Here is a 106,928-nt window from a genome sequence, read left to right on the forward strand (position 1 = left end):
GGGGGGGGGGCCCGCCCGGGTAGCCCCCCCCCCCCCCCCGCGAAAGCGACAGATCGCGCTCGCGACCGCGCTCACCGTCGCGAAAGCGACAGATGGGCGCGGATGCTTCGCGGACTTCTGTCGCTTTGGCGGGGTGGGCGCGACCGACGGCGGACGGGAGGCCCGTGGCGGCCTGGCACCGCGCCTCCAGACCGGTGGGGTCAGCGCTGGAAGCGCGCCTCGCGCTCGTCGGCCAGCCCGGCCTCGACGCGTGCCCGCATGTTCTCCGACATGTCGGGCAGGGCGTCGAGCCGAGCCCAGAACGCCTCGGTGTTCTCGCCGTCGGCGGGGTTCGGCGTCCCGGAGACGTACCGGCAGGCGAAGACCAGGTCGAGGTACTGCGACCGGTCGCTGTTCGGGTAGGTCATCTCGGGCAGCACCTGCACCCAGGCCAGGCGTTCGGCAACGGCGACGACGTCGGCTTCCTCCAGGACCTCGCGTTCGGCGGCGACGGCGGGTTCCTCGCCCGGGTCGACGATCCCGGTGACCGGCGTGTACGCGCCCGTGTCGGCACGCCGCACCACGAGCAGTTCGCGATCGGCGCCGGAGCCGCGGGTCACGATGGCGCTCACGCCCGACAGCCAGAGCGGCGCCGTGCCGATCTTCTCGCGCAGGGACAGGACGAAGTCGGGGGTCGGCATGCCTCCACGCTACCCACACGACCCCTGTCGCAGACTGGTCATGACCAGTAGGCTTGCCGCGTGGAGATCATCATCCTGCCCACGCCGGACGAGGTCGGTCGCGTCGCCGCGGCCAAGATCGCGTCCGTCGTCGCCAAGAAGCCGTCCGCCGTCATCGGTCTCGCCACCGGATCCAGCCCGCAGGGCATCTACACCGACCTGCAGCGCCGGGTGCAGGCTGGCGAGATCTCGTTCGCCGAGGCTCGTGGGTTCGCCCTCGACGAGTACGTCGGCATCCCGCTCGAGCACCCCGAGTCGTACGCGGCCGTGATCGCCCGCGACGTGGTGGCACCGCTCGGATTCGACGCCTCGCGCGTGCGGGTGCCGGACGGCCGTGCCGCCGACCTGGAGTTCGCGGCCAAGGAGTACGACGCCGCGATCCGTGCCGCGGGCGGGATCGACGTGCAGATCCTCGGCATCGGGGCCAACGGCCACATCGGGTTCAACGAGCCGACGTCGTCGTTCGCCTCGCGCACCCGCATCAAGACCCTCGCGCCGTCCACCCGTGACGCCAACGCGCGCTTCTTCGACTCGCCCGAGCAGGTCCCGACGCACTGCATGACGCAGGGGCTCGGCACCATCCTCGAGGCCCGCGAGCTCGTCCTCGTCGCCCAGGGTTCGTCGAAGGCGGCCGCCGTCGCCGCGGCGATCGAGGGGCCGCTCAGCTCCTTCGTGCCCGGTTCGGCCCTGCAACTGCACGAGCACGCGACCGTCGTCGTCGACGAGGAAGCCGCCGCCGGGCTGCAGCTCGCCGACTACTACCGCTACACGTACGCGAACAAGCCGGCCTGGCAGCGGTTCGAGTAGGCGTCTGGCTCGGGGTCACGCCCTGGCGGCTGCGGCGAGGCGGCTGAGTCCTTCGTCGAGGGTCTCCGCCGAGCAGCCGAAGTTCAGCCGCGCGAAGCCCCGGCCCTGCCGTCCGAACGCCGGGCCGGAGCCGAGTGCCACCTTCGCCCGGTCGACGAGCTCCGCCGCGGGGTCGTCGCCCCACGGCAGCGCGCGCAGGTCGAGCCACGCCAGGTACGACGCCTGCGGCTGCCGGTACTCGGCGCCGGGCAGCACGTCGCCGATCCGCTCGGCCAGGGCACGCCGGTTCGCCGCGAGCTCGGTGAGCAGCGACGCCAGCCACGGCCCGCCCTCGCTGAAGGCCGCGACGCTCGCCGTGTAGCCGAGGATGCCGGTGCGCTCGACGACCTCGGTCGGCAGTCCGTCGAACCAGGCGCGGGCCCGCTCCGAGGCGCCGATCATCATCGCGCACTTCGTGCCGGCGAGGTTCCAGGCCTTGCTCGCACTCGTCAGGGCGACGCCGAGCGACGCGGCCTCGGGGCAGGACTCCAGGAACGGCGTGAACACCGCGTCGGCGTGCACGAGCGGCGCGTGGATCTCGTCGGACACCACGACGGCGCCCCACTCGGCGGCCAGCTTCGCGAGTGCGACGAGCGACGAGCGGTCGTGCACCAGGCCGAGGGGGTTGTGCGGGTTGCAGAGCAGCACCGTGCGGGCTCCGTCGGCGAACGCCTGTGCGACGCCGTCGAGGTCCATCCGCCAGCCGGCCGTGGTGTCGAAGGGGTCGGCCGGGCCTGCGGGGGCGAGCAGCGGGACCTCGGTGACGGTGCCGCCGGCCTCGGACACGTACTCCCAGAACGGCGGGTACACGGGCGGCATGATGACGACCTGGTCGCCCGGCTCGATGACCCGGCGCAGCACCTCGACCGCCGCGACCGACACGTCCGTGGTGGTGCGGACCAGGTCGGGGTCGACCCGCCATGCCCACCGGCTCTCGGCGAAGTCGGCGAACGCCTCGGGCAGGGCCCGTCCGTGCCCGACGTACCCGGTGTCGCCGTTCGTCACCGCCGTGACCAGGGCGTCGCGGATCGGTTCGGCGAGCATGCTGTCCATCTCGGCGACGAACATGGGGAGCACGTCCGGCGGGTAGGCCGTGTACTTCTCGCTCGTGCGGGACCGGTACGCATCGAAGACGGACACCATGACGCTCATGCGCCCATCCTGACAGCGAGGCACGCAGGGCGCGAGGGTGGTGGTCAGGCCGGGCGGAGGCCCGCCAGCAGCACCTCGACGTAGCGCTCGGGGTCGTGCACCCGGGAGCCACCCGCCACGGCGGCCACCCGCATCCCGCACAGCAGCCGTCGCAGGTCGTCCGCGTCGACATCGGCACGCACGAGCCCCTCGGCCCGTGCCCGTGCGAGCAACGCGTCGACGGACTCGACCAGGTCGCCCGCGAGCGCCGCGGTGTCGGCGCACGAGAACCCGCCGTTCGTCAGGAGGTCGCCGAGGGCCGCGTCGTCGACCATGCTCCGGAACGCAGCCGTCACGACCCCCCGGAGCGCGTCCACCGCGTCGGGCAGCGCGACGGCGACACGGACGAGGTCGAGCATGTCCTCGAGCGCGTCGATCGCGAGCGCCTCGAGCAGGTGCTGCTGCGACGGGAAGTGCCGGTAGGCGGTCCCGACACCCATGCCGGCCTCGTGCGCGACGGCGTTGAGGAGCGGCTGCTCGCCCCGCTCGAGGAACGACCGGGCGACGTCCAGCAGCGCGGTCCGGTTGCGTTGCGCATCGGAGCGCAGCGCTTCGGGTCGGGCCATCGCGATCGTCATACGGACACTCTATCCGCTTGTGCTAGCGTTCCGGATGGATCATCCGATTCCAGACGACGAGTGAGCAGGAGACGACCATGGACACCTTCGAGTGGGAACCGTCCGCGATGCCCGACCAGCGCGGCCGGACCGTGGTGGTCACCGGCGCGACCGGCGGACTCGGGCTGGTGGTCGCGACCCGACTCGCAGCCGCCGGAGCACGCGTCATCGCGGCGGTCCGCAACCCCGACAAGGCGGCTCGCGTCCTGCCCGTCGGCCTGGAGGCGCGGGTCGTCGACACCGCGTCGGTCGCGTCGGTCACGGCGTTCGCCCGGCAGCTCGTGGCGGACGGCATCGTCGTGGACGCCCTCGTCAACAACGCCGGCGCGACGCTGGGCGCGTTCGGGTTGACCGACGAGGGCATCGAACGCACCTGGGCCACCAACGTCGTCGGGCCGGCCGTGCTCGCCGACGCGATGCTCCCGGTGCTCGGCGGACCGTCGCCCCGGGTCGTCCTCGTCGGGTCGAACCTGTCGCAGCGCACCCGCCGCGTGCCCGCACCGGGCGGGGCCGACGATCCGAGCGACTACTCGCAGCTCGCCGTGTACACCGACTCGAAGACGGCGGCGACGGCGCTCGCGGTCGACCTCGGTGAGCGGCTCCGCGCGGCCGGCTCGGACGTCCGCTCGGTCATCGCACACCCCGGCATCGCGGCGACGGGGATGAACGACCAGGCCGAGACCCTCGCGCAGCGCCTCGGCGGCATGATCGCCCGCAGCATGGCCCGGACCGCGGAGGACGGCGCTCGCTCGACGCTCTGGTCGGCCACCGCGCCGGACGTCGCCGAGGGGGTGTTCGTCGGGCCGGCGCTGCGTCGGGGTGACCGGCGACTGCACGTCGTGCCCGTCCGCGGGGCTGCCGCGGATCCGGTGTTCCGGCAGCGGGTCCGCACCTTCGTCGACGAGGTCGCCGCCCGCACCGTCGTCTGACCGAGGCCGGGCCCGACGCCGAACCCGACGTGAACAGCGGGAGAGCGCTCGGTGACGCAGGCGGCGTCCCCCGTCCGAGGGGGCTAGCGTCGCCGATGTGAACCGATCTCGCGTGCACCGTCGCCCGCTCGTCCGTCCGCTCCCGCTCGCCGCGGTGGCCACGATCGCCGCACTGCTGGGCACGGCGATCGTCGCCGCGCCGGCCGTGGCCTCGCCGTCGACGCAGGCCGGGCGCACCGTCAGCGATCCCGCGCGGTACGTCGACCCCTTCATCGGCACGAGCAACAACGGCAACACCTGGCCGGGTGCCACGGCGCCGTTCGGCATGATGCAGTGGAGTCCCACGGGCACCGCGGGCGACCAGACGTCGACCCCGGTCGCGAACGGCTACTCGTACGACGTGAACCGGCTGCGCGGCTTCAGCCTGACGCACCTGAACGGTGCCGGGTGTGCTCCCGGGGCTGCCGGTGACGTGCCGATCATGCCGGTCACGACCCCGGTCACGACCTCGCCGTCGGCCGACTCGAAGGACGCCGTCTACGCCGCCGGGTACTCCCACGACCAGGAGTCCGCCAGCCCCGGCCGCTACGGCGTCACGCTCGACAACGGCGTCCGCACCGACCTGGCCGTGACCACCCGTGCCGGCGTCGGCGCCTTCACGTTCCCGGCCGGCAAGGACGCGAACCTGCTCTTCCGCACGTCGAACTCGATCAACGGCAGCGAGGCCGCGATGACCCGCGTCGACCCCCGCACCCGCACGGTCAGCGGCAGCGTCCTGACCGGCGGCTTCTGCAGCCGCCGCGCGAACGGCGGCGGCGCCACCAACCCGGACCGCCGCAGCTACTACCGCCTCTACTTCACCGCGACCTTCGACACGGCGTTCGCGAGCACCGGCACCTGGAAGGACGGCACGGTCCAGCCCGGAGGCACGTCCTCCTCCGGTGGGGAGGGCTACCTGACCGGCGCCGACCGCGCCGGACGCGGCTCCGGCGCGTGGGTCGGGTTCGATGCGCGTCGCGGAGCGACGGTGCAGGCGAAGATCGGCATCTCGTACGTGAGTGCGGCCGGGGCGGTCGCGAACCGTGACGGCGAGGTGACCAAGCGCTCGACCGTCGCCAGCGTGGCGGCCGGCACACGGGCCTCCTGGAACCGTGAACTGTCGCGCCTGCGCGTCGGTGGCGGCACGGCGGACCGCACCACCCAGCTGTACACGTCCGTGTACCACGCGCTCATGCAGCCGAACACGCTGAACGACCGCGACGGTCGTTACCTCGGGCCCGACCTGCGGGTGCACCGGATGGACCGCGGACACCGGGCCGTCTACGGCACGTACTCCGGGTGGGACCAGTACCGGGCGCAGATCCAGCTGCTGGCCTTGCTGCGGCCGGACGTCGCCGGGGACATGGCGCAGTCGATGCTGCGGTTCGCCGAGCAGAACGGCGGCGTGTGGGACCGGTGGCTGCACCTCGGAGCGCCGACGCACGTGATGACCGGAGACCCCTCGGCCGCGACGCTCGCAACCTGGTACGCCATGGGCGTCCGGAACTTCGACGTCCGGGCCGCCTACGCCTCGCTCAAGCGCCAGGCGACGGTCGAGAACGCGGACGCCGAGAGCGACATCGGGTGCCCGGGGCAGTGCCTGGCGCAGCGGCCCGCACTCGACGAGTACCTGGAGCGCCAGTACGCGGCGAACGACGACTGCTCCTGCTGGGGTGGTGCGGCCGAGACCCTCGAGGACTCGATCTCCGACAGCGCGCTCGGGTACTGGGCCGGTTCCCTCGGGCTGCGGTCGGACGCCCGGATGTTCGCGGAGCGGGGGACCTACTGGAAGAACACCTTCAACGCCGCCGTCGGCTACCAGGCCGCTCGTCAGGCCGACGGGTCGTGGACGCCCGACTGGTCGCCCTCGACCGGCACCGGGTTCGCACAGGGCACCAGCGCGCAGTACACCTGGCTCGTGCCGCAGGACGTGCAGGGGCTGTCGAGCGCGCTCGGCGGTGACGACGCCGCAACCGCGCGGCTCGACGACTTCTTCCACGACAGCACCGGTGCGTTCGCGGTTACGGGTGGCGACGCCACGAAGTTCGACCCGACGAACGAGCCCGACATCCACACGCCGTGGATGTACAACGCGCTCGGCAAGCCCTGGAAGACGCAGGAGACCGTGCGGCAGGTCGTGGACGACGCCTACTCGACCGGCCCAGGCGGCCTGCCGGGCAACGACGACCTCGGCACGATGAGCGCCTGGTACGTCTTCGCCTCGATCGGCCTGTTCCCGCAGACGCCCGGGCGAGCGGAGATGCTCATCGGCAGCCCGACGTTCAGCACGGTCGACATCCGGCGGTCGAGCGGCGAGCGGATCGTCATCCGGTCCTCGGGGACCGAGCCGTACGTGCAGGGCGCCCGGTTGAACGGGTGGACGCACGAGCGGTCCTGGGTGCCGGCGTCGTTCGTGACGCGGGGCGGCACGTTGTCCCTGCGGGTCGGGGATACGGCGGACACGTCGTGGGCGAGTGGCCAGCGGGGGCGCCCGGTCGACCGCTGAACACTGCTTGACACATCGTACTTCAGCGGTGATATGTTGACCTCCTCGGGGAACACGAGGGGGCACCATGGGGGATCTGACGGTCGACCTGCCGACGATGCAGGCGGTCGCACGAGCGGCGGGGCAGGCGGTCACCGACCTCCGCTCTGAGCGCCCGTTGTCCGGTTCGGACGGCGGTACGTTCGGCTCGGGGGCGGTCGAGTCCGCGTTCGTCGCGTCGGCCAGGGCGCACGACGCGATGATCCGGTCCCTCGGTGACGACGCGGACACGCTGCGCGAGTACGTGACCGCCGCCGCCGAAGCGGTCCTGCGTGCGGATGCCGACCTCGCCCGGCGGGTCCGGTGAGCGCGGACCCCGTCGCGGGCGACCCGGACGGCATCCAGCGGATCGCCCGTCGGCACGACGACCACTCGGACGCGGTCCGTGACGGCGCCCGGCACGTGCTCGTCGCCGCGGAGCACGCGGCGTCCGGCTGGGCGGGGCGGGCGCAACAGCGGTTCCTCGTGACGGCGGCGGCGATGCCGGCGAGTGCCCAGCGCGTCGCGGCGCGGCTGGACGCGGCGTCGGCCGCACTCGCCACCTACGCACGCCAGGTGCGGGAGATCCAGGACGACGCCGCGAGCCTGCAGACGACCCGGCGGAACACCGCGGACGACATCGCGGCCAACCAGCGGGCGATCCGCGATGCCACCGTGGTGGCGTCCGGACCGGATGCGGTCGAGTCGGACCGTGCGCTCCTGCAGCAGCTGGAGCGCAGCGGCGAGTGGTTGGCAGCGCTGGACGCTCGGCTGACGACGCAGTGGGACGAGCTCGTCGCCCGCCGAGCCGCAGCCGACCGAGCGGCGGCCTCCGCGCTCGAGGACCGGTCGGTGCTCGGCAAGCTGGTCTCCGCCACGGTCGTGTCCGCGATGAGCGACGGGCAGTTCCTCACCTGGCTCGGCACCCTCGACCCGGAGACCGTCGCCGCGCTCGGTGACGACGCACGGGTCGCCGAGCGGCTCGCCGGACTCGACCCTGCGCAGGTGGCCGGGTGGTGGCAGGCGATGTCGGGCGTCGACGGTGTGCCGTCCACGGTCCAGCGGGCGTTCGTCGCGGCGATGCCGGCGGTCATCGGCAACCTGAACGGTGTCGCCTCCTGGGCGCGGGCACGGGCGAACACGACGGTGTTGGCTGACCGGCTCGCACACGCCCGCAAGCAGGTCCGCCACTGGCGAGGGCGGCACGACGCCGCCCGGAACCCGGCCGAAGCGGCGACGGCACGGGAGCAGCTGCTCGTCTGGGAGCGGCAGCGCGACGCCTACCGGAACATCCAGGACACCCTCGCCACGACACCGGTCTCGCTGGTGGCACTCGTCGACGACCGTCCCCCGCTCGCGCAGGTCGTCGCGGGTGACCTCGACCGTGCCACGCACGTCAGCGTCATCGTGCCGGGCATGAACACCGCGACGTACCAGGACGGCACGGTGCAGGACTACAGCGCGATCGCCCGCGGGATGCGTCGTGAGGAGGCTCGTGTGGCTGGCATCCGCCGCAGTGACATCGCCGTCGTGTCCTGGATCGGCTACCACCCGCCGATGGCCGACGACCCGTCGTTCCGGACCGTCCTGGCGGAAGACCGAGCGCGAGCGGGCGCCGAGCGACTCGTCGCCGACCTCGACGGGTTCCACGCGGCACGAGCGGCTGCCGGGCGGGACGCCGACCTGACCGTCATGGGGCACTCCTACGGCACGACCGTGGCGACCATCGCCCTGACGAAGACCCACGCCGACCACGTGGTGCTGCTCGGCTCGGCCGGTGTGACGGACGCCGTACCGAACGCGTCCGCGCTGCACGTGCCCGAGGGGCAGGTCTTCGCCAGCCAGGGCGCGAAGGACGGCTGGGCCGTCACCGGGCAGAACCTGTCCGGTCGGCGTGACCCGACCGAGTCCACGTGGGACGCGCACGCGTTCAGCTCCGAGACCGAGGGCCGTGGGCCGGACACCCTGCACGGCGTCACCCGCCACGGGCCGTACGACGGCGATGACGACGACGGCCGGTACTCGTACTTCGACGACGGGACCACCGCCCAGCACAACGCTGCACGAGCGGCGATGGGACACGGGGACGAGATCCCCGAGCGGGGCGGACCCTTCGACCGGATGCGGCAGCAGACCAAGGACGACTGGCTCATGTACGGCTGGCAGACCGGGGGCACCGGTGACCCGACGCTCTGAGCCGTGGGGCGCCTCACTCGCCGGAGCCCTGGTGGTCACCGCACTCCTGACCGGGTGCACCGGCGCCTCCCCGGACTCCCCGATCCAGAAGGACACGTCGATGAACGTCGAACAGTCGCACCAGGACGTCCTGGACATCTTCGCCGCCGTGCGCTCGGTCGTCGGGCAGGACGGTTGGGGTGACGAGGACCCCGGGTGGAACCTCTGCGGAAGTGATGGCGAGGACGCTGCGCAGTACACCTACGCGAGCACTCGGCGGCTCCCGCTTCCTGGTACAGCGGATCAGGTTGCCGAGGGGGTCACACGGGCCCTCGCGGCGATCGGGTACGAGGGTGCGCGTGTTCAGCACGACACGGAACTCACGCCGGAGCGGACGGTCATCAGCTACCCGAAGGGGTACCTCGGTGGGACAGCAGCAGACGGGTTCGCCATCTTCTTCCAGGCGTTCGATTCGTACGCGGACGTCACCATCGACGGGCACTGCGTCCCGGGCCGGGCCCCACGGTTCGGTGAGCCCCTCAACCCCCGCCCGACCGACCTGCCGTGACGTGCCCGGGCGAGCCGTCTGCGCCGTGCGCGCTTCAGCGCAGCTCGCGCCCGCCGCCCCAGACGCGCTCGACCTCGAGCGACGGCGACAGCGCCACGAGGTCCGCGGCGAACCCCGGCGCCAGCCGACCCACGCGGTCGCCGAGCCCCAGCGCGCCGGCCGGCACGCTCGTCAGCGCCGCCACGGCCTCGGGCAGGGTCCGCCCGGCCAGCGAGACCGCGTTGCGGAGCGCCACGTCCTGCGTCAGCGTCGACCCCGCGATGGTCTCCGTCCCCGCGACGTGTGCGACGCCGTCGGTCACCGTGACGTCGAGCGACCCGAGCCGGTACGAGCCGTCCGCAGCGCCGGCGGCACCCATCGCATCGGTGATCAGCGCCACCCGCCCCGGCGTCGCCCGGAAGAGCGTGTCCGCCACGACCGGGTGCACGTGGACGGCGTCCAGGATGAGTTCGAGCGTCACGCGGTCGTCCGACACGGCGGCGCCGATCGGCCCCGGTGCGCGGTGGTGCAGCCCGGGCATCGCGTTGCAGGCGTGGGTCAGGATCGTCGCGCCGGCGTCGAACGCGGCTCGGGCCTGGTCGTACGTGCCGACCGTGTGGCCGACGGCGACCGTGACGCCGGCGTCGACGAAGCGGCGGACGGCGTCGAGCGCTCCGGGCAGCTCGGGCGCGATCGTGACCTGGCGGATGACGCCCTCGCCCGCTTCGAGCAGGGCGTCGACCGCGGCGGGGGTCGGCTCGATCAGGAACGACTCGTTGTGGGCGCCCTTGTTGTGCGGGGACAGGAACGGTCCCTCCAGGTGCACGCCGAGCACGAGCGGGTCGGTCGCCATCACGGCGCGGACGTGGGCCAGCGACGCCGCGAGGGCGGGGACCGGGTTCGCGACGAGCGACAGGACGGAGCGGGTCGTGCCGTGCGAACGGTGCATCGCGAGCGAACGGTCGAACGAGTCGTCCTCGTACGCTTCGGTCGCCCCACCGTGCCCGTGCAGGTCCACGAAGCCGGGCGTCAGGACCGCGTCGCCCAGGTCGACGACCCGGTCGGCCGCGGGGGCCTCGGGGCCGGAGCCGGTCGCGTGGATCGTGTCGCCGACGACCAGGACCCAGCCGTCGGCCGTGGTGCCGGCCGCGTCGACGACGCGGGCTGCACGGACCAGCGTGCGCTGGGCCTCCTGGCCGGTCTGGAGGCCCGTGGTGCTCATGCGGTCTCCTTGCGGAATGCGATCACGCCGCTCAGGGCGGCGATCACGATGAAGACGATCCCGACGACCGGGTGGCCGATTGAGATCCAGGTCGCGCCTGCGGCGACGACCAGGGCGACCTCGACGATGGTCTTGCCGACGATGTCCGTCTCGATCGGGGAGCGCGGCGATCGGAAGAAGTACCAGACGACCGCGGCGAACAGGGGAGCCCCGACCATGAACAGGTAGCCGGGGAGCGGGAGCTGCCACGACCAGTAGCCCCAGAAGGCCAGGGACAGCAGGCCGAACACCATCACGGCGATCCGCAGGATCATCCAGGCCTCGAACCGCCGACGCGGCTGCCGGACGGCTGCCGGGTCGGGGACCGATTCCCAGTCGACGGGGGACTGCGGGGCGTTGGTCATGGTGCTGCCTACTTGAAGATGATGGTGCGGGCGCCGTCGAGCAGGACGCGGTCCTCCGCGATCCAGCGCACCGCCTGGGTGAGCGTGCGGGACTCCTCGTCCTGCCCGATGGACACCAGCTCTGCCGGTTCCTTGGTGTGGTCGACGCGGACGACGTTCTGCTCGATGATCGGGCCCTCGTCGAGGTCGCTCGTCACGAAGTGCGCGGTCGCACCGATGAGCTTCACCCCGCGGGCATGCGCCTGCCGGTACGGGTTCGCGCCCTTGAAGCCGGGCAGGAACGAGTGGTGGATGTTCACGGCACGCCCCTCGAGTGCGGCGCAGAGTTCGGGCGACAGGATCTGCATGTAGCGGGCGAGGACGACGAGCTCGATGTCGTGCTCCTCCACCGCCTGCAGCACGCGCCGCTCCATCTGCTCCTTCGACTCGGCGTCGGTGACGGGGCGGTGCTCGAACGGCACGGAGTAGAACGCGGCGAGCTCGGACAGGTCCGCGTGGTTCGACAGCACGAGGGGGACCTCGATCGGCAGCTGTCCGCCGCGCTGCCGGTAGAGCAGGTCGTTCAGGCAGTGGCCCGCCTTCGACACGAGCACGAGGGTGCGCAGCGGACGACCGACGACGTCGAGCTGGACGCGGGCGTCGTAGCGGGCGGCGACGGGGGCGAGTGCTGCCTCGAAGGCGGCGCGGTCCACCGGCGCCATCACCTGCAGGCGCATGAAGAACGTGTTCGTGTCGGCGCTGGAGAACTGCTGCGACTCGGTGATGTTGCCCTGGGCGGCGACGATCGCTCCGGAGACGGCGTGCACGATCCCGGGCTGGTCGTCGCAGACGAGCGTCAGGGTCCAGTGCGTGGGGGTCGGGTCGGTCACCGGATCAGGGTACCGGCCGCGGGGGAGGTGCTTCGTGAGCAGGAATGGTCGAGTGCGCCGCGGCGACTCGACCATTCCTGCTCACGAAGCGTCAGCGTCAGGCGCCGGCGCCGGCACCGGCGTCGGCGCGGGCGTCAGCGTCCCGCAAGCGCCGGTCGGCCAGGGTCAGCACGGTCAGGAGCACCGCGACGCCGAGGATCACCCACGCCAGCACGTGCAGGTCCGGCGTCGTCGGGGCCTGGCCGAACACGCCACCGATGAGCGAGGACGCCGCGATCGCCCCGATGTACACCGCGGTGCGCGACAGCCCGGCCGCGGTGCCGATGTACTCCGCGGGGACGAGCCGGTACAGCGCCGCCTGGTTCGACACCGACGCCAGGGCCTGCGGCACCCCGAACAGCGCCGGGGTCAGGGCGAGCAGGACGACGGGCGAACCGGTGTGCAGGAAGAGCAGGAGCACACCGCCGAGGATCGGCACCAGCGCGGCGACGACGAGCGGCCCGCGGATCGCGGTCTTCCGTGCGACGACGAACGAGGCCACCCCGGCGACGATCGCGGCCGGCAGCTGGATGTACCCGGTGACGTCGCTCGGGTAGCCCGCGACGTCCTGCACCCACTGCGAGAACCCGTAGGTCATCGTGTAGGCGAGCAGGTACGTCAGGAACAGGCGGCCGTACGTGCGCGACAACGCGCCGTTCCGGGCGAGCAGCCGCACGTCGACGAACGGTCGCACGGCCCGGAGCTCCCACGCCACCAGGGCGACGAGCAGCACGACGGCCACCGCGAGCAGCCACCACAGCCCGGCGGACAGGTCGAGCAGGAAGACGAGCAGCGCCGAGACGGTCACGGTCATCAGCACCATGCCGAGCGGGTCGAGCGCCTGCAGCACCGGCAGGTCGGCGTCGTCGCGCGGACGCAGCCGGTCGGACGGCAGCCAGAGCGTCGCCACGACGATGCCGAACACCGCGAGCGGCACGTTCACCAGGAAGATCGCGTGCCAGCCGAACGCGGCGATGAGCGCCCCGCCGAGCGGTGGGCCGGCGGCGGCGGACACGAGCGACGTGATCGACAGCGCCCCGAGCACGAGCGGCGGCGTCGGCTTCCCGATCCGAGCGGAGTGCTGCCGGAGCGTGGTGAGTGCCGCCGGGTAGGCCGACGACGTCCCGATGCCGATGAGCACCCGGGCGAAAACGGCGCCGCCGAACCCGGTCAGCACCTCGGGCACCACCCCGGCGATCCCGACGATGACGAGCCCGGTCAGGAACACCTTCTTCGGGCCGAACCGGTCGGCGAGCTTGCCCATCGTGGGCTGCGCGATCGCACTCGCCAGGTACAGGGCCGCGACGAGCCAGATCGCCTGCGCCGCACCGATGCCCAGGTCGCGGGAGATCGGGGTGAGGGCGACCGACACCATCGTGGTGTTGATCGGGTTGAGCAGGGGCCCGACGAGCACCGGGATGAGGAGCTTCGGACCGAAGCCGCTGCCCGTGGTGGTGTCGGCGGTGGTGGTGGTGGACGTGAGAGCGCTTCTTCCGGTTGCAGGACTGGGCGAGGGGTGCGGGTCAGGGATCGACGATCGGCCCGAGCAGGTCCATCGCCCGCGCGACGACGCGGCGGTCCGCCTCGGGCAGGGTCGCGAGCCGCTCGGCGAGCTCGTGGTTCCGCGCGGCCCAGGCGGTCTGGCGCGCGTCCCGACCGGCCGCCGTCGCGCTGACGATCGCCCGCCGGCCGTCCGTCGGGTCGGCCTGCCGCTCGGCCAGGCCGAGGTCGACCAGGGCCTGGACGGTCGCGCCCATCGACTGCGGTCGGACACCCTCGGCTCGCGCCAGGTCGGCGATGGTGGCCGGCCCGTGCCGCAGCAGGCGTCCGAGGGCGGCGGTCTGCGACGCCGTGACGTCGTCCGACTTCGAGGCCAGCAACGACCGCCGCAGTCGTCCGTGCATCGTCAGCACGGCGTCGGCCAGGTCGGTCGGGTCGGTCTCCGGTGCGTCGGTCACGCCCCGGAGGCTAGTCCGTCACCAGCCAACCTTGCAAGTTTGCCTTCTGATATCGCTCAGGGAACGGCGGACCCGTCGTCGCCCGCGTCCGGCTCGAGCAGCGGGAGCAGGGTCGCCGAGATCGCTTCCGCACCGTCGCCGAACCACGCGTTGCTCGCCCGGACGATCGGGTGGGCGCGTGCCAGCAGCGCCTCGCCCTGGTCGGTCAGCCGCATCCGGGAGGACCGTCCCCGGCCAGGTGCGGCGCCCCGCTCCACGAGTCCCCGCGTCGAGAGCCCCCCGACGAGCGTCGTCATGCTCTGCGGTCGGACGCCGACGGCCCGCGCCAGGTCGGCCTGGCTGAGCTCGCCCGCCGCCGCGAGCTGGATGAGCGCCCCGAACTCCACGGGCGTCAACCCGAGCGGCGCCAGCTCGGCTGCGAGCCGGCGGGAGAGCGTCCGTGCGGCCCGGATCACCGTCCAGGCCACGATGCCGTCGACGTCGTCGCGCGGGGCTGGGAGTTCCTGGGGCACGGGGCGATCGTACCGGCGTACGTTCTGGTATCAGGAAACTGATACCAGAACGGGTCAGCGGGACGAGGAGCAGACATGGGCGAGATCGTGGCGGTCACCGGCGTGACCGGGGACGTCGGGGGCAAGACTACGGAGCTGCTGCGGGCGGCCGGGGTGACGGTGCGTGCCGTGGTCCGACGGCCCGAACAGGTCGACGCGCTCCGGGCGCGGGGCATCGACGGACGTCTGGCCGACCTGGACGACGAGGACGCGCTCACCGCGGCGCTCGAGGGGGTCGACCGGTTCTTCCTCGTGACGCCGGTCAGCCAGCGGCAGCGCGAGCAGGGCACCACCGGGGTCCGTGCGGCGCAGCGGGCCGGGGTCGGCCGGATCGTGCAGCTGTCGGGCGGGGACGCCGCCGAGCACTCCCCGATGTCGTGGGCGAGTGCCGCCTGGCACATCGACCGGCTGGTGCGCGAGAGCGGGCTGGCGTGGACGATCCTGCACCCCTCGTCGTTCATGACGAACGTGCAGCCCTCGGCGCCGGCGATCCGACGGGGGTGGTTCCCGCACACCACGGGCCGCGGGGTGATCGGCTGGATCGACACCGAGGACATCGCCCGGACCGCCGCCCGGGTGTTGACGGAGGACGGCCACGACGGCACCGAACCGGTGCTCACCGGGCCGGACCTGCTCGACGCGCGGGGTGTCGCCGCCGCGCTCACCGCAGGGCTCGGCCGACCCGTGCGCGCCCTGCACCTGCCGAGCCGGGTCTACGCCGGTGTGCTGCGCCTGAGCGGGGTGCCCGCCTGGCAGGCCGAGGGGCTCCGGCAGCAGTTCGGCCGGGTCGTCCGACTCGGCCTCGACGGCGTCGACGTGATGAGCGACGACGTCCGACGCATCACCGGCACCGCACCCCGGAGCCTGACCGACTGGGCGCGAGCCCACCGCGCCGACCTGCTGGGGTGACCCGTCGCGCCGGAGGTGACCCGGGCCTCCAGGCCGTGGGCAGTCAGCGCGACGTGAGCGTGACGACCAGGTGCTCCTGCACGTAGCCGAGCCAGTCGTAGACGTCGCGCAGGCCGACGCCCGCGTCGGCCTCGACCGAGCGCTCCTCGTCGTCGGCGTCCTCGATGCCCAGCCGGTCGGCGATCGTCAGCCGCAGGTCGGTGAGGGTACGGAGCCACGCCTGCTCGTCCTCGGCGTCGAGCGAACCGTCGCGGCTGCCCGTCAGCCAGTCGTGCACGATCGAGGCGTTCGTCGTCTTCTGCGTGAGCAGGTCGGACTGCGTGTACTTCCGGAACTCCGCGCTCGCCTCGTCGTCGCCGGGGTAGGCGTCCGGGAACATCCGCTCGCTGATCGGGTCCGTGGACAGGTCGCCGCCGAGCACCTGCTGCAGCTGCTCGGTGAGCGAGGCGAGCAGGTCGCGCTCGCCGGAGGACAGGCCGAGGTGGACGCCGTCGGCGCGGCGGACGAACGGGATCACGCTTCGGGAGCCTTGTCGACGGTCGCCTGCAGCCCGTAGCCGTGCATGGACTGCACGTGGGCCTCCATCGACTCACGCGGGCCCGTCGCCACGATCGCCCGGCCGTCGTCGTTGACCTGGTGCATGAGCCGCTCGGCCTGCTCGCGTGAGAACCCGAAGTGCCGCTGGAAGACGTAGGTGACGTACGACATCAGGTTCACCGGGTCGTCCCACACCACCGTGACCCACGGGGTGTCCGCCCGCGCACTGGTCCGTTCGTCCGTGGTGGTCCGTTCGTCCACGTCGGGCGAGAGCAGCGTCATGCATCCAGGGTGACACAGGGTGCGGTGGCTCGGTACGATCGTCAGGTCGCGACTGGCGTTGGATGGGTCACCATCGGGGAGCGACAAAGACACGGTGCGCGGCCGTACGCCTGGGCTGCACCGACCGACCGTCCGAGTGCGACCAGCTGGTCGTCCGCACACCGTAGGAGTCCCGTGTCCATTGCCGATCTGCCCCCGTTCGTCTCTGACTCGGCCGAGGTGGCCGAGCAGGCCGCCGCCCGCGCCGCGTTCAACGCCCCGCTCACCGAGGTCGACCCCGAGATCGCCGCCGTCCTGCAGCAGGAGCTCGGCCGCCAGCGCGACACCCTCGAGATGATCGCTTCCGAGAACTTCGTGCCGCGCGCCGTGCTCGAGTCGCAGGGCTCCGTGCTCACCAACAAGTACGCCGAGGGCTACCCGGGCAAGCGCTACTACGGCGGCTGCGAGTACGTCGACGTCGCCGAGCAGCTCGCCATCGACCGTGCCAAGGCGCTCTTCGGTGCCGAGTACGCGAACGTGCAGCCGCACTCCGGCGCGACGGCGAACGCGGCCGTCCTGCACGCCATCGCCTCGGCCGGCGACACCATCCTCGGCCTCGAACTCGCCCACGGCGGTCACCTGACCCACGGCATGAAGCTCAACTTCTCGGGCCGCATCTACAACGCCGTGGCGTACGGCGTCGACCCCGAGACGTTCGAGGTCGACTACGAGGACATCCGCGCCAAGGCCATCGAGCACCAGCCGAAGGTCCTGATCGCCGGTTGGTCCGCCTACCCGCGCCAGCTCGACTTCGCGAAGTTCCGCGAGATCGCGGACGAGGTCGGTGCGAAGCTCTGGGTCGACATGGCGCACTTCGCCGGCCTCGTCGCAGCCGGTCTGCACCCGTCCCCGGTGCCGCACGCGCACGTCGTCTCGTCGACGGTCCACAAGACCCTCGGCGGCCCCCGCTCGGGCATCATCCTGTCGAACGACGAGACCCTGTTCAAGAAGCTGAACTCCGCGGTCTTCCCCGGCCAGCAGGGCGGCCCGCTCATGCACGTGATCGCCGCGAAGGCCACCGCGTTCCTGCTCGCCGGCACCCCGGAGTTCAAGGACCGTCAGGAGCGCACGATCCGCGGCGCCCAGGCCCTCGCCGCCCGTCTGACCGCCGACGACGCCAAGGCCGCGGGCATCGACGTGCTCACCGGCGGCACCGACGTGCACCTGGTGCTCGTCGACCTGCGCGCGTCCGAGGTCGACGGCAAGCAGGCCGAAGACCTGCTGCACGAGGTCGGCATCACCGTGAACCGCAACTCCGTGCCCTTCGACCCGCGCCCGCCGATGGTCACCTCGGGTGTCCGCATCGGCACCTCGGCGCTGGCGACCCGTGGCTTCGGCGACGCCGAGTTCACCGAGGTGGCCGACATCATCGCGCTGACCCTCATGCCGAACCCGGACGTCGCAGCGCTCTCGGCCCGCGTGAAGGTCCTGACCGACGCGTTCCCGCTCTACGCGTGAGCGGTTCGGTCAGCGCGGCGCTCCCGCGCGAGCTCTGGGCCGGTGCGGGCAGTGCCGTCCGCATCGACGGCACCGCCCTCGCTGCCCGGACGCTCGACGTACTCCGGGGCCGGATCGACCGCCTGCACGAGCACGGCATCCGTCCGGGCCTCGGCACGATCATGGTCGGCTCGAACCCCGGCTCGATGTCCTACGTCGCGGGCAAGCACCGCGACTCGGCGTCGATCGGGCTCGACTCGCACCGCATCGACCTGCCCGAGACGGCGTCCGCTGCCGACATCCGGGCCGCGATCCTGCAGATGAACGACGACCCCCGGGTCACCGCGTTCATCGTGCAGCTCCCGCTGCCGCAGGGCATCGACCCGACGCCGATGCTCGAGCTGATGGACCCGGCGAAGGACGCCGACGGCCTGCACCCGACGAACCTCGGCGAGCTGGTGCTCGCCGTGCCCGGTGGTGCCGGCACGATCGACGCACCGCTGCCGTGCACCCCTCGGGGCATCGTCGCGATGCTCGACGCGTACGAGATCCCGATCCGTGGTGCGCACGTCACGATCATCGGGCAGGGGCTGACCGTCGGACGGCCGCTCGGCCTGCTGCTCACGCGGCTCGAGGCGACCGCGACCCTGACGCACTCGCTGACCGCCGACGTCGCCGCGGAGTGCCGTCGTGCCGACATCATCGTCGCCGCGGCCGGGGTCGCCGGGCTCGTCAAGCCGGACTGGGTCCAGCCCGGTGCCGCCGTCATCGACGTGGGGATCACCCGCGTGGTCAACGAGGAGACCGGCAAGGCGAAGCTGCACGGCGACGTCGACCCCGCGGTCGCGTCGGTCGCGGGCTTCCTGTCGCCCACCCCCGGTGGCGTCGGGCCGATGACCCGCGCGATGCTCATGAAGAACGTCGTCGAGGCCGCCGAGCGCCAGCTGTCGTAGGGCGCGGGCTGCGCGCTCGCGTGGCGATGGTGAGCAGCAATGGTCGGGTGGCGTCATCGCACCCGACCATTGCTGCTCACGAAGTGCACTCCGCCGGTGCTACGGTCGCGGCATGGGGGATGAACGTCTGCAGACGACGCCGGTGATGCGAGCCCGGCCCGAGCCGTCGCAACTGACCAAGGACGCCCGGTGGCTGATCGTCATCGTGGTGCTCTGCGTGCTGTTCCAGGCTCCGGGGTCGACCTGGGCGACGACCTTCGTGCACGCCGGCCAGGAGTACACGTTCACGTCGGGCCCCTGGTTCGGTTGGACGCTCGCGACGGTGGGGTTCGCGGTCGCCGGGTTCGTTGTCGCGATCGCCCGCCGTGGTGCAGCCCGGTTCGACGAGCACACCGTGATGGGCCTGACCCTGGCCGCCGTGCTCGGGACCACCGCCCTGGTGTGGTTGCTCATGCCGGCGCAGACCGCGTGGGTGGAGTGGGCCGTGGAGCACGGTCGGACGCACCCGTTCGTGCTCGGGAACGTGGTGGAGTACGTCCGGTACGCGGACTACCTCGGCTGAGTCGGCGCGGGCGCGGCCGGGCGCTGCCGTTCTTTCGCGCTGAGCGACAGTCCACGGGCTGATCGCCGCGTGAACTGTCGCTGATCGCGAAACGTCGAGCGGCGGAGCGCCGTCAGTCGCGCCGGGCGCCCTGCGCGGCGTGCACCGTGAACACGTTCGGCTCGCGGAACCCGGCGTCGGCGAAGGCGGCGGTGACGGCGGCGGTGATCGCACCGCGCGACTCCTGGTCGACCAGCGCGATCGCCGCACCGCCGAACCCACCACCGGTCATGCGCGCACCGACGGCACCCTGCTCGACCGCCGTCGCGACGGCCAGGTCGAGCTCCGGCACGGAGATCTCGAAGTCGTCCCGCATCGACTCGTGCGACGCGACGAGCAGCGAACCGATCGCCCGGGGGCCCTGTTCGCGCAGCGTGCGGACGGTGTCGAGGACGCGCTGGTCCTCGGTCACGATGTGCCGTACGCGGCGGAAGGTCTCGTCGTCCAGGAGCTCCTGCGCACGAGGCAGGTCCTCGACGCTGACGTCACGCAGTGCCTCGACACCGAGCGCCCGCGCACCCTTCTCGCACGAGGCCCGACGAGCCGCGTAGCCACCGGTTGCGTGGGCGTGCTCGACGCGGGTGTCGATCACCAGGACCTCGAGCCCGTTCGCCTCGAGCGCCAGGTCGACGACGGCGGTGTCGAGCGTGCGGCAGTCGAGGAACACGACGGCGTCCTGCTCGCCGAGCAGCGAGGCGGACTGGTCCATGATCCCGGTGGGGGCACCGACGGCGTGGTTCTCCGAGTACTGCCCGACCCGCGCCAGGGTCTTCCGGTCGAGGCCGAGTTCCCACAGGTCGTTGAAGGCCAGCGCGACACCGCACTCGATCGCCGCACTGGACGACAGGCCCGCACCGACGGGCACGTCGGACTCGATGAAGACGTCGAACCCGGTCTTGTCGTCCAGATCGGCACCGGCCTGCTCGCGCAGGGCCCAGGCGATCCCGAAGACGTAGGCCGACCAACCGTCCATGGCCTCGGGCGACAGGTCGTCGAGGGACAGCGCCACCGGCTCGCTCGAGGCGTCGAAGGCGGAGGCGACGCGGATCGTCCGGTCGTCACGCTGCGCGATGGAGGCGGTGGTGCGACGGTCGATCGCGAAGGGCAGCACGTAGCCGTCGTTGTAGTCGGTGTGCTCACCGATCAGGTTGACGCGACCCGGGGCGGAGTACCGCACCGTCGGCTCGTACCCGTAGACCTGCTGGAACGTCATGCGCGCTCGACTCCCTGTCGGATGAACTCGGCCGCCTTCTCGGGCACGAGGTCCCCGATCCAGGCGCCCATGGCGGCTTCGCTGCCGGCCAGGAACTTCAACTTGTCCGCCGCACGTCGCGGCGAGGTGATCTGCAGCATCAGCCGCACGGTGTCGCGGGCGGTGTGCACCGGTGCCTGGTGCCACGCGGCGATGTACGGCGTCGGGTCGCCGTAGAGCGCATCGAGCCCGCGGGTGAGCCGGAGGTGCATGTGGGCCAGCTCGTCCTTCTCGGCGTCGGTCAGGCCCGCGAAGTCGGGGACGTGGCGGTGCGGCAGCATGTGGATCTCGATGGGCCAGCGCGCGGCGAACGGGACGAAGGCGGTGAAGTGCTCGCCAGCGAGGACGACCCGCTCGGAACCCCGCTCGTTCGCGAGGTGCTGCTCGAACAGGTCCGGGCCGAACCGTTCGATGCTCGCGAGCAGGCGCTGGGTGCGCGGCGTGATGTACGGGTACGAGTAGATCTGCCCGTGCGGGTGGTGCAGCGTGACACCGATCGCCTCGCCCCGGTTCTCGAAGGGGAACACCTGCTGGATGCCCGGCATCGCGGAGAGTGCGGCGGTACGGTCGGCCCAGGCTTCGACGACGGTGCGGGCACGCGACTCGGAGATGGACGCGAAGGACCCGGAGGTCTCGGGTGAGAAGCACACGACCTCGCACCGGCCGACCGAGCGGAGCTGGCGGTTCAGGCCGACGTCGCTCAGGGACTCGAGCGACTCGGGGGCGTCGTCGGCTTCGAGCAGCGGGCCGAACGACGGCGATCGGTTCTCGAACACGGCGACGTCGTAGCGGCTCGGGATCTCGGACGGGTTGGCCGGGCTCTGGGGTGCGAGCGGATCCTGGTCGGCCGGCGGCAGGAACACCCGGTTCTGCCGGGACGCCGCGATCGAAACCCACTCGCCCGTCAGGACGTCCTGCCGCATCCGCGCCGTCTCGGGCCGCGGGTCGAGCACGCGCTCGTCGATGCTGCGTTCTGCGGGCAGCGTCGAGTCGGCGTCGTCGAAGTAGAAGAGGTCGCGGCCGTCCGCGAGCTTCGTCACGCGCTTGGTGATCACCGGAACAGCCTAGCGCCCATCCGAAGCGTTGCGAAAGACATCGGAAGCAAGCGAAACTGTGCACATGACGGACGCCGACCTCTCCTTCCTCGCCGGCGCGCTGCCCGCGCCCCTCCGGCAGGACCGCATCGTCGCGATCGTCGACGGCGCCCCCGGCATGGTCCGGACGGCCGCGTTGGCCGCGTCCCTCGGCACCAGCGAGGTGACGGTCCGCCAGGACCTCGCCGTCCTCGACCAGGAGGCCCGGATCCGGCGGGTGCACGGAGGCGCGGTCCGCCTCGGGGCCGGGTCCACCGAGCGCCCCTTCGAGGAGACCGCCGTCGAGCACCAGGTGGCCAAGGCCGCCATCGGCCGTGCGGCCGCTGCGCTGGTCCGCCCGGGGGAGTGCGTCGTCCTCGACGTCGGCACCACGCCGGCCGCCGTCGCCGAGGCCCTCGTGGCGCGCACCGAGCTCACCGGCGTCACGGTCGTCACGAACTCCCTCACCACGGCGCTCGCACTCGAGCGTGCCGTCCCGCGCTTCACCGTGATCGTCACCGGCGGCACCCTCCGGCCCCTGCAGCACTCGCTCGTCGCCCCCTTCAACGGGGCGATCCTGCCCATGATCGCTGCGGACCTCGTGTTCCTCGGCGGGACCGGACTCGACGTCGACCACGGCCTGACGAACGTGAACCTGCCCGAGACCGAGGCCAAGCGGATGCTCGCGGCGACGGCCCGGCGTACGGTCGTGGTCGCGGACGGGTCGAAGTTCGGCCGGGCCCACATCGGGGTCGTCCGCGCGCTCGAGGACATCGACGTCGTCGTCACCGCCGAGGCCGACGCCGCCTCGGTCGCCACGATCCGGGCGGCCGGGGCCCAGGTGATCGTCGCCGACGGCGAGCAGCACACCGAACCAGCCGGAAGGAAGAACACCCCATGACCGCAGCACCCACGGGTGGCCAGTACCGCCTCCACCACGCCGGACCCGACGGGGTCGTCGAAGCCGTGGTCACCGAGGTCGCCGCGGGCATCCGCGAACTCCGCGTCGCCGGCTTCGACATCACCGAGCCGTTCCCCGTGACCGAGCAGCCGCCGGGGGCGAACGGCATCGTCCTGGCGCCCTGGCCGAACCGCGTCGCCGGTGGTGTGTGGGAGCTCGACGGCAAGCGGCAGCAGCTCGACGTCTCGGAGCCGAAGTACGGCAACGCGTCGCACGGACTGCTCCGGTTCGCCCCGTACCGGGTGGTCTCGCAGACCGGGACGTCGATCCAGCAGGAAGCGACGATCCACCCGCAGCACGGGTGGCCCTTCACCCTCGAGACGCGCGTGCTGCACGAACTCGTCGACGACGGCATCCGCGTCACGCACGAGGTCACGAACCGCTCGGGCGTCCGCGCACCCTTCGCCGTCGGTGCCCACCCGTACCTGCGTGCGGGTGACACCCCCGCCGACGACCTGGTCGTCACGCTCGACGCCGCGACCGCGTTCACAGTCGACGAGCAGAAGGTGCCGAACGGTTCGGTGCCGGTCGAGGGCACGCCGTCCGACCTGCGCCAGGGGCGACGTGCCGGGGACTCGGACCTCGACACCGCCTACAAGGACGTCACCCCCGACGCCGACGGGATCCGCCGCACGACGATGCACGGGCCCGAGGGCGACGGTGTGGAGCTCTGGCAGGACGCCTCGTTCCCCTACGTGCAGGTCTTCACCTCGCGCGAGTACCCGCGGGGCGACGGGAAGGGCCTCGCCGTCGCGGTCGAACCGATGACGGCGCCCGCGAACGCCCTGAACTCGGGCGAGGGCCTGCGCTGGCTCGAGCCGGACGAGACCTGGACCGGTTCGTGGGGGATCCGCCGCGTCTGGTCCTGAGGACTCCGGTCGGCGCCACCACCGACACGAAGAAGGCCCCGCCGGGTGTCCGGCGGGGCCTTCTGTGTTCGTGTCGGACGCCGGGCGTCAGCCGCGGCGCATCCGGAGTGCCTCGACCGCGAGGGACTCGGTCGCGTACCGGCCGACCTCGTGCGCCCACGCCGGGTCGTCGCCACGGAGCGCGATGAAGTCCTTGCGCTGCCGGCAGACGTAGCCGAGCACGGCGGTGGCCGTCGCGACCTCGATGAAGTCCTTGCGGATGTGGCGGGTCGTGACCTGGGCGTTGCGGCGGAGCGTGTCGAGCAGGAGCTCGTTGCTCATCGTCGTGTTGGTCGCTGCTGCGAGCTCGACGATGCGGCGCGCGTCACCGGTGGTGCTGGTCTGCGTGGCTTCGATGGGCTCGATCACGGTGTACCCCGTTCGTTCGTGGTGGTGCTGTGCTGCAGGATCCGGTGATCGGATCCGGGAACGACACTATCGGCGGCAGCCCAACAATCCGCTGAGGGCGGGCTGTGGTGGGCAGGGGATCTCCCATGAGCCCGCTGGGGACGGGTTGTACCCCGTTCAGGAGCAGATGGCGCCGCTCAGACGCAGCGGGCGCTGCCGACGGGTGCGCCGAGGGCGTCGAGGGACTCGCCGACGCGGTCCGCCAGGTACTGGTAGCCGGCGTCGTTCGGGTGGCCGCCGTCGACGGCGGAGTACCCCGGGCTGTTGCTCGACGTGAACCACCTGCCGGCGAGGGCGTCGACGTAGGGGACACCGGCGGCGGCGGCACCCGCGGCGACCGACGCGGCGACCCCGACGGTCGAGTTCGCCCACGGGAGCGGTGCTGACGGGCCGAGCGCGACGACGACGGCGTCCGGCCAGGTCTGCTGCGCCGTGCGGAGGGTCCGCTCCACCGTGGCGCGGAGGGTGTCCGAGTCGACGAGCCAATCGTTCTGGCTGCCCTGCACGATCACGAGCTGGGGGTCGAACGAGGCGTGCCGCTCGAGGCGTGGCCCGTACGTGTAGTGCGACGAACCGGTCCGACCGGTGTCGACGTAGCCCGTGCCCGGGTACCCGTCGATCTTGGCCGTCCACCCACGGTCCTCGCTGAGGTCCTGTGCCCAGCCGCGGAGTCCGCTGGTCGAGCCCCGACCCGAGGTGTACGAGTCGCCCACGATGAGCACGCGCGATCCAGGCTCGATCGCCGCGGCGACGCGGTCGGCTGAGACGCCGGGGGCAGCGACGGCCGAGGCCGAGGTCGACGAGGACACCGGCTGGCAGGCACTCGAGACGCTCGGCAGGATCAGCAGGAGTCCGGAGACCCCGAGTGCCATCGCGCTGAGGGCGAGTGTCGGCACCAGCTTCCGGCGGCGTCGGCGCATCGTCGCCGGGCCGGTGGGGGTGCCCGGCCGCTCGCGCTGCGATCGTCGGCCCATCGAGGACATTCTAGACAGGAGCTAGTGGGTGGGCCCCGTGGGGCTCGAACCCACGACCCTCGGATTAAAAGTCCGGTGCTCTACCAACTGAGCTAGAGGCCCTCACCCGCAAGGCTAGCGGGTGAGGGCCTCCGGGACGGAACCGTCTGACCGGGTCAGCCCCGGCGTCCGGTGAGCGTCCGCAGCAGCCACGCGATGACCGCGATGATCAGCAGCACGATGCCGACGTAGAGCAGGAACTTGAGGCTCGCAGCGAAACCGCCGACGAACAGCAGGATGACTGCGATCACAGCCAGGATGATGAGCAGGGCGTTCATGGAAGATCCTCTCCTTCACGTGCAGGGAGGAGCGCCTCCCTGCCGCAACACCGTACGCGTGGCGCAGCGGTTGCGTTCTGGGCGAACGGGACGCGGGCGTGTCACCGGCCGCGCCTACACTGCTGCGGTGCCTCGCGATCACCACCGTCCCGTCCACTTCACCGACGCCGAGTTCGCCGCCATCCAGGGCGGTGAGGACCCGGCGCTCGTGAACCGTGTCGCGCACGAGACCGCGAACGCCCTGCTGCACCGGGTGCGCGAGGACCCGGACCCGGCCGTGGTCGAGCGGCTCGTCACGTACACCGACGTGCACGGCATCGACGCCATCGCGGAACTGTGGGCACGGGTCGGGGCACACACGCTGCCGGGGGCGCTCTGGCGGGTGTACCTCGTGCGCATCGTCATCCGGCAGAACCCGGAGGAGATCGCGTACCTGTTCGAGCGGGGCACGGCGCAGATCGGCACGATCGACCAGGCGGTCGCGGGTGCCGAGGAACCGACGGGGCCGGCGGAGATCCTGACGCTCGCCGACCGCATCCTGCACGGCCTGTACACGGGCGACCTCGCGGTGGCGCTCGACCGCGGGGCGTCGTTCTGCCGTCTGACCGCCGCCGGCGCGACCGCCGTGGCGGACGAGTCCGACCTGGTTGCATCCGAGCGCGCGAGCGAACTCACGACGCGGGCGCTCCGCCTGACCGAGCTGGCGGCCGACCTGACCGAGGCGGCGGCGCTCTGGCGCCGCGACAGCCTGGACTGAGCGAGCGGCGGGGCGGACCCGCACCGGGCCTCCAGGCCAGGGCCGCGCACCAGCGCGATGACGCGCACGGCCAAGACCGCGCAGCAGCAGGCCGGAACGCATCCGGGCATGAAAAGACCGGGCCGCAGAAGCGCCTCTCGGCGCGAGGCCGCTCGAAGCGGCGAATTTTGGAGCCCGGGGCTTGCTGCGGCCCGGCGAGACCCAGTCTACGAGACGTCGGCTGATCACTCGACCCTGTTCACTCATGGTGGACAGAACCGGCCCCGGGCGTGCCCGCGTGCACCCCTGTGCGGGCCCGCCGCGCCCATCCCGCCGAGAAATCCCGACCCCCATCCAATCCACAGCGGGGACCGCACCGAATCATCTGCGTGACGGACGGAATGCCCGTCACGAAGCGAGAGGCCCGGTGTGACCCGGACCGGCACCGCCGGTCAATTCCCTGTGGGTCACGCCGGCCCCTCGTCTCGACCGCCCATGCGGAGGCTTCGTGCTACCCGCCTGGTCAACGAAAGCAACCGAGAGGAGGGAAACCTGCAATGCTTGCCCTCGTGGATAGCGACACCGAACGCTGGAGCTCGTCAGAGCCAGCTCAGGCATCGCCGGACGACCTCCTCGCCCGGGTCGCCGCCGGTGACCAAGCCGCCTTCGCGGACCTCTACGACGCACTCTCCGGTCGGGTCCTCGGTCTGATCACGCGCCTCCTCCGGGACCGCGCGCAGTCGGAAGAGGTCACACAGGAGGTCTTCCTGGAGGTCTGGCAGCAGGCCACCCGCTTCGACCGGAAGCGTGGGACGGCCGCCAGCTGGGTCCTCACCATGGCCCACCGCCGAGCGGTCGACCGGGTCCGTGCCTCGCAGTCGTCGCACGACCGCGACACCAAGATCGGCATCCGCGATCTCGAGGCCGGTTTCGACCAGGTCTCCGAGTCCGTCGAGATCCGCATCGAGCACGAGCGCGTCGGCCGAGCGCTGGCGAAGCTCACCGAGTTCCAGCGGCAGGCCGTGCAACTCGCGTACTACGGCGGCTACTCGCACAGCGAGATGGCCGAACACCTCGGTGTCCCCATCGGCACCGTCAAGACCCGTCTCCGTGACGGGATGATCCGACTCCGAGACGAGATGGGGGTGACCTCATGACCGAACGCCACGACGACCCCGCACTGATGACGGGTTCCCACGCACTCGACGCGCTGTCCGACGACGAGCGCGCGCTCCTCGAGGACGCCCTCCGGACGTCCCCCGAGCTGCAGGCCGAGAACGACTCGCTGCGCGAGACCGCGCTGCAGCTCGCCTACGCCGTCGCACCGATCGAGCCCCCCGCGTCGCTCAAGGCGTCGCTGCTGGCCCGGATCGCGACGACCCCCCAGGCCGCGCCCCTCGCCGATGCGACGGTCGACCAGACCCCGGTCGCCGAGGCCACCTCCGTCCAGGAGGCCCGTCCCGAGCCCGCCAGGCACGTCGCCTCGATCGCCGACGGCCCCACCGCCGGTGGCCGGGCTTCCTCCGAGGCTCGCCGCCGCTGGTTCCAGCGTCCGGCGGTCATGCTGACGGCCGCAGCTGCCGTCGCCGCGGTCTTCTTCGGCGGACTCGGCGTCGGGTCGATCTTCGACCCGAACGGCCCCGGCACCGGCACCACGCAGGCCTCGAGCGGCCTCGACCGCATCTACGCCGCCTCGGACTTCCAGCGCACGACGACCAAGGTCGCGGGCGGCGGTTCGGCGACGGTCGTGTGGTCGAACGACCTCGGCAAGTCCGCGGTGATCCTCGACGGTGTCGAGCAGGCGCCGAAGGGCAAGACGTACGAGCTCTGGTACATCGGCTCCGAGGAGCAGGGCGGCACCATCAAGTCGGCCGGCCTGGTCGACGGTGCTGCTGACGGTGTGCACTCCGCCGTGCTCAAGGGCGCGATGTCCGAGGGCGCGACGATCGGCATGACGGTCGAGCCCGAGGGCGGTTCCGAGCAGCCCACCACCTCGCCGATCATGGCGGTCCCCACCACCACGGCCTGAGGCATTCCGGAAGGTGCCCGTGCAGTCGATGCGCGGGCACCTTTCGTCGTTCCACGAGTCGATCGACGCGCGGACTGTCGGAACATGCGCACGCAACGTCTGCGTGCGCATCGAGCGACGAACCACGAGTCGATCGACGCGTGGATCGTCGGAACATGCGCACGTCCCGCGGGTTGCCGTCGCACCCGGCGCAACCACGAAGGCCCGGTGCGCGTCCGTGGCGGACGTGCACCGGGCCTCCAGGCCGTCCGTCAGTGCGACGGACGGATGCCGATCAACCGAAGCGGCCCGAGACGTAGTCCTCGGTGGCCTGCACGGACGGGTTCGAGAACATCGTCGCGGTGTCGTCGAACTCGATGAGCTTGCCGGGAGCGCCGGTGCCGGCGATGTTGAAGAACGCCGTCTTGTCGCTGACGCGCGACGCCTGCTGCATGTTGTGGGTCACGATCACGATCGTGAACTCCTTCTTGAGCTCCTCGATCAGGTCCTCGATGGCGAGGGTCGAGATCGGGTCGAGGGCCGAGCAGGGCTCGTCCATCAGGAGCACGTCCGGCTCGACCGCGATCGCGCGGGCGATGCAGAGACGCTGCTGCTGCCCACCGGACAGACCCATGCCGGGCTTGTCGAGGCGGTCCTTGACCTCGTTCCACAGGTTCGCGCCCTGCAGCGAGCGCTCGACGATGTCGTCGGCCTCGGAGCGGGAGACGCGCTTGTTGTTGAGCTTCACGCCCGCGAGCACGTTGTCGCGGATCGACATCGTGGGGAACGGGTTCGGACGCTGGAAGACCATGCCGACCTGACGACGGACGAGCACGGGGTCGACGCCGGCGCCGTACAGGTCGTCGCCGTCGATCTTGACCGAGCCCTCGACCCATGCGCCGGGGATGACCTCGTGCATGCGGTTCAGGGTGCGGAGGAAGGTGGACTTGCCGCAGCCCGACGGGCCGATGAAGGCCGTGACGGTGCGGGGCTCGATGGTGATGTCGACACCCTCGACCGCCTTGAACTTCGAGTAGTAGACGTTGAGGCCGTCGACCTCGATGCGCTTGGACACGTTGATCCTTCTGGGTGGGTGGTGTCGCTGGTTCCGCGGGGGCGGAGGGTCAGCGGCTGAGCTTGGGGGCGAAGAGACGGGTGATGAACCGGGCGAGCAGGTTGAGCAGCATCACGATCAGGATGAGCACGAGGGCCGCGGTCCAGGCCCGGTCGACGAACGGCACCGGGTTGGCGCCCTGCTGCGAGTACTGCGTGTACGCGTACACCGGCAGGGTCATCATCGGGTCGCGGAACAGGTTGTAGTTCATGCTCGCGGTGAAGCCGGCCGTGACGAGCAGCGGGGCGGTCTCACCGATGACGCGGGCGATGGAGAGCATGACGCCGGTGGTGATGCCGGCGAGGCTGGTGGGGAGCACGACCTTGAGGATCGTGAGGTACTTCGGCACCCCGAGGGCGTACGAGGCCTCGCGGAGTTCCATCGGGACGATCTTCAGCACCTCTTCGGTGGAGCGCACGACGATCGGGATCATCAGCACCGACAGGGCGACGGAGCCGACCAGACCGAAGCGGGCGCCCGGGCCGAGGAACAGCGCGAAGAGCGCGTAGGCGAACAGACCGGCGACGATCGACGGGATGCCCGTCATGACGTCGACGAAGAACGTGATGCCCTTCGCCAGTGCGCCGCGACCGTACTCGACCAGGTAGATCGAGGTGAGCAGGCCGATCGGCACCGAGATGAGCGCCGCGAACAGCGTGATCTCGAGCGTGCCGACGAGGGCGTGGACCGCGCCGCCGCCCTCGGAGATGACCCCGCGCATCGAGTACGAGAAGAAGTTCGCGTCGAAGCGGGCGACGCCCTTGGCGATGACCGTCCAGAGCAGCGACACCAGCGGCAGGACCGCGATGACGAACGCCGTGATGACGAGCGAGGTGACCAGGCGGTCGACCGCCTTGCGGCCGCCCTCGACGATGCGCGAGATGACGACGATCAGGACGTCGAACAGGACCGTGCCGAGGAAGATCGCGGCGACGACGTTGAAGTCCTTGACGGCGCCACCCGCGTTGAGCAGGGCGAAGACCAGGACGAGGGCGACCCAGCTGCCGACGAGCAGCAGCCACGGGACGGAGGCGTGCAGCTTGCCGTTGGCGTAGACGTTGCCGGCGGTGCCGGTCTGACGGAGCGCGAGGGACATCGGGTGCGACCTCTCAGCTGACTCGGCTGCGGACGATGTACCGCGCGAGCATGTTGATGACCAGGGTGATGACGAAGAGGATCAGACCCGACGCGATGAGCGCGTTCAGGGCCGTGCCGGATGCCTCGGCGAACTGCAGGGCGATGTTCGCCGCGATCGTCGAGGGGTTCTGCGACGTCAGCATCTGGAACGTGACGTTCGTCGAGACCGACAGCACCAGCGCGATCGCCATCGTCTCGCCGAGTGCACGACCGAGGCCGAGCATGATCGCGGAGACGATGCCGGACTTCGCGAACGGCAGGACCGACAGGCGGATCATCTCCCAGCGGGTCGCGCCGAGGGCCAGGGCCGCTTCCTCGTTGAGGGTCGGGGCCTGCAGGAAGATCTCACGCATGACCGCGGTCATGATCGGGATCGCCATGACGGCGAGGACGATCGACGCGGTCAGGATCGTGCGACCGGTGCCGGACACCTGGCCGGAGAACAGCGGGAACCAGCCGATGTACTCGTTCAGGAACACGTAGAACGGCTTCACCAGGGGCGCCAGCACGGCGATGCCCCAGAGGCCGTAGACGACCGACGGCACGGCGGCCAGCAGGTCGATCACGTAGCCGAGGACCGGCGCGAGTCGACGCGGCGCGAAGTGCGAGATGAAGAGGGCGATCCCCAGGGACAGCGGCACGGCGATCACGAGCGCGATGAGCGCGGACCAGACGGTGCCGAAGACCAGGGGGCCGACGAAGTCCCAGAAGTTCGTGGCCTTGCCCGGCAGCTCGCCGACCTTGGCGGAGAAGGCCGGGATGCTCTGCCAGACGAGGAACGCGGCGACGAGCACGAGCACGAAGAGGATGAGGCCGCCGGCGATGACCGAGGCGGCGGAGAAGACGCGGTCACCGACACGGACGACGGGCTTCGGCTTGGTCGGGGTGACGGTGGCCCCTGGCTGGGCCGGTGCGGTCGTCATGGGGTACTCCTGTCGGAGGAACGCCGGGGGAGGCGACGGGTTCTGGGGTGGTGGTGCGCGTCCGGGCGGGGTCCTGGACGGCTGAGTGCCCGGACGCCGGTCGAGTGGGTGGGACCGGCGTCCGGGCGCTCAGGGGGCCTTACTTGATGGAAGCGACCGCGTCCTTGGCCTTCGACGCGAGGTCGGAGGAGAGGGCGGCCGACTTGGCCTCCTTGGCAGCGGCGTCCTGAGCGGCGCTCGAGACGACGTAGTCGAGGTAGCCCTTCACGAGCTCGGCCTTGTCGGCGTCCTTGTACTCCTGGCACGCGATGGCGTAGGAGACGAGGACCAGCGGCCAGGCACCGTCAGCGGTGTCCTTGCGGTCGATGTCGATCGCGAGGTCGTTGTCCTCACGGCCGGTCGCGATCTTCGAGTCAGCGACGACCTGCGCGGCGCCGTCGGCCGAGATCTCGGTCGCCTTGTCGCCGACCATCAGCTTCGCGCGGTCGAGGTCACCCGCACCGGAGTCGTCGATGTAGGTGATGGCGTTGGTGGCGTTGCCCATCGCGGAGGCGACACCGGAGGTGCCCTTCGCGCTGTCACCGACCGAGTACGGGAAGGTCTGGCTGGGCTCTTCGGTCCAGACGTCCGAGGCGTTCGCGGAGACGTACTCCGAGAAGTTCTGCGTGGTGCCCGAGTCGTCGGAGCGGTGGACGACCGTGATGTCGGCGTCCGGCAGCTTCGCGTCCTTGTTCAGGTCGGCGATCTCGGAGTCGTCCCACTTGGTGATCTTGCCCGAGAAGATGCCCGCGATGGTCTTCGCGTCGAGCGTCAGGTCGCTGACGCCGTCGACCTTGTACGCGATGGCGATCGGGGAGATGTAGACGGGGATGTCGATGCCCTTGGTGTCCGCCTTGCAGGACTCGAACTTGCCCGAGAGCTCCTCGTCCTTCAGCGCGGCGTCGGAGCCGGCGAAGTCCGCGGCACCCGACATGAAGTTCTCGCGGCCGGCGCCCGAGCCGTCCGGGGTGTAGTTCACGGTGACGCCCGAGGCCTCGTTCTGGAAACCGGCGGCCCAGGTGGCCTGCGCGGTCTGCTGTGCCGACGAGCCGGAGCCGGTCAGGGTGCCGGAGAGCTTCGAGTAGTCGCTGCCGCTGGTGGAGGACGACTCGGTGCTGCCCGCGTCCTCGTTCGCCGCGCACGAGGAGAGCACGACTGCGCCGGCGATCGCGATTGCTGCGATCGAACCGATTCGCTTGATGTTCACAGGGGTCCCTTCGGGAATGGAATGCAGTGGGACCACTGCGGTCCCTGGGCCGGTGCCGACCCGGGAGCGACTGTAGGGACGCGAGGTGACCGCAATCACCCCCGCTGGTGAACGGGAGGTGAACGAGGGGTTGTCCACGTCGGGGCGGCGTGCGCCGCTCCCGCGCAGGGAGCAGGATCGGGGGCACTGTGCGCTCGTTCGGAAGATGCGCACGCATGATCGCGGACGAGCGGTCGGGAGGCCCGGATCGCGTTCCCGGGCGCGGCGCGGCCCCGTCTCGTGGCCGGGTACCGGGCGTCTGCGCTGCGGTCCGGCGGCGCTGCGGTCCGGCGGTGCTGCGGTCCGGCGGCGCTGCGGCCCGGCGGTGGCCGGCTACGCCGGGATCGTGTTGCGGTGCGTCTCGACCGCGACGAGGGTGTCCCCGGCGATGTGCATGACGGAGAAGTCCCCGACGGACAGCATCGCGGCGCGGCGCAGGTCGAAGCGGCCGGAGTCGTCGGCGGTCGCGGTGGCGATCCTGGCGATGATGTCGGGCAGCACCGGACCGTGCGAGCACAACACGGCGGTCTTGCCCTTGTCGAGCCGACGCCGGACGACGCCCTTGACGTCGGCGGCGCCGCGGTCGTGGGCGTCCTGGCTGATGTCGGCGGTGCTCGAGACCCCGAGCTTCGTCGCGGCGGAGAGCGGCTCGACGGTCGCGAGGCACCGCGCCGCCGTGCTGCTCACGATCTTCTTCGGGCCGAACGCCGCGACCGGTGCCGCGGCGGCCTTGGCCTGTGAACGGCCGACGGGCAGCAGCGGACGGGTGGCGTCGGGGCCGTCCCAGTCCGAGCCGGGCACCGTCTTCGCGTGGCGCAGGGTGATCAGGGCGAACGTGCGGTGCTGTCCGGCGGCGGCGCGTTCGGCGAACCGGTCGAGGATCGCGACGTCCCGCTCGTACGTCAGACGGTTGCGGGCGTCGTCGATGGTGACCCACTCGAGCGCCGCGACCTCGTGGTTCGGCACGAAGGCGCCCGCGCGGGCGTACTCCTTGGCCGAGACCCGGGCCGCCCAGTAGTGCACGACCTTGTCGCGACCGTTCGGCAGCACGTACTCGGCGGTGCCGAGCGGTGCGCCGAGGTGGACGCGGTACCCGGTCTCCTCGTCGATCTCGCGCACGGCGGTCGTCGGGACGGCCTCGCCCGGGTCCACCTTGCCCTTGGGCAGGGAGACGTCCTTGTGGTGGTCGCGGTGGATGAGCAGCACGAGGGGTGTGCCGTCCTCTTCGCGCCAGACGACCGCACCCGCAGCGACGACGGGGCCCGAGGGACCGCCGCTCACCGAGTCGAGCGCTTCCGGGCCGAGATCTTCCGCATGGTCACATTCTGCACGTCCTCGAGCGGACGGCCCGCATCGTCCGTGGAGTGCCGTGTCCACTCGCCGTCGGACTCCAGGTGCCACGAGCTGGCGGTGTCGGCCATCGCCAGGTCGAACATCTCCTGGACCTCGTTGATGTGGTCCGGGGCGACCAGCCGCACGAGCGCCTCGACGCGTCGGTCGAGGTTGCGGTGCATCATGTCGGCGCTGCCGATGAACACCGCCGGGTCGCCGTCGTTGTGGAACGCGAACGCGCGGGAGTGCTCGAGGTAGCGCCCGACGATGCTCCGCACGCGGATGGTGTCGCTGACGCCTTCCATGCCCGGCTTGAGCGAGCAGATGCCGCGCACCCACACGTCGATCGGCACCCCGGCCTGGCTCGCCAGGTACAGCGCGTCGATGATCTGCTCGTCGACCATCGAGTTGACCTTGATCCGGATGCCCGAGGGCTTGCCGGCGCGGGCGTTGGCGGCCTCGGTCTGGATGCGCTTCAGCAGGCCCTTCCGCAGGTGCAGCGGTGCCACGAGCAGGCGCTTGAACTTCTTCTCGATGGCGTAGCCGGACAGCTCGTTGAACAGGCGGGTGAGGTCCTTGCCCACCGTGTCGTCCGACGTGAAGAGGCCCATGTCCTCGTAGATGCGCGAGGTCTTCGGGTTGTAGTTGCCCGTGCCGATGTGGCTGTAGTGCTTGAGCGTCCCGCCCTCTTGCCGGATGACGAGCACGAGCTTCGAGTGCGTCTTCAGCCCGACCAGGCCGTAGACGACGTGCACGCCGGCCTTCTCGAGCTTCCGGGCCCAGGTGATGTTGTTCTGCTCGTCGAAGCGGGCCTTGATCTCGACCAGGGCGAGGACCTGCTTGCCGGCGGCCGCGGCGTCGATGAGCGCTTCGACGATGGGGCTGTCGCCGGAGGTGCGGTACAGGGTCTGCTTGATCGCCAGCACGTTCGGGTCGGCCGCGGCCTGCTCGAGGAACGCCTGCACGCTCGTGGCGAAGGACTCGTAGGGGTGGTGGACCAGGACGTCGTTCGCCTTGATCGCGCGGAACAGGTCGGGCTTGGTGTTCGGCTCACCCGGCTGGAACTGCACCGGGGTGGTCGGCACGTGCTTCGGGTAGTGCAGGTCCGGACGGTTGATCTTGGAGATCTCGAACAGCCCACCGAGGTCGAGCGGCGACGGCAGCCGGAAGACCTCTTCCTCGGTGATGTCGAGTTCACGCACGAGCAGGTCGAGGGTCACCGGGTCCATGTCCTCGGTGATCTCGAGGCGGATCGGCGGACCGAACCGGCGGCGCAGGAGCTCGCGCTCGAGGGCCTGGATGAGGTTCTCGGCCTCGTCCTCCTCGATCTCGACGTCCTCGTTGCGAGTGACCCGGAACACGTGGTGCTCGAGGACCTCCATCCCCGGGAACAGGTCGTCGAGGTGGTTCGCGATGAGGTCTTCGAGCGGGATGAAGCGCATCCGGCCGGAGTTGTCGTCGGGGAGCTTGATGAAGCGCGAGAAGTTCTGCGGCACCTTGAGGCGCGCGAACTCCTGGCGCTGCGACTTCGGGTTGCGGACCCGCACCGCCAGGTTGAGCGAGAGCCCGGAGATGTAGGGGAACGGGTGCGCCGGGTCGACGGCCAGGGGCATGAGCACCGGGAAGATCTGCTCGTTGAAGTACTCCCGCATCCGCTGCCGGTCGGCCTCGTCGAGGTCGGACCAGTGCTCGATGTGGATGCCCGCGGCGTCGAGGTCGGGCTTGAGCGACCCGATGAAGGCCTGGGCGTGCCGGTCCTGCAGCTCGTGAGCCTTCTTCGCGATGTCCCGCAGGACGTCGCTGGGAGCACGGCCGACGTTGGTCGGGACGGCGATGCCGGTGTCGATGCGGCGCTTCAGGCCGGCGACGCGGACCATGAAGAACTCGTCGAGGTTGGACGCGAAGATCGCCAGGAAGTTCGCCCGCTCCAGCAGGGGCTGCGTGCGGTCTTCGCCCAGCTCGAGCACACGCTGGTTGAACCGGAGCCAGCTGAGCTCGCGGTCGAAGTAGCGGTCCGTCGGCAGTGACTCGTGCTCGATCTCGACGACTTCGTCGAAGTCGTCGAGGTCGGGTGCGACGGATTCGCCGTCGAGCTGCGGTTCGGTGTCCATCCCCACATCCTGCCACCCGGCCCCTGCCACCGGAGGGGCCTCGGTGGACGCTGTGGAAACCGGCGGTGAACCGTTCGGTTGTGCAGGAACGGCCGCGACGGACTGAGGCGCTGCGCTCAGCGCGCGAAGACCTGCACGAACGCGCCCCACTGCGCCGGCGCCCGCTGCTCGAGCCACGCGCAGAACTCGGGGTAGGCGGCATCGATGGACAGGACACTGATCACCCCGCGCTGGCCGTGCACCTTGACGTCCAGGCCGCCGAAGCGGTTCGTCGTGGGCCGGATGTGCTTGATGGCAGCGGGGTCGACGGTCCGGGCGGCACGGAACATCGGCGTGACGACCAGCTGCGAGTCGTACGCCTCGACCCGGCGCCGCTTCTGCCCGACGCCCAGGTAGACGAACAGCAGCCCGAACAGCCCGATGCCGAGACCGCCGAGGAGCATCCCGATCGCCTCGGGGGCGTCGAGCAGGGCGAGTGCGGCCAGCAGGAAGAACCCGCCGACCACGATGAAGACGATCCCGATGATCCGGAGCAGCAGGTAGTTCCACCGGCGAGCGCGGACGGTGAAGAGCACGCCGTACGCCTCGTCCCCGACGACCGTCGACGGGGGTCGCTTCCGGTCGCTCTGGCGGACGAGTGCGGTGACGACGGCGGGGATGGCGACCATCGCGGCCATCGCGAGGAACACCGGCGACGGGTTGAAGTTCACCGCCCTGCCCCCGAGCGTGTGTCCGGACGTCGTCGTTCGATGGGCGATCCGCCCTGGTCCCCCTGGATCATGGGCGCAGCGTATCAGCGACCTGAGGGTTGCTCCGGCGCCGCGTACTGCACGTCGATCGCGTGCTGTGTGAACCCCGAGCGCCGGTACAGCGCCAGCGCCGGCTCGTTGTCCCCCTCGACGTAGAGTGCGGCGGCGGTCAGGCCGCGGCCGCGCAGCCGAGCGGTGCCCGCACGCATGAGCACTCCGCCGAGCCGCTGCCCCTGCAGGTCGGGCCGCACGGCGACGGCGTAGAACTCGCCGATGCCGTCCTCGACCTTGAGCCAGCACGAGCCCGCGAGCTGCCCGGAGGCATCGCGGAGCAGCAGCAGGTCCTCGCCTGCGAACCAGTCGTCGGATTCGCGGGCGTGCAGGTCGTCGAGCGTCATCCGCCCCTGCTCGGGGTGGCGTGCGAAGGCGGCGGCGTTCAGCGCGAGCCAGTCGGTCTCGTCGTCGGTGCCGGGGCGGAACGCCGACAGGGAGTAGCCGTCGGGCAGCGCGACGTCGGCGGCGACGTCCACATCGGAGTCGGCGACGGGCGCCCGGAGCTGCAGCAGCGTGCGGACCGCGCGCCAGCCGAACCGGTCGGCCAGCGCACGCGCTGCCGGGTGGTCGCCGTGCGCCCACGCGAGCCGCGGAGCGGCCCCGCCGCCCAGCGCGAGTGCCTGCGTCACCAGGGCCGTGCCGATGCCCTGGCCACGGGCCTCCTGGGCGACGACGAGTTCCAGCTCGCCGTCACGGACCACCGCGACCCCGTGGTCGACGGTCAGGACGGTCGCGCGCCCCGCGCGGACGTCCACCAGGGTCTGGTCGGAGAACGGGGGAGCCTCGCCGGGGGCGACGAAGCTGCCGAGGTCGGGCAGCACTACTGCCCCATCAGGCGCTCGGCCTCGTCGTCGTAGACGTTGAAGCGGTACCCGACGTTGCGGACGGTGCCGATGAGCGACTCGAGGTCGCCGAGCTTGGCGCGCAGTCGTCGGACGTGCACGTCGACCGTGCGGGTGCCACCGAAGTAGTCGTAGCCCCAGACCTCGCTGAGCAGCTGCTCGCGGGTGAAGACGCGTGACGGGTGGGTGGCGAAGAAGCGCAGGAGCTCGAACTCCTTGAACGTCAGGTCGAGCGGCCGGCCGCGCACCTTGGCGGAGTAGCTGGCCTCGTCGATGACGACACCGGACGCCTGGATCTTCGAGCTCGTCTGGCCCTTCGCCGCACGACCGGCCGACAGCCGGATGCGGGCGTCGATCTCGGCCGGGCCCGCGCTCTCGAGTACGACGTCGTCGACGTTCCAGTCGCTGTTGACGGCGGTCAGTCCGCCCTCGGTGACGACGAGCACGATCGGCGTGGTCGACCCCGACGAGGCGAGGATCTTGCACAGGGCCTTCGCGCTGACCAGGTCGGTGCGGGCGTCCACGAACATCAGGTCGCTCTGCGGGGCGTTGACCAGCTGTGCGGCCTCGGCCGGCACGTGGCGGATCCGGTGGCTCAGGAGGCCCAGGCTCGGCAGGACGTCTCCGGGCGCGGTCGAGGTGAGTACCAGGAGCTGTGCCACAGGACCTCCGGAGGTGGATGACGTCGTGGAGACATCCTAGTGATGCTCGGGAAGGACTCATCCGGCCGGACGGATTGCGCGTCATCCCGCACCGCACGGCGCGAGCAGCGCACCGCTCGGCGCGAGCACCGCACCGCACGGTGCGTGCGTTCCGCACGTCCCTGACATGATGGAGCGCGTGACCGAGCCCGTGCACCCCACCGACCAGCGTCGCCTTCGGCTGACGTCCGTCCTGCCGGTCTGGGTGCTGGCGGTCGTCGGGGCCGTGCTCGTGCTGACCGTGGCCGAGCGCGACGCCTTCGCCTGGCTGCTGCTCGTCTTCGTCGCCTGCGTGATGGTCAGCTTCGTGCTGCAGCTCATCACCGCCACGAAGGACGGTCTGGTCGAACGGATCAGCATCGCGTCGTCCGGGGCGTTCGTCGTGGTCCTCGTCACCGCGGTGGTGCTCCTGGCGCGTTGAGCCGAGCCGCGTAGACTCCGAGCATGGATTCGCTGCTTGCGCTCGAGCTCTTCTACGTCGGCCTCCTCGGCCTGGCGTCGCTCGCGATCGCGTTCATCTCGGTGGTCGTCGTCGTGAAGCTGTTCAAGGGCCAGCGTTGATCGAGCTGCCCGAAGGCCTCGCCCCCGAACTGGTCCCGCTGTCGTGGCTGGTCGGCGTGTGGGAGGGCACCGGTGTGGTCGAGTACCCGGTCGGTGACGACGACGAGGTCCGGAACTACGAGTTCGGCCAGCGCGTCAGCTTCAGCCACGACGGCCTGCCGTACCTGAACTACTCGTCGACCACCTGGCTGCTCGACGACGACCACACCCCGCTCGCCGCCGAGATGGGCTACTGGCGGATCGACCGTCCGACGGAGCCCGGCGACCGCGGCCCCGCGATGCTCCTGGGCGACGGGCCGACGCCCTTCAGCACGGTCGAGAGCGTCGAGGCGCTCCGCAACACCACGGACGGCTTCGACGTCGAGGCGGCGATCATCCACCCGACGGGCGTCAACGAGCTCTACGTCGGCCGGGTGCTGAAGGGCCGCATCGACCTGTCGACCGACGCCGTGCTGCGCTCGCCGAACGCGAAGGACTACTCCGCCGCGACCCGCCTGTACGGACTGGTCGAGGGCAAGCTCTTCTGGGCGTGGGACATTGCCGCGCTCGGTCGCGAACTCACCTCGCACGCCTCGGGGCAGCTCGCGAAGGTCGACTGATGTCGGTGTTCGCCGCGCGTGACGGTTTCGTCGCGGCCGACTCCGTCGCCGCGCACTTCGGCAACCCGATCGGGGAGCAGCGCCTGTTGACCCGGGGGCGTGCCGTCGTCGAGCTCGGACTCGGTGTCGTCACCGTCTCCGGACCGGACCGGTTGTCGTGGCTCAACTCGATCACCTCGCAGCAGCTCACCGGGTTGCCGACCGGCGTCAGCACCGAGACGCTCGTCCTCGACCAGGCCGGACGCGTCGAGCACGCGGCTCGCGTCGTCGACGACGGTGCGACGGTCTGGCTGCTCACCGAGCGCGCTGACGCAGCGCCGCTCGCCGGGTGGCTCGACTCGATGCGCTTCATGCTCCGGGTCGAGGTCGCCGACCGCTCCGCCGACTTCGTCACCCTCGGCTGGTTCGGGGCGGGCGCCCCGTTCGCGTCCGTCGAACTGCCGGAACCGCCCGTCGCCGAGTGGGTCGACCCGTGGGGCGCCGTCACGCCGGGCGGATGGGGCTACGCCGACCAGGAGGCCCACCCCGGCTCCGACTGGACCCTCCGCATCGCCGTGGTCACCCCCGGCACCGCGGCCGCGATCGCCGCGTCGGACGTGCCCGTCGCGGGGCTGCTCGCCTACGAAGCACTGCGGATCGCCGCGTGGCGCCCGACCCTGTCCGACGTGGACGAGCGGACGATCCCGCACGAGCTCGACTGGCTGCGCTCCGCCGTGCACCTGTCGAAGGGCTGCTACCGCGGGCAGGAGACCGTCGCCAAGGTCCACAACCTCGGGCACCCGCCGCGACGGGCCGTGCTGCTGCACCTCGACGGGTCCGACGGTGTGCTGCCGGCACCCGGGACCCCGGTGCTGCTCGACGACAAGCAGGTCGGACGGCTCTCGGCGTCGGCGATCCACCACGAGCTCGGTCCCATCGGGCTCGCCGTGGTCAAGCGTTCCCTCGACCCCACCGCGACCCTGCGGCTCGAGGCCGACGACGTCGTGGTGACCGCGGCGCAGGAGACCATCGTCCCGCCCGAGGCCGGTGCGACGGCGAACGTCCCGCGCCTGCCCCGGCTCGGAGCCGTCAAGCGCTCCTAGCTCCCCGTTGACGGTCGCAAAACACCGGTGTTCGCCGGTCGCACCGCGGTTTGCGGGTGTTCGGAGCGCGAACACCGGTGTCTTGCGTCGCAGCGTCAGGCGGGCTCGACGGCCGCCCACGGGACGCTGAGCTCACCGAGCCGCCAGCGCGTCACCCCGTGCAGCACCGGCCAGCCGCGGTCACGCATCCCGCGCACGGTGGCGATCCACCGCTGCCGGGGCCCGTACGTGCCGAGCGGTGCGGCGACCGCCCACGACAGGTCGAGGTCGCGCAGGAACGCGTGCACCCGTTCGCCGGGCACGTTGCGGTGGATCAGCGCCTTCGGCAGCCGCTCGGCGACGATCGAAGGCACGTCGAGCCCGGCGAGCCGGAGGGACACCGTGAACGTCTGCGGTGCGACGTCGTCGAGCGTCACCCACGATGCGACCCGACCGACCTCGTTGCAGGTCCCCTCGACGAGCGCACCGCCGGGCTGCAGCCGGTCCTGCATGATCCGCCACGACCGGACCACCGCGGACTCGTCGTACTGCCGCAGCACGTTGAAGGCCCGGATGACGGCGGGCCGGCGCTGCCCGGGTGTCGGCGTCTCGAAGCCACCCAGGCGGAACGTCACACCGTCGCGGGTGCCGGCGTTCGCGAGCGCGACCCGCGAGGGCTCGATCTCGATGCCCGTCACCTCGACGTCGGGTCGGACGGCGGCCAGCCGGTCGCGCAGTTCGAGGGTGGTGGTCGGCGATGCCCCGTAGCCGACGTCGGCGACGAGCGGGTCGTCCGTCCGGCGCAGCACCGGCAGGGTCGCGATCCACCGGTCGACGCGGCGGAGCCGGTTGTACCCGGTCGTCCCGCGCGTCACGTTCCCGATGGGCATGCGTCAAGGGTACGGGGCCGGTACCGCTCGGTAGACTCGGAGGCATGACCTCCACGCTCGTCCTGCTCCGTCACGGCAACAGTGACTGGAACCAGAAGAACCTGTTCACCGGTTGGGTCGACGTCCGGCTCAGCGAGCTGGGCGAGAAGGAGGCGAAGCGCGCCGGCGACCTCATCGCCGAGTCCGGCATCGTCCCCGACGTCCTGTACACCTCGCTCCTGACCCGTGCGATCCAGACGGCGGACATCGCGCTGCTGCAGGCCGACCTGGCCTGGCTGCCGGTGAAGCGCGACTGGCGCCTCAACGAGCGCCACTACGGCGACCTGCAGGGCAAGGACAAGGCCCAGACGCTGGCCGAGTACGGCGAGCAGCAGTTCATGGAGTGGCGCCGTTCGTTCGACGTCCCGCCGCCCCCCATCGCCGACGACGCCGAGTGGTCGCAGTTCGGTGACCGTCGCTACGCCGAGCTCGGCGACCAGCTGCCCCGCACCGAGTCGCTCAAGCTCGTGATCGACCGCCTGCTGCCCTACTGGGAGTCCGACATCACGAAGGACCTCGCCGCCGGCAAGACCGTGCTGGTCACGGCCCACGGCAACTCGCTGCGTGCGCTCGTGAAGCACCTCGACGGCATCTCGGACGACGACATCGCCGGCCTGAACATCCCGACGGGCATCCCGCTGGTGTACGAGCTCGACGACGACTTCACGCCGACGAAGCCCGCGTACTACCTGGACCCCGAGGCCGCCGCAGCCGGCGCCGCCGCCGTGGCCGCCCAGGGCGCCAAGAAGTAGCACCCACGCAGAACGCCCCGTCCGGCATCCGGGCGGGGCGTTCGTGCGTGTGCGGGGCTTCGCGAAAGCGACAGTGGGTCGCGAACGTTCCGCCGACTCCTGTCGCTCTGCCAGGAGGAACGGATCGCCCCGTCGACGACCTGTCGCTTCGGCAGCGTGGTCGGCTCGACGAGCCGTGGCTGGTCAGACGAAGTGCGACGCGATCTCCTGCACCAGGGCGCCGACGTCGTAGGGCTTCGTCGTGTCGACCCGGATCACCGGGACGCCGGGCAGCCCGACGGGCCGGGCGTCGTCGCCGTGCTCGTCCCAGAAGGCCAGCACGTCGGCCAGGTCCCCGTGCACCTCGTGCCGCACCGGCACGGTGCCCGGTTCGTACCGGTCGCGCAGCCGCTGCTCGGCGGTGGCGCGGTCCGTGTCGCACCACACCTCGACGGCGCGAGGGGACCCGGCGGACGCGAGTCCGGCCTCCAGGAGGTCCCCGTCACGCGACGGCAGCCAGACGGCGTCGAGGACGACCCCGTTCTCGACGGCCCGCGCCATGGACCACATCGTGTCCATCGCGATGCCGCCGAGCGGCCGCGAGGCGATCATCGGGCCGACGACGTCGGCGAGGGGCTCCTTGATGCGGTCCTTCGACAGGAACGGGCACCCGAGCACCTCGGCGAGTGCCGTGCCGATGCTGCTCTTGCCGGAACCGGGCATGCCGTTGACGATGATCGCGACCTGGGCCATGCCACGATCCTCGCAGACCGATCGGGCCGGGTCAGACCGATCGGGTCGGGTCAGACCGATCGGGTCGGGTCAGACCGCCGCAGTCGAGGTGGACGCGCCGGTCCAGTCGCCGGTCGCCAGGTACTCGACCTTCTTGGCGATCGAGACCGCGTGGTCGGCGAAGCGCTCGTGGTAGCGGGAGGCCAGGGTGGCGTCGACGGTGTCGATCGGCCCGCCCTTCCAGGCCTCGCCGAGCACGAAGTCGAACACGCTGGCGTGCAGCTCGTCGACGGCGTCGTCCTCGTCGCGGATCTCGGCCGACAGCGCGATGTCCTCCGTGGCGAGCAGCCGCGTGAGCTTCTGCGCCATCGCGACGTCGTGCCGGCCCATCTCCTTGAACGTGCTGCGGAGGCCCTTCGGCACGACCTTCTCGGGGAAGCGCTGGCGGGCGAGCTGCGCGATGTGCTCGGCCATGTCGCCCATGCGCTCGAGCGAGGAGCTGACGCGCAGGGCGGTGACGACGACGCGCAGGTCGCGGGCCACCGGTGCCTGGCGGGCGAGGATGTCGATCGCGATCTCGTCGAGGCTGTTCGCAGCGAGGTCGATCTTCTCGTCGTCGGCGATCACCTCTTCGGCGAGGGCGACGTCGGAGTCGCTGAAGGCCTGGGTGGCTCGGGTGATGGCGGACTCGACGAGCCCGGCGATCTCGGTCAGTCGCTCCTGGACGTCCTGGAGTTCCTGCTGGAAGACTTCGCGCATGGGGGAGTACCTCTCTCTGCGTACCGGACGAGTGTCGTCAGCCCAGGTGAACGAACGGTGACGCGGGGCTGAACGCTTCGCGTTCTGGCCTTCCGCAGACGGTGAACGGTACCGGAACCCCGCATGACCATCCCTACACTGGCGGCATGGACAACGCGTGGCTCGTGCCACTGTCGATGCTCCTCGGCGGGGTCTTCGGCGCGGGCGTCGTGGTGCTGATCATCACCGCCGAGCGGACGGCACGTGCTGCCGACGTGGCGGAGCGGACCCTGCCGGACGGCGTCGCAGCGGTCATCGCGACGATGCACAACCCGGCGGTCGTCATCGACCCGTCGAACACCGTCGTCGCGGCATCCCCCCAGGCCCTCACGGCGGGGCTCGTCGTGCGCCGACGCCTGGTGCACCACGAACTGCTCGAGCTCATCGACCGGGTGCGCAAGAGCGGGGAGATGGGGTCGGAGGACCTCGAGCTGCCGCGTGGTCGCCACGGGGAGCTCATCGGCTACCTCAGCTTCCGTGCCGCCCAGCTCGGCAACCGGTACGTCCTGCTCACGGCGGACGACCTGACCGAGAGCCGGCGCATCGACGAGGTCCGCCGCGACTTCGTCGCCAACATCTCGCACGAGCTGAAGACGCCGATCGGCGCCATCGGCCTGCTGTCCGAGACCCTCGTCCTCGCCGCCGACGACCCCGTGCACGTGAAGAAGTTCGCCGCGCAGCTCATCACCGAGTCCGAGCGGCTCGGAGCGCTGACGAAGGACATCATCGAGCTGTCCCGGCTGCAGTCCGTCGACGCGCTCGAGAACAGCGAGGAGACCGGCATCGACAAGATCGTGCAGGCCGCGATCGACGCGAACGAGGTCGTCGCCCGCGCCCGCTCGATCGAGATCATCCGCGCCAAGAAGTCGAAGCTGCGGGTGATGGGCGACCGGGGGCTGCTGCAGGTCGCGGTGTCGAACCTCATCGCCAACGCGGTGAAGTACTCGCCGGACAACACCCGCGTGGGCGTGGGCGTCCGGTCGTCGAAGGGCTTCGTCGAGATCGCCATCACCGACCAGGGCGTCGGCATCCCCGAGGCCGACCTCGACCGCGTCTTCGAACGGTTCTACCGTGTCGATCCCGCACGGTCGCGCGCCACCGGCGGCACCGGCCTCGGGCTCGCGATCGTCAAGCACGTCGTCAGCAACCACGGTGGTGACGTGCGCGTCTGGTCGCAGCCCGGCAAGGGCTCGACCTTCACCATCCGTCTGCCCGAGGCAGATCCCGAACTGACCACAGCACTCGAAGAGCAACTGGAAGAGCAGCCATCGTGACCAAGATCCTCATCGTCGACGACGAGCCGGCCCTGAGCGAGCCCCTGGAGTTCCTGCTGCAGCGTGAGGGGTACGAGACCTCCGTCGCTGCCGACGGCGTGACCGCGCTGTCGAAGTTCGACGCGGAGAACCCCGACCTGGTGCTCCTCGACCTCATGCTGCCGGGCCTGAGCGGCACCGAGGTGTGCCGGCAGATCCGGACCCGGTCGAACGCACCGATCATCATGCTGACCGCGAAGGACTCGGAGGTGGACATCGTCGTCGGGCTCGAGCTCGGCGCCGACGACTACGTGACGAAGCCGTACTCGACCCGGGAGCTCCTGGCCCGGATCCGAGCCGTGCTCCGTCGCCGCACCGAGGACGACCCGGCGGACAGCGGCATCCTGCAGGTCGGCGGCATCCGGATGGACGTCGAGCGGCACACGGTGTCGGTCGACGGGTCCGAGACCCCCATGCCGCTCAAGGAGTTCGAGCTCCTCGAGCTGCTGCTCCGGAACGCCGGCCGTGTGCTGACCCGCGGGCAGCTCATCGACCGGGTGTGGGGTTCCGACTACTTCGGCGACACCAAGACCCTCGACGTGCACATCAAGCGCATCCGCTCGAAGATCGAGCGGGTCCCGTCGACCCCCGAGATCCTGGTGACGGTCCGCGGTCTCGGGTACCGCATCGAGGCCTGAGACGGACGGACAGGAGGCCCGGTGCGAGTCCCTGGGACTCGCACCGGGCCTCCTGTGCGAACGGTCCGGGCGCGGTGTCAGCCGCGCCCGTCGGCGTCAGTTGGTGCCGTTGTCGCCCTCGGACGAATCCGTCTGCGAGTCCGTCGGCTGCGTGCCGGGCACGGCCTCGCCGGTCGACTGTGCGCCGCTCTCGGACGGGGACGTCGAGGTGGGCGTCGGGGTCGGGCTCGGCGCGAGGGTCTGGTACTCCTCCTGCGAGCTCGTCAGCACCGGCACGTTGGCCGAGGTGCCCTCGGCGTCCGGGTAGCTGAAGTAGACCTTCACGAGCGAACCGGGCTTCGCGTCCGCGTTGTCGAACACGATCGGTTCGGCGTCACCGGCGGTGGTGCCCTGGGTGGTGTCGCCCTCTTGCACGCTCGACTCGTCGTCGCTGCCCGCACCCGCGGCCATGGCGAGGTCGACGTGGGTGTTGGCCGGCACGTCGACGGTCTGGGTGTCGCCGCCGATCTCGATCGAGACGGTGTAGTCGTCCTGGTCGTCGTTGTTCACCAGCGTGCCGATGAAGCGGGCGCTCTCACCGTCGTCCGAGATCAGGAGGGCGTTCCGCACGTCGACCTTGCCGGTCGAGACGTCCACGCCGTCGGTGATCTGCTTGATGTCGACGGTGTGGGCCGGCGACATGAACTCGCACCCGGTGGCGCCGAGCGCGATGGTTGCCGCAACGGCGACGGACACGAGTACCCGAGGTCGCAAGAGATTCCTCCGTAAGTCACGATGGAGACCGGGCGGTCCCCGCGCCCATCCTAGCGATCACCGGGAGGGGTGAGCGTTGAGGGTCCCCTTACCGGAACGGCCCTTGTGGTAAACTGGATGTCTGGGAACGGAGCCTGATACATGCAATTCGAGGTCGGCGAGACCGTCGTCTACCCCCATCACGGGGCGGCAACCATCTCTGAAGTCAAGACTCGCGTCATCAAGGGCGAGGAAAAGGTCTACCTGAAACTGCGGGTGACGCAGGGTGACCTGACGATCGAGGTCCCGGCGGACAACGTCGACCTGGTCGGCGTCCGCGACGTGATCGGCAAGGAAGGACTCGACAAGGTGTTCGAGGTCCTCCGGGCGCCGTTCACGGAAGAGCCCACCAACTGGTCACGCCGCTACAAGGCGAACCTCGAGAAGCTCGCTTCCGGTGACGTCATCAAGGTGTCCGAGGTCGTCCGCGACCTCTGGCGGCGCGATCAGGACCGCGGGCTCTCCGCGGGTGAGAAGCGGATGCTGGCCAAGGCCCGGCAGATCCTCATCTCCGAGCTCGCGCTGGCCGAGAAGACCGACGAGGACAAGGCATCGACCGTCCTCGACGAGGTCCTGGCTTCCTGAGCCTGACGACAGCGCACTGAACACGACAGCACGAACGACGACCGCACGGTTCCCCGAAGGGGTGGACCGGGCGGTCGTCGTCGTTGCGGCCGGCTCCGGCACCCGGCTCGGCATCGGGACCGCGAAGGCGTTCGTGCCCGTGGCCGGTGCGCTGATGCTCGCGCGGGCGCTCGAACCCCTGTTCGCGCTGCCGTCACCGACGCTCGTCGTCGTGGTCGCACCCGCGTCGCACCTGGACGAGTGCCGGCAGGTGGTCGGTTCGGTCGCGGGTGCTGCGGTCGCGTACACGGCCGTCGTCGCCGGAGGCACGGATCGCCACGGTTCGGTCGAGGCCGGCCTGGCCGTCCTGCCGGACTCCGTCACCACGGTGCTCGTGCACGACGCGGCGCGGTGCCTCACGCCCGCGGCACAGTTCTCGCGGGTGTTCGACGCCGTCGCCGCCGGTGACGGTGCGGGCGTCGTGCCGGCGCTCCCCGTCACGGACACGGTCAAGCGGGTCGACGGTGACGTCGTCGTCGAGACCGTCGACCGTGCGGCGCTCGTCGGGGTGCAGACGCCGCAGGGCTTCCCGCTCGCGGCACTGCGGCAGGCCTACGCGGTGTCGTCGCAGTCCGAGACGGACGACGCCGGGGTGTTCCAGGCCGTCGGGGGCACCGTGCGGTTCGTGCCGGGTGACGCCGATGCCTTCAAGATCACGACGCCGTGGGACCTCGGCCGGGCCGAGTCGATCGTGCGGGCGCGGTCCGAAGCTGGTGCTGGTGCTGGTGCCGGTGCCGGTGCGGCGGGTGCCAGCCAGGCGGACGCCGTCGCGGTCCGACTCGGGCTCGGGGTCGACGTGCACGCCTTCGACGACGCCTCGCCCTGCCGCGTCGGGCTGCTCGACTTCCCCGGCGAACCCGGCCTCTCCGGGCACAGCGACGGTGACGCGGTGGCGCACGCGGTGTGCGACGCCCTGCTCTCCGCCGGGGGCCTCGGCGACATCGGCGGACGCTTCGGCACCGCTGACCCGCAGTACGCCGGCGCCACGGGCGACGTGTTCGTGCGCGGCGCGGTCGCGTTGCTCGCCGACGCCGGGCTCGTGCCGGTGTCCGTCACCGTGCAGGTCATCGGCAACCGGCCGCGTATCGGCCGCCGCCGTGACGAGATGCAGGACGCCCTGTCCGCGGTCGTCGGTGCGCCCGTTGCCGTGTCCGGCACGACGACCGACGGGATCGGGTTCACCGGCCGTGGCGAGGGGCTCGCGGCGATCGCCACGGCACTCGTGCGTCCCTCCTGAAACCGCGGCCCCGCGCCGATTAGGGTTGAGGCGTGACCGTTCGCCTCTACGACTCCCGCGCCGCAGCCGTCGTCGACCTCGTGCCCCTGGTCGACGGACACGTGAGCGTCTACGTCTGTGGTCCGACGGTGCAGTCGTCGCCGCACATCGGGCACCTGCGGTCCGCGCTCGTCTACGACATCTGGCGTCGGTGGCTCACCCACCGTGGGTACCGGGTGACCCTGGTGCGCAACGTCACCGACATCGACGACAAGGTCCTCGACCTGGCTGCAGGCACGGACGAGGAGTGGTTCGCCCGCGCCTACCGGGTCGAGCTCGAGTTCACGGCCGCGTACAACGCCCTCGGCATCCTGCCCCCGACGTACGAGCCCCGCGCCACCGCGAGCGTGCCGCAGATGCACGAGATCATCCAGCGCCTCATCGACCGCGGGCACGCCTACGCCGCCGACGACGGCTCGGGTGACGTCTACTTCGACACCGGCAGCTGGGCCGACTACGGGGTGCTCACCCGGCAGCGGCGCGAGGACATGGTCGAGGCCGCCGACGCCGACCCGCGTGGCAAGCGCGACGCCCGTGACTTCGCGCTCTGGAAGGGTGCGAAGCCCGGCGAGCCGTCGACGGCCAACTGGGACTCCCCGTGGGGCGCCGGCCGTCCGGGCTGGCACATCGAGTGCTCGGCGATGTCGCGCCGGTACCTCGGCCCCGCGTTCGACATCCACGGCGGCGGGCTCGACCTGCGCTTCCCGCACCACGAGAACGAGCTGGCGCAGTCCACGGCCGCCGGGGACCCGTTCGCGTCGTACTGGCTGCACAACGGCCTGGTGACCGTCGAGGGCCAGAAGATGTCGAAGTCGCTCGGCAACTCGATCTTCGCGGCGGACTTCCTCGGATCCGCTCGTCCCGCCGTCGTCCGCTACTTCCTCGGTGCCGCCCACTACCGCTCGTCGATCGATCACCACGAGGGCTCCCTGGCCGAGGCCGAGGCTGCGTACGACCGCATCGCCGGGTTCCTCGAGCGCGCCGAGACCCGGCTCGAGGGTGTCCACCTCGCCGACGCCCCGGCCGTGCCCGAGACCTTCGCCGCGGCCATGGACGACGACCTCTCCGTGCCCCAGGCCCTGGCCGTGCTGCACGAGACCGTGCGCACCGGCAACGCCGCCCTGGACGCCGACGATGCGGAAACGCTCGGGACCGCGTACCATCAGGTGGCTGCGATGGTGGAGGTGCTCGGCATCGACCCGCGAGCCGCCCACTGGTCGGGCGGCGGCCACGACACCTCGGCGGGCCCGCTCGCCGCCCTCGTCGAACGCCTCGTGCAGGAGCGCGCGGACGCCAGGGCAGCACGGGACTTCATCGCGGCCGACCGCGTGCGCGACGACCTCGCCGCCGCGGGCATCACGATCGAGGACACGCCGTCCGGAACACGCTGGAGCATCGCCTGAACACGGCAGTGCCGAACAGGAGCTACGCATGAAGAACGTCTCGGGAAGCAAGAAGGGTCGGCCCGGCGCCGTCCGCACCGGTCGCAAGGGCAACAAGCAGGTCGGTTCCGGCGGACAGGGCGCCCAGGCGCTCGAGGGTCGCAAGCCGACCCCGAAGGCCGAGGACCGCCCGTACCACCCGGCCGGCAAGCGCAAGGCCGCGAAGGACCGCTTCGAGGCGGCCAAGGGTCGGCACGGTTCCTCGAGCACCCCGCAGGGTCGCACGGGCCGTCCGCCGGCACGCAAGACCGACGACTCCGAGCTGGTGACCGGGCGCAACTCCGTGCTCGAGGCCCTGCGCACGAAGACCCCGTCATCGACGCTCTACATCGCGTCGCGCATCGAGGTCGACGACCGCGTGAAGGAGATCCTCGCGCTCGCCAACCACCGCGGTGTGCCGATCATCGAGCTCATGCGTCCCGAGCTCGACCGCATCACCGGACACGACAGCGTGCACCAGGGCGTCGCCCTCAAGGTGCCGGCGTACCAGTACGCGGTGTCCGAGGACATCGTCGAGCAGGCGTTCTCGCGTGACCAGGTCCCGCTGCTCGTCGCACTCGACGGCATCACCGACCCCCGCAACCTCGGCGCGATCATCCGCTCGACCGCGGCGTTCGGCGGACACGGCGTCATCGTGCCGCAGCGTCGTTCGGTCGGCGTGACGGCGTCGGCGTGGAAGACCTCGGCCGGGGCCGCCGCACGCACGCCGGTCGCGATGGCCCCGAACCTCACGCAGACCCTGAAGTCGCTCAAGTCGATGGGCCTGTTCGTCCTCGGCCTGGACGGCGACGGTGACGTGGAGCTCGACGGCCTCGAGCTCGCGGACCGCCCGATCGTGATCGTCGTCGGTTCCGAGGGCAAGGGCCTGTCGCGCCTGGTCACCGAGACCTGCGACGCCATCGTGTCGATCCCGATCTCGAGCGCCACCGAGTCCCTGAACGCCGGCATCGCCGCGAGCGTCACCCTGTGGGAGGTCGCGCGGCGCCGTCGCACCGCGTAGCCCCAGCACTTCGTGAGCATGAATGGTCGCCTCCCCGAGCGGGAGGCGACCATTCTTGCTCACGGTGGCAGGCGGGGCTGGGCGTGACGGTCTGGAGGGCCGGCGCCGGTCCCCGGGACGCGGGGCGGGCCTCCAGGCGGTCGCGTTCTCGACCCCACAACGGTCAGGACACGTCGGCTGGTGCCCGCCGTGTGGTCACGAGTCGTCGCTGCGCGACGCCGCAGACGACGGTCTGCGACCGGTCGGCGCCCACCCGGCGGGGTGTCGTGACCGAGCGGGGACCGCGTCAGACCGTGGCGCGCCAGTCGTCGACGTCGTCGGACTCGTCGGACCCGTCGGCGTCGTCGTCGTCCAGCACCGGGATCGGCACGGTGATCGACGAGGTCGGCGGGTTGATGAGCAGGCGCTCGTCGCGACGGTGTCGGAGCACGTCGTTGATGTAGGCGGTCGTGGCCTCGGGCAGGGAGACGGAACGCTCCTCTTGCTGGGACATGAACCAGCGGTGCTCGAGCAGCTCGTGGAACACCTCGGCGGGTTCGAGCCGACCGCGCAGGTCACGGGGGATCGAGCGGACGACGGGCTCGAAGACCCGTGAGACCCACTCGTGCGCCACCATCTCCTCGTCGAGTTCGTCACGGCCGTTGCGGGCGCGGTACGAGTCGAGGTCGTTGAGCAGGCGCCGGGCCTGGTTCTCGCCGGCGTCGAGCCCGGTGAGCCGCAGCAGTCGCCGCTGGTGGTGCCCGGCGTCGACGACCTTCGGCTGGATCCGGACCTGCGAGCCACCCTCGGTCGTGTGGATCGACAGTTCCTCGATGTCGAAGCCGAGCTCGTTCAGGCGCTCGACGCGGTCGTTGATGCGCCAGCGTTCCTTGATGTCGAACTGCTCAGTGCCGGTGAGCTCGGTCCAGAGCGTCCGGTACTGGGCGACGATGCGGTTCGACACGTCCACGGGGTCGGCGTTCTCGTCGAGCCGTCCGCCGGCCTCGAGGTCGAGCAGCTCGCCGGCGATGTTCACGCGGGCGACCTCGAGGTCGTTCTCACGCTGGCCGTTCGACAGCCCGCCGGGGTAGAGCTTGCCGGTCTCGGCGTCGACCAGGTACGCGGCGAAGGCGCCGGCGTCGCGACGGAACAGCGTGTTCGACAGGGACACGTCGCCCCAGTAGAAGCCGATGACGTGCAGGCGGACGAGCAGCAGCGCGAGGGCGTCGACCAGACGGGTGGCGGTCTCGGGGCGCAGCGTCTGCGAGTAGAGCGCGCGGTAGGGCAGGGAGAACCGCAGGTGGCGGGTCACGAGCACGGGGTGCAGTGGTTCACCGTCGGCGTCGACGCGGTTCGTGATGACCGCGACCGGGTCCACGCACGGCACGTCCATCCGCTGCAGGGTCCGGAGCATCTCGTACTCGGACCGGGCGACCTCTTCGCCGGTCTCCTTCACCGCGGCGACGTACCCGCTCAGGTGTACGAACCGCACGAGGTGCCGCGAGATGCCCTTCGGCAGCGCGACGATCGTGTCGTCGGGCCAGTCGGCGAGCGGCAGGTCCCACGGCAGGTCGAGCAGGCCGGGGTCGACGGTGGCGGCGGTGATGGACATCGAGTCGGGCACGGTGGTTCCTCTGGTGTCGGGGACAGCCGAGAGCCCGCGTCCGCCCTTGTGAGGCGGGCGCGGGCTCTCGGGGGAGTGCGCTGGTTACGCGCTGACGACGGCCTTGTCGTCGAGGCGGTCGCCCGACTCGGTGTCGAAGGCGTGGACGTGGCCCTGCTTCGGCGTGATGACGATCGTGTCACCGATCGACGGGTGCGCACGACCGTCGACACGGGCGACGATGTCGGCGCGCTGACCGTTCACGTCCGCGTGACCGTAGAGGTAACCGTCGGCGCCGAGCTCCTCGACGACGTCGACCGTGACGGGCAGGCCCTCGCCGGTCTGCGACACGATGACGTCCTCGGGGCGGATGCCGACCGTGATCTGTGCGGCACGGGCGTTCGACAGCGTGTCGCGGTCGATCGCGTGGTTGAGCGTGCCGAACTTGATGCCGCCCTCGATGACGTCGGCGGGCAGCAGGTTCATGGCCGGCGAACCGATGAAGCCGGCGACGAACACGTTGTTCGGCTTCTCGTACAGGTCGCGCGGGGTGCCGACCTGCTGCAGGATGCCGTCCTTGAGCACCGCGATGCGGTCACCCATGGTGAGGGCCTCGGTCTGGTCGTGCGTGACGTAGACCGTGGTGACGCCGAGACGACGCTGCAGCGACGCGATCTGCGTGCGGGTCTGGACGCGGAGCTTGGCGTCGAGGTTCGACAGCGGCTCGTCCATGAGGAACACCTGCGGCTGACGGACGATCGCACGGCCCATCGCGACGCGCTGACGCTGACCACCGGAGAGCGCCTTCGGCTTGCGGCCGAGGTAGTCCTCGAGGTCGAGGAGCTTGGCGGCTTCCTGCACGCGGGTGGCGCGCTCTTCCTTGCCGACGCCGGCGATCTTGAGCGCGAAGCCCATGTTCTCGGCGACGGTCATGTGCGGGTACAGCGCGTAGTTCTGGAACACCATCGCGATGTCGCGGTCCTTCGGCGGGACGTCCGTGACGTCGCGGTCGCCGATGCGGATCTGACCGGAGTTGACCTCTTCGAGGCCGGCCAGCATGCGGAGCGAGGTGGACTTGCCGCAGCCCGAGGGGCCGACGAGGACGAGGAACTCGCCGTCGGCGACGTCCAGGTCGAGGGAGTCGACCGCGGGACGGTTGCCTCCGGGGTAGAGACGGGTTGCCTTGTCATAGGTGACGGACGCCATGAGCGTTCGGTCCTTCCTTCACCGGCAGGTACGTGCCGGACGATCCGAGTGAAGCGGTGTGCCCGTACGGGCCCCGGACAGTCGCCGTCGACTGTCGAGGTTCATACAACACGAGTTCACCCGGGTGCGCCAGTGTTTTCCCCCTTGGTCGGCGGCTTCCCAGAGCGCCCCACTACAATCGCCGGGTCCGTCCGCCGAGCAGGGGAACGCCGAGCGGACACCGATCAGGAGGACGACGCACCGATGAACAACCGCCCCGAGGGTGCCGCCCGCGCCGCGCGGAACGAGCGCCGTGAAGCCGCCCGCCAGCGAGCCCAGCGTGCCCGGACCCAGCAGAAGCGACGCCAGCGTGGTGTCCGGCTCGGCCTGCAGATCGGGCTCGGGGTCGTGCTCCTCGCCGCCGCGACGATCGTCACGCTCGTGCTGGTCGACTCCGTGAAGCCCGCGGGCCCCGGCCCGTCGACCATGTCGCAGGGCGGCATCACCATCGGGCAGGGTCTGAAGCCCGTCGCGGCGTCCGGGTCCGGATCGGCTTCCGCGTCGCCGAGCAGCGCCGCGACCGACGGCGCCGGTACCGTCCGGATCACCCTGTACGTCGACTACCTCTGCCCGGGCTGCGGCCAGTTCGAGCAGGCGAACGGCGACTACATCAAGGACCTCGTCGACTCCGGTGCGGCCACGGTCGACATCCACCCGGTCGCGGTCCTGTCGAACCGCTCGCAGGGCACGAAGTACTCGCTCCGCGCCGCGAACGCCGCCGCCTGCGTCGCCGAGCACTCCCCGAACCAGTTCTACGCGGTGAACCAGGCGCTCTTCGCGAAGCAGCCGGACGAGGGCACCCCTGGTCTGACCGACGCGGAGCTCACCGACGTCGTCACGGGCGTGCAGGGGCTGCAGGAACGGAGCGCCGTCCGGAGCTGCATCGCCGACCAGGACTACGCCAAGTGGGTGGACGAGCAGACGACGGCGGTGTCGGACGGCACGATCCCCGGGTCGACGCTCAAGGAGTTCCCCGGCACGCCGCTCGTGCTCGTGAACGGGCAGCGGTACGAGCTGACCTCCCCGGTCACGAACGACGACTTCCGCACCTTCGTGGTGACGGCCGCCGGGGCGACCGACGCCACCCCGACGCCCACGCCGAGCGCGACCCCCACGCCCACGCCGACCAAGCGCTGACGGCCGGACGAGCGCTGACGTCTGAACGAGCGCTGACGCGCTGACCACGGACGGGAGGCCCGGTGCCAGCTGGCACCGGGCCTCCCGTGGTTCGACGGTGCGGCTACAGGGCCGAACCCGGGATGCTCAGGGTGTCGCAGCTCGTCGCGCCCTGCTGGTAGCCCCGCAGGAACCAGCGCTGTCGCTGCTCGCTCGACCCGTGCGTGAACGAGTCCGGGTCGACGCGGCCGGTCGCGCGCTCCTGGATGCTGTCGTCGCCCACGGCGCTCGCCGCCGACAGGGCGTCGGTGATCTGGGAGCGGGTGATCGGTTCGAAGAACGTCTCGCCGTTCGCGTCCTTCGTCGTGGCGGCGTCGCCGACCCAGGCCCCGGCGTAGCAGTCAGCCTGCAGCTCGACGCGGACGCTGCCCGACGACGCCCCTGTGCCGGAGCGGTCGGTGTTCGCGAACGACCCCTGCAGCTGCTGGATGTGGTGCGCCCACTCGTGCGCGACGACGTACATCTGCGCGAGCGGACCGCCGGACGAGCCGTACTGCGACTGCAGGTCGTCGTAGAACGCGGTGTCCAGGAAGACCGCACGGTCCGGTGGGCAGTAGAACGGGCCGGTCGCGGCCGAGGCCTGCCCGCACGAGGTGTCGGTGGAGTCCTGGAACAGGAAGAACTCCGGTGCCGTGTACGAGATGCCGAGCGACCGCGCCTCGGACGTCCAGTAGGCGTCGAGCGACTCGGCCGCGCCCTCCATCCGGCACTCGACGCGCAGGTTGGCGTCGCGCCCGGTCCGGCACTCGGGGGCGGCATCGACGGACTCGCCCCCCTGCTGGATCGTCGTCAGGCCGTTGCCGCCGCCGACGATCCCGCTCACGTCGACGCCGGTGAACTGCAGGATCAGGAACACCACGATGGCGCCGACGCCCACGGCGCCTCCGCCGATCGCCGTGGTGCGACCCCGCCGCTTGACCTTGCCGCCCCGGAGTTGCGAGTCGTCGTTGAACGTCATAGTCCCGAACCTACCGATCAGCACCTCCCGATCAGCGGCCCCGCGTACCGTCGGCGGCGTCGGCCACCCCGACACCTGTCGTACACCTGTCGTACAACCGGAAGGAACCGCACAATGGCCACTCCCATCAGCACCGTGATGAGCCCCGCCCGCTACGTCCAGGGCAAGGATGCGATCACCCGCGTCGGCGAGTTCATCGCCCCGATCGGCAAGCGGCCCCTGATCGTCGCCGACGACGTGGTCTGGGGCATCGTGGAGACCGCCGTCTCCGAGAGCTTCCGGTCCGCCGACCTGGCCGTGGAGCGTGTCGGGTTCGGCCGCTTCGCCACCCCCGAGGCCGTGGACGAGCTCGTCGAGCAGATCCGCGCGACGGACGCCGACGTCATCGTGGGGCTCGGTGGAGGCTCCGCGATCGACGCCGCGAAGGCCGCTGGGCACCTCGCCGGCATCCGGTGGGCCAGCGTGCCGACGGCTGCGTCCACCGACGCCCCGACCTCGGCGCTCGCCGTCATCTACACCGCCGAGGGCGAGTTCATCGAGTACCGCTTCTTCCCGCACAACCCGGACCTGGTGCTCATCGACACCAGGCTCGTCGCCAACGCGCCGGTGCAGTTCCTGGTCGCGGGCATCGGCGACGCGCTGGCGACCTGGGTCGAGGCCCGTGCCGCGAAGCGCGCCAACGCCGACACCATGGCCGGCGGCCTGCAGACCCAGACCGGCGTCGCGCTCGCCGAGCTGTCGTGGAAGCTCCTGCACGAGAACGCCCTGCAGGCCATCGAGGCCGTCAAGGCCAAGGTCGTCACCCCGGCGCTCGAGAAGGTCGTCGAGGCGAACACGCTGCTGTCCGGCCTGGGCTTCGAGTCCGGTGGGCTCGCCGCCGCCCACGCGATCCACAACGGGCTGACCGCGGCTCCGCAGGCGCACGGCCTGGCCCACGGGCAGAAGGTGAACATCGGGACGATCGCCCAGCTGGTGCTCGAGGGTGCCCCGGCCGAGGAGATCGAGGACTTCGTCGTCTTCACCACGAAGGTCGGCCTGCCGAACACCCTGACCGAGATCGGCCTGACGGTCGACGACCGCGACGTGCTGCGCGCCGTGGCCGAGGCCGCGACGGTGGAGGGCGAGACCATCCACAACATGCCGTTCCCGGTGACGCCGGAGCTCGTGGTCGACGCCCTGGTCGCGATCGAGGGCATCGCACGCAGCGTCCGCGCCGAGCACGGTCTGCCGGAGCCCGTGCTGTACGAGCAGCACTGACGTTCGAGCAGCACTGACGGGCGAGGGGTCAGGTGCGGATCAGCGGCTCCGTCGTCGCCAGGTCCGCACCGATCCCGACGTCGACGAGTTCGATCCGCCCGGCGAGGGTGGCGGCGGGTCCGGTCAGCAGGCCGGCCTTCACACCGCCGAAGGTGACGGTGACGTCGGCGTGCAGGACGTGGTCGTCCGCGACGCCGCCGGTGTCCACGTCGATGCCGCTCGGCACGTCCACCGCGACGACGAACGGCGCACGCTGGTCGCGGGCGAGCTCACGGATGGCGTCCACGACGTCCCGCGCGGGGGACCGCAGTGCGTTCGCGCCGTGCACCCCGATGCCGAGGATGCCGTCGAGCACCAGGTCGGCCCCGAGTGCCGCCTCGGTCGCGACGTCCGCCAGGCGTTCGCCGTCGCTCCGGCCGGCGGCCCGCAGGATGTCGGCCGCTCCGCCCGCGTTCGGTCCCGAGGTGCCGGACGGGCCGTTGACCAGACGGGCGCCGGCGTCCAGTGCCGCTGCCAGGCCGGCCTCGTGGACACGGGAGCCGACGCGCAGGACCGCCACGTGCCTCCCGGCCGCTGCCAGGCGAGCGCCCGCGAACAGGGCGTCACCGCCGTTGTCGCCGCTGCCGGCGAGCACGAGGACGGATCCCGGCCCGTCGACCGGCCGCACGGCCGGGTCGTCCAGCAGGTCGCCCACGATGCGCGCGAGCCCGTCGGCGGCCCGTTGCATCAGGGGTTCCCCCGCGTCGAGGTGGGGGCGTTCCGCCGCCCGGATCTGATCGCCGCCGTAGCCGTCGATGGCCACCACACTGCCCCGATACGCTTGAGAGGACATGTCACTCGTCCCCGAAGCGCCCCGCCCCCGGTTCGTGATGTCGCCCGACGGGCTGCGACTCGCGACCTACGACTTCGGCGACCCCGACGCCCCGGCCGTCATCGCGGTGCACGGCTTCGCCTCCGGTGCGGTGCTCAACTGGCACGCCTCGGGCTGGACGCGGCACCTGGTCCGTGCCGGGTACCGGGTCCTGGCGCTCGACCAGCGCGGGCACGGCGCGAGCGCGAAGCCGCACGACCCCGGTGCGTACTCGATGGACCTGCTCGTCGCCGACGTCACCACGGTCATCGACACGTACCTGCTCGACGACGTCGCGTTCCTCGGGTACTCGCTCGGCGCACGGGTCGGCTGGCACACCGCCGAACGGCTGCCCGGTCGGATCTCGCGTGCGGTGTTCGGCGGGATCCCGGACGCCGACCCGATGCGTCGCGTCCGCGTCGACCAGGCGAAGGCGTACATCGGCGACGGCACCCCCATCGAGGACCGCGTCACGAACGGCTACCTGACGATGGCGGGCAACGTCGAGGGCAACGACCTCGGCGCGCTCGTGGCCATGGTCGAGGGGATGCGGAACAGCATCGAGCCGACCCCGGAGAACGCCCCGGCGCAGCCGCTCCTGATCGCCGCGGGCAGCGAGGACGGCATCCGCGACAGCGCGGTCCGGCTCGCCGAGGCCGCGCCGGACGCCACCTTCTTCGAGATCCCCGGGCGCAACCACTTCAACGCCCCGACCTCGCGGCCGTTCCGCGAAGCGGCACTGCGGTTCCTGTCCGCCCCGCGCTGAGGGGTACTCGTGGGTCCCCTCGGTCGGACGGCACCGGGCGTACCGTCCCCGCCATGGACTACAGACTCCTCGGCAACAGCGGGACATCGGTGTCGACGCTGACCCTCGGCACCATGACGTTCGGCAGCGAAGCCGACGAACCCACCTCACACGCCATCCTCGACGCCTTCGTGGCCGCCGGTGGCACGCTCGTCGACACGGCGGACGTCTACTCCGGCAACGAGTCCGAGCGGATCATCGGCCGCTGGCTCGCAGCACACCCCACCGAGGCCGCGCAGGTCGTCCTCGCCACCAAGGGCCGGTTCCCGCAGGGCGACGGCCCGAACGACCTCGGCCTGTCCCGACGACACCTGCGCGTGGCCCTCGACGCCTCGCTCGAGCGGCTCGGCGTCGACCACATCGACCTGTACCAGATGCACGCGTGGGACGCCCTGACCCCCATCGACGAGACCCTGCGGTTCCTCGACGACGCCGTGTCCGCCGGCAAGATCGGCTCCTACGGGTTCTCGAACTACCTCGGCTACCAGGTCACCAAGGCCGTCTACGAGGCGAAGGCGCACGGCTGGGCGCCGCCCGCCACTCTGCAGCCGCAGTACAACCTGCTCGTCCGCGACATCGAGCACGAGGTCGTGCCCGCCTGCCTCGACGCCGGCATCGGCCTGCTGCCCTGGTCGCCGCTGGCCGGCGGCTGGCTCTCCGGCAAGTACCAGCGCGACGAGGCCCCGACCGGTGCCACCCGCCTGGGCGAGAACCCGCAGCGCGGCATGGAGGCCTGGGAAGCCCGCAACGGCGACGAGCGCACGTGGGAGGTGCTCGACGCCGTCTCCGAGGTGGCCGACGCCCACGACGCGTCGAAGTCGCAGGTCGCGCTCGCCTGGCTGCTGGCCCGTCCCGCGGTCACGAGCGTGATCCTCGGCGTCCGCACCCTGTCGCAGCTCGAGGACAACCTCGGTGCCGCGGACCTGGTGCTCACCGACGACGAGCTCGACCGGCTGACCGACGCCAGCGCTCCCCGCATCGACGACTACCCCTACGGCACGGCCGGCGTCGCGCAGCGGGAGCGGAAGATCACCGGCGGGCGCTGAGCCGGCGGGTGCCGAGCTGGCGGACGCTGAGCGGACAGGACCCCTGCGCGTTCGTGCACATCGTGCGGATTTCCGCGGATGTGGGGTCAGGGTGTGGACGCGCGGGTCGGTGAGGTGTCATCCTCGTCGCACGACCGGCTGGTTACCGCGTCCAGCGCCCGGAACGCCCCCTGATCCGCGTTCCGTGTGCCGATGCCCCGGGCGAGACTTCGCCCGGGGCATCGCTTCGTCTGGGGCCGGCAGCGGGACTTGAACCCGCAACCCCCGTATTACAAGTACGGTGAATTACCACCACATGGTGTTGCATGGAGTCGCTTTGGATGTATGCTGACACCGTACGGACCACCACTGAACGTCAGGTGGCACCACAATGGCTACACGATTGGCACCAGACTCACATGTGCGGCAGGAGAAGAAGATGAGCATTCAGACTAGCGACGTCCGTTCCGGCTCTCACGACGAGAAAGTTGCCGTCGAGTATGGGGTCCACATCCGTTACCGCAAACCCCGCGGCGGCGAACGCCCGGCCGACAAGATCGTTGTCGAGAGCGAGGACCAGGCTCGAGGACGAGTGAGGGGCATTCAGGACATCATGAGCAACCCGCAGAAGTGGGGTAGAGACGTGATCAGCGCCTCGCTCGTGACCCGCACGAAGACCGTCGTCACCACGACTACATCGTGGGAAGAAGTGCTGACGGGCAACTGAACCAAGCGAGGGCCGGCCCGCAGCAACGGACCGACCCTCAGCCCCACACCTGACCTAACCAGGAGAGGAACACGACCACGTTATGCGTGACCACCGACACACGCCAAGAAGAGTATTTCCGGTCAACGGAGACCGGGCCAACGGCAACGAACACAGACACAAGGAGCAGTCATGACCACCCCCACCCCGGAGCAGATACTTGCTCGCGCAGCAATCACGTGGAACGTCTACCAGAGTGCTGACCGCGACATTGTGAACGGGCGACCGGTGGCCGATGCACTCGAAGAGCGTGCGGCTTCCGCTGCTGACCTGGACGAGCTGCTTGCGCCGTACGCCGACTCACGAAAGGCGGACTACCGATGACCCCGGAGCAGATGCGCGCGCTGGCGGACGAGCACTCTCGGGAAGCCGGTGAATACATACTCGATCGGGCCGAAAAGGAAGATCAGCCCGAGTACGGCGACGTCTACGAGTACGAAGACAGGATCGCGTGGCATCAGAACACCGCCGTCGCTCTCCGTACCGCCGCCGACCAACTTGAAGCGGTGCGCAACCTGACCTTCGCATCCCCGATGATGATGCACCCGATCACGAACCGGCCGGTTGATGTCATCTTCGTCAGCGATCTCCCTGACTCCCTCATTGCCAATGGTGCACCGCAGGAGGACCGTGATGAGTGATTGGCAGCGAGACACGGAGCGACTTCGACTCGCGATGACACGCTTTCTGGTCGTCGCCGCGTACCGGCCATTTGGGCGGCTACTCCGCCGACGCAATGGAGGCAAGCCATGACTGACCCGGTGAACACGGACGCACTGCGCAAGGCAGGCGAGCGTGCCGACTACTACCAGACAGGCGACGGACCTCTGTGGCGCGCCACCGCCGACGATGTGGACCGGCTGCGGCTGAGTGAGCAGGACGCGAGCAGCGTGCGGTACCGCTACGAGAGCGGCGTGACAGTCGGCGGTGCGCTTGTCCAGGCAACGGAGACCGTTGACAAGCTGCGTTCCCTGATCGAGAACGCGCCACACGACCGTGACGAGTCATGCGGATTCGGTGTTGCCCCGCGAGACATGAGCAACTGCACCTGCTGGAAGTCGACCGCCCGATGACCCGCGGCAAGGGTGAGTCCAGCGTCTACAAGGACGACCGCGGCTACTGGGTGACAGCGATCACGCTCCCCAGCCGTGACGGGAAACGCCGCCGCAAGGTCATCCGACGCACCAGCAAAGCCGAAGTGCTCGCCGAGATGGACCGCTACCGGGCTGAGCTCCGGGAGTACGGCGACCTCAACACGAACGACATGACCGTCAAGCAGTGGTTCGCGTACTGGCTGAAGAACATCGCCATCAAAGACGTGCGCCCGAAAACGTTCGAACGGTACGAGCAGATCAGCCGCATCTGGGTTGTCCCCACCATCGGCACCGTCCGCATGTCGCATCTGAAAGCGGCACACATCCGGCAAGTGACTGAGGCGATGGTCGACGCCGGCGGATCCCCGGACACGGCTGTCACAGCGCACCGCATCATGTCGGTCGCGTTCGAGTGGGCCGTCCGTGAGCAGAAGCTGAACCGGAACCCCGCGAAACTGATGGCCGCACCACGCAAGGGTGTGTCGAAGCTTGAAGTCCTCGACCTGCAGGAAACACTCGACCTGTACGCGCACGTCCGTGAGCAAGGCGGACCACAGTTCGCGCTCTGGGCCACGACACTCCTGTACGGGCTCCGACGTGGTGAAGTCCTCGGCCTGCAAGAAGACCGCGTGACCGACGTGCTCGACATCTCCTGGCAGCTGCAACGCCTCAAGTGGGAGCACGGCTGCGACGGCGAATGCGACTACACGAACGGTGCGTCCTGCCCCGAACGGCACCTCGACGTCCCCAACGACTACGAGTACAAGCCTGTTGGCGGGGGACTGTTCCTCACCCGGCCGAAGTCACGCAACGGGTGGCGCATCATCCCGCTCGTTGACCCGCTGGCTACTGTTCTCCGTGACCACATGGCTGAGTACCCGGCTGGGCAGAACGGGTTCCTGTTCACGACGCGTGGGAAGCCGCTCGACCCGAACAATCACTCCCGTAACTGGCGGACCATGCTCGAGCAGACCGGCATCGAGAAGAACGTTCGCCTGCACGATTTGCGGCATGGGGCGATCGACCTGCTGACGATTGCTGGGCTCCCTGACGACCTGATCGTGCAGATCGCCGGCCACGCATCCCGACTGCAAACCAACGACTACCGACGCAAGCATGATGTGGAACGGATGAGGCTCGGACTGCAAGCGATGTCTGTCCTGTTCGAAGACAAGCGCGCCCTCGGAGCTTGACACCGTATGGTGGCGGTTTGCCACCGTACGGTGTAGAATCGTCACATGGAAACCACACCGCGTCTGACACGGCTGAGTGTCAACATGAACAGCGAAACGGCCGGCGACTTGAAGTTGCTGGCTGAGCGTCGCGGCCTCTCGTTCACCGAAACGGTTCGCCGCATGGTGTCCGTGGCGAAGTTCCTCGACGACGAGATCATGCAGGGCCACGTCATCCAGGTAGTCGACAAGGCCGCCAACCAGGTCCGAGAGCTGGTAATCGCATGACCGCACCCACCCCGGAACAGATGCGTGCGCTGGCCCTGCAGGACAGCCCGGAGGATTCAACGAAGGCGGCGACGATGACTAACGCGGTGAACTTGGATGCGCTGAGAGACACAGCGTGGAATGAATATACAGCCGCAGGCAAGAGCCAAGGCCTTCTGTTCGGCATGGACAAGAGCCCACGGGAAGCTTTCACAGTCGGCTTCAATGCCGCTGCCGCCGAGGTAGGCCGACTGCGAGCCGACCTTGAAGTCACCAATGGCGCGGCTCGCTACCAACGTCAGCGTGCCGAAGGCCTGCACTCTGCGATCGAGAACGCGCCGCATGGGCGCGCTGATTGCGCTTATGCGACCCCCTCTTTTCCAAACGGTTTTTGCATTTGCTGGAAGGCGGAAGCGCTGTGAGCACATGGCAAGCCATGTCCCATGAGTCGTCCGGATTTTGCTTCTGCGGTGAGATCCACGGCACCGGCGACCCACGGACCGGAACACCCGACTGTACCCCTATGCGCGAACCAGTCGTTGCCAACGTCGGCGACACCATCACATGCCCTGGATGCCAGGAACGCGTGACCCTGGACTGGGCTGACGGGTGGCGAAACGACAACGGGTTCACCTGCTGGCCGTACCGCACTACGCACAGCGACCACATCGAGACAATTCGGAGCGACCGATGACCGACAGCACCGAGTCAAACGCGAGCATCCGAGCCCACGTCGCCCGCGCACGTCGCGAACGCGACCTGCGCGCCATGTGGTTCTACGGCACGTGGCTGTTCAACCGCTACTACGGCACCGCGATCGTCGTCAACGTGGTAGTTGCTGCGGCCTGCGTCGTGGCGTCGCTAGTGGTCAAGGCGGACGTGCTGTGACTTCATGGGCAACCGCTCTCGACCGGGCGCTCATGCGCGACCGAGCCAACAGGGACACAGATGACGTGCTCGAGAAGCTTGCTACTGGCTTCGTGGAGTGCACCACTGAGTTCGACTACGCGCCACTACCCGACAATGTGAAGGCATCCCTGCTCGAAGCCGCACACGAGCTCCACAGTTGGATCGAAACACAGGGCGTGTACCGCATCGGCGACAAGGAGATCGTCAGTTGAAGTACCGGAACTAGAAACGCCCCTCACCTGAGTCGGTGAGGGGCGTTTCTGCGTACCCGGGTTTACTCGGTGTCCTCTTCAATCAGAGCCTCCATCCCGCCGTTCGCGTCGATCGCGTCGCGGACGATCCGCTCAGGATCCACGTCCAACGCCCACGCGATCTGGAACAACTGACTCAGCGAAATGTCCCGCTCGTTGTTCTCGATCCGTGCAAGCTGCGTGCGCTGCAGGCCGGTCTTCTCGGCAAGCGCGTCACGTGACAGCCCACGGCGGGTGCGCCAGACACGCACCTCGTTGCCCAGCGCCTTGTTCACGGCGCTCTTAGCGTCTCCTGCCATACGTCAACCGTACAGCAAGAACGATCAAATCAGCGCCATGAGGGTGTTGCTAGACACCATATGGTGCTGTATGGTCATCGTATGGAGTTCAGAGCAGCAGTCGCAACGGTCGTTGACCGCCTCAACCTGGCGATCACCGACAGCACCGTTGCTCCCAGCACCATCGCACACGCCGCCGACATCAGCGTGCCCGACCTCAACGAACGACTCGCAATGCGCGACGAGTTCACAGTGGCCGAGCTCATTGCAGTCGGCGGCGTTTTGCGTGTTCACCCCGCAGATCTGATTGGAGCTGCCGCATGAGCGCAGACACCCCAGAGATTGAGCGCGGCAAACGGGCGTACTCAGTTCAGAGCATGTCCGAAGCGTACGAAGTGAGCGTCTCCTACATCCGCGCAGACATTGCGGACAAGAAGCTGTTCCCCAAGTACCTCGGCCGCAAGCCGCTCATCGGAATCCAGGAGGCGGACCGTTGGTTCGCATCACTCCCTGACGAAAGACCCGGCATCTAACAAGCCGGGAGTTCTACCGCAAACAGTGCGCCATGTGGATGGCGCTGTTTGTTGACCCCAAAATACGCCACGAAGAGCCCCTACTCGACGAGTCGGCTTCGACGCGTGGCGACATCACATATGGCCCCTAAGCCCACCGAGTTAGACGTTCAGGTGGGGCGGGGGATGTGGAAAGTCCGGCCGGTAGATCCCGGCGGCATCAAACACTTCGCCTCGACGGGGTATCACACGAGGGCCATTGGCTCCGGGTACCGAACTGAGGCAGCCCTAGCGAAAGCGAACGCAGCTCAGACTGCGGGCCGTGCGAATCGGCGATAGGGCACTGAGTTCCGGGGCTGACCCGAACCTCCCCGGCACTCTTCAACTATCCAACCCGACGAAGGGCGCAGAACATGAACCACAAGTACCGCGTTTACAACTCGTTGACCGGTCACGAGTACGGCGACGTCGACACCTATGGGACGGCGTGCCCGCTCCGAGACGCTATCGACGCCGGTCGGCACGTCGTAACCATCGACATTTTGGTGGCGGAGCGAGTTTCCTGATGCTCGAAGCTTTCAACCTGAGATGCCGTACCTGTTCGTGGAAGCGGTCAAACATTGTGACTCGTGAGTACGCGGACACGTTGCGCATTCAACACGAGTTCCGGTACGACCAACACGTTGTGGAGGTAGAGAAGTGACGGCACGAATCGTCGCGCACAACGCCAAACGATCGCCACGCTTGCACCCGATGGACGACCGAAAGTTCAACGGGGACCACAGCCGCATCTGGCGAATCGCGGACGGCGTTCCCGGCCAACTCTGGTCCCGCATTGCAGAGGGCAAGCGCCGTGATTGAACACACCCACCTTTTCACCCGCACTACTGGCACATGGACGTGCTGCACGTGCGGGACTGACGCGTTTAAGGGGAAGAGCAATGCCTAACGCCCGCACCACAGACCCGACCACATCGCACGAGGCCGCATCGTCCGCGTGGAACCCGACCATCGTTCAGCAGCACATCCTCGACATCCTCGAGCACGACGCGGAAGTGACCGGCAACAACGCCGGCATGACCGATGACAGCCTGTACACCGCGTACATCGCTGAGTCACGGCAGCACGGATGGGTGATGCCGACACCTCAGTCAGTCAGGTCCAGGAGATCCGAGCTCACACGACGCGGACTAGTCGAGTTCACCGGCATCTACTCCATGACCGACTCCGGCCGTCGTACGCAGCAGTGGCGGAAGGTGGCGCACGCATGACTGCGCCGTTCGCGCCGACCGATCTGCGCACGGATGATCCACGACCCATGCCCTCTCAGGGCGACGCCGAAGATGCTGTACGCGACCTACTGATCGCCCGACTCGAAGGCGACGAACTCAACCGTGCACTCCAAGCGCTCGGCATGGACAGCTACGAGCGAGCGAACAACACCAAATCCCGTGACGCATGGACCCGCTCAACCGTCACCCGTACCTCCCGTAATGATCCGTACTGCCTCCACGGACACCTTCGCACCCGGTACGGCCGGCGGGTGAAGAGCGGGCAGTGGCGGTGTCGAGAGTGCGAGCGAATTGCCAGCGTGAGGAAACGTGCCTCATGAGCCGGTACGGGAACGCCAACTTACGACACGGCCTGATCGACCGCGAGAAAAGCGGCTCGGGGTTCGCGGTGTGCAAATGCGGTGAACGTTCCCCGGCGGTTTTGCAGTCGAGGAACGAACGCAAGATGTGGCAGCAGCATCATCGCGACGCAATCAACCTGGAAATGGCCCGCGACAAACGACGGTCCTACTGGGTGATGAACGAAGCAGGCATCAGCTACCGGCAGCTAGACGTCTGGGTGCGCTCCGGCTACCTGCACCCCACAACCACAACTGGCGAGGCATTCGCCGATCGGGTGTGGCCCGAAGACGAGGCACTTATCGCCATCGAGATGGGTCGCCTAACGCGCGGCGGGTTCACCGTGTCCGCAGCGGCTCGGCTTGCTAGACGCCACGTAATGCAGCCGTCATCGACAGGCGCTTACAAAATCGAACTAGGCATCGACTTGCAGTTCGTCAACTGAGAGAGACATCCATGACCAGAGACGACTTCCCCAACTACGACGTTCTGTTCAACGTCGCTGAGCAGCATTACGACCGGTTCGCTGAGACGTGGGTGGGCGATCTCACTGACGAGTCGCGCCAAGCCTTCCTCGCTGGCTGGTTCAACGGTCGCGCGTCACAGAAGGATGGAACAGCATGACCGCCGATCTCCCGTTCACCATGTCGAAGCACGCCATTGACCGTGCACTCGAGATGGGTGTCACGGGTGAAGAAATTCGCGCCTGCTTCGACCACCCCGCAGACATCACCTGGTCCACGAAATACCGCGCCTGGTGCTACATCCGCGACCGCATCACCCTATCCATCACCGAAGACGGAACAACAGTCATGACAGTGCTCTGGTCCACGGAACATGCATGGCACATCGACTACGCACGCGGCGGCGACATGAACGGTCGCGAACGACGCAGCAGCAAAAACATGCAACATCTGCCAAGGAGATAGAACATGAGCGAATACGAGCCGACCAGCTGCAAGTGGTGCGTCCGCGTCGAGCGCCCGGTGCCGACCACCGACGAGCCGATGCCCGGTCCAGATCGAGCGCGTTTTGCGATCACCCTACGCACCCTCCCCGCACCCGCCGACCCACGAGCAGATCACCCCCGACCAGCAGCGGGACATCGACGACTTGCGGAAGTGGGGGGAGATGGCCGCGAACCTGCCCATCGGGCGACTAGTGCTGCGTGTCCTCGCCCTGATCCAGAACGGAGCCGACCGATGACTCCCCGCAAATACACGCCCGCATGGTTCGTGCAGCAGTCATGCCGGTTCCTCGTCGCACTCGCATTCCTCTGCCTCCTACTCGCACCATCCGCACTCATCGGACCGGTATGACATGCCATTCCTCAACCCCGAACAGTGGTCACGGATCCTGAAAGCCCAATACGCGGCATCGATGCGCGTCACAGGTGAACACGACGACGTGCAGCTCACCGACAGTGAACGTGTCACCTTCCACGACATCGCAGACAGCATTGGAGACATCCGGTGAACGACATTCAGAATGCACGGGACGTACTCGCGAAGTGGCGCAAGTCGGCGCAGGAAGACGTTACGACCATCGATGCCGTGGTGTCAGAGTTCCTTCCCGGCAACGAAGCACTCATCATCGGCACCGCGTGCAACCCCGACCTGCTCGACGCGATCGACACGATGTTTCGCATTTGGGAACAAGCTGCAGGCTGGGGTGCTCGTGAGCTTAATGTAGATTCCATCGCCGCCGCAATCCTTGCCGCCGATAACCGGATGGGCACATGACCGGCACCCGCGAATCGTTCCGCCAGCCGCCCCTCGTTCTCAACGATGGGCGGCTTCTCATCTACGCAGACGGCGAATACCTCGCCTACATGCGTGACAACCAATCGTGGACAACCGGCACCCTCGACGCACGCGACCTCGCAGCGTTGAAAGCGTACCTACCAACCGTGGTTGACAACGTGACCGACGTGTACGAGGGAGCGGCGACATGAACGATGACGAACCCGTCTTTCAATCCGCCGACTACGACTTCGAGCTCTTCGAAGACGGGTCGTGGAAGGCGTGGGATGAAGGCGTCGTCGTAGCCAACGGTGAGTTCCGCCGATGGGAACTCGACGCACTAGCCGCAGACCTCATCCGCCTCGATGGCATCAAAGCAGCCGTCAACGCCAACGACAGATACGGGGACCAGTGATGCCACGCGAAGTCCACTTCTACGAATGCGCCATCTGCGAAGAACAGTACGAATCCTGGTCAATCGCAGCCGACTGTGAATGGCGACACGAAGGCAGCACGGAGGACGCAGCATGACCGGCACCTACTGCACCGGATGGGACCGAACCTCACCCGACGAATGGTGCACACTCCCAAACCGTTGGCAACGCTGGGTCATCATCATGCGATTCAGGAAGGAAATGCGGGGATGGTAGCCAATCGCTCGCCGCGCCACACACGCATCGGCTACCAGGCAAAAGAGTGGGCGGCGTATTGGCAGTACTTGAACGCAATCACCGGCGGATACATCGACCCGGACAAGAAAATGCGCGCTGTTGCCGCGGCCGAAGAGAACATGCGCGGCCACGGCAAGCATGTCGCCAAGGAGGACGCATGACGCTCACAATCCACGATGTAGAGCAAGGAAGTCAGCGGTGGCTCGACCTCAGATGCGGGCTACTTACCGCATCGACTATCGGCAAACTGCTCACACCCACCGGCAAGATCGCAGACAACGACACGGCACGGGGGCTCATGCAGACACTTATCGCTGAACGGATCAGCGGTCACGTCGAATACGTGCACCCATCGTTCGACATGCAACGCGGGACGCTGGATGAGCCATACGCGAGGGAGCTGTACGCCGAGAACTACGCACCCGTCGAGGAAGTCGGATTCGGAACGCTTGACGTAGACGGATACACGCTGGGGGCGTCTCCCGATGGCCTCGTAGGCGACAAGGGCGGCTTGGAAGTCAAGTCACGCGTTCCAAAGGTGCAGCTCCGAACGTTCCTCGAAGACCGTGTTCCGCCGGCCAATCTCGCCCAAGTACACGCTTGCATGTTCGTCTTTGACCGCGAGTGGTGGGACTACTGCTCTTATTCGGGCGGTTGGCCACTTTTCGTGAAGCGCGTCTACCGCGACGAGAAGTGGGATGCGGCAATCGTCGCCGCACTCAACGCATATGAACAGCAAGCAGCCGACATCATCGCCGCCTACACCACAGCAACAGCAGGCCGACCCGTTGCAGAACGGGTTGATCACTTTGCAGATATGGAGCTCTCATGAAGAACGAAAAGGCCACGACGCTGCCGGATCCATTCGGTCACATCGAAATTACCTATCCGTACAACTGGCCTGGATTCAAGGATCCGGTCAGCGTCATGAACAACCGCACGGGTAACGGGAACATTCTCGAGGCTGATTACCTCCGAGCAGTAGCCGCTGTAATCAACGAAAGCGAGCTCAACCAGTGACCATCGACCTCACCGAAAGCATCGCCCCGAAGTCGGACCAATTGGACGCGATCGATCTACTCAGTGGCCCCCGCACGTTCACCATCGAACGTGTCACCGCGAACAACGCCGACCAACCGTTCAACTTCCACCTTCGCGAGTTCCCCCGCGTGTGGCGTCCCGGGAAGTCAATGCGCAGAGTCATTGTCAAGGCTTGGGGACCAAACGCCGCCAACTACGTGGGGAAACGCGTCACGCTGTACTGCGACGAGACGGTGCGGTTCGGCAACGACGTCACTGGTGGCACACGCATCTCCCACATGAGCGGCATCGGTAAGAAGCTCTCGGTTCCACTCATCGTCAAGCGGGGCAAGAGCGCCATGTACACGGTCGAACCCCTGCCCGACATCGCACCTGCCGTCGACTGGCTAACCGAGCTCGCCAACGCAGGAAGCAACGTATCCGCCCTGAACAAGCTCGGACACGCAGCCAAGAACGCAGGTGCAGGGGAAGACGTGCTCGGGCAGATCCGGGCAGCGATGAACGCGGCGAAGGAGCAGGAGGCAAGCGCATGAGCACTCGAGCAGAAGCGATCGCGACTGAACTGCAGTACCACCACACGCAGCCCGGTCTGACATGCACGTGCGGCTACAAGTTCCGACCGGGCGAGTGGATCAGCCTGCACCGAGCGAAGGCGGCTGACATCGCCATCGAGCTGTGGCGGTCCGGTATCGAAATCGATGACCTCCACATCGCAGTAGTCGGTACTCGAAAGCTGGCAGGAGGTTCCGATGCAGTGGACGCTTGACCTGCCCTACGAACGCCCACCACTCAACGCGAACCAACGCCTCCACTGGGCGAAGAAAGCGGGTCTGACCAAACAGGTCAGGGCCGCTTCGTTCTACGCCGCGAAGAGTGCCGGCGTCCTCAAATGCGACAAGGTGCGCGTCACCCTCACATGGTTCGTCCGCACAACGACACGTCGAGATGCCGACAACGTCGTGCCAACGCTTAAGGCGTTGTGCGACGGGCTTGTAGACGCGGACGTTGTGCCCGATGACACGCCGGACCTGATGCAGAAAGTCATGCCCATGATCGTCTACCGACCCGGACAAGCGTCAGGGCTGCAGCTGCTCGTGGAAGAGGTTTACGCATGAGCCGATTCAGCAAGTCGGACGAGGAACTACAGACCATGTGGGTCGCGTCCGTCGAGCGTGCGAACGGATTGGCTCGGCGCATCATCAACGCGCGCGCTGAGCTCCGCAGCGGCGGCAGTCGTGAAGCTGTCATCGCAATCCTCGATGGACGGGAGGGCGACGATGCCTAAACGCGAACACCTCGACGAAGTGATTGAGCGGGTGCAGCTGACAATCGCTAACTCGTCCCTGCATTGCGAGCACGTTGTCGTCAGCATCACCGACGTTGAACGGCTAATCAACGCATCCATCTGGGGGGACGATTGAAGCCCCGACTGCTCGACCTGTTCTGCTGCGCGGGTGGTGCTGGCACGGGGTACGCACGTGCCGGCTTCGAAGTTTTCGGCATCGACATCGACCCGCAGCCGAACTACCCCTACGAGTTCCACCAAGCCGACGCACTCGAGTACCTGGCGGAACATGGACACGAGTTCGATGCGATCCATGCGAGTCCGCCGTGCCAGGGATACACGGCACTCAAGGCCGTGCACGGGAACGAGTGGCCACTACTCATCGAGCCGACACGTGACCTGCTCGACTCGATCGGCAAGCCCTACGTCATCGAGAACGTGCAGGGGGCACCACTTCGGCGCGACCTCACGCTCTGCGGCGAGATGTTCGGGCTGGGTGTCATCCGTCACCGGTACTTCGAGCTCGGCTACTGGTCCACACCGGAACCGCAGCACCTGACGCACCGTGGGCGTGTAGCTGGCTGGCGTCACGGACAGTTCTACGACGGCCCCTACTTTGCCGTCTACGGGCTCGGGGGCGGTAAGGGCTCGTTGCAGCAGTGGCAGCAGGCAATGGGCATCGACTGGACCAACGACAGGCACGAGATCGCAGAAGCAATCCCACCCGCCTACACCGAGTTCATCGGCCGGCAGCTACTCGCCCACATCAACCAGGAGGCAGCCGCATGACGGTTATCCACAGCAAATGTGCATAAGTGGGCGACTTGCCAACACCTACTCCACAAGGCCATTCGTACTTGTGTTCGGTAAAATTGAGACGGCCCCGGAAAGTGCGCGAACACGATTCCGGGGCATAACCCGAACACCTCAACAAAGGAACGAGCTATGTCGATCCTACCCGAGTCAGACAACAGACAGCAGATCGCATTGGGTCACCTCAAGCTGTGCCGTGAAGAGCTCGAGCAGGCCAAGCGGTCACGTGCCCTGTACGTCGACCTGGCACGCAAGTACGGCCTCAGCAACCAGGCCATCGGTGAAGCGCTCGGCATCACCGAGGCAGGTGTCCGTCGCATCATGGCGGACAGCTGATGGCGCGCGACAGAGCCAGCATCCGCCTCGACATGTGGGCAGACGAGGACTGGCGAAAGCTGTCCGCGGAAGCACAGCGCCTCTACATGCTGCTGCTGAGCCACCCGACTCTGAGCTACGCCGGAGTCGCCGACTGGCGGCCAGGGCGTATCGCTCAGCTGTCAGCCGACACCACGCCGGCAGACGTGGAGCGCGCCGCCAAAGAGCTCGAACAGGCTGCGTTCGTGCTGCGGGATGAAACGACCGAGGAAGTCGTCATCCGGTCATTCATCAAGCACGACGGGCTGATGAAGCAGCCCAAACTCGTCGTGTCCATGACGACAGCGTTCGCCGCGATCGCTTCCAGCAAGATCCGCGAGGTGGTCGCGTTCGAGGTGCAGAAGCTCCACGACCGAGACAAGACACTCAAATGGGAGGTTGGCCAGGTGCAAACCGTGCTCGCCGCCAAGGGTTCCCCGATAGCAACGTTTACCCATGCGGTTACCCCTGGCTTTACCCATGCAGTTACCCCAAAAGGCGGGCACGGCCAAGGGTTGCGCACTACTACAGCTACTACTACAGCTACGGAAGCTTCGCTTCCTGCAGGCGATGAACGGATCAAGGAAACAAGATTGCCGAAGGACTGGGCACCGACCGCAAGCCACCTCGAGCTCGCCAAGAGCCGCGGAGTGAACATCATCGCGGAAGCTGACAACTTCCGACTGCACGCCGAAACACACGACCGCCACGCAGCGCGATGGAACGCTGCGTTCACCACCTGGCTCAAGAAGGCCAAGCCGTCCGGACCCAACGGGCGCGTTGACCCTGACGCATGGATGAACGCATGACGGGCACCCAGGCCGAGCAGAACCTGCTCGGTGCAATCATCCGCGACCCGCTGCAGGCTGGCCGAATTCACGGCATGGTCGCCTCCGGTGATTTCTCGGATGCACGCATGGGTGTCATCTTCGACGGCATCATGGAACGTCTCAGCCGTTCCGACGCCATCGACGCGGCCATTGTGGACACAGCACTCGCAGGCTGGGGTGTTCGCGGGTTGGAGACGGAAGTCTTCACCTGGGCAGACCCACTGGTGTACTCGTTCGCGGCACCGGAGTACGCAGCCGGTGTCCGAGCTGATGCGGTCCGACGCGAGTCTCGAAGCATCGCCAACACGATGCAGGAAGACCTCGCGGCAGGCGCACCGCCAATGGACGCCGCGTCAATGGCCCTCAACAGGCTCCAGACGCTCGTTGACGGGCACAGCACAGGCATGCTGCAGACCAAGACGCTCGCGGAGATCCTGGCCGGCTCAGACGCCTATGACTGGGTGATCCCGGAACTGCTCGAACGCAAGGATCGACTGATCGTCACCGGCCCTGAGGGTTCGGGGAAGACGACGTTTGTGCGACAGCTCGCTGTTCTCGCATCGGCAGGCATCCACCCAACATCGTTCAAGCCGATCGACCCGGTGAAGGTACTCGTGGTCGACGCCGAGAACACCGAACGGCAGTGGCGACGCGCAGTCCGATTCACCGCCCGTCGAGCTCAGGAAGTTGGCGCAGTCGATCCCGGCCTGGCAATCAACATCGTCGCTGGGAACCGCATCGACATCACCCGCGGTTCGCACCTGTCGGAGATCCACCGGCTCATCGATCGCCACAAGCCCGATGTCCTGTTCATCGGGCCGCTGTACAAGCTCGTCCCCAAGGCGATCAACAACGACGACGACGCAGCCCCGCTCATCGTCGGACTGGACTCGCTGCGCGAACGAGACATCGCACTCGTCATGGAAGCGCACGCCGGCAAGTCAGCGTCCGCTACTGGTGAGCGCGACCTACGCCCTCGAGGGTCAGCTGCACTGCTCGGCTGGCCTGAGTTCGGTTTCGGTTTACGACCCGACCCGGATGGGACGGGAGACATGAGGACGGTTGCCGTGTCGCGTTGGCGCGGTGACCGAGACGAGCGGGCATGGCCGAAGCGGATGATCCGTGGCGCGTCGTGGCCGTGGGAGCCAGTGCAATGACCAAAACAACCACCGTCACTCTGCGCCTCACCCCGGACGATCGGGACTTGGCGCAGCAGCAGGCAATCAACCACTACGAGTCGTTGTCGGAGTACATCAGGCGACTCGTTATCGAAGACGCCGCACGAGCGGCACGGAAGGCAGCAGCATGAGCAAGGCAACCATCACCGTCGAAGGTTTCGTCACCAAGGATCCGGAGCTTCGGCAGCACAACGGCAAGTCCGTCATCGCCGTAGACATCGCACACACCCCCCGCAAGAAGGACGGCGACCAGTGGGTTGATGCGGGCGAGACGATCTGGTTCCAGGCGTCGTTCTGGGAACGTGAAGCAGAAGCCATCGCAGCCTCCGTGCGGAAGAGCACACTGGTGACTGTTACCGGGCAGCCCGAGTTGAACCTGTACCAGCGTCAGGACGGCACCACGTCGGCAACGGTACGCATCAAGTTCGGCACCCTCGGCATCATCCCCCGCGAACAGCAGTACCAGCAGTCGTCGCCGACACCGCAGCAGTCGACGCAGGCGCAGTCAGGCTCATGGGACACGGCGGGGCAGATTGCGGATGCTGAGGTGCCGTGGTGAGCAGCGGATGGCAGCGGGATGTCAAACGGCTGCGACTGGCACTCACTCGCTGGTACGTGGTCAATGTGTACCGGCCGCTAAGGAAGGTCAGGTGGCCGCGTTGATCCACGACACCTGCCCAACATGCGGCCCCATCTGCGGCCTGCTCGAGTTCAGCCGACCACTCGAAGAACGCGACGACTGGCTGGATGAAAAAGTCGTCGTCGAACGGCCAGGAGGTGACGATGCCTGAAACGATCGAGCAACGCATGCGACGGTGGCTACTCGAAGAAGCCACACGTAACGGCCCGGAAGTCACAACGACTCCCGGGCCGTCTTCTGTTCAACGGTGGCCACTGGGACGTGGAACTGACGCCGCATATTTGGAGGAAGAACGATGAACCCCTGGATCATGGCACTCGTGGTGCCGCTCGCGCTGGTGGTAGCGGTGGTTGGCTTATTGATGCTGTCCAAGCTTGCTGATTTCGTAGCAGATCGGACCAGCACATTCTGGGGCGGCTGCGTGATCGCCAGCCCTTTCGTGATTGTGATGTACTTCGTCGGAGTTGGCGCGCTCGGAGGTTTCAATTGACCGACAGCCGCCTACTCGACGCCATCGACACCCTCACGAAGCCGACCGTCGTCAACGTGAAGCAGACAACCGACGACGGCGAATACCTGCGCACCGTCCCCGTCGAACACCCCGCACTGCTGCAACAGTTGGCTGATGCTGTCGTACCATCCGCCGGCAACGATGGCGGATCCAAGTCGGCGTCCGCACGTGAACGCAACGTCATCGACTCCGACGCACTGTGGGAGCTCACGAAGATCCAAACAGAACTCCGCGACTGGCTGCGACATGAACTGACCGCGTACGACCGCAACGACCTACCCGCGTCACTCCGGCGCTGGTACGTCAGCTACGACGCACAGACCGCATTCAACGACGAACTCACCGAATGGCACGTCCGCGAACTGCGCCGCTGGGAACGCACCATCACCGCCAAACTCGACCGCAACGTGAAACAGATCCCCACCGGCTACCTCTGCGTCATCTGCAAAGACCAGCAGTGGGTCGACCAGGACGGCGAACGGCAACCCGCACGGCTCATCCTCTCCTACCGCAAGGACGAAGACGGGCGGACGTCGGAGGAACAGGTAACGTGCCAGAGGTGCAGAACCAGGTGGGACTCGATGGGTGCGATCGAGGAACTTGGGGAAGAACTGGCAGAGGTAAGTGAGAGGATGAGTGCATGACGCTACGAGTGAAGCTTTGCCCATACTGCCGGGGTAATGGGTACACAGGCTACTGGGCGGGAACGAAGCAGATTTGCACCGGTTGCCGGGGAATGGGTGAAGTGACTTGCGACTCGCACCCAGAATCGGATACCGCAACCGACTGATATCGGCTATGCTGTAACCGCGTAGCACCATTGTGTGCTCCACCAGGCCATCAACCTTCGGGTAGGTGGCCTTACTTGTTGCCCGCTCGCCCTGATTATCGCAACGATCAGGACGCACGCAGGTGACTGTATACGTGCTCGTGGCCCCTGAGACGCATAAGGGGCACCCAAATCTTGCAAGCGGGGAGCAGGTAGCCGCTGGGCTGGTATCTGCGCGGCGTTGAACGCGCCGAGGATGTGAGTTCGAATCTCACACCGCTTGTGACCACGACACATGTTGGGCATGTGTCGTACCGCCGACGAGTGGGCAAGCTCAAATGGTCAGAGCCACAACGCCTCGACCAAGCCTCTGCCCACTCGATCGTGCACCCACATTCTTCCCGTCCGTCGCCAGTCGTCTCAACAACATGACTAGCCGGCCCCTGCCAAGACGCCACACAGGCCAGCGCGGGTGAGGCACGGCACAACATGAGCACACGCGGCTCGAGTGACGGACGGGAACTCACCACACATCGGAGGCTGCAATGCTCGACGTGCCACTCTCAAGCGAGATCGACGGGCATGTACTTCAGGTTCCCGTGACCGAAGCAACAGCCAAGGTCATCAACGACGTTATGAACAGCCTGCACGAAGAGATCGAAGTACGTTGCGCCACCAAGGGCGTCAACATCAACGCAGTCCTCGTGCCCACCTGGTATCGCGTCGTCGAACTCGACGAACTCGACATGATCGTTGATGGCTCCCGTGCACTGGCTGAAGAAGCCGCATGATGAGCGCCGGGGTTGGCCTGGCCATGTTCGTATGTGCGTGCTTTCTGTCGGCAGTACTGCTCCTGCTCCCGCAATTTGTAGACGCCATTCTGGATGACGCTCTAGACATGTGCCGTGATGCGGCCGGTGCTTTCATCCAATGGATCCGCACAATGGCGTACGGCCATGAACGATGACGACTCGCTGAGCTCACACCGTGTCCGGTCGAACGTCTGGCCCACACAACAGCACACACCACCTGCGTTGATCGCAGCCATCGACGCCGTGTTCGAACAACCCATCGAGGATCGTGACTGATGACCAAGCGTGAACGTGCGTGGCAGAACGCAGGCATCATCACCGTCATCGTCTGCGTCATCATCATCGCCTGGTCAACAGTGCACATGATTGCGACCGCAGCATGGTGAGCACATGCGCACAATGCGGTGCCGAATACCCCAACGCATCAGCCGCACGCTACTGCTGCAACGATAAGCCCCGACCATGGGATGACGAACACTAGTGGGGTTGACGCATGACTGAGCGCAACAGTGCGCAAGCTAAGCGTGCACGTGCCAGGCTTCGAGCCACGGGTGCGAGCTGCTACCTCTGCGGCTCGAGTATCGATTACAAGCTACCGATGACTGACCCGAAGTCATTCGTCGTTGATCATGTCGTACCTCTCGCAAAGGGAGGTCAAGATGCGCTAGCCAACATGAAGGCAGCGCATCGAAGACGTGACTGCAACAGCAAGAAGCGGGCCAGAATCGTCGCGCCAATCGTGCGGCGAAGCGGCTCACTCAACCGCTAAGCGGCAACTTGTACCAACCAACTTGTACCAAGTCGACGGTGTTGGATGGTGGGGGGATGCCCCCTCTCGCGCGGCTCCTGGACCTCCGGGGCTAGCGACCGTCCCCCTCCCACCTTTTTTCCAATGGCTTGTACCAACCCCATCTGACTTGTACCAACCTCTGAGGCGGTGATACGCATGGCTGCACCGAAGCTCCGAGCTGTCACTGCGGATGACAAGCCGGCCCGGCCGCTGTCTCTGACTGAGGCCGCTGCGGCGAATGACACTCGGGCGATGTTGGTCGCTTCTCGGCGTCGGATTGCTGTTGCTGTTGAGGATCCGAATACACCGGCTCGTGACTTGGCGGCACTGACAAAGCGCCTCATGGAGACGGCCCGCGAGATCGACGCGTTTGACGCTCGAGAGTTGGAGGCGGAAGCGCATGCCGACGTCGAAGACGGCAAGTTCGACGCCGCGGCTATCTGAGGTTGCCCGCCATGTGGTGATGCCTTCAGGCATCGTGACGACGGCTTGGCCACGTGTGGTGGCGAAGTGCGCTGAGATGGGTGTTCGGTTCGATTCGTGGCAGCACGGTGTCGGTTCGATCGCTTTGGGAAAGCGCAAGGATGGCAAGTACGCGGCGACTGTCGGCGGAGTGGTGCTGAGCATCCCACGCCAGGTCGGCAAGACGTTTTTGGTCGGCATGATCATCATTGCCCTTTGCGTTCTGTTCCCCGGTTTCACTGCGCTCTGGACGGCGCACCGTACCCGCACGGCGACGATGACGTTCGCTTCGCTGCAGGGGATGGTGAAGAAGAAGAAGATTTGGCCTCATGTCCAGGCGATCCGTTCAACGAACGGCGAGCAGGAGATCCGGTTCCGCAACGGTTCGGTGATCATGTTCGGAGCTCGTGAGGCTGGCTTCGGCCGCGGCTTTGACAAGGTTGATGCTGAGGTTTTCGATGAGGGTCAGATTCTGACCACGAAGGCGCTCGAGGACATGGTTGCTGCGGCGAACCAGTCGCAGCAAGAGGCCGGCGCACTGCTGTTCTTCATGGGGACGCCGCCGCGCCCGTCTGATCCTGGCGAAGAGTTCACGAATCGTCGTAGCAAGGCGCTGTCGGGTCGGAATAAGAACATCGTATACGTGGAGTTCTCGGCGGATCCGTCTGCTGACTCTGACGATCATGAGCAGTGGGCGAAGGCGAATCCGTCGTTCCCGTCTCGCACCCCGGTCGAGTCGATCGAGCGCATGCGGGAGAACTTGACGGACGAGGACTCGTTCCGCCGTGAAGCTCTTGGCATCTGGGACCCGACCGAAACAGCGCGGGTCATTGATGAGCACTCGTGGAATCTGGTCGCCGATCCGGCGTCGATGGCTGTTGAGCGGTTGTCTTTGGCGATCGATGTTGCTCCGGATCGTTCGGTGGCTTCGGTGTCGTTCGCGGGTAAGCGTCCGGATGGCCGTTGGCACGTCGAGATGGATGAGCAGCGTAAGGGTGTGGATTGGGTTCCGGCTCATATTGAAACCCTCTCGAAGAAGAACCGTCTTCACGCTGTTGTGGTCGATGAGATGACGGGTCTTGTGGAGAAGCGGAAGAACGGGCGTTGGTACTTGAAGGGTACGGATGTCGTTGTGACTTTGGCTGCTGCTGAGGGTCGTGATATGGCGGTTGCTTGCGCGGCTTTGTTCGATGGCGTGATGTCGCAGCAGTTGTTCCATACGGATCAGCCGCAGGTAAATGTGGCGTTGTCGGTTGCTCGTAAGCGTCCTTTGGCTGGTGCGTGGGCTTGGAATCGGAAGGACGCGATGTCTGACATCACTCCGATTGTTTCGGCGTCTTTGGCTTTGTGGGGTGCGCAGAACGAGAACGTGAAGCGTCAGGGTAAAACTGGATCCAGGATGGCGGTGGTCATGTGACTGAGCAGATCCGGATCTCTGATCTGACCGACGATGAGACTCGTACGCTGAATCTACTGATTGAGCAGCTGGACAATCGCGCGCCGCGCAACCTGCGTCGTGCGTCGTATTACGACGGCAAGCGGGCTGTCCGTCAGGTGGGGAATATCATCCCGCCGCAGTATGAGGATCTTGCGCTTGCTCTCGGATGGACCGCTAAGGGTGTAGACGGCCTTGGTCGTCGGTGCAACATTGACCGGTTCATTTGGCCATCTGGTGACCTTGATTCTTTGGGTATGCAGCAGCTGCAGGACGACAATTCGCTGCTTTCGGAGCTTGCTCAGGGGCGCACTGATTCGCTCATCAATGGCGTCTCGTTCCTGGTTGCGACTCGTGGGGTGGATGCGGACGAGCCGTCTGCTCTGGTGCATGCACGTAACGCACTGAATGCGACTGGTGAGTACAGCGTCCGTGGTCGTCGGCTCACGAGCTTCCTTTCGGTGACAGCGCGCAAGGATATGCGTATCACGGGGTTCGTTCTGTATCTGCCAGATCTGACGATCAGCGCAGAGCAGGATGAGGGAAACCGGTGGGTTGTTGAGCGCTCGGAGCATTCGTTCGGTGTCCCTGTGGAACCTATGGTCTACAAGCCGTCATCTGAGCGCCGCATGGGCCGTTCGCGAATCTCGCGTCCGGCGATGTCGCACCAGGATGCGGCGCTTCGTGCGCTGATGCGTCTTGAGGCGCACATGGACATCTACGCGATCCCGAAGATGGTCATGCTTGGCGCTTCGGATGATGTGTTTAAGAACGCTGACGGGACGATGAAGCCTGCTTGGCAGCATGTCATGGGCCGCGTATTGGGCATACCTGACGACGAGGAAGCGGCGACCCCGCGTGCCACGTTCGAGCAGGTGTCGCCTGAGTCGCCGCAGCCGCACTTGGCGGATCTGAATGCGCTGGCGAAACTCGAGGCTCGTGAGTTCGATCTTCCGGACCAGGACTTCGCGCTGACTGACATGGCGAACCCCACTTCGGAAGGGTCGTATGTGCAGGGCCGCGATTCGTTGATCGCGGAGGCTGAGGGTGCAACTGACGAGTGGTCAATCCCCATTAAGCGTCAGGTGATGCGCGCTCTCGCGATGCAGAACGGGCTCGATAGTGTTCCGGATTCCTGGAAGACGTTGGCTCCGAAGTGGCGGAACCCGCTGTACCTGTCAAAGTCGGCTCAGGCTGATGCGGGGCAGAAGCAGATTGCTGCGGTTCCGTGGTTGGCGGATACGGATGTGGCGCTTGAACTTGTGGGTCTTGATGATCAGCAGATTGAGCGGGCTCTGGCGCAGAAGCGCCGGCAGGCGGGACGTACAGTGCTCGAGGCGCTGGCGAACAAGACGACGACGCAGGAGGCCGTGAATGCCGACAGCGTTGGAGTCCCGGCGGGCGCTGACTCTAGTAGCTGATGTCGCCGTATCGACTTCTCTGCAGCTGCTGCGGTCGACTTCGGGTAGTGCGGAGCAGCGCCGGTATGACCTATTAGGGGGCATACCGGAGGTCGTTTCGTACTACCAGGATGGTTCTGCTGCTTTGGCTGCGGATTTCTACGACGATGAGCGTGATCTGGCTGGCGTTGCTGGTTCGTTTACGACGGATTTGGTGATCGTTGATCGCACGGTGAAGTTGCGTCGTGCGATTGCGTGGTCGGCTGAGCCGTTGTTCGACGGTGACGATGTTCTGGCGGGTAACCGTCTTGCGGGTGTTGTGCAGTTGGAGACGGCGCGTTCTTATCGGGATACGGTGACGGGCAACACGGAGCGGGATCCGCAGGCTGTCGGGTGGCGTCGGGTGGCGTCGGGTGGATGCAAGTTCTGCGCGATGCTCGCTGCTCGTGGCGCTGTGTACACGGCGAACACGGCACGTTTCGCAGCGCATGAGCATTGTCATTGCACGGCCGCTCCGGCGTTTGTCGGTTATGACGGGCCGGAAGCTTCGACGGTGCAGTATGTGGCGTCGAAGAAGAATCGCACGCCTGCTCAGCGGGCTCAGTTGCGTGAGTACTTGAACGAGAATTTCACAGACCTCCCCGGTTGACGGGGGAACGCTACGGCCGCGTCTAAGGCCGGTCTGATGTCCGACGGGACAGAAACGGGGAACCGATGAGTGACACTGCGAATGCCGCTGAGGGTCAGGTCGAATCGACCGAAGACAAGGGTGGCGAAGAGCAGGGGCAGGCGTTCACGCAGGCTGATGTTGACCGGATCGTAAAGGACCGGCTTGCCCAGCAGGCGAAGAACAAGTTCGGTGACTACACCGAGCTGAAGACGCGCGCTGAATCAGCGCAGACGCTCGAGCAGCGTTTGGCTTCGCTGGAAACGGAACTGACTACTACACGTACGCAGGCGCTGAAGACCAGCGTCGCGGCGAAGTACGGAATCAGTACCGAGCCTGGCGAGAATGGCGCACCTTCGGACGCTGACCTGTTTCTCACTGGTTCAGATGCCGACTCTCTCACGGCGCAGGCTGAACGGCTTGCGGCGCGTGTAGCAGACCGGAAGAAGAACGGAAACGTCGCACCCAAGGAGGGTTCGACTACCTCGATGAGTAAGGCCCGCTCTCCGTGGGCCGGCGTCATCGATCAGCTTGATTCGCGCAAATCGTAGCGCGCAAAACTTAGGAGAAACACATGGCAGATACGCTGCAGAGCGGGGATCTTCACTTCCCGACTCAGATCGCTGACGGCATCGTTGAGAAGGCGAAGACCGGTTCGACGGTTGCTGCCCTTTCCGGGCAGGAGCCGATGCGCTTCGGCAACGTCGACATCATCACCTTTGATGATGACCTTACGGCGGAGTTCGTTGAGCAGTCGGCACCGAAGGGTTCGGATGACGCGAAGCCCTCGTTCGTCACCGCCACGCCGCACAAGGCTGTGGTGCAGTTCCGCACTTCGGACGAGTTCAAGTGGGCCGACGAGGACTATCGGACCGGTATCCTTGACCGCTTCGGCGACAAGGTTTCGCTGGCACTCGCCCGTGCTCTCGACCTGGGCCTGTACTACCGCATCAACCCGCGCACCGGCACTGCGGTGACCTCGTGGACGAATTACCTCAACTCGACCACGAAGCGCGTTGAGACTGGCGCTGCTGCTGACATCGACTTCGAGTCCGCTGCTGGCCTCGTCATCGGTGCCGGCTACGGCGTGAATGGTGTCGCGTTCGACCCGCAGTACGCGTGGACGCTGTCGACGGCTCGCTACGCGGACGGCCGCAAGAAGTTCCCTGAGCTCGGCCTTGGTGCTGGGATCACGAACTTCCAGGGCGTCAACGCGGCTGTGTCGACCACCGTTTCGGGGAAGCCGACCGATGGCAGCGTGACTGACAACAAGGTTCGCGCGATCATCGGCAACTTCCAGTCTGGTCTGCGTTGGGGTGTTCAGCGGACGATCCCGTTCCGTGTTCTCGAGTACGGCGACCCGGACAACACGGGCCGTGACCTCGCTGGCCACAACGAGGTTCTGCTGCGCGCGGAGGTCGTTTACGGCTGGTACGCGTTCCAGGATCAGTTCGCGGTGATCGAAGACAAGGTCGCCTAATGCCTCGGTATCGCAACGAGGCAGGCTCCATCGTCTCGGTCGATGAGGCTCTTGCTGAGTTGATCGGCAAGAACTGGGAGTCGCTGGACAAGCCGGAGGCCGTGAAGCGGTCGCCGGGTCGTCCTAAGAAGTCGGACGCGTAGTAAGGGAAGGGGGCGGTCATGTCGGTGACGCCTGACACTATTGCGGTTGCTCTTGGGCAGACCGCCCCCGAGCCGGATTCAGTGCAGTGGAAGCAGTGGGAACTGTGGATCACTGACGCTGAAATGCTGATTGAGACTCGGCGGCTCGAGGCAGTGCCGGTGCCAACAATCGACGATGCAAAGATGGACTACGTGGTCCGTGAGGCTGTTGTCGCGCAGGTGAAGAAGCCGGACGATGCGACGCAGGTGACGATCTCGGTTGATGATGCGTCGTCGTCGCGGACGTACCAGTCGGGTAAGGGTCGTGTGACGATCCTCGACGAGTGGTGGACGCTGCTTGGGCTCACTGAGTCGAACGGTGGCGCGTACTCGTACGACACGGTGGGGGCGGCTATTCGGCACCTTCCTTGGTGCGATCTGATGTTCCTTGGGTCGTCGTGTTCGTGTGGCGTCAACCTCGCAGGCCGGCCCGTTTACGGATTCGGGTACTGATGTCGTTGCGCAGCGATGTGGAACGCCTGCTACCGGATTTCCGTGCGAACGCGGAGTCGTTGATGACGGACACTGCTCAGATCGGGTTTGAGGTTCAGTCCACTGAGATGGACGGGTCGGGTGAGTATCCGGCTGTGTTCACTCCGGTGTATGACGGCCCGTGCAGGTTCAAGGCGGGCAACGTGCAGGCGTCGGACGTTGAGGCGTCTACGCAGCTGCTGGTGTCGCAGCTGGCCACTCTGAGCCTGCCGATCGGTTCGTCTGTTGATGTGCAGAACGGCATGCAGGTGCGGGTGACTGGTTCTCTGACTGATCCTGCGCTTCCTGGGACGGTGGCTCGGATTGAGGCCCCGTTCCGTTCGTCGTATGCGACTGCTCGTCGGTTTGCAGCGAGGGTGGTGTCTGGTGGCTGATGACCTGAGTTCTCTTGCTCGTGATCTCGGTGAGATCCCGAAGGCGACTGCACCGTTCGTTCGTAAGGCTGTCGAGATTTCGGCCCGTAACATCAAGGATCTGATCCGTGATGAGTACAGCGGCGCTCGAGCTCTGCCTGGTGCGTCTCGGTCGATCTCGTATGACTTGCATGGCAGCACCGGTTCGCGTTTGGGCGGTATCAGTGCGGAGATCGGTCCGGAGCTTGGCGGGCAGGGTTCCGTTGTGGGTCTGGTCGATGAGGGTGCGCCTCGCACGCCTGGTCGTAAGCGAATCCCTAAAGCTTTGCAGAATGAAGCGCCTGGCTTCACTCAGGGCATCGAGCGCGCTATCGATGACGGCTTGAAGGCGGCGGGACTGTGACGACGATCGCTGAGAAGAACGCGTTGAAGGCTCTGCTGCTGTCGGACACTGAGTTCAAGAAGACGGGGAAGCTGTTCGAGGGTCGCGCTGTCGGTGCGGATGGTAAGCCGATCGCGGGTACGTGGTATCTGACGCTGCAGGTTGGCGCGGATGACGATGTGCAGGATCGTGTGACTGGCGGTCAGGTTGTCCGTGATGCGTCGGTGACGTTCCAGTGTTCTGGTTCTACCCCGGATCAGGCGCAGTGGGTGTCGGAGCGGCTGGATGGCGTTCTGCGGCCTTTCCGTCGTGGTGTGCGCCTGGTTGTACCGAGCACGCGCACTGACCCTCTGAGGCGCGATTACGTGTCCCCGGTGCAGATCGATTCGGATGTGTCGCCTCCGATGTGGTTCCAGACCGTTGAGTATTCATTCCGGTCCCAACCGATCCCCACTACCTAACCCCGCTTCGGCGGGGTTTTTGCATGTAAGGAGCGATCCGCATGGATGACAACCACGTCCTCGTGGTCGGCCCGAACGGTCGGCACATGGAAGTTCATAAGACCACTCAGGCGCGTCTGCCTGAGTTCTTCCCGCTCGTGGGAGAGAAGCCCTCCGTGACCACGGATGGGAAGAACGCAGACAAGAAGAAGGAGCCTGCAGAATGATCAACAAGGGATCGCAGTCACTGTCCGTCGGTACCGAAGGTCACCTGCTTGTGATGGCGGCTCCGGCTTCCATCCTGACGGCGGGTAAGACGCTTAAGGACATCACGGTTACGCAGCTGAATTCGGCTGCTTTTGTGGACATCACTTACGACCTCACCGCTGGTAGCGGTTGGGCTGAGACGACTTCGCAGGAGCGAATCACCGATGACCGCCTCACGTCGAAGGACACCTTCAGCCGTGGTGGCAAGAAGTCCAGCGAGCTGAGCATTCAGTACATCTATGGCGACCCGACCAACGTCGCTGACCCGCTGTTCGTTGAGGACGAGAACTACGTCTTCGCTGTGCGTTGGGCGACGGATCACGACGCCGATATCACCTCGTCTGGGGAGTTTGACCTTTGGCTGAACCAGGCCGGCGTCAAGCAGCGCGATCAGGCAGCAGCGAACTCGGTCTTCACGAAGACCCAGCCGTTCTACCCGCTCGCGAAGGTCGAGCGCGACGTCACCCCGGCTACTGGTTCCTGACCTAGCTGGTTTCTAACTCCCGTGCGGGCAGTCTCACTCCTGCCCGCACGGGTTCACCTTTTCTGAGTGAGGTCGAGTGAGGAACAGACTTATGGGTACGTTCGACGAGAAGCTTGCTGCGGCGAAGGCTAAGCCGCGTCCGTTCAAGACGGTGACGGTTGCGCTGGACGATGATGTTGCGGCGCGTCTGTCTGAGGTTGAGGACCAGATTGAGGCTGAGAAGCAGAAGCCGGATGATGGCCGCCTGGCGAAGTCGTCGCCGCTGACGAAGCTGCTGAAGCAGGCTGATGAGATCCGTGCGCAGTTCGCGGATTCGCTGGTTGAGCTGAAGTTCGAGCGGCTGATCGGCGAGGGCTGGTCTGACCTGACGTTGAACAACCCGCCGCGTGCTGGTGTGCTCGCGGACATGTACTTCCAGTACGACTGGAACGCGGTGACGCGGCATGCGGCTATCGACAGCGGTGTGATCCTCGAGGGTGAGGATGAGCGCGAGCTGACGGGTGGGCAGTGGGAAGACCTGTTTGGCGTCATCTCGGGCGGCGATCACCGGCGTATCGCTGATGCGATCTTCGCGCTCAACGAGGGTGACTCTGCTCGGGCGGTGGAGGTGGGAAAAGCGCTGCGCGCCGTAGCCCTCGCCTCCGAGAAGAAGTCCTCCTAGCTGCGGACCTTGGTGTCGCCCCGCGCGTGCTGCGGGGTTGGACGCCGGAGGAACGGCATGTGCCTGTCTTCGATGACGACGGGGTGCTGTTGTACACGCGTGTTGAGCGGGAGCCGGAGTGGACGCCAGATCAGGTGTCGCTTGTGTTGGGTGTGCGTGCGTACCAGTCGCTCATTGGGCCGCACGGGCAGCCGCGTGACGAGGCATGGTCGCCCGATAGTGACCCGTCCAACCGGGATGGGAAGCGTGTCTACCGTGCGGGCCTGCCGGTCGTCACGCCTGAGGGGAACACGATCTACGCACCAGTTATCGACTGGGCGGAACGTGCGCAGGCTGACGCGATGGACGCTTACAAGAAGGCTGCCGGCGAAGGCGCGAACTTGAGCGGTGTCGTGTTCCCGGTGCAGGCGATCGAGCGCGACTAGCTCTTCGCGGCCTTGATGATCAGCCACGCCAGAAGCATGACGACGCCGAGGGCGATCGGGATGAGCGGCTGCCCGCCGGCCGTCCACACGAAGACACCAACGACGAGCAGGACGACGCCGATGACGAGCAGGTACATGCCTGCGAGCCCGGCGGTCGCGTTCGTCTTCTGTTCGGTCATGCGCTGATCGTACGCCAATTCGACCGGCCTGTGTGGCCCCATTGTGGAGGTGGTCATCATCGCTGAGCGCGTGGTGAAAGTTACGATCCAGGCCTCTATTGCGAACTATGTCTCTGGAATGGAGAAGGTTCGTAAGGCTACGGCTGATGCGGCTAAAGAGTCGGAGAAGCTCGAGAAGTTCGGGCAGGCTGCGACTTCTGTTGGTACTGCTCTGGTTGGTATCGGCGCTGTTGCTGTTGGGGCTTCTGCTGTCATCGTGAAGATGGCGGCGGATTTCGATGCGCAGATGTCGAAGGTGCAGGCGGCTACGAATGCGTCTGCGGCGGACATGGGTAAGTTCCGTGAGCAGGCTCTGACGGCTGGTGCTGCGTTCGGTTACACGGCGACTCAGGTGACTGAGGCGCAGGTTGAGCTGGGTAAGGCTGGCCTTGCGACACGCGACATCCTCGGCGCTGGCCTGACGGGTGTTCTGGCTCTGGCTGCGTCGGACAACGTGGATCTCGGTAAGGCGACGCAGATCGCTGCGGTCGCGATGAAGCAGTTCAACCTTGAGGGCTCCGACGTTCCTCACATCGCTGACCTGCTGGCTGCTGGTGCCGGTAAGGCGCTGGGTGGCGTGCAGGAGCTCGGCGACGCGTTGAACCAGTCTGGTCTGGTTGCGTCGAACTTCGGCTTCTCGATCGAGGAAACGACGGGCGTGCTGTCGTCGTTCGCGGATGCTGGTCTGCTGGGTTCTGACGCTGGTACGTCACTGAAGAGCATGTTGCAGATGCTGGCTAATCCGTCGAAGGAGTCGGCGCAGCTGATGAAGTCCCTCGGCATCAACGTCGAGGATGCGAATGGTTCGTTCCTTGGTGCGGCGGACATCGCTCAGGTGCTGCAGGAGCGACTGTCGGGCCTGTCGGATGCTCAGCGCCAGCAGGCTCTGTCGCAGATTTTTGGTGCGGACGCGGTTCGTGCTGCGACGGTTCTGTACAAAGAGGGTGCTGACGGCATCCAGCAGTACATCGACCAGAACAACGACGCTGGCTACGCAGTCGACCAGGCGGCGAAGAAGTCCAACAACCTTAACGGTGACTTGAAGAAGCTGCAGTCGGCGTTCCAGTCTGGGCTGATCGAGGCGGGTACTGCTGCGAACGGTGCGCTTCGGCCGCTTGTGCAGACGATGACGCAGGTTGTGACGGCGTTCAACGGGCTGCCGGAGCCGGTGAAGGGTTCCGCTCTTGCGCTGACGGCGGTCGTTGGTGGCGCAACGCTTCTTGCCGGCGGACTGCTCATCGCCATCCCGAAGATCGTCGAGTTCCGGGCCGCGCTCTCCACCCTTCGCGATGGGGGCATCACTGCCCGTTCGTCGCTGAGTGGTGTGCTGAAGTTCCTCGGTGGCCCGTGGGGCATCGCCCTGTCTGTCGCTGCTGCGGCAGCTGTGGTGTTTGCGAACGCGCAGCTGCAGTCTGCTCAGTACACGCAGACTCTGCGGGATTCTCTGGATTCGACGACGGGCGCGCTGACGAAGAACACCAAGGAACTGGTGTCGAACGCTCTTGCAGCTAAGACGTCGTTCCTGGGTATCGAGGTTGCTGGGTCGTCGGCGTTCGATAAGGCGAACCGTCTTGGGCTGTCGCTCGAGACTGTAACGAAGGCTGCTCAGGGCAACACGAAGGCGTACAAGGAACTGCTCGCTGTCCAGAAGGACATCCGCGGCAGTGACGACAACGACTACATCACGAAGAAGTACGGCGAGGGTCTGTCGGATGCGTCGGGCGACATCACCGAGCTTGTGCAGTCGGTGGAGAAGCAGCGCGAAGCTATGTCGTCTGCACGTGACCAGGCAGATCAGCTGGCGGACGCGAATGGTGAGGCTGGCGATACTTCGGACGAGGCCGCGTCTGGCCTTGACTCTCTTGCGCAGTCGGCAGATGACGCAGCGCAGTCCATCTCGGACACTACTGATGCCATCAAGGACTTCAACTCGGTGCAGCTCGATGTGAACTCGGCTCAGCGGGACTTCGAGGCGTCTATCGATGCGGTGACGGACTCCGTGAAGGAGAACGGTCAGTCGCTTGATGTGTCGACTGAGAAGGGTCGCGCGAACGCTGCGTCGCTGGATTCGATCGCGCAGTCCACGCTCAACTATGCCGGTGCGCTGTACCAGCAGACGGGTTCTCAGGATCAGGCTACTGGCGCTCTTGAGAGTGGCCGTTCGTCGCTGATCGCTGCGCTCGGTCAGTACGGTGTGACTGGTGCTGCTGCTCAGCGGTATGCGGACAAGATCCTGGGCACGCCGAAGGACTGGGCGACGTTGTTCCAGAACAACGCGCCTGAGGCGGGCGCGAAGGCTGACGGCTATCGGGCCAAGTTGGATGCGCTGCCGGCGGAGAAGCGCACACAGATCAATGCTGCGACCGCTCAGGCGCAGTCTGCGATTCAGAGTGTGCTCAACTCGCTCGGGTTGGTGCAGTCGAAGACCATCACGATCACGACGAACCAGGTGACGGTTGCGACGAAGCAAAACACTAATGGCGTTTTCAAGGCGTCTGGTGGTCATGTTCGCGGCCCTGGCACGGAGACGTCGGATTCGATTCCTGCGTACTTGTCGGATAACGAGTATGTGATTCAGGCTTCGTCGGTTCGTAAGTATGGGACTGGTTTCCTGGACCGGGTGAATGCTGGCCGGTATGCGGATGGTGGCCTTGTTGGTCATTACGCCGCGGGTGGTTCTGTTGCTGCTCAGAAGGCTGCTAAGGAACGCCAGGAGGCTCGCGAGAAGGCGGCTAAGGCGCGTGTTGAGGCCCGTGAGAAGGCTGAGGCTGCACGTCTGGCTCGGCAGACGGACTACTACCAGTTCCGTACGTCGATGCGTACGGGTTCGCTGACGGGGATGTCTGCCGTGCAGGGTGCGTTTGGTATTGCGACGGATGCGAAGTATCCGGAGCGTTATCGGAACTCTGTTGCGCGTATCGCTGGTCGGTCCGAGAAGGCAATGATCAGGCTTGAGAAGCGTTCGGATTCTGCGTCGAAGGCTGTTGAGAAGGCGTCGGACAAGCTTGACGGTTTGAAGTCTTCTGCATCGTCTATGTCGTCGTCGATTTCCGGCAAGCTGTCGGATTTCTCGTATGGCGACTACCGCTCGAGCACGTCTCTGCTGCGTGGCTTGACGTCTCGTGCGTCGAAGCTGAAGCAGTTCCAGGCGCTGCTGGTGACATTGCGGAAGAACGGTCTTGCACCGGCTCTTCTGAATGAGGTTGCGTCGTTGGGTGTTGATGAGGGTCTGCCTCTGGCGAAGTCGTTGGCGGCATCGTCGAAGTCGCAGATCGCGGCTATCAATACGCAGTACGGGTCGATTGGTAAGACCTCAACGCAGATCGGTAACCAGGTGGCGGATGCGAACTTCGGGAAGCTGATTTCGGCGGCTGAGAAGCAGCTGCGTTCGGCGAACAAGAACGCGGCCTCGATTACGAGGGCTATCAGCACTGAGTCGCGGAAGCTGCAGCGTCTGATTGGTAAGGCGCTGGGCGTTCCGGGGTATCAGGTTGGTGGGTACACGGGCGATGGTGGTGCGGGTCAGGTTGCCGGTCTGGTGCATGGTCAAGAGTTCGTCGTGAATCGGTATGCGACTGCTGCGAATCGCGGACTACTTGAGGCCATGAACCAGGGCGGCAACGTCCGGTACATGGATCCCACACGGATCGTGCAGGCCGCTCCTGCTGCTGGGAACACGTACGAGCAGAAGAACTACATCACGCCGATCGAGGGCGTCGACCCGAAGACGGTTACGACCGTGCTGGGTCGTGAGCTCGGTCGTCAATTCGCTGGGATGGTGTCATGACGACTGTCGATTTCGGTGGTGTGACGTTCGATGACCAAGCCTGGTCGGGGTTTACGTTGTCGAAGCTTGTGGGCTGGTATGACGGAGCGCCGGCCCGGTATCAGGCTGATTCACGTCCGCAGGCGCATGGGTCGTTTCGGCCGGGAACCATCTACCGTGACCCTCGGGTTGTGTCGGTGGAGGGTTCCTGGTCGGGCGATTCGCTTGAGGATGCGTATGCGGCTCGTGATGTTCTTGCGGGTCTGATGTCGGATGGGCAGGAGGCCACGTTCACTGTCACGGATCCTGTGGATACGCGGTGGGCGATGGTTGGGCTGTCGAATGCTCCGACGATGGATGACGGTTTGTTCCAGCCGTTTTTCAAATTCGCGTTCGATGTGATTGCTGCTGATCCGTTCCGTTATGGGTCCGTGGTTTCCTCTTCGACTGGTGTTCCTATGCCCTCGTCGGGTCTTGTGTGGCCGCTTGGCGTGGATGGTGCGACGTCGCCGACTGATGGCTTGTACCCGGCGACGTATTACGTCCGCGATCAGGCGAATGAGGGTTTCTACTTGACAGAGGGTTTGACTCCGGCGGGGGATGGCACGTATCAGCCACGCGCTGTTGTGGCTACTGGGAAGTTCTTCGACTGGGGGACGCCGGGTGTGAGTGGCCGCGTGTTGGCTGCGAATCCTGGTACGGCGGAAACCACGTCGATCCTCGAGGTGACTGGTGGCTTGTCGTCGGGTTTCGAGCTGACGTGGGTTCCGACTGGTCAGCGAATCCGGTTCCAACGGCCGATCGATTCGACTGAGACGGTCCGCATCGACCCGCGCACTGGCCGCGCAACAGTGAACGGTTCCGACGTTACTGGGTTCTTGACTGTTTCGGAGTGGTGGACGGTGCCGGCGAAACGGTCTGCGGAAATCCAGTTCACCCCATTGGGAACGGTCACGGGGACACCTACTTTCACGGCGCTGACTGCGCCCGCTTTCGTTTAGGAGACACGGATGGCTCTGAGTAATGGTTTCGTGACGACGGCGGGCACGACAGCTCTCGACGCACGTCAGATGGATGTTGTTCGGCTGATGCGCCAGGCGGCGGGTAACACTCGCACTGGCGTGGTGTTCACCCCGCGGACCGATGGCACCTTGTGGACGACGAACTCGAACATGACAATTACTATCCCGGACCGGGCTGCGTTCGCTGTTTCGCGGGGCACTGCGGACGGCGTTGCGGTGCTGTACAACAACGGTGCTGCGACGGTTCAGCTGGATCCTGCACCTTCTGCGAACAGCCGCTATGACGTCATCTACGTGCGTCAGAACGACACGGAAAAGGGGGATGCGAACAGCCTGCCTGTGTTCGGCGTGGCGAAGGGTACTGCTGCTGCGTCGCCGACCATTCCGGCCGTACCTGTTGGGGCGCTTGCATTGGGCAACCTGCTGATCCCTGCAAATGTGACGGGCACGAACGCTTCCGGGGTGGTGTCCTCTGCTACTGCGGGGTTCACGACGTTTGGGGGCGCGGTCCGCTACCGATCGACCGGCACCCTGATGTCCGACTCGGCGAACCTGCCGAACGGGACGCTGCAGGTACTCGACGTAGATGGCATCTCAACCCAGCTGTGGGCGTCGATCAGTGGCGGGCGTTCACAGCGCATCGACGCTGACACGTTTGTGGTGATTGACGGCAGTGGCACGAAGGGTTCCAACACGGATCTCCTGACGCTGGGTGGGACGATTACCCGGTACTCGTCGTCGGATACTGCCGTGTTCCCGACGCGCTCAGATGGCACGATCGGGCCGATCACGGTCGGCGGTTGGTATGACGTCACCGCGGCAGTGTCGTGGACGTCGACCGGCAACGGGGAACGGTACGTGTCGATCACGCAGAACGACACGGAAGGGTCCCCGCCGATCGCCACCCGCGTCGGCTCTTCGTCTGGCATGGCCCCGTCGAACACGACTGGCGTTCTGTCGCTGAACGTTGGCGACTACATCAAGTTGAAGGCGTGGCAGACGTCGAACTCGACACTGACGTACAACTTCCGGTTCAGTGCACGGCTGAAGCGCGCCAACAACTAGGGGGCTCCGATGGACTGGTTCATCGGCGACCTGCTCACGGGCCGCATCTCAACGCACCTGCGGGTGAAAGACGGCAACTGGTCGACTGCTATCAACGATGCCGGTTCGATCAGTGCCACGGTCCCCCTCACTGACCCGGACATGCGGGCGTTGGACCTGCAGAACGTGGCGACGGTTGGTAAGTCGTTCCTTGGCGTCGCCGTCAACGGCGTGATCCTGAACGCTGGCCCAATCTGGACGCACGAATGGGACCGTGACAGTGGCGAACTGCAGTTGACGGCGACGGGCATGTGGTCGTACTTCGATCACCGTGTCCTCATCCCCGTGCTGAAGGGCACTGAGACGCCATTTGACGTGGAGACGTACTACGAGAACGTTTCCCTGATGACGGTCGCACGTCGACTCGTTGCGCAGGCACAGGCGCACACGGGCGGCAACGTTCCCGTGGTGCTCCCGGCGGAAGTGTCGGGTACGGAGACGCGCGAGTACCAGGGCGCTGACCTTCAGCTCGTCGGCGACGCACTCAACGACTTGGTGGCTGCGGACAACGGTCCTGAGATCGACTTCCTACCACGGTTCAAGTCCGACACCCGGTTTGTGGAGTGGGTGATGCGCGTCGGCACACCGTCGCAGCCGCAACTGTCCGGCACCAACACGCACGTGTGGGACTACGGCGTCGGGCAGACCAGCATCAAGGGTCTGCAAGTGAAGAAGGACGGCTCGAAGCTGCAGGGCCGTACCTGGGGTACAGGTGGTGCTGCGGCCGCGTCAACCATGTTCTCCACGTACACGAACACGAACCTGCTCGCTCAGGGGTATCCGCTGCTCGAGCTCGTTGATGCGTCCCGGACAGTGGATGAGCAGACGCAGTTGGACGCGTACGTGCGGGAGAACGCACGGACTGGTTCGAAGCCGGTCGAGTTCTGGTCGTTCCAGGTGCGTGCCAACGAGTCGCCGATGCTGACCGAGTACAGCAAGGGCGACTTCTGCGTGGTGAAGATGCGCGGCGACTGCTACCTGCCGGATGGTTCGTATCGTCGGCGCATCACGAACCTGTCGGGTGATCAGGACAACCGTTGGGTGTCTGTCACGACCGGCGAAACGTACTCGTTGACTGGGTGAAATGTACGCCCGACAGAATGAACAGCGACCACGCAACCTGCCACCCACGTCGTTCGCTCACTTCGCGTCCTTCTTCCATCGCATGATCGTGTTGGTGCTCATCCCGGTGAACTCGGCCAGGGAACGGACGGACGCACCGTGAGCGTGCGCGGTGAGGACGGCTTCCCGGATGGCTGCCCCGGCAGTCTCGGCCGCTGTCATGGCGTCCCGAATCGCCTGCTCGTCCTCCGCTGTCAGCACACGCTTCGGGTTACCCACACAAGGAACTGTAGCGGCATCCGACACGGAGCCGTCACGGTTGCGGCGGGGGGTGACGCTAGCCATCTTTGCCTTCCACGATCGGAGCAGTTGTGCATGGGTACCACCCGCGCTGCACGAAGCGTTCCCCTTGCGCCCAACCCCGGCAGCAAGAACGAGTGCACACGTCAAGGTTTCGGTAGGCGTACTGCCAGGCATGTCCAATGAGTGAGCATCGGCAGAAGCGATTGCTCACAGCGCGTCCGCCTCTCGTTGCTCTCGTCCGTCCAGCGAGTGGTGCACGTAGACGATTCCGCCGTCTTCGAAACGCGGAGTTGGTCGACACACGCACTCGTCGTCGGTGTCGTGTTCGATCAGGTCGCCGCGCGGCACAACGTGCATGTTCATGCGACCGTCTCGAATCCGCTGACAGTGACCTCGAAACTGAGTTCGCCGGGGTCATGCGTTACCTCGCCGAGCACCCAGCGACGCGGCTTGATGGTCACCTCGGGGTCGCTGTACTTGTCGACGTGTTCCATGACGAACGTGAACGCTTCATGCATGGTCGGCACGTCGGCCACCCAACGTTCGTGACGTTCAACAGTGCTCACGATGCGTCCGCCTTGCCGGATGCGTGCATGTACCCAACCTTGTAGCCGTTGCGGTAACCGTCATCGAAGCCTCCCGCTTCGAGTTGGTCAGCGGCGGCACGGAGGGCGGCTTCGAATCGATCGTGACGGTCAGCCGTGATCCACTCACCGGCACATCGGTGCGCAACGGCGAACTGCTTCGCTTCGGCTGCCAGTGCACGGTACTGCTCCGGGGTAAGCACATTATCCGAACGCATGTTCGAATTATCGCCGGAGCCACCGACATATCCGCAGCCGTCATCTGTCTCGCTCATAGCAACAGTTTACCTCAACCGTGGCGACATACGCAACAGATCGGAGTGACATGGGCGACCCCACACCTTCCGGCCCGCTCGGCATCACGACGACACTGCGGGACATCCTGAAGCGGCTCCGCAACTTGGAGAAGGCCGTCCGCCGGCGGCTCACCGTTACCGGCTTGTCTGCTTCTGGCAGCGTGTCTGCCGGCGGCGATGTGACCGGTGCGAATCTCGCCGCGTACTCGGGTGTCACGGGCTTGTTCGTCACTGCTGCGCTGACTGTGAAGGGGCTGACGGGTGAGTTCACGAATGGACTCCGATCCCCGGGTGTTCGCACGACAACACTGACGAACAGTCCTGTGCAGCTGTACGTGGACGCTGACGGCAATCTTGGTGTTGGTGCGTCGACTCGGGCGAAGAAGAACATTGGCGCGGACTACAAGGTCGATATGACCAAGTTCCTTGCGGTCGTGTTGAAGAACTGGACGTACAAGGACAATCCTCTCGCTGCGGGTATGGGGCCGATCGCTGACGATCTTGACGCAGCAGGCCTCAAAGAGTTCGTCATCTACAACCTCGACGGCAGCATTCAGGGCGTCCGGTCCGACATGCTCATCATCGGCTTGTGGTCTGCGTACGTGCAGTCCCGCACTGCGACGTTGAGCGAGTTTGATAAGCGCATGGTGCAGACCGTCACCAACTCGGCGATGACGTTGCTGGGTATCAATGCGGAGAAGACGTATCCGATCGTGTGGCCGAAACCGTTTGCGGATACGAACTACGCAGTGTCGGCTTCGGTGACGTCTTCCGGGCTTGCACTGGCTGCTGTGTGTGCTGTTGTGCCTGGGTCGAAAACGACGACGGGTTGCAGCGTGACGGTCCGTTCCATCGGGCTTGCTATTGCGTCTGGTTCAACACTGACCGTCGAAGCGATCCACGTCTAAAGCGCACTAAAGCCCCTAAAACTCTCTAACCCTGTCTAAGCCGAACCGCAGAAAGCGGTTCGGCTTTCTGCATGAAGGAGGCCGCATGGTCGCCAAGTTCAGCGTCGGGAAGTCCTCATATGGGGACCTCCGCGGCGTGGAGCAGTACGTGTCGTCGGAGCGGATGGCGCTGCAGGTGCTGTCCACAATCATCGACTTCAACGCGTACCTCCGATCGAAGGACCGCGGCGGTTCCCTGTCGGTCAACGAGGGTATGCGCTCGAGGCCGCGTCAGTCCTGGTTCTGGGCCAACCGCTTCGTCCTCGGCATCGCTGTCGCGCCTCCGTTTACCTCGCGCCACGACGAGCTCACCCACGGCAACGCGGTCGACTTCGGCGTGACGAACGCTGACGGGTCGAACCGTGCCTTGTACCCGGACGAGTTCGCGCGGTTGCACGAGATCGTGCAGGGGCGTGGCGGCACGTGGACGGGCGTCAACTTCGGTGAGCAGTGGCATCACGAGATGGCCACTCGCGGTGAAGCTGTCGCCCCGTACGCGGACGCGCGAGCACGACTCGCGCCCAAGCCCGCCAAGCCTGCAGTGAGGCCGTTCAAGCCGAAGCCTGCACCGAAACCCCCAACCCCGAAACATGAGGTCGACATGCTCTACGTGACGTCCGCTAAGACGAAGAAGAAGTACGCGATCGGTGAGCTGACGTTCACCGCCGTGTCCGACTCCCGTGCGATCACCTACTCCAACGCGATTCCCGGCGACACCAGCCTGTTCCAGACGCTCAAGTCGACGCAGGTGACTGCCCTCATCCAGGACTGCCGCGACCGACGCGACTCGCTCGGTGTCGCGATCTCCGCGAAGTTCGAATCGGCAGTGAAGGCTGCCCTGGCAGATGAGGACGCAGCATGAGCACTGACGGTAAGCACGAAGAGAAGAACATTGCGGTCGACGAGATCTGGTTCGCGAGCCAGCGGGTTCTGCGGACCGCGCTGACCACGGCGCTGACACTGCTGCCGATCATCCCGCAGATCGTGCAGATCGTGCAGGGCCAGTGGGACGTGCAGTGGCTGACCGCTGTGAGCTTGCAGGCTATCGCGATCAACGCGGCTCTGACTCGCATCATCGCTATCCCCGCGGTCAATGTGTGGCTGACTCGCATCGGCCTTGGGTCGGTGCCGAAGTCGGTGGCGAAGGAGACAGCGGTCGCGCAGTCGCAGGAGCTGCAGCCGGCGCAGTTCGAACCGTCGAACACGGACTACCGGACTGAGCACGGCAACTGAACGTTCACGGCAACTGGGGGAGCGGCGCATGAAAACCATCTGGTCGAAGGATTCGCTACCGCTGGTGCCGAAGCGGTTCCGTCCGATCTTCACCGTGTTCCTGCCGATCGTGAATGGGTGCCTGCTCGCGTTTGCGACGTTGGCTCTGTTCGTTGGGTCGAAGGTGGTGGAGGACTTCACGTTGCATTGGTTCCCGCGGGCGTGGGCTGGCGACATCGTGCTCGGCGCGGTGCTCGCCAGCTTCGGGCTCATCTTCTGCTTCGACTGGGTGGAGCTCGTCGGTAAGGGGCTACTCGTCATCGGCTTGACCGTGTACGCGGCCCTGCTGGTGGTGAACATCGCTGACGGGTCCACGTCGAGCGGACTGTCCGTGACGTTGGTGGTTCTGGCTGATTCGTTCCTGCTGGTGCGGGTGTTCGACATCATCGACCAGATCGGTCGGAAGGAAGCCGACGCGAGCGCGAGTCGGCGTCTGGCGCGGAGGGTGAAGACGTGAGCGATCCGGAAACAGTACGGACCGCGATCAGTACCGCAGGCGCTGTCCTCATTGCCCTGCTCGGCGCTTGGGGGACTGTGTTCGGTGTGCGTCGTGCACGCCGGAAGCGTCGCGCGGAAGTGTCCGACGAGGAACAGGCTGCCGTTGCGCAGTACACGGCTGATCCGGGCAAGTGGGTTAGTGGTGTGCTTCGTTCGAACGAGCAGTTGACGAAGCGGGTTGAGCGGGCCGAAGAGAAAGCCGACCGGCTTGAGCAGGCGTTCGATCAGTTCCGGGCGAAGGATCGCAGGTTCCGTAACGCGCTCGCCCGTTGGTTCGTGGACATCATGTCTGTGTTCGAGAGCCATGACATTGAGATGCCGTACCCGCGTGATGCGGATGCGGAGATCCTTGCTGACGTGATCCCGTCCGCTCTCGAAGCGACACGACCTCGGCCTCCGCGCCCCACCCAGTAGCCCCACCACTCTTTCAGCCGCCCCTCACCAGGGCGGCTTTTCGCATACCCAGGAAGGCCACTCATGGGCACACCGCTTCTCGTCTCCGTTGACTCCGACAGCAAGCAGCTTCCAACAGCGGTCCGTCAGCGTGCAGCCGACAACCTGAAAGACCCGAACACCGTAGAAGGTGCAGCGCTCGCTCTCGCAGCCGGTGCCGGGTCTACGACCAGTAACGTCGTCCCGGCATCCACGCCAGCAGTCGCGTACTCCATCGCAGGGTGGGGTGACTCGATCACCGAAACTGGCGTCGGAACGGACTCGTGGACTGACCTCGTGGCGCAGGCAACAGGTCTGCCCGTGTACAACGGCGGCAAGTGGGGGCAGTCCTCTCCCCAGATCGCAGCCCGCCAGGGTGGCATCACGGCGATGATCACGTTCCCAACCAATAGCATCCCGGCTAGCGGCAGCGCCACCGTTACGGCTGACGTGAACCCTCTCGGTGGTTCGTTCAGTGGGTCACGGGCAGGCACCATCCACGGCGTCGATGGGACACTGTCCTGGGATCAGGCATCGAACGTGCTGACCTTCGCCCGAACCACTGCCGGAACCGCCGTGCCGCTGAGCGGGCCGGTGAAGTTCCTACCCGCAGACGCCATCCGCCCCGTGAACCGTGAAGCCATCCAGATCTTCTGGATCGGACGTAATGGCGCACAGGATGTGAGCGGCAACCTCGCTGCTCTGCGACGGATGGTCAGCTACGCAAACGCTCGCTTCTTGATCCTCAGTGTGATCCCTTGGTTCAACCAGATTTCGCCTGACGCAACCAACTACGCGTACAACGAAGCATTCCCGGAGCAGTACCGGGACATCGGAGCCTGGTTGCGGACGCCCGCTGCGGCCACCGCCGCCGGCATCACCTTCACAACGGACGACCAGACTGACATCGCTGCGGGCCTCACGCCGCGCTCCCTGCGTGTTGACGACGTGCACCCGAATGCCGCCGGCCGCAAAGCAATCGCCGCGTACATTCTCGGCGAGATCCGCAAGATGGGTTGGGTGTCATCGACGCCGTACACCGCCCCGGCTATCCCGGTCGCGGCGACGAACCGTTGGGACCTCAGCGGCCGTGCGGACGGGCAGGCTGTCTCATCCGTCATGCCCATCGTCGGGGCTGTGGCACTCACGCAGGGCACCGCATCGTTCCAGCCTGTCGGCGTCAAGGATGCCGCATTCACCCGCAACGCTCTTGCCACGGACGGCACACTCCGCATCGGAGGCACCCTCGCGGCCACGCCGACAGTTGCAACAGTGACCGCGGTTGGACGCCTCACCGATGCGACGGATGCCAACGGGAAGCTGTTCCTAAGCAGCTTCGGCGTGCTGCTCCGCGTGAACGGCACAAAGGTGGGAACGTTCTCGACAACGAACAGTTCCGCCATCGCATCTACTTTTACCGCGGACACCGCCGCGCATGTGTTCACTGTCGTGATCAACGGGGCTACGTCGGCAGTGTGGGTTGACGGCGTGAAGGTGGGCACTGGCACCACAGCGACCTCGAGCGGGCAGGTGCAGGTTGGTGGCGGCGCTGGGTTCCAGGTTCTTGACCTTATCTACAACGACTCGGCCCTTTCGGATGCGAACGTAACTGCGACAGCTACTGCCCTGAAGGCTGCATACATCAAGTGAGCAAACGACCCCGGCGTGACCTTCTGGTTGCGCCGGGGTGCTTCCTTGTCTCAGGAGGTAGCGGCAGCGACGTTTGTAGCGAAGTCGGCGTGTCCGCGTTTGGTCAGATGCAGCCCTGCCGGGTTGTAGTCGAGTTTCCACCCGTAGGTGGACACATACTGGATGTCCTTGTCTGCTGCGACGCCGCTGAGCGCGCGGTCGATCGCTTGCTCTCCGGAAGCCCGTTGAGGGGCATGGGGCGGACCGACAAGGATCACCTGAGCGTAGCCGTCGAGCTCATCAATCAGTTCTGATGCAGCGTCTGCCACGTCTTCGCTGTCGGAGCCGACGTCGTTCAACCCACCTTGCACGATGATCCGCACGGGTTGCGACGCCACCACTGCGCCAACACGTGTGCCGAACTGGTCGTGTCCGCAGTACCCGCCTGCGATGTAGCCGGTGTAACCGATGCTGTTGACGAGAACCCGGTCGCCGGTCTGGGCTGCGTACTTATACACCCATCCGTCTTTGCGGTCGGTGAGGTCGTCTCCAGCCGAGTAGGAGTCGCCGAGGATGAACGTTGTTCGCTCACCCTTGCCGACTTCCAGGTACGGCGACATGTCCGACTTCCACTGGTCGACGCGTGCGCAACCAGCTTCAGTGGCCTGGTGTGCTGCGATCGCGCGGTACCCGAAGAAGCCCCCGATACCGCATGCGGCTACGACGAGTGCTGCTGCTGCGATCAGGCCAGTGGTGCGGCGTCGCATGTTCCCCCGGTTCATGATGGTGATACTAAGTCATTTCGGCCTTCGTCGTAGTTGCCGGACGGTCACACGGTCACGCTCGAGCCACAACCGATGCGCGAAACCCATGAAGACGAACTGCACGTACACGAGCTCGTCGGTTGCTGCGTCCACGAACCCGGGTAGCCGCTGCCAGCCGGTACGCGAGAACTCAACACGCGCCCACACGGGAGCATGGTCCACACGATCCGACCACTCCACGCCAGCAACCCCGTACGGCTGATCCTCGGGCGGATCCGGATGCTCAGGCGGCGACCACTGATAGTCGGGCATGGGGCGAGCGTACGGGTGGGCGGTGACAGTTCCAGACAGCCTGCCCGCCAGCACCCGCGCACCCGATACGATGCCGACGCACCAAGACCCCCAACATCGGGGCGGCTGAATCACCTGGTGCACGGACGCCCCCACCTACCCAGGTGGGGGCGTTTCCTGTTTCGCGGATTCTGGACATCCCGACAGGTTGCGTCCCCCATACAAGGGACAACACGCCGCTCAACATCAAAGCTGAGAGGTACACGTCTTGTTGACGTCGGTGGTCGAACGTAGGTTCGACGCCCAACCACAGATCAACGAGGATCAGGAGCGCACCATGACCCACGACAGACCCTCGGCGCGGGATCTGGCCCGCGCCGTAGGGGAAGCAGCCATTAACCACGGATGCTCACTCACCGAACCCGAAGACCCTAGCGTTGCCGAGCTCATCTTGCAGGCGTGCCGTGTGCAGTTGCGCAGGGAGGATGTTCTAGCCGACCGGTGACACCTGACACCATATGGTGGCGCGATACCACCGTATGGGGGTATGGTCTGCCCATGACTGAGACACAGCAGTACCGCGTTGTTGCGGACAGGGACAAGGGCGACGACCCGCACATCAATTACGCACAGGACGGTGACCTTCTCGCCTTCCGTAAGGGGCGAGAGTTCGAACCCGACTATCTGGTCCGCATCGAGCGCCCGGTGCCGACCGAGCACTGCCTGTCCACCGCGCAGCACGACGGGCATGAATGGGCGGCGCATGAGGGTCAGCCCGGTACCGGCTACTGGTGCCCCGGGTTCGATGCGGCAGAAGATCACCCGCCGACGCGCGAGCAGATCGCAGAGGTGATGCAGCGTGCAGACCAGACCGCTCGTTGGGGTGAGAACCGATACGAGGTGCAGGCCGACGCCGTCCTCGCCCTGTTCCAGAACGGAGCCGACCGATGAGCGGCTACGACTACGGCCCCATCTGCTGCCGCGGCGGATGCTGTGGCCCTGGTTCGTACTGCTGCGGGCACCCCGACAACCGACACGACCACGAGGAGGCCGACCGATGAGCAAGCGCAAGCGCCTTCACGGCCCTTACCTGCTGCTGGCGATTGGCGAAGCCTTCCTGATCCTCTCTGGCGTCGGGCAGATCGCGCTCGCTGTCGCGTCGATTGGGGTGCGCTGATGGCTGAGCCGACCGTGCAGGTACCCGTGTCTCTGATCGAGCGCGCAATGATCGCGCTCCTGGAGGTGCCGCCGTCTAGCCGTAACGCCGACATCTACGGCGACCTCAGCGCCATCCTCTCGCAGCCGACCCTGAGCGCCGAGCCGGATCGGACGCCATGCACGGCCGAAACGCATTCGTGGGATCACTTCCGCAGCACACAGGTCGACTCGTACTGGATTCGCTGCACCGAAGTCGGCGAACACAGAGAGCACAGCGATTCGAACACCGGGCTCACCTGGTTCGACCCGTCCACGATCCGCGCTGTGACACCGCCGGCAGCGCCCTGAACCAGTTTGGTGGCGCATGGCTACACCATGCGCCACCAGGCCGGATACTCTTCCCAGGGCCGGCAGCGGGACTTGAACCCGCAACCCCCGTATTACAAGTACGGTGCGCTACCAATTGCGCCATGCCGGCTGACGCCGCTCATCTTACCGGTGAGGGCGTCCGGGGCTCACTCGCCCGACTTCTCCGAGAAGTTCAGCGAGATCGAGTTCATGCAGTACCGGTCACCCGTGGGGGTGCCGAACCCGTCCGGGAACACGTGGCCCAGGTGCGAACCGCAGTTCGCGCACCGGACCTCGGTGCGGGCCATGCCGAGGGAGTTGTCCTCGATGAGCTGCACGGCGTCCGGGTTCACCGACTCGTAGAACGACGGCCAGCCGCAGCCGGAGTCGAACTTCGTGCCGCTCTTGAACAGCTCCGCGTTGCAGGCCGCACAGGTGTAGACGCCGGCGCGCTCCTCGTCGAGGAGTTCACCGGTCCACGGTCGTTCGGTCCCCGCCTGGCGGAGGACGGCGTACTGGTCCGGGGAGAGCTCCTCGCGCCACTGGGCGTCGGACTTGTCGACGTTGTATGCCATTGGTTCCTCCTGCTTCCGGCCGGGTTCTTCCGGGCACTCCCGACCACTTCACTAAACTCGCCACGATGTCCGAGCATTCCGTGCACCACGCCCGCTGGACCCGTCTGACGACGGACGAACTGTACGGCATCGTCGTCCTGCGCAACCGCGTGTTCGCGCTCGAGCAGCGGGTCACCGCCGAGGACTTCGACGGCCGTGACCGCGAGCCCGACACCGAGCACTGGTGGTTCGGCACGGACACCGATGCGGTTGGGTACCTGCGGCTCATCCGCCCGGCGGCCGACGAGGTCCACCCCGACGGCGCGGCGCCCCCGGCGTGGGTGATCGGCCGGGTCGCGACCGACCCCGGACACCGTGGGCAAGGGATCGCCGGCCGGCTCGTCGCCGCCGTCCTCGACGAACACGGACACGACCCGTTCGTCCTGCACGCCCAGGAGTACGTCGCCGCCCTGTACGAGCGGTACGGCTTCGTGCGGTTCGGGGAGCCGTACGACGAGGCCGGCATCCGCCACGTCGGCATGCACCGGCCCGGACGCTGATGGACACCCGCGCCCGGTTCGACGCGTACGCCGACCGCATCCAGGCGGTCTCCCCGTCGTACGCGGCCTGGGCACGGTCGCTCGACGACTCCCTCGTCGCGCTCCTCGCCGAGGTCCCCGAGCAGCAGCGGCAGCCGGAACTGTTCTTCGCGGTCGCGCGACGGCTGGGCGCGGACCCGTCGGACCCGGGTGCGCTGCGCGCGCTCGGCCTGGAGGCCCGCCCCGCGCTGGTCGCGGCCCTCGCCTCCGCCACGGTGCAGGCCAACGACCCGCAACGGCTCGCACCGGTCGTCCCGCTGTTCGCCGCGCTCGCCGAACGGTCCGCGCGTCCGCTCGGCCTGGTCGACGCCGGGGCCGCCGCCGGGCTGTGCTCGATCCCGGACCGGGTGACCCTGGACTACCGCGTCGGCTCCGGGGCCGCGGTCCTCCGGATGCACACGGCGGTCGCCGAGCCCTCGGTCCGGCTGGTCGCCGACGCATCCGGGGCCGTCCCCACACCCGCGACCGTCCCGATCAGGGTCGGCGCCCGGGTGGCCCTCGACCCGAACCCGATCGACCTGTCGGTCCCCGGTGCGTTCGACCGGCTGGTCGAGGCCGTCCCGCCCGAGGCGTCGGACCGGACCGCCCTGATGCGCGCGGCGGCGTCCGCGACGCTCACCGTGCCTCCAGTCCGGATCCGGGGCGCGCTGCCCGGCGACCTCGACCGTGCACTGGACGCCCTGCCGGACGACGTCGAACCGGTCGTCCTGACCACCGGGACCCTGGTCTACGTGCCGGGCGCGGACCGGCAACGGTTCGTCGACCGGATCCGTGCGCGCGGCGCGCACTGGATCGCCCTCGAACGCACCGGGATCCTGCGCGGGGTGGCGGCGACGCTGCCCGACGACGTCGACGCGGCGGATCCGGACTCGTTCGCGACGGTCTCGCTCGACGGTGATGCGGTGGCCGTCTCGGATGCGTTCGGTCGGCGTGTGCGCTGGTTCCGCGCGCCGAACCTGTGACCGGTGTTCGCGACAGTCCAGCGCCGTGCCAGGGTCCGGATCGACTCCACCCCTACGATGTGCGAGACCCGTTACCCGACCGTGATCGGAACCGCAGTGACCAGCCCCACCGACGAACGCAGCGTCGACGAGCTCAGTGCTGACGAGCTGCGTGCTGACCAGCTCGGTGCTGACCAGCTCAGTGAGCTCGCGAAGCACGTGCTGACGTTCGAGCAGGACCGGGCACGGCACGACCGCACGAAGGAAGCGGAGATCCGGGTCGAGTTCGAGATGTCGGCGGCGCGCTACTACCAGGTGCTGAACCGCGTGATCGACTCGCCCGCGGCACTCGCGTACGACCCGCAGCTCGTCAGCCGGCTGCAGCGGCTCCGTCACGCGCGCACCAGCGCCCGGGCGACGCGCAGCTTCGTCGCGCCCGGTGCGGCTCCCGAAGGACGTGAAGAGGAACGATGAGCACGAGATTCCCCCGAGACCGGTTCGACGACGTCGCCGACGGCCCGCGGGTCGGTGCGCACCGCGGTGCCCAGCGTCGCGGCCGTGGCTGGATCGCCTTCGCCTGGGCGGCGCTCGCCACCGGTGTGCTCGTCGGCATCGGGGTGCTCGTCCTCGCGCTGCTGAACGGCAGCTACTCCTTCAACAGCTCGGATTCCCCCTCGGCCTCCACATCGGCGTCCGCCACCGCGAAGCCCTCGGCGACGTCCAAGCCGTCCGCGTCCTCGTCGGCCGGTTCGGGCTCCGCAGGGTCGGGGTCGGGCAGTGCTGCGGCCGCGACGCCGGCGCAGCAGGGCACCACCACCGTCGTCGTCCTGAACGGCACGACCACCACGGGCCTCGCCAGCCGGGCGAGCGCGGCGCTGACCGGCGCCGGCTGGCAGGTCGCCTCCACCGGAGACGCCGGCACGACGGGCTCCACGTCGACGATCGTCTACTACCAGCAGGCGTCGCAGGCGGCGGTCGCGCAGGGCATCGCGAAGCAGCTCGGCGTCACGGCCGTGCAGCAGTCGGCGGCGTTCCCGAATGCCGACGTGAGCGTCGTCCTCGGCGCCGACTACACCGGCTGATCGGTCGTTCTGCGGGTCGTCGCGCCGCGTTTTCCGCGCATTGTGTGACGGCCGTGTTTCGAGCACGTTGATTTCTGACGGAATCGACGTGAAACAACGTCACACCTCTTGCCTGATCGGACGGGTTCGGTCAGAGTCCCATGCAGACGACGATCACGTCGTTCCGCACTGCAGTACCAGGGAGCAAGAGATCATGGCCAACGGAACCGTGAAGTGGTTCAACGCTGAAAAGGGCTTCGGCTTCATCACCGTGGATGGAGGGGGCCAGGACGTGTTCGTGCACTACTCGGCCATCGACATGTCGGGTTACAAGGTCCTCGAGGAGGGCCAGGCCGTCGTGTTCGACGTCGGCACCGGGTCGAAGGGCCCGCAGGCAGAGTCCGTCCGCCCCGCCTGAGCGGCACCACTTCCAGAACGCGCCGTCCCGTCAGGGGCGGCGCGTTCGTCGTGTGCGGGGACGGTGACCGGCGCGGGGAGCGCGACCGCGGCGGTGGTGCGGGGTCCACCGGACGCGACGTGTCCTGGGAAGTCGTCACGAGCCTCCCGACTGTGTTGCACTCACACCCGGCGAGTGCCAGAATCGGCGTTGGCACTCGCTCACGCTGAGTGCCAGCACGACCCCCAAGACGACGTCCGGGAGGGACGAAAAACCACATGGCTAAGATCATTGCTTTCGACGAGGAGGCCCGCCGTGGCCTCGAGCGCGGCCTGAACCAGCTGGCCGACGCCGTGAAGGTGACGCTCGGCCCGCGCGGCCGCAACGTCGTCCTCGAGAAGAAGTGGGGCGCCCCCACGATCACGAACGACGGTGTCTCCATCGCCAAGGAGATCGAGCTCGACGACCCGTACGAGAAGATCGGTGCGGAGCTCGTCAAGGAGGTCGCCAAGAAGACCGACGACGTCGCCGGTGACGGTACGACCACCGCGACCGTCCTCGCCCAGGCG

The 106,928-nt window shown here is 67.2% G+C and carries 141 protein-coding genes, 3 tRNA genes and 1 riboswitch (1 of these 145 only partly in view); of the genes, 100 read left to right on the forward strand and 44 right to left on the reverse strand.

Annotation, left to right across the window (positions count from 1 at the left end):
* Positions 1-200 precede the first annotated feature (200 nt).
* Entirely contained in the window at positions 201-680 is a 480-nt protein-coding gene (locus DEI98_RS06015; protein WP_111100214.1) for an NUDIX domain-containing protein, read from the reverse strand.
* Positions 681-740: 60 nt separating this feature from the next.
* Here DEI98_RS06015 and nagB point away from each other — a divergent pair, with 60 nt between their 5' ends.
* A complete protein-coding gene (nagB, locus tag DEI98_RS06020) occupies positions 741-1,526 on the forward strand; it encodes a glucosamine-6-phosphate deaminase (RefSeq protein ID WP_071404694.1) in 786 nt (261 codons plus the stop codon).
* 15 nt (positions 1,527-1,541) lie between these two features.
* Here nagB and DEI98_RS06025 read toward each other — a convergent pair whose 3' ends face one another.
* Positions 1,542-2,717 carry a MalY/PatB family protein gene (locus DEI98_RS06025; RefSeq protein WP_111100215.1) on the reverse strand — a complete coding sequence of 392 codons (1,176 nt, stop codon included), beginning with the start codon at positions 2,715-2,717 and terminating at the stop codon, positions 1,542-1,544.
* A 44-nt stretch (positions 2,718-2,761) separates the two neighbouring features.
* Positions 2,762-3,334, reverse strand: coding sequence for a TetR/AcrR family transcriptional regulator (locus DEI98_RS06030; RefSeq protein WP_111100216.1), 573 nt, complete (start codon positions 3,332-3,334; stop codon positions 2,762-2,764).
* Positions 3,335-3,411: 77 nt separating this feature from the next.
* On the opposite strand from DEI98_RS06030, the gene DEI98_RS06035 reads away from it, so the two are divergent.
* The 5 genes from DEI98_RS06035 (at position 3,412) to DEI98_RS06055 (ending at position 9,608) form a co-directional block, all read left to right on the forward strand.
* Positions 3,412-4,302: an SDR family NAD(P)-dependent oxidoreductase gene (locus DEI98_RS06035; protein ID WP_111100217.1), complete on the forward strand. Its 891-nt coding sequence runs from the start codon at positions 3,412-3,414 to the stop codon at positions 4,300-4,302.
* 97 nt (positions 4,303-4,399) lie between these two features.
* Positions 4,400-6,847 (forward strand): GH92 family glycosyl hydrolase, encoded by a 2,448-nt coding sequence (locus DEI98_RS06040; RefSeq protein WP_258370751.1) that lies wholly within the window; start codon positions 4,400-4,402, stop codon positions 6,845-6,847.
* Between the two features lie 67 nt (positions 6,848-6,914).
* Positions 6,915-7,193: a hypothetical protein gene (locus DEI98_RS06045; protein ID WP_110863139.1), complete on the forward strand. Its 279-nt coding sequence runs from the start codon at positions 6,915-6,917 to the stop codon at positions 7,191-7,193.
* On the forward strand, positions 7,190-9,061 hold the full coding sequence (locus DEI98_RS06050) for an alpha/beta hydrolase (protein ID WP_111100219.1): 1,872 nt from the start codon (positions 7,190-7,192) through the stop codon (positions 9,059-9,061). Before DEI98_RS06045 ends, DEI98_RS06050 begins: the two co-directional genes overlap by 4 nt.
* Positions 9,045-9,608 (forward strand): hypothetical protein, encoded by a 564-nt coding sequence (locus tag DEI98_RS06055; RefSeq protein ID WP_258370752.1) that lies wholly within the window; start codon positions 9,045-9,047, stop codon positions 9,606-9,608. Before DEI98_RS06050 ends, DEI98_RS06055 begins: the two co-directional genes overlap by 17 nt.
* A 34-nt stretch (positions 9,609-9,642) precedes the next feature.
* On the opposite strand, the gene nagA is transcribed toward DEI98_RS06055, so the two are convergent.
* From nagA to DEI98_RS06085, 6 genes are all read right to left on the reverse strand, one after another.
* The gene (gene nagA / locus DEI98_RS06060; protein ID WP_111100221.1) at positions 9,643-10,809 is read right to left on the reverse strand and encodes an N-acetylglucosamine-6-phosphate deacetylase; all 1,167 of its coding nucleotides are present in this window, start codon (positions 10,807-10,809) and stop codon (positions 9,643-9,645) included.
* Entirely contained in the window at positions 10,806-11,213 is a 408-nt protein-coding gene (locus DEI98_RS06065) for a YrdB family protein (protein WP_084740750.1), read from the reverse strand. Before DEI98_RS06065 ends, nagA begins: the two co-directional genes overlap by 4 nt.
* Positions 11,214-11,221: 8 nt before the next feature.
* Positions 11,222-12,082, reverse strand: a complete 861-nt coding sequence (gene purU / locus DEI98_RS06070) for a formyltetrahydrofolate deformylase (RefSeq protein ID WP_110861849.1) — start codon at positions 12,080-12,082, stop codon at positions 11,222-11,224.
* A gap of 97 nt (positions 12,083-12,179) precedes the next feature.
* Positions 12,180-13,535, reverse strand: a complete 1,356-nt coding sequence (locus tag DEI98_RS06075; protein ID WP_220037070.1) for an MFS transporter — start codon at positions 13,533-13,535, stop codon at positions 12,180-12,182.
* Positions 13,536-13,644: 109 nt separating this feature from the next.
* Complete coding sequence (locus tag DEI98_RS06080; RefSeq protein ID WP_071404703.1) at positions 13,645-14,079, reverse strand: MarR family winged helix-turn-helix transcriptional regulator; 435 nt, start codon at positions 14,077-14,079, stop codon at positions 13,645-13,647.
* A 56-nt stretch (positions 14,080-14,135) separates the two neighbouring features.
* A complete protein-coding gene (locus tag DEI98_RS06085) occupies positions 14,136-14,591 on the reverse strand; it encodes a MarR family winged helix-turn-helix transcriptional regulator (RefSeq protein ID WP_111100222.1) in 456 nt (151 codons plus the stop codon).
* Positions 14,592-14,666: 75 nt separating this feature from the next.
* Between DEI98_RS06085 and DEI98_RS06090 the strand changes: the two genes are divergently transcribed.
* Entirely contained in the window at positions 14,667-15,539 is an 873-nt protein-coding gene (locus tag DEI98_RS06090; RefSeq protein ID WP_111100223.1) for an NAD(P)H-binding protein, read from the forward strand.
* A gap of 43 nt (positions 15,540-15,582) precedes the next feature.
* On the opposite strand, the gene DEI98_RS06095 is transcribed toward DEI98_RS06090, so the two are convergent.
* Together DEI98_RS06095 and clpS are read right to left on the reverse strand one after the other, a co-directional pair.
* The gene (locus DEI98_RS06095) at positions 15,583-16,056 is read right to left on the reverse strand and encodes a DUF2017 family protein (RefSeq protein WP_111100224.1); all 474 of its coding nucleotides are present in this window, start codon (positions 16,054-16,056) and stop codon (positions 15,583-15,585) included.
* Positions 16,053-16,358, reverse strand: coding sequence for an ATP-dependent Clp protease adapter ClpS (gene clpS, locus DEI98_RS06100; RefSeq protein ID WP_071404706.1), 306 nt, complete (start codon positions 16,356-16,358; stop codon positions 16,053-16,055). Before clpS ends, DEI98_RS06095 begins: the two co-directional genes overlap by 4 nt.
* Positions 16,359-16,396: 38 nt before the next feature.
* Positions 16,397-16,481: riboswitch (ZMP/ZTP riboswitch) on the forward strand.
* A 96-nt stretch (positions 16,482-16,577) separates the two neighbouring features.
* Between clpS and glyA the strand changes: the two genes are divergently transcribed.
* From glyA to DEI98_RS06115, 3 genes are all read left to right on the forward strand, one after another.
* The gene (glyA, locus tag DEI98_RS06105; protein WP_111024151.1) at positions 16,578-17,855 is read left to right on the forward strand and encodes a serine hydroxymethyltransferase; all 1,278 of its coding nucleotides are present in this window, start codon (positions 16,578-16,580) and stop codon (positions 17,853-17,855) included.
* On the forward strand, positions 17,852-18,787 hold the full coding sequence (locus DEI98_RS06110) for a tetrahydrofolate dehydrogenase/cyclohydrolase catalytic domain-containing protein (protein WP_111100225.1): 936 nt from the start codon (positions 17,852-17,854) through the stop codon (positions 18,785-18,787). Before glyA ends, DEI98_RS06110 begins: the two co-directional genes overlap by 4 nt.
* Before the next feature lie 112 nt (positions 18,788-18,899).
* Positions 18,900-19,349 carry a hypothetical protein gene (locus tag DEI98_RS06115; protein WP_111100226.1) on the forward strand — a complete coding sequence of 150 codons (450 nt, stop codon included), beginning with the start codon at positions 18,900-18,902 and terminating at the stop codon, positions 19,347-19,349.
* Positions 19,350-19,461: 112 nt separating this feature from the next.
* Here DEI98_RS06115 and galK read toward each other — a convergent pair whose 3' ends face one another.
* Both galK and galT read right to left on the reverse strand, forming a co-directional pair.
* Complete coding sequence (gene galK / locus DEI98_RS06120; RefSeq protein ID WP_110863130.1) at positions 19,462-20,601, reverse strand: galactokinase; 1,140 nt, start codon at positions 20,599-20,601, stop codon at positions 19,462-19,464.
* Positions 20,598-21,695 (reverse strand): galactose-1-phosphate uridylyltransferase, encoded by a 1,098-nt coding sequence (gene galT, locus DEI98_RS06125; protein ID WP_027466639.1) that lies wholly within the window; start codon positions 21,693-21,695, stop codon positions 20,598-20,600. Before galT ends, galK begins: the two co-directional genes overlap by 4 nt.
* A gap of 64 nt (positions 21,696-21,759) precedes the next feature.
* Here galT and DEI98_RS06130 point away from each other — a divergent pair, with 64 nt between their 5' ends.
* Together DEI98_RS06130 and DEI98_RS06135 are read left to right on the forward strand one after the other, a co-directional pair.
* Complete coding sequence (locus DEI98_RS06130) at positions 21,760-22,614, forward strand: DeoR/GlpR family DNA-binding transcription regulator (RefSeq protein WP_111100227.1); 855 nt, start codon at positions 21,760-21,762, stop codon at positions 22,612-22,614.
* Positions 22,611-23,543 carry an aldose 1-epimerase family protein gene (locus tag DEI98_RS06135; protein WP_111100228.1) on the forward strand — a complete coding sequence of 311 codons (933 nt, stop codon included), beginning with the start codon at positions 22,611-22,613 and terminating at the stop codon, positions 23,541-23,543. Before DEI98_RS06130 ends, DEI98_RS06135 begins: the two co-directional genes overlap by 4 nt.
* Positions 23,544-23,630: 87 nt before the next feature.
* Here DEI98_RS06135 and DEI98_RS06140 read toward each other — a convergent pair whose 3' ends face one another.
* The 4 genes from DEI98_RS06140 to DEI98_RS18250 form a co-directional block, all read right to left on the reverse strand.
* Entirely contained in the window at positions 23,631-23,951 is a 321-nt protein-coding gene (locus DEI98_RS06140) for a hypothetical protein (RefSeq protein WP_027466636.1), read from the reverse strand.
* Positions 23,952-24,127: 176 nt separating this feature from the next.
* Positions 24,128-24,964, reverse strand: coding sequence for an SGNH/GDSL hydrolase family protein (locus DEI98_RS06145; protein ID WP_181437956.1), 837 nt, complete (start codon positions 24,962-24,964; stop codon positions 24,128-24,130).
* 29 nt (positions 24,965-24,993) lie between these two features.
* A tRNA-Lys gene (locus DEI98_RS06150) sits at positions 24,994-25,066 on the reverse strand.
* A gap of 53 nt (positions 25,067-25,119) precedes the next feature.
* On the reverse strand, positions 25,120-25,281 hold the full coding sequence (locus tag DEI98_RS18250; protein WP_017888098.1) for a hypothetical protein: 162 nt from the start codon (positions 25,279-25,281) through the stop codon (positions 25,120-25,122).
* Between the two features lie 127 nt (positions 25,282-25,408).
* Here DEI98_RS18250 and DEI98_RS06155 point away from each other — a divergent pair, with 127 nt between their 5' ends.
* The 3 genes from DEI98_RS06155 (at position 25,409) to DEI98_RS06165 (ending at position 28,046) form a co-directional block, all read left to right on the forward strand.
* Entirely contained in the window at positions 25,409-26,038 is a 630-nt protein-coding gene (locus tag DEI98_RS06155) for a hypothetical protein (protein ID WP_027466634.1), read from the forward strand.
* Positions 26,039-26,574: 536 nt separating this feature from the next.
* On the forward strand, positions 26,575-27,174 hold the full coding sequence (gene sigK, locus DEI98_RS06160; protein ID WP_027466633.1) for an ECF RNA polymerase sigma factor SigK: 600 nt from the start codon (positions 26,575-26,577) through the stop codon (positions 27,172-27,174).
* Positions 27,171-28,046 (forward strand): anti-sigma factor domain-containing protein, encoded by an 876-nt coding sequence (locus DEI98_RS06165; protein WP_111100230.1) that lies wholly within the window; start codon positions 27,171-27,173, stop codon positions 28,044-28,046. The genes sigK and DEI98_RS06165 overlap by 4 nt, the downstream gene beginning before the upstream one ends.
* 274 nt (positions 28,047-28,320) lie before the next feature.
* Here the strand turns inward: DEI98_RS06165 and pstB are convergent, their stop codons facing one another.
* The 9 genes from pstB to DEI98_RS06210 all read right to left on the reverse strand — a co-directional run bounded on the left by pstB (position 28,321) and on the right by DEI98_RS06210 (position 38,234).
* Positions 28,321-29,100 carry a phosphate ABC transporter ATP-binding protein PstB gene (gene pstB, locus DEI98_RS06170; RefSeq protein ID WP_027466631.1) on the reverse strand — a complete coding sequence of 260 codons (780 nt, stop codon included), beginning with the start codon at positions 29,098-29,100 and terminating at the stop codon, positions 28,321-28,323.
* A 49-nt stretch (positions 29,101-29,149) separates the two neighbouring features.
* Positions 29,150-30,235 carry a phosphate ABC transporter permease PstA gene (gene pstA, locus DEI98_RS06175; protein ID WP_110863125.1) on the reverse strand — a complete coding sequence of 362 codons (1,086 nt, stop codon included), beginning with the start codon at positions 30,233-30,235 and terminating at the stop codon, positions 29,150-29,152.
* A 13-nt stretch (positions 30,236-30,248) separates the two neighbouring features.
* Entirely contained in the window at positions 30,249-31,199 is a 951-nt protein-coding gene (pstC, locus tag DEI98_RS06180; protein ID WP_071404716.1) for a phosphate ABC transporter permease subunit PstC, read from the reverse strand.
* 139 nt (positions 31,200-31,338) lie between these two features.
* Entirely contained in the window at positions 31,339-32,445 is a 1,107-nt protein-coding gene (gene pstS / locus DEI98_RS06185) for a phosphate ABC transporter substrate-binding protein PstS (protein ID WP_071404717.1), read from the reverse strand.
* Between the two features lie 372 nt (positions 32,446-32,817).
* On the reverse strand, positions 32,818-33,765 hold the full coding sequence (locus tag DEI98_RS06190; protein ID WP_111100231.1) for an NUDIX domain-containing protein: 948 nt from the start codon (positions 33,763-33,765) through the stop codon (positions 32,818-32,820).
* Positions 33,762-35,927, reverse strand: coding sequence for an RNA degradosome polyphosphate kinase (locus DEI98_RS06195; protein ID WP_071404719.1), 2,166 nt, complete (start codon positions 35,925-35,927; stop codon positions 33,762-33,764). Before DEI98_RS06195 ends, DEI98_RS06190 begins: the two co-directional genes overlap by 4 nt.
* Positions 35,928-36,043: 116 nt before the next feature.
* Positions 36,044-36,637, reverse strand: coding sequence for a hypothetical protein (locus DEI98_RS06200; protein ID WP_111100232.1), 594 nt, complete (start codon positions 36,635-36,637; stop codon positions 36,044-36,046).
* 83 nt (positions 36,638-36,720) lie between these two features.
* On the reverse strand, positions 36,721-37,551 hold the full coding sequence (gene mshD / locus DEI98_RS06205; protein WP_111100233.1) for a mycothiol synthase: 831 nt from the start codon (positions 37,549-37,551) through the stop codon (positions 36,721-36,723).
* Positions 37,551-38,234: a response regulator transcription factor gene (locus tag DEI98_RS06210; protein WP_017888078.1), complete on the reverse strand. Its 684-nt coding sequence runs from the start codon at positions 38,232-38,234 to the stop codon at positions 37,551-37,553. Before DEI98_RS06210 ends, mshD begins: the two co-directional genes overlap by 1 nt.
* Positions 38,235-38,412: 178 nt before the next feature.
* On the opposite strand from DEI98_RS06210, the gene DEI98_RS06215 reads away from it, so the two are divergent.
* The 3 genes from DEI98_RS06215 to DEI98_RS06225 all read left to right on the forward strand — a co-directional run bounded on the left by DEI98_RS06215 (position 38,413) and on the right by DEI98_RS06225 (position 40,515).
* Positions 38,413-38,694 carry a hypothetical protein gene (locus tag DEI98_RS06215; protein WP_128780538.1) on the forward strand — a complete coding sequence of 94 codons (282 nt, stop codon included), beginning with the start codon at positions 38,413-38,415 and terminating at the stop codon, positions 38,692-38,694.
* A gap of 136 nt (positions 38,695-38,830) precedes the next feature.
* Positions 38,831-39,433 carry an FABP family protein gene (locus DEI98_RS06220; protein WP_027466617.1) on the forward strand — a complete coding sequence of 201 codons (603 nt, stop codon included), beginning with the start codon at positions 38,831-38,833 and terminating at the stop codon, positions 39,431-39,433.
* Positions 39,433-40,515 carry a folate-binding protein YgfZ gene (locus tag DEI98_RS06225; protein ID WP_111095630.1) on the forward strand — a complete coding sequence of 361 codons (1,083 nt, stop codon included), beginning with the start codon at positions 39,433-39,435 and terminating at the stop codon, positions 40,513-40,515. Before DEI98_RS06220 ends, DEI98_RS06225 begins: the two co-directional genes overlap by 1 nt.
* A gap of 95 nt (positions 40,516-40,610) precedes the next feature.
* On the opposite strand, the gene DEI98_RS06230 is transcribed toward DEI98_RS06225, so the two are convergent.
* On the reverse strand, positions 40,611-41,384 hold the full coding sequence (locus DEI98_RS06230; RefSeq protein ID WP_111100234.1) for a class I SAM-dependent methyltransferase: 774 nt from the start codon (positions 41,382-41,384) through the stop codon (positions 40,611-40,613).
* 44 nt (positions 41,385-41,428) lie between these two features.
* On the opposite strand from DEI98_RS06230, the gene DEI98_RS06235 reads away from it, so the two are divergent.
* Positions 41,429-42,175 carry a phosphoglyceromutase gene (locus DEI98_RS06235; protein ID WP_071244006.1) on the forward strand — a complete coding sequence of 249 codons (747 nt, stop codon included), beginning with the start codon at positions 41,429-41,431 and terminating at the stop codon, positions 42,173-42,175.
* Positions 42,176-42,358: 183 nt separating this feature from the next.
* Here the strand turns inward: DEI98_RS06235 and DEI98_RS06240 are convergent, their stop codons facing one another.
* Both DEI98_RS06240 and phoU read right to left on the reverse strand, forming a co-directional pair.
* Positions 42,359-42,907: an AAA family ATPase gene (locus DEI98_RS06240; protein ID WP_110863117.1), complete on the reverse strand. Its 549-nt coding sequence runs from the start codon at positions 42,905-42,907 to the stop codon at positions 42,359-42,361.
* Positions 42,908-42,976: 69 nt separating this feature from the next.
* Positions 42,977-43,645: a phosphate signaling complex protein PhoU gene (gene phoU / locus DEI98_RS06245; RefSeq protein ID WP_027466613.1), complete on the reverse strand. Its 669-nt coding sequence runs from the start codon at positions 43,643-43,645 to the stop codon at positions 42,977-42,979.
* A 146-nt stretch (positions 43,646-43,791) separates the two neighbouring features.
* Between phoU and DEI98_RS06250 the strand changes: the two genes are divergently transcribed.
* Entirely contained in the window at positions 43,792-44,958 is a 1,167-nt protein-coding gene (locus tag DEI98_RS06250) for a cell wall metabolism sensor histidine kinase WalK (protein WP_071404724.1), read from the forward strand.
* Positions 44,955-45,635, forward strand: coding sequence for a response regulator transcription factor (locus tag DEI98_RS06255; protein ID WP_027466611.1), 681 nt, complete (start codon positions 44,955-44,957; stop codon positions 45,633-45,635). The genes DEI98_RS06250 and DEI98_RS06255 overlap by 4 nt, the downstream gene beginning before the upstream one ends.
* Before the next feature lie 96 nt (positions 45,636-45,731).
* On the opposite strand, the gene DEI98_RS06260 is transcribed toward DEI98_RS06255, so the two are convergent.
* Entirely contained in the window at positions 45,732-46,388 is a 657-nt protein-coding gene (locus DEI98_RS06260; protein WP_128780543.1) for a hypothetical protein, read from the reverse strand.
* Between the two features lie 141 nt (positions 46,389-46,529).
* Here DEI98_RS06260 and DEI98_RS06265 point away from each other — a divergent pair, with 141 nt between their 5' ends.
* The 4 genes from DEI98_RS06265 (at position 46,530) to rlmB (ending at position 50,769) form a co-directional block, all read left to right on the forward strand.
* Positions 46,530-47,012, forward strand: coding sequence for a CarD family transcriptional regulator (locus tag DEI98_RS06265; RefSeq protein ID WP_017888066.1), 483 nt, complete (start codon positions 46,530-46,532; stop codon positions 47,010-47,012).
* 61 nt (positions 47,013-47,073) lie between these two features.
* On the forward strand, positions 47,074-48,288 hold the full coding sequence (ispD, locus tag DEI98_RS06270; protein ID WP_111100235.1) for a 2-C-methyl-D-erythritol 4-phosphate cytidylyltransferase: 1,215 nt from the start codon (positions 47,074-47,076) through the stop codon (positions 48,286-48,288).
* 32 nt (positions 48,289-48,320) lie between these two features.
* The gene (gene cysS, locus DEI98_RS06275; protein ID WP_110863115.1) at positions 48,321-49,730 is read left to right on the forward strand and encodes a cysteine--tRNA ligase; all 1,410 of its coding nucleotides are present in this window, start codon (positions 48,321-48,323) and stop codon (positions 49,728-49,730) included.
* Positions 49,731-49,758: 28 nt separating this feature from the next.
* Positions 49,759-50,769 (forward strand): 23S rRNA (guanosine(2251)-2'-O)-methyltransferase RlmB, encoded by a 1,011-nt coding sequence (gene rlmB / locus DEI98_RS06280; protein ID WP_027466607.1) that lies wholly within the window; start codon positions 49,759-49,761, stop codon positions 50,767-50,769.
* Between the two features lie 286 nt (positions 50,770-51,055).
* On the opposite strand, the gene DEI98_RS06285 is transcribed toward rlmB, so the two are convergent.
* Complete coding sequence (locus DEI98_RS06285; RefSeq protein WP_111032331.1) at positions 51,056-52,372, reverse strand: DUF4032 domain-containing protein; 1,317 nt, start codon at positions 52,370-52,372, stop codon at positions 51,056-51,058.
* Positions 52,373-52,456: 84 nt separating this feature from the next.
* Positions 52,457-53,557, reverse strand: a complete 1,101-nt coding sequence (locus DEI98_RS06290; protein WP_071404078.1) for an ABC transporter ATP-binding protein — start codon at positions 53,555-53,557, stop codon at positions 52,457-52,459.
* 243 nt (positions 53,558-53,800) lie between these two features.
* Here DEI98_RS06290 and DEI98_RS06295 point away from each other — a divergent pair, with 243 nt between their 5' ends.
* Complete coding sequence (locus DEI98_RS06295) at positions 53,801-54,733, forward strand: thioredoxin domain-containing protein (protein ID WP_111100236.1); 933 nt, start codon at positions 53,801-53,803, stop codon at positions 54,731-54,733.
* A gap of 103 nt (positions 54,734-54,836) precedes the next feature.
* On the opposite strand, the gene DEI98_RS06300 is transcribed toward DEI98_RS06295, so the two are convergent.
* Positions 54,837-55,730 carry a neutral zinc metallopeptidase gene (locus DEI98_RS06300; protein ID WP_111054085.1) on the reverse strand — a complete coding sequence of 298 codons (894 nt, stop codon included), beginning with the start codon at positions 55,728-55,730 and terminating at the stop codon, positions 54,837-54,839.
* Between the two features lie 114 nt (positions 55,731-55,844).
* Here DEI98_RS06300 and DEI98_RS06305 point away from each other — a divergent pair, with 114 nt between their 5' ends.
* Complete coding sequence (locus tag DEI98_RS06305; RefSeq protein ID WP_111092798.1) at positions 55,845-56,987, forward strand: glycerol dehydrogenase; 1,143 nt, start codon at positions 55,845-55,847, stop codon at positions 56,985-56,987.
* Between the two features lie 28 nt (positions 56,988-57,015).
* Here the strand turns inward: DEI98_RS06305 and DEI98_RS06310 are convergent, their stop codons facing one another.
* Complete coding sequence (locus DEI98_RS06310; RefSeq protein WP_111100237.1) at positions 57,016-57,819, reverse strand: NAD(P)H-hydrate epimerase; 804 nt, start codon at positions 57,817-57,819, stop codon at positions 57,016-57,018.
* Between DEI98_RS06310 and DEI98_RS06315 the strand changes: the two genes are divergently transcribed.
* The 11 genes from DEI98_RS06315 to DEI98_RS18560 all read left to right on the forward strand — a co-directional run bounded on the left by DEI98_RS06315 (position 57,818) and on the right by DEI98_RS18560 (position 64,087).
* Positions 57,818-58,603 (forward strand): alpha/beta fold hydrolase, encoded by a 786-nt coding sequence (locus DEI98_RS06315; protein WP_111100238.1) that lies wholly within the window; start codon positions 57,818-57,820, stop codon positions 58,601-58,603. The genes DEI98_RS06310 and DEI98_RS06315 overlap by 2 nt on opposite strands.
* A 53-nt stretch (positions 58,604-58,656) precedes the next feature.
* A complete protein-coding gene (locus DEI98_RS06320) occupies positions 58,657-59,688 on the forward strand; it encodes an aldo/keto reductase (RefSeq protein WP_111100239.1) in 1,032 nt (343 codons plus the stop codon).
* Between the two features lie 418 nt (positions 59,689-60,106).
* Entirely contained in the window at positions 60,107-60,394 is a 288-nt protein-coding gene (locus DEI98_RS06330; protein WP_146243433.1) for a hypothetical protein, read from the forward strand.
* A gap of 171 nt (positions 60,395-60,565) precedes the next feature.
* Positions 60,566-60,757, forward strand: a complete 192-nt coding sequence (locus tag DEI98_RS18255; RefSeq protein WP_146243434.1) for a hypothetical protein — start codon at positions 60,566-60,568, stop codon at positions 60,755-60,757.
* Positions 60,754-61,074 carry a hypothetical protein gene (locus tag DEI98_RS06335; RefSeq protein ID WP_111100241.1) on the forward strand — a complete coding sequence of 107 codons (321 nt, stop codon included), beginning with the start codon at positions 60,754-60,756 and terminating at the stop codon, positions 61,072-61,074. The genes DEI98_RS18255 and DEI98_RS06335 overlap by 4 nt, the downstream gene beginning before the upstream one ends.
* Before the next feature lie 108 nt (positions 61,075-61,182).
* Entirely contained in the window at positions 61,183-61,506 is a 324-nt protein-coding gene (locus DEI98_RS18260) for a hypothetical protein (RefSeq protein WP_146243435.1), read from the forward strand.
* Positions 61,503-62,720: a tyrosine-type recombinase/integrase gene (locus tag DEI98_RS06340; RefSeq protein ID WP_181437957.1), complete on the forward strand. Its 1,218-nt coding sequence runs from the start codon at positions 61,503-61,505 to the stop codon at positions 62,718-62,720. The genes DEI98_RS18260 and DEI98_RS06340 overlap by 4 nt, the downstream gene beginning before the upstream one ends.
* 45 nt (positions 62,721-62,765) lie before the next feature.
* On the forward strand, positions 62,766-62,987 hold the full coding sequence (locus DEI98_RS06345; RefSeq protein WP_146243436.1) for a CopG family transcriptional regulator: 222 nt from the start codon (positions 62,766-62,768) through the stop codon (positions 62,985-62,987).
* Positions 62,984-63,388: a hypothetical protein gene (locus tag DEI98_RS18265; protein WP_146243437.1), complete on the forward strand. Its 405-nt coding sequence runs from the start codon at positions 62,984-62,986 to the stop codon at positions 63,386-63,388. The genes DEI98_RS06345 and DEI98_RS18265 overlap by 4 nt, the downstream gene beginning before the upstream one ends.
* A 268-nt stretch (positions 63,389-63,656) precedes the next feature.
* Positions 63,657-63,854: a hypothetical protein gene (locus tag DEI98_RS06350; protein WP_111100244.1), complete on the forward strand. Its 198-nt coding sequence runs from the start codon at positions 63,657-63,659 to the stop codon at positions 63,852-63,854.
* A gap of 65 nt (positions 63,855-63,919) precedes the next feature.
* A complete protein-coding gene (locus DEI98_RS18560) occupies positions 63,920-64,087 on the forward strand; it encodes a hypothetical protein (RefSeq protein ID WP_181437958.1) in 168 nt (55 codons plus the stop codon).
* A gap of 62 nt (positions 64,088-64,149) precedes the next feature.
* Here the strand turns inward: DEI98_RS18560 and DEI98_RS06360 are convergent, their stop codons facing one another.
* Positions 64,150-64,425 (reverse strand): helix-turn-helix transcriptional regulator, encoded by a 276-nt coding sequence (locus tag DEI98_RS06360; RefSeq protein WP_111100246.1) that lies wholly within the window; start codon positions 64,423-64,425, stop codon positions 64,150-64,152.
* Between the two features lie 81 nt (positions 64,426-64,506).
* On the opposite strand from DEI98_RS06360, the gene DEI98_RS06365 reads away from it, so the two are divergent.
* From DEI98_RS06365 to DEI98_RS06510, 44 genes are all read left to right on the forward strand, one after another.
* Complete coding sequence (locus DEI98_RS06365; RefSeq protein WP_111100247.1) at positions 64,507-64,728, forward strand: hypothetical protein; 222 nt, start codon at positions 64,507-64,509, stop codon at positions 64,726-64,728.
* Positions 64,725-64,937, forward strand: a complete 213-nt coding sequence (locus tag DEI98_RS06370; protein ID WP_111100248.1) for a hypothetical protein — start codon at positions 64,725-64,727, stop codon at positions 64,935-64,937. The genes DEI98_RS06365 and DEI98_RS06370 overlap by 4 nt, the downstream gene beginning before the upstream one ends.
* Before the next feature lie 392 nt (positions 64,938-65,329).
* Positions 65,330-65,482 (forward strand): hypothetical protein, encoded by a 153-nt coding sequence (locus tag DEI98_RS18565; protein ID WP_181437959.1) that lies wholly within the window; start codon positions 65,330-65,332, stop codon positions 65,480-65,482.
* A gap of 375 nt (positions 65,483-65,857) precedes the next feature.
* Complete coding sequence (locus DEI98_RS06375) at positions 65,858-66,187, forward strand: hypothetical protein (RefSeq protein WP_111100249.1); 330 nt, start codon at positions 65,858-65,860, stop codon at positions 66,185-66,187.
* A 337-nt stretch (positions 66,188-66,524) separates the two neighbouring features.
* The gene (locus tag DEI98_RS06380) at positions 66,525-66,992 is read left to right on the forward strand and encodes a hypothetical protein (protein ID WP_146243438.1); all 468 of its coding nucleotides are present in this window, start codon (positions 66,525-66,527) and stop codon (positions 66,990-66,992) included.
* Between the two features lie 11 nt (positions 66,993-67,003).
* Entirely contained in the window at positions 67,004-67,171 is a 168-nt protein-coding gene (locus tag DEI98_RS18570) for a hypothetical protein (protein ID WP_181437960.1), read from the forward strand.
* A complete protein-coding gene (locus tag DEI98_RS06385; RefSeq protein ID WP_111100251.1) occupies positions 67,168-67,476 on the forward strand; it encodes a hypothetical protein in 309 nt (102 codons plus the stop codon). The genes DEI98_RS18570 and DEI98_RS06385 overlap by 4 nt, the downstream gene beginning before the upstream one ends.
* Positions 67,477-67,867: 391 nt before the next feature.
* Entirely contained in the window at positions 67,868-68,023 is a 156-nt protein-coding gene (locus DEI98_RS18575) for a hypothetical protein (RefSeq protein ID WP_181437961.1), read from the forward strand.
* Positions 68,020-68,289 carry a hypothetical protein gene (locus DEI98_RS06390; RefSeq protein ID WP_111100252.1) on the forward strand — a complete coding sequence of 90 codons (270 nt, stop codon included), beginning with the start codon at positions 68,020-68,022 and terminating at the stop codon, positions 68,287-68,289. The genes DEI98_RS18575 and DEI98_RS06390 overlap by 4 nt, the downstream gene beginning before the upstream one ends.
* Positions 68,286-68,501, forward strand: coding sequence for a hypothetical protein (locus DEI98_RS06395; RefSeq protein WP_111100253.1), 216 nt, complete (start codon positions 68,286-68,288; stop codon positions 68,499-68,501). Before DEI98_RS06390 ends, DEI98_RS06395 begins: the two co-directional genes overlap by 4 nt.
* Positions 68,498-68,704, forward strand: coding sequence for a hypothetical protein (locus tag DEI98_RS06400; RefSeq protein WP_111100254.1), 207 nt, complete (start codon positions 68,498-68,500; stop codon positions 68,702-68,704). Before DEI98_RS06395 ends, DEI98_RS06400 begins: the two co-directional genes overlap by 4 nt.
* Before the next feature lie 135 nt (positions 68,705-68,839).
* Entirely contained in the window at positions 68,840-69,121 is a 282-nt protein-coding gene (locus DEI98_RS06405; RefSeq protein WP_146243439.1) for a hypothetical protein, read from the forward strand.
* Positions 69,118-69,792, forward strand: a complete 675-nt coding sequence (locus tag DEI98_RS06410) for a lambda exonuclease family protein (protein ID WP_111100256.1) — start codon at positions 69,118-69,120, stop codon at positions 69,790-69,792. The genes DEI98_RS06405 and DEI98_RS06410 overlap by 4 nt, the downstream gene beginning before the upstream one ends.
* Complete coding sequence (locus DEI98_RS18270; protein WP_146243440.1) at positions 69,789-69,980, forward strand: hypothetical protein; 192 nt, start codon at positions 69,789-69,791, stop codon at positions 69,978-69,980. The genes DEI98_RS06410 and DEI98_RS18270 overlap by 4 nt, the downstream gene beginning before the upstream one ends.
* Positions 69,977-70,534, forward strand: a complete 558-nt coding sequence (locus DEI98_RS18275) for a hypothetical protein (RefSeq protein ID WP_146243441.1) — start codon at positions 69,977-69,979, stop codon at positions 70,532-70,534. The genes DEI98_RS18270 and DEI98_RS18275 overlap by 4 nt, the downstream gene beginning before the upstream one ends.
* The gene (locus DEI98_RS18280) at positions 70,531-70,767 is read left to right on the forward strand and encodes a hypothetical protein (protein ID WP_146243442.1); all 237 of its coding nucleotides are present in this window, start codon (positions 70,531-70,533) and stop codon (positions 70,765-70,767) included. The genes DEI98_RS18275 and DEI98_RS18280 overlap by 4 nt, the downstream gene beginning before the upstream one ends.
* Complete coding sequence (locus DEI98_RS06420) at positions 70,751-71,116, forward strand: hypothetical protein (RefSeq protein WP_111100258.1); 366 nt, start codon at positions 70,751-70,753, stop codon at positions 71,114-71,116. Before DEI98_RS18280 ends, DEI98_RS06420 begins: the two co-directional genes overlap by 17 nt.
* Positions 71,113-71,286, forward strand: a complete 174-nt coding sequence (locus DEI98_RS18580) for a hypothetical protein (protein WP_181437962.1) — start codon at positions 71,113-71,115, stop codon at positions 71,284-71,286. Before DEI98_RS06420 ends, DEI98_RS18580 begins: the two co-directional genes overlap by 4 nt.
* Before the next feature lie 132 nt (positions 71,287-71,418).
* The gene (locus DEI98_RS06425) at positions 71,419-72,075 is read left to right on the forward strand and encodes a DNA cytosine methyltransferase (protein WP_111100259.1); all 657 of its coding nucleotides are present in this window, start codon (positions 71,419-71,421) and stop codon (positions 72,073-72,075) included.
* A 198-nt stretch (positions 72,076-72,273) separates the two neighbouring features.
* A complete protein-coding gene (locus tag DEI98_RS18585) occupies positions 72,274-72,435 on the forward strand; it encodes a hypothetical protein (protein WP_181437963.1) in 162 nt (53 codons plus the stop codon).
* Positions 72,435-73,262 (forward strand): hypothetical protein, encoded by an 828-nt coding sequence (locus DEI98_RS06430; RefSeq protein ID WP_111100260.1) that lies wholly within the window; start codon positions 72,435-72,437, stop codon positions 73,260-73,262. The genes DEI98_RS18585 and DEI98_RS06430 overlap by 1 nt, the downstream gene beginning before the upstream one ends.
* Complete coding sequence (locus DEI98_RS06435; RefSeq protein ID WP_181437964.1) at positions 73,259-74,440, forward strand: AAA family ATPase; 1,182 nt, start codon at positions 73,259-73,261, stop codon at positions 74,438-74,440. The genes DEI98_RS06430 and DEI98_RS06435 overlap by 4 nt, the downstream gene beginning before the upstream one ends.
* Complete coding sequence (locus tag DEI98_RS19030; RefSeq protein ID WP_375334810.1) at positions 74,437-74,592, forward strand: hypothetical protein; 156 nt, start codon at positions 74,437-74,439, stop codon at positions 74,590-74,592. The genes DEI98_RS06435 and DEI98_RS19030 overlap by 4 nt, the downstream gene beginning before the upstream one ends.
* Positions 74,589-75,020: a single-stranded DNA-binding protein gene (locus tag DEI98_RS06440; protein WP_111100262.1), complete on the forward strand. Its 432-nt coding sequence runs from the start codon at positions 74,589-74,591 to the stop codon at positions 75,018-75,020. The genes DEI98_RS19030 and DEI98_RS06440 overlap by 4 nt, the downstream gene beginning before the upstream one ends.
* A gap of 91 nt (positions 75,021-75,111) precedes the next feature.
* Complete coding sequence (locus tag DEI98_RS18590) at positions 75,112-75,252, forward strand: hypothetical protein (RefSeq protein ID WP_181437965.1); 141 nt, start codon at positions 75,112-75,114, stop codon at positions 75,250-75,252.
* 144 nt (positions 75,253-75,396) lie between these two features.
* Positions 75,397-75,591, forward strand: a complete 195-nt coding sequence (locus DEI98_RS06445) for a hypothetical protein (protein WP_111100263.1) — start codon at positions 75,397-75,399, stop codon at positions 75,589-75,591.
* On the forward strand, positions 75,588-76,256 hold the full coding sequence (locus DEI98_RS06450; protein WP_111100264.1) for a hypothetical protein: 669 nt from the start codon (positions 75,588-75,590) through the stop codon (positions 76,254-76,256). The genes DEI98_RS06445 and DEI98_RS06450 overlap by 4 nt, the downstream gene beginning before the upstream one ends.
* A 322-nt stretch (positions 76,257-76,578) precedes the next feature.
* Positions 76,579-76,666 (forward strand) — tRNA-Phe (locus DEI98_RS18595).
* Positions 76,667-76,926: 260 nt separating this feature from the next.
* On the forward strand, positions 76,927-77,172 hold the full coding sequence (locus DEI98_RS18285; RefSeq protein WP_146243443.1) for a hypothetical protein: 246 nt from the start codon (positions 76,927-76,929) through the stop codon (positions 77,170-77,172).
* A 514-nt stretch (positions 77,173-77,686) separates the two neighbouring features.
* The gene (locus tag DEI98_RS19035; RefSeq protein WP_111100265.1) at positions 77,687-77,962 is read left to right on the forward strand and encodes an HNH endonuclease; all 276 of its coding nucleotides are present in this window, start codon (positions 77,687-77,689) and stop codon (positions 77,960-77,962) included.
* A gap of 177 nt (positions 77,963-78,139) precedes the next feature.
* Positions 78,140-78,427, forward strand: a complete 288-nt coding sequence (locus DEI98_RS06460; RefSeq protein WP_111100266.1) for a hypothetical protein — start codon at positions 78,140-78,142, stop codon at positions 78,425-78,427.
* Entirely contained in the window at positions 78,384-79,862 is a 1,479-nt protein-coding gene (locus DEI98_RS06465; RefSeq protein WP_181437966.1) for a terminase, read from the forward strand. Before DEI98_RS06460 ends, DEI98_RS06465 begins: the two co-directional genes overlap by 44 nt.
* Complete coding sequence (locus tag DEI98_RS06470) at positions 79,859-81,301, forward strand: phage portal protein (RefSeq protein WP_111100267.1); 1,443 nt, start codon at positions 79,859-79,861, stop codon at positions 81,299-81,301. The genes DEI98_RS06465 and DEI98_RS06470 overlap by 4 nt, the downstream gene beginning before the upstream one ends.
* Positions 81,255-81,929, forward strand: coding sequence for a hypothetical protein (locus DEI98_RS18290; RefSeq protein ID WP_146243444.1), 675 nt, complete (start codon positions 81,255-81,257; stop codon positions 81,927-81,929). Before DEI98_RS06470 ends, DEI98_RS18290 begins: the two co-directional genes overlap by 47 nt.
* A gap of 65 nt (positions 81,930-81,994) precedes the next feature.
* Positions 81,995-82,498, forward strand: a complete 504-nt coding sequence (locus DEI98_RS06475; RefSeq protein WP_111100268.1) for a hypothetical protein — start codon at positions 81,995-81,997, stop codon at positions 82,496-82,498.
* 23 nt (positions 82,499-82,521) lie between these two features.
* A complete protein-coding gene (locus DEI98_RS06480; protein ID WP_111100269.1) occupies positions 82,522-83,427 on the forward strand; it encodes a phage major capsid protein in 906 nt (301 codons plus the stop codon).
* Between the two features lie 161 nt (positions 83,428-83,588).
* The gene (locus DEI98_RS06485; RefSeq protein WP_111100270.1) at positions 83,589-84,062 is read left to right on the forward strand and encodes a hypothetical protein; all 474 of its coding nucleotides are present in this window, start codon (positions 83,589-83,591) and stop codon (positions 84,060-84,062) included.
* Positions 84,062-84,475 carry a DUF6093 family protein gene (locus tag DEI98_RS06490; RefSeq protein ID WP_111100271.1) on the forward strand — a complete coding sequence of 138 codons (414 nt, stop codon included), beginning with the start codon at positions 84,062-84,064 and terminating at the stop codon, positions 84,473-84,475. Before DEI98_RS06485 ends, DEI98_RS06490 begins: the two co-directional genes overlap by 1 nt.
* Complete coding sequence (locus DEI98_RS18295) at positions 84,468-84,857, forward strand: hypothetical protein (RefSeq protein WP_146243445.1); 390 nt, start codon at positions 84,468-84,470, stop codon at positions 84,855-84,857. The genes DEI98_RS06490 and DEI98_RS18295 overlap by 8 nt, the downstream gene beginning before the upstream one ends.
* The gene (locus tag DEI98_RS06495) at positions 84,854-85,297 is read left to right on the forward strand and encodes a hypothetical protein (protein ID WP_111100272.1); all 444 of its coding nucleotides are present in this window, start codon (positions 84,854-84,856) and stop codon (positions 85,295-85,297) included. Before DEI98_RS18295 ends, DEI98_RS06495 begins: the two co-directional genes overlap by 4 nt.
* Positions 85,298-85,338: 41 nt before the next feature.
* A complete protein-coding gene (locus tag DEI98_RS18600; RefSeq protein ID WP_181437967.1) occupies positions 85,339-85,503 on the forward strand; it encodes a hypothetical protein in 165 nt (54 codons plus the stop codon).
* Complete coding sequence (locus tag DEI98_RS06500) at positions 85,500-86,027, forward strand: hypothetical protein (RefSeq protein ID WP_111100273.1); 528 nt, start codon at positions 85,500-85,502, stop codon at positions 86,025-86,027. The genes DEI98_RS18600 and DEI98_RS06500 overlap by 4 nt, the downstream gene beginning before the upstream one ends.
* Positions 86,028-86,118: 91 nt before the next feature.
* Positions 86,119-86,688 carry a hypothetical protein gene (locus DEI98_RS06505; protein ID WP_111100274.1) on the forward strand — a complete coding sequence of 190 codons (570 nt, stop codon included), beginning with the start codon at positions 86,119-86,121 and terminating at the stop codon, positions 86,686-86,688.
* 59 nt (positions 86,689-86,747) lie between these two features.
* Positions 86,748-87,113 carry a hypothetical protein gene (locus DEI98_RS06510; protein WP_111100275.1) on the forward strand — a complete coding sequence of 122 codons (366 nt, stop codon included), beginning with the start codon at positions 86,748-86,750 and terminating at the stop codon, positions 87,111-87,113.
* Here DEI98_RS06510 and DEI98_RS06515 read toward each other — a convergent pair.
* Complete coding sequence (locus tag DEI98_RS06515) at positions 87,110-87,292, reverse strand: hypothetical protein (protein ID WP_111100276.1); 183 nt, start codon at positions 87,290-87,292, stop codon at positions 87,110-87,112. The two genes, DEI98_RS06510 and DEI98_RS06515, sit on opposite strands and share 4 nt — an antisense overlap.
* Positions 87,293-87,341: 49 nt before the next feature.
* Here DEI98_RS06515 and DEI98_RS06520 point away from each other — a divergent pair, with 49 nt between their 5' ends.
* The 4 genes from DEI98_RS06520 to DEI98_RS06535 are packed head-to-tail and all read left to right on the forward strand — an operon-like array spanning position 87,342 to position 94,306.
* Positions 87,342-91,118 (forward strand): phage tail tape measure protein, encoded by a 3,777-nt coding sequence (locus DEI98_RS06520; protein ID WP_146243446.1) that lies wholly within the window; start codon positions 87,342-87,344, stop codon positions 91,116-91,118.
* Complete coding sequence (locus tag DEI98_RS06525) at positions 91,115-92,098, forward strand: phage tail domain-containing protein (protein ID WP_111100278.1); 984 nt, start codon at positions 91,115-91,117, stop codon at positions 92,096-92,098. Before DEI98_RS06520 ends, DEI98_RS06525 begins: the two co-directional genes overlap by 4 nt.
* A 9-nt stretch (positions 92,099-92,107) precedes the next feature.
* On the forward strand, positions 92,108-93,184 hold the full coding sequence (locus tag DEI98_RS18300; RefSeq protein ID WP_146243447.1) for a hypothetical protein: 1,077 nt from the start codon (positions 92,108-92,110) through the stop codon (positions 93,182-93,184).
* A 9-nt stretch (positions 93,185-93,193) separates the two neighbouring features.
* Positions 93,194-94,306, forward strand: coding sequence for a hypothetical protein (locus DEI98_RS06535; RefSeq protein WP_111100280.1), 1,113 nt, complete (start codon positions 93,194-93,196; stop codon positions 94,304-94,306).
* Positions 94,307-94,363: 57 nt separating this feature from the next.
* Here DEI98_RS06535 and DEI98_RS06540 read toward each other — a convergent pair whose 3' ends face one another.
* From DEI98_RS06540 to DEI98_RS06545, 4 genes are all read right to left on the reverse strand, one after another.
* Positions 94,364-94,564: a hypothetical protein gene (locus tag DEI98_RS06540; protein WP_146243448.1), complete on the reverse strand. Its 201-nt coding sequence runs from the start codon at positions 94,562-94,564 to the stop codon at positions 94,364-94,366.
* Between the two features lie 231 nt (positions 94,565-94,795).
* Positions 94,796-94,951, reverse strand: a complete 156-nt coding sequence (locus DEI98_RS18605; protein ID WP_181437968.1) for a hypothetical protein — start codon at positions 94,949-94,951, stop codon at positions 94,796-94,798.
* The gene (locus DEI98_RS18305) at positions 94,948-95,154 is read right to left on the reverse strand and encodes a hypothetical protein (protein WP_146243449.1); all 207 of its coding nucleotides are present in this window, start codon (positions 95,152-95,154) and stop codon (positions 94,948-94,950) included. Before DEI98_RS18305 ends, DEI98_RS18605 begins: the two co-directional genes overlap by 4 nt.
* Positions 95,151-95,447 (reverse strand): hypothetical protein, encoded by a 297-nt coding sequence (locus DEI98_RS06545; RefSeq protein ID WP_146243450.1) that lies wholly within the window; start codon positions 95,445-95,447, stop codon positions 95,151-95,153. The genes DEI98_RS18305 and DEI98_RS06545 overlap by 4 nt, the downstream gene beginning before the upstream one ends.
* Before the next feature lie 50 nt (positions 95,448-95,497).
* On the opposite strand from DEI98_RS06545, the gene DEI98_RS06550 reads away from it, so the two are divergent.
* The 6 genes from DEI98_RS06550 to DEI98_RS18310 all read left to right on the forward strand — a co-directional run bounded on the left by DEI98_RS06550 (position 95,498) and on the right by DEI98_RS18310 (position 100,267).
* Positions 95,498-96,376: a hypothetical protein gene (locus tag DEI98_RS06550; RefSeq protein WP_146243451.1), complete on the forward strand. Its 879-nt coding sequence runs from the start codon at positions 95,498-95,500 to the stop codon at positions 96,374-96,376.
* A gap of 163 nt (positions 96,377-96,539) precedes the next feature.
* Positions 96,540-97,277 (forward strand): hypothetical protein, encoded by a 738-nt coding sequence (locus DEI98_RS06555; RefSeq protein WP_146243452.1) that lies wholly within the window; start codon positions 96,540-96,542, stop codon positions 97,275-97,277.
* Positions 97,274-97,648 carry a hypothetical protein gene (locus DEI98_RS06560; RefSeq protein ID WP_111100285.1) on the forward strand — a complete coding sequence of 125 codons (375 nt, stop codon included), beginning with the start codon at positions 97,274-97,276 and terminating at the stop codon, positions 97,646-97,648. Before DEI98_RS06555 ends, DEI98_RS06560 begins: the two co-directional genes overlap by 4 nt.
* Positions 97,649-97,676: 28 nt before the next feature.
* Entirely contained in the window at positions 97,677-98,144 is a 468-nt protein-coding gene (locus DEI98_RS06565; protein WP_111100286.1) for a hypothetical protein, read from the forward strand.
* The gene (locus tag DEI98_RS06570; RefSeq protein ID WP_146243453.1) at positions 98,141-98,599 is read left to right on the forward strand and encodes a hypothetical protein; all 459 of its coding nucleotides are present in this window, start codon (positions 98,141-98,143) and stop codon (positions 98,597-98,599) included. Before DEI98_RS06565 ends, DEI98_RS06570 begins: the two co-directional genes overlap by 4 nt.
* Positions 98,600-98,662: 63 nt before the next feature.
* A complete protein-coding gene (locus DEI98_RS18310) occupies positions 98,663-100,267 on the forward strand; it encodes a hypothetical protein (protein ID WP_146243454.1) in 1,605 nt (534 codons plus the stop codon).
* Between the two features lie 50 nt (positions 100,268-100,317).
* On the opposite strand, the gene DEI98_RS06580 is transcribed toward DEI98_RS18310, so the two are convergent.
* Together DEI98_RS06580 and DEI98_RS18315 are read right to left on the reverse strand one after the other, a co-directional pair.
* Complete coding sequence (locus DEI98_RS06580; protein ID WP_111100289.1) at positions 100,318-101,028, reverse strand: SGNH/GDSL hydrolase family protein; 711 nt, start codon at positions 101,026-101,028, stop codon at positions 100,318-100,320.
* 15 nt (positions 101,029-101,043) lie between these two features.
* Positions 101,044-101,322 (reverse strand): hypothetical protein, encoded by a 279-nt coding sequence (locus tag DEI98_RS18315; protein WP_146243455.1) that lies wholly within the window; start codon positions 101,320-101,322, stop codon positions 101,044-101,046.
* 537 nt (positions 101,323-101,859) lie between these two features.
* On the opposite strand from DEI98_RS18315, the gene DEI98_RS06585 reads away from it, so the two are divergent.
* Positions 101,860-102,252, forward strand: a complete 393-nt coding sequence (locus DEI98_RS06585; protein ID WP_111100290.1) for a hypothetical protein — start codon at positions 101,860-101,862, stop codon at positions 102,250-102,252.
* A 225-nt stretch (positions 102,253-102,477) separates the two neighbouring features.
* The gene (locus DEI98_RS06590; RefSeq protein WP_111100291.1) at positions 102,478-102,807 is read left to right on the forward strand and encodes a hypothetical protein; all 330 of its coding nucleotides are present in this window, start codon (positions 102,478-102,480) and stop codon (positions 102,805-102,807) included.
* Positions 102,808-102,864: 57 nt separating this feature from the next.
* Here the strand turns inward: DEI98_RS06590 and DEI98_RS06595 are convergent.
* Both DEI98_RS06595 and msrB read right to left on the reverse strand, forming a co-directional pair.
* Positions 102,865-102,937 (reverse strand) — tRNA-Thr (locus DEI98_RS06595).
* A gap of 37 nt (positions 102,938-102,974) precedes the next feature.
* Positions 102,975-103,382 (reverse strand): peptide-methionine (R)-S-oxide reductase MsrB, encoded by a 408-nt coding sequence (gene msrB, locus DEI98_RS06600; protein WP_027466599.1) that lies wholly within the window; start codon positions 103,380-103,382, stop codon positions 102,975-102,977.
* 65 nt (positions 103,383-103,447) lie between these two features.
* Here msrB and DEI98_RS06605 point away from each other — a divergent pair, with 65 nt between their 5' ends.
* The 6 genes from DEI98_RS06605 to groL form a co-directional block, all read left to right on the forward strand.
* Positions 103,448-103,921 carry a GNAT family N-acetyltransferase gene (locus tag DEI98_RS06605; protein ID WP_111032336.1) on the forward strand — a complete coding sequence of 158 codons (474 nt, stop codon included), beginning with the start codon at positions 103,448-103,450 and terminating at the stop codon, positions 103,919-103,921.
* The gene (locus DEI98_RS06610; RefSeq protein ID WP_111100292.1) at positions 103,921-104,922 is read left to right on the forward strand and encodes a DUF2332 family protein; all 1,002 of its coding nucleotides are present in this window, start codon (positions 103,921-103,923) and stop codon (positions 104,920-104,922) included. Before DEI98_RS06605 ends, DEI98_RS06610 begins: the two co-directional genes overlap by 1 nt.
* A gap of 96 nt (positions 104,923-105,018) precedes the next feature.
* The gene (locus tag DEI98_RS06615; RefSeq protein ID WP_258370754.1) at positions 105,019-105,375 is read left to right on the forward strand and encodes a DUF3263 domain-containing protein; all 357 of its coding nucleotides are present in this window, start codon (positions 105,019-105,021) and stop codon (positions 105,373-105,375) included.
* Positions 105,372-105,983, forward strand: coding sequence for a LytR C-terminal domain-containing protein (locus DEI98_RS06620; RefSeq protein ID WP_071404071.1), 612 nt, complete (start codon positions 105,372-105,374; stop codon positions 105,981-105,983). Before DEI98_RS06615 ends, DEI98_RS06620 begins: the two co-directional genes overlap by 4 nt.
* Positions 105,984-106,176: 193 nt before the next feature.
* Positions 106,177-106,380 carry a cold-shock protein gene (locus DEI98_RS06625; protein WP_017888049.1) on the forward strand — a complete coding sequence of 68 codons (204 nt, stop codon included), beginning with the start codon at positions 106,177-106,179 and terminating at the stop codon, positions 106,378-106,380.
* Positions 106,381-106,637: 257 nt separating this feature from the next.
* Positions 106,638-106,928: the beginning of a chaperonin GroEL gene (gene groL / locus DEI98_RS06630; protein ID WP_017888048.1), read on the forward strand. It continues 1,332 nt past the right edge of the window; the window shows 291 of its 1,623 coding nt (coding positions 1-291); the start codon lies at positions 106,638-106,640; its stop codon lies beyond the right edge, outside the window.

It is taken from the genome of Curtobacterium sp. MCLR17_034 (genome assembly GCF_003234485.1).
GTDB classification, from domain to species: Bacteria; Actinomycetota; Actinomycetes; order Actinomycetales; family Microbacteriaceae; genus Curtobacterium; species Curtobacterium flaccumfaciens.

What these genes read in the sequence shown, in the direction of transcription:
- DEI98_RS06015 (WP_111100214.1), bottom strand. Translation starts at nt 680, where the DNA reads ATGCCGACCCCCGACTTCGTCCTGTCCCTGCGCGAGAAGATCGGCACG.
- DEI98_RS06025 (WP_111100215.1), bottom strand. Translation starts at nt 2,717, where the DNA reads ATGAGCGTCATGGTGTCCGTCTTCGATGCGTACCGGTCCCGCACGAGC.
- DEI98_RS06030 (WP_111100216.1), bottom strand. Translation starts at nt 3,334, where the DNA reads ATGACGATCGCGATGGCCCGACCCGAAGCGCTGCGCTCCGATGCGCAA.
- DEI98_RS06035 (WP_111100217.1), top strand. Translation starts at nt 3,412, where the DNA reads ATGGACACCTTCGAGTGGGAACCGTCCGCGATGCCCGACCAGCGCGGC.
- DEI98_RS06045 (WP_110863139.1), top strand. Translation starts at nt 6,915, where the DNA reads ATGGGGGATCTGACGGTCGACCTGCCGACGATGCAGGCGGTCGCACGA.
- nagA (WP_111100221.1), bottom strand. Translation starts at nt 10,809, where the DNA reads ATGAGCACCACGGGCCTCCAGACCGGCCAGGAGGCCCAGCGCACGCTG.
- DEI98_RS06065 (WP_084740750.1), bottom strand. Translation starts at nt 11,213, where the DNA reads ATGACCAACGCCCCGCAGTCCCCCGTCGACTGGGAATCGGTCCCCGAC.
- DEI98_RS06090 (WP_111100223.1), top strand. Translation starts at nt 14,667, where the DNA reads ATGGGCGAGATCGTGGCGGTCACCGGCGTGACCGGGGACGTCGGGGGC.
- clpS (WP_071404706.1), bottom strand. Translation starts at nt 16,358, where the DNA reads ATGACGCTGCTCTCGCCCGACGTGGACGAACGGACCACCACGGACGAA.
- DEI98_RS06115 (WP_111100226.1), top strand. Translation starts at nt 18,900, where the DNA reads ATGGGGGATGAACGTCTGCAGACGACGCCGGTGATGCGAGCCCGGCCC.
- galK (WP_110863130.1), bottom strand. Translation starts at nt 20,601, where the DNA reads ATGACGTTCCAGCAGGTCTACGGGTACGAGCCGACGGTGCGGTACTCC.
- DEI98_RS06130 (WP_111100227.1), top strand. Translation starts at nt 21,760, where the DNA reads ATGACGGACGCCGACCTCTCCTTCCTCGCCGGCGCGCTGCCCGCGCCC.
- DEI98_RS06135 (WP_111100228.1), top strand. Translation starts at nt 22,611, where the DNA reads ATGACCGCAGCACCCACGGGTGGCCAGTACCGCCTCCACCACGCCGGA.
- DEI98_RS06145 (WP_181437956.1), bottom strand. Translation starts at nt 24,964, where the DNA reads ATGGGCCGACGATCGCAGCGCGAGCGGCCGGGCACCCCCACCGGCCCG.
- DEI98_RS18250 (WP_017888098.1), bottom strand. Translation starts at nt 25,281, where the DNA reads ATGAACGCCCTGCTCATCATCCTGGCTGTGATCGCAGTCATCCTGCTG.
- sigK (WP_027466633.1), top strand. Translation starts at nt 26,575, where the DNA reads ATGCTTGCCCTCGTGGATAGCGACACCGAACGCTGGAGCTCGTCAGAG.
- DEI98_RS06165 (WP_111100230.1), top strand. Translation starts at nt 27,171, where the DNA reads ATGACCGAACGCCACGACGACCCCGCACTGATGACGGGTTCCCACGCA.
- pstA (WP_110863125.1), bottom strand. Translation starts at nt 30,235, where the DNA reads ATGTCCCTCGCGCTCCGTCAGACCGGCACCGCCGGCAACGTCTACGCC.
- pstC (WP_071404716.1), bottom strand. Translation starts at nt 31,199, where the DNA reads ATGACGACCGCACCGGCCCAGCCAGGGGCCACCGTCACCCCGACCAAG.
- DEI98_RS06195 (WP_071404719.1), bottom strand. Translation starts at nt 35,927, where the DNA reads ATGGACACCGAACCGCAGCTCGACGGCGAATCCGTCGCACCCGACCTC.
- DEI98_RS06225 (WP_111095630.1), top strand. Translation starts at nt 39,433, where the DNA reads ATGTCGGTGTTCGCCGCGCGTGACGGTTTCGTCGCGGCCGACTCCGTC.
- DEI98_RS06230 (WP_111100234.1), bottom strand. Translation starts at nt 41,384, where the DNA reads ATGCCCATCGGGAACGTGACGCGCGGGACGACCGGGTACAACCGGCTC.
- DEI98_RS06235 (WP_071244006.1), top strand. Translation starts at nt 41,429, where the DNA reads ATGACCTCCACGCTCGTCCTGCTCCGTCACGGCAACAGTGACTGGAAC.
- DEI98_RS06240 (WP_110863117.1), bottom strand. Translation starts at nt 42,907, where the DNA reads ATGGCCCAGGTCGCGATCATCGTCAACGGCATGCCCGGTTCCGGCAAG.
- phoU (WP_027466613.1), bottom strand. Translation starts at nt 43,645, where the DNA reads ATGCGCGAAGTCTTCCAGCAGGAACTCCAGGACGTCCAGGAGCGACTG.
- DEI98_RS06250 (WP_071404724.1), top strand. Translation starts at nt 43,792, where the DNA reads ATGGACAACGCGTGGCTCGTGCCACTGTCGATGCTCCTCGGCGGGGTC.
- DEI98_RS06265 (WP_017888066.1), top strand. Translation starts at nt 46,530, where the DNA reads ATGCAATTCGAGGTCGGCGAGACCGTCGTCTACCCCCATCACGGGGCG.
- rlmB (WP_027466607.1), top strand. Translation starts at nt 49,759, where the DNA reads ATGAAGAACGTCTCGGGAAGCAAGAAGGGTCGGCCCGGCGCCGTCCGC.
- DEI98_RS06290 (WP_071404078.1), bottom strand. Translation starts at nt 53,557, where the DNA reads ATGGCGTCCGTCACCTATGACAAGGCAACCCGTCTCTACCCCGGAGGC.
- DEI98_RS06295 (WP_111100236.1), top strand. Translation starts at nt 53,801, where the DNA reads ATGAACAACCGCCCCGAGGGTGCCGCCCGCGCCGCGCGGAACGAGCGC.
- DEI98_RS06300 (WP_111054085.1), bottom strand. Translation starts at nt 55,730, where the DNA reads ATGACGTTCAACGACGACTCGCAACTCCGGGGCGGCAAGGTCAAGCGG.
- DEI98_RS06305 (WP_111092798.1), top strand. Translation starts at nt 55,845, where the DNA reads ATGGCCACTCCCATCAGCACCGTGATGAGCCCCGCCCGCTACGTCCAG.
- DEI98_RS06315 (WP_111100238.1), top strand. Translation starts at nt 57,818, where the DNA reads ATGTCACTCGTCCCCGAAGCGCCCCGCCCCCGGTTCGTGATGTCGCCC.
- DEI98_RS06310 (WP_111100237.1), bottom strand. Translation starts at nt 57,819, where the DNA reads ATGTCCTCTCAAGCGTATCGGGGCAGTGTGGTGGCCATCGACGGCTAC.
- DEI98_RS06320 (WP_111100239.1), top strand. Translation starts at nt 58,657, where the DNA reads ATGGACTACAGACTCCTCGGCAACAGCGGGACATCGGTGTCGACGCTG.
- DEI98_RS06330 (WP_146243433.1), top strand. Translation starts at nt 60,107, where the DNA reads ATGAGCATTCAGACTAGCGACGTCCGTTCCGGCTCTCACGACGAGAAA.
- DEI98_RS18255 (WP_146243434.1), top strand. Translation starts at nt 60,566, where the DNA reads ATGACCACCCCCACCCCGGAGCAGATACTTGCTCGCGCAGCAATCACG.
- DEI98_RS06335 (WP_111100241.1), top strand. Translation starts at nt 60,754, where the DNA reads ATGACCCCGGAGCAGATGCGCGCGCTGGCGGACGAGCACTCTCGGGAA.
- DEI98_RS18260 (WP_146243435.1), top strand. Translation starts at nt 61,183, where the DNA reads ATGACTGACCCGGTGAACACGGACGCACTGCGCAAGGCAGGCGAGCGT.
- DEI98_RS06340 (WP_181437957.1), top strand. Translation starts at nt 61,503, where the DNA reads ATGACCCGCGGCAAGGGTGAGTCCAGCGTCTACAAGGACGACCGCGGC.
- DEI98_RS06345 (WP_146243436.1), top strand. Translation starts at nt 62,766, where the DNA reads ATGGAAACCACACCGCGTCTGACACGGCTGAGTGTCAACATGAACAGC.
- DEI98_RS18265 (WP_146243437.1), top strand. Translation starts at nt 62,984, where the DNA reads ATGACCGCACCCACCCCGGAACAGATGCGTGCGCTGGCCCTGCAGGAC.
- DEI98_RS06350 (WP_111100244.1), top strand. Translation starts at nt 63,657, where the DNA reads ATGACCGACAGCACCGAGTCAAACGCGAGCATCCGAGCCCACGTCGCC.
- DEI98_RS06360 (WP_111100246.1), bottom strand. Translation starts at nt 64,425, where the DNA reads ATGGCAGGAGACGCTAAGAGCGCCGTGAACAAGGCGCTGGGCAACGAG.
- DEI98_RS06365 (WP_111100247.1), top strand. Translation starts at nt 64,507, where the DNA reads ATGGAGTTCAGAGCAGCAGTCGCAACGGTCGTTGACCGCCTCAACCTG.
- DEI98_RS06370 (WP_111100248.1), top strand. Translation starts at nt 64,725, where the DNA reads ATGAGCGCAGACACCCCAGAGATTGAGCGCGGCAAACGGGCGTACTCA.
- DEI98_RS18565 (WP_181437959.1), top strand. Translation starts at nt 65,330, where the DNA reads ATGAACCACAAGTACCGCGTTTACAACTCGTTGACCGGTCACGAGTAC.
- DEI98_RS06375 (WP_111100249.1), top strand. Translation starts at nt 65,858, where the DNA reads ATGCCTAACGCCCGCACCACAGACCCGACCACATCGCACGAGGCCGCA.
- DEI98_RS06380 (WP_146243438.1), top strand. Translation starts at nt 66,525, where the DNA reads ATGAGCCGGTACGGGAACGCCAACTTACGACACGGCCTGATCGACCGC.
- DEI98_RS18570 (WP_181437960.1), top strand. Translation starts at nt 67,004, where the DNA reads ATGACCAGAGACGACTTCCCCAACTACGACGTTCTGTTCAACGTCGCT.
- DEI98_RS06385 (WP_111100251.1), top strand. Translation starts at nt 67,168, where the DNA reads ATGACCGCCGATCTCCCGTTCACCATGTCGAAGCACGCCATTGACCGT.
- DEI98_RS18575 (WP_181437961.1), top strand. Translation starts at nt 67,868, where the DNA reads ATGCCATTCCTCAACCCCGAACAGTGGTCACGGATCCTGAAAGCCCAA.
- DEI98_RS06395 (WP_111100253.1), top strand. Translation starts at nt 68,286, where the DNA reads ATGACCGGCACCCGCGAATCGTTCCGCCAGCCGCCCCTCGTTCTCAAC.
- DEI98_RS06400 (WP_111100254.1), top strand. Translation starts at nt 68,498, where the DNA reads ATGAACGATGACGAACCCGTCTTTCAATCCGCCGACTACGACTTCGAG.
- DEI98_RS06405 (WP_146243439.1), top strand. Translation starts at nt 68,840, where the DNA reads ATGGGACCGAACCTCACCCGACGAATGGTGCACACTCCCAAACCGTTG.
- DEI98_RS06410 (WP_111100256.1), top strand. Translation starts at nt 69,118, where the DNA reads ATGACGCTCACAATCCACGATGTAGAGCAAGGAAGTCAGCGGTGGCTC.
- DEI98_RS18270 (WP_146243440.1), top strand. Translation starts at nt 69,789, where the DNA reads ATGAAGAACGAAAAGGCCACGACGCTGCCGGATCCATTCGGTCACATC.
- DEI98_RS18280 (WP_146243442.1), top strand. Translation starts at nt 70,531, where the DNA reads ATGAGCACTCGAGCAGAAGCGATCGCGACTGAACTGCAGTACCACCAC.
- DEI98_RS06420 (WP_111100258.1), top strand. Translation starts at nt 70,751, where the DNA reads ATGCAGTGGACGCTTGACCTGCCCTACGAACGCCCACCACTCAACGCG.
- DEI98_RS18580 (WP_181437962.1), top strand. Translation starts at nt 71,113, where the DNA reads ATGAGCCGATTCAGCAAGTCGGACGAGGAACTACAGACCATGTGGGTC.
- DEI98_RS06430 (WP_111100260.1), top strand. Translation starts at nt 72,435, where the DNA reads ATGGCGCGCGACAGAGCCAGCATCCGCCTCGACATGTGGGCAGACGAG.
- DEI98_RS06435 (WP_181437964.1), top strand. Translation starts at nt 73,259, where the DNA reads ATGACGGGCACCCAGGCCGAGCAGAACCTGCTCGGTGCAATCATCCGC.
- DEI98_RS19030 (WP_375334810.1), top strand. Translation starts at nt 74,437, where the DNA reads ATGACCAAAACAACCACCGTCACTCTGCGCCTCACCCCGGACGATCGG.
- DEI98_RS06440 (WP_111100262.1), top strand. Translation starts at nt 74,589, where the DNA reads ATGAGCAAGGCAACCATCACCGTCGAAGGTTTCGTCACCAAGGATCCG.
- DEI98_RS06445 (WP_111100263.1), top strand. Translation starts at nt 75,397, where the DNA reads ATGAACCCCTGGATCATGGCACTCGTGGTGCCGCTCGCGCTGGTGGTA.
- DEI98_RS18285 (WP_146243443.1), top strand. Translation starts at nt 76,927, where the DNA reads ATGCTCGACGTGCCACTCTCAAGCGAGATCGACGGGCATGTACTTCAG.
- DEI98_RS19035 (WP_111100265.1), top strand. Translation starts at nt 77,687, where the DNA reads ATGACTGAGCGCAACAGTGCGCAAGCTAAGCGTGCACGTGCCAGGCTT.
- DEI98_RS06460 (WP_111100266.1), top strand. Translation starts at nt 78,140, where the DNA reads ATGGCTGCACCGAAGCTCCGAGCTGTCACTGCGGATGACAAGCCGGCC.
- DEI98_RS06465 (WP_181437966.1), top strand. Translation starts at nt 78,384, where the DNA reads ATGCCGACGTCGAAGACGGCAAGTTCGACGCCGCGGCTATCTGAGGTT.
- DEI98_RS18290 (WP_146243444.1), top strand. Translation starts at nt 81,255, where the DNA reads ATGCCGACAGCGTTGGAGTCCCGGCGGGCGCTGACTCTAGTAGCTGAT.
- DEI98_RS06475 (WP_111100268.1), top strand. Translation starts at nt 81,995, where the DNA reads ATGAGTGACACTGCGAATGCCGCTGAGGGTCAGGTCGAATCGACCGAA.
- DEI98_RS06480 (WP_111100269.1), top strand. Translation starts at nt 82,522, where the DNA reads ATGGCAGATACGCTGCAGAGCGGGGATCTTCACTTCCCGACTCAGATC.
- DEI98_RS06485 (WP_111100270.1), top strand. Translation starts at nt 83,589, where the DNA reads ATGTCGGTGACGCCTGACACTATTGCGGTTGCTCTTGGGCAGACCGCC.
- DEI98_RS06490 (WP_111100271.1), top strand. Translation starts at nt 84,062, where the DNA reads ATGTCGTTGCGCAGCGATGTGGAACGCCTGCTACCGGATTTCCGTGCG.
- DEI98_RS18600 (WP_181437967.1), top strand. Translation starts at nt 85,339, where the DNA reads ATGGATGACAACCACGTCCTCGTGGTCGGCCCGAACGGTCGGCACATG.
- DEI98_RS06500 (WP_111100273.1), top strand. Translation starts at nt 85,500, where the DNA reads ATGATCAACAAGGGATCGCAGTCACTGTCCGTCGGTACCGAAGGTCAC.
- DEI98_RS06505 (WP_111100274.1), top strand. Translation starts at nt 86,119, where the DNA reads ATGGGTACGTTCGACGAGAAGCTTGCTGCGGCGAAGGCTAAGCCGCGT.
- DEI98_RS06515 (WP_111100276.1), bottom strand. Translation starts at nt 87,292, where the DNA reads ATGACCGAACAGAAGACGAACGCGACCGCCGGGCTCGCAGGCATGTAC.
- DEI98_RS06525 (WP_111100278.1), top strand. Translation starts at nt 91,115, where the DNA reads ATGACGACTGTCGATTTCGGTGGTGTGACGTTCGATGACCAAGCCTGG.
- DEI98_RS18300 (WP_146243447.1), top strand. Translation starts at nt 92,108, where the DNA reads ATGGCTCTGAGTAATGGTTTCGTGACGACGGCGGGCACGACAGCTCTC.
- DEI98_RS06535 (WP_111100280.1), top strand. Translation starts at nt 93,194, where the DNA reads ATGGACTGGTTCATCGGCGACCTGCTCACGGGCCGCATCTCAACGCAC.
- DEI98_RS18605 (WP_181437968.1), bottom strand. Translation starts at nt 94,951, where the DNA reads ATGAACATGCACGTTGTGCCGCGCGGCGACCTGATCGAACACGACACC.
- DEI98_RS06545 (WP_146243450.1), bottom strand. Translation starts at nt 95,447, where the DNA reads ATGAGCGAGACAGATGACGGCTGCGGATATGTCGGTGGCTCCGGCGAT.
- DEI98_RS06550 (WP_146243451.1), top strand. Translation starts at nt 95,498, where the DNA reads ATGGGCGACCCCACACCTTCCGGCCCGCTCGGCATCACGACGACACTG.
- DEI98_RS06555 (WP_146243452.1), top strand. Translation starts at nt 96,540, where the DNA reads ATGGCGCTGCAGGTGCTGTCCACAATCATCGACTTCAACGCGTACCTC.
- DEI98_RS06560 (WP_111100285.1), top strand. Translation starts at nt 97,274, where the DNA reads ATGAGCACTGACGGTAAGCACGAAGAGAAGAACATTGCGGTCGACGAG.
- DEI98_RS06565 (WP_111100286.1), top strand. Translation starts at nt 97,677, where the DNA reads ATGAAAACCATCTGGTCGAAGGATTCGCTACCGCTGGTGCCGAAGCGG.
- DEI98_RS18310 (WP_146243454.1), top strand. Translation starts at nt 98,663, where the DNA reads ATGGGCACACCGCTTCTCGTCTCCGTTGACTCCGACAGCAAGCAGCTT.
- DEI98_RS06580 (WP_111100289.1), bottom strand. Translation starts at nt 101,028, where the DNA reads ATGAACCGGGGGAACATGCGACGCCGCACCACTGGCCTGATCGCAGCA.
- DEI98_RS18315 (WP_146243455.1), bottom strand. Translation starts at nt 101,322, where the DNA reads ATGCCCGACTATCAGTGGTCGCCGCCTGAGCATCCGGATCCGCCCGAG.
- DEI98_RS06585 (WP_111100290.1), top strand. Translation starts at nt 101,860, where the DNA reads ATGACTGAGACACAGCAGTACCGCGTTGTTGCGGACAGGGACAAGGGC.
- DEI98_RS06590 (WP_111100291.1), top strand. Translation starts at nt 102,478, where the DNA reads ATGGCTGAGCCGACCGTGCAGGTACCCGTGTCTCTGATCGAGCGCGCA.
- msrB (WP_027466599.1), bottom strand. Translation starts at nt 103,382, where the DNA reads ATGGCATACAACGTCGACAAGTCCGACGCCCAGTGGCGCGAGGAGCTC.
- DEI98_RS06605 (WP_111032336.1), top strand. Translation starts at nt 103,448, where the DNA reads ATGTCCGAGCATTCCGTGCACCACGCCCGCTGGACCCGTCTGACGACG.
- DEI98_RS06610 (WP_111100292.1), top strand. Translation starts at nt 103,921, where the DNA reads ATGGACACCCGCGCCCGGTTCGACGCGTACGCCGACCGCATCCAGGCG.
- DEI98_RS06620 (WP_071404071.1), top strand. Translation starts at nt 105,372, where the DNA reads ATGAGCACGAGATTCCCCCGAGACCGGTTCGACGACGTCGCCGACGGC.
- DEI98_RS06625 (WP_017888049.1), top strand. Translation starts at nt 106,177, where the DNA reads ATGGCCAACGGAACCGTGAAGTGGTTCAACGCTGAAAAGGGCTTCGGC.